Below are 112,796 nucleotides of genomic sequence, written 5' to 3' on the forward strand. Positions count from 1 at the left end.
CTCGATCACGTCGACGCCCGCGGCGCCCGCGCGCGCGGCGATCGCGCGGCCGTGGGCGAAGCCGCGCGCGGCGCGCGTGATCAGCAGCCGGCGCGGGCGCCAGACGACGGGGCGGGGAAGGTCTGTCGCGAGCGCCACCCTGGGCGAACGAGCCGGGACCCGCAGGGTTCAGCCTAAATTCGAAGATGTTACGGCTGATGACCCCAAGCGGCGCCGCGCGATTGCGCCGGGCATCGAGGTGCCTTAATCGACTGGCACAGTGACTCGTTGAGGACGCCTGCCCTGATGACTTCGAAGATCCTGCTGGGACTCTCGCTCGTAAGCTCCCTCGCCGCGACGCCGCTGACGGCCCAGACCCGACCGGCCACCGCCCCCGCGCCGGCTACCGCGGCCGCGTCAGCCGGCCCGCGCTACGGCGCGTTCGGCGTCGACCTGACCGCGCGTGACACCGCGGTGAAGCCCGGCGACGACTTCTGGACCTATGCCAACGGCCAGTGGGACAAGACCACGCCGATCGCGGCCGACCGCCAGTCCGCCGGCCCAGCGGTGGTGCTGAGCGACGAGGCCGAGCTCCAGGTCCGCCGCATCCTGGAGGAGGCGACCAGCGATCCCGCCGCGATCGGCCCCGCGGCGCCGCAGATCGGCGCACTCTATGCCAGCTTCATGGACCAGGCCGCGATCGAGCGCGCCGGCACAGCGCCACTCGCGCCCTATTTCGCCAAGATCGACGCCGCGCGCGACCGCGCGCAGCTCCAGCGCCTGTTCGCCACCGTCGGCTATGCCTCTCCCGTCGAGATCGGCCAGCTGCCCGACCCGTCCGACCCGACGCGCTACGTCGCCAACTGGGGGCAGGGCTCGCTCGGCATGGGCGGGCGCGACTATTACCTGCTGACCGGCGCCAAGTACGACGCCTATCGCGCCGCCTACCGCCGCTATATCGAGCAGGTGCTGACGCTCGCCGGGATCAGCGACGCGGCGGCGCGCGCCGATCGGATCGTCGCGCTGGAGACCGCGATGGCGAAGGTGCAATGGTCGCCGGTCGAGCAGCGCGACCTCGCCAAGATGCTCAAGCCAATGACGGTCGCGCAGCGCCGCGCGCTCGCACCGGAGTTCGATTTCGCCGCGATGGAGACGACGGCGGGCTATCGCAACCAGCCGGTGCTGATCGTCAGCGACGACACCGCGCTGACCGCGCTGGGCAAGATCTTCGCCGCGACGCCGGTGAGCACCTGGCAGGACTGGATGAAGTTCCGCCTCGCCTCGAGCCAGGCCGCGGTGCTGCCCAAGGCGTTCGACGATGCCAGCTTCGCTTTCTATGGCAGGACGCTGAGCGACCAGCCCGAGCAGCGCGCACGGTGGAAGCGTGGCGTGGCGCTGGTCAACGGCGCGATGGGCGAGGCGGTCGGCAAGGTCTATGTCGCGCGCTTCTACCCGCCCGAGAGCGAGGCCAAGATGGCCGAGCTGATCAAGAACCTGCGGGGCGCCTATCGCGAGCGGATCGAGGGCAACAGCTGGATGGATGCCGCGACCAAGCAGGCCGCACTGGCCAAGCTGGCCGCGTTCGAGCCGCGCACCGGCCACCCTGCGACGTACATCGACTATTCGTCACTCAAGGTCGTGCGCGGCGATCCGCTCGGCAACAACATGCGCGCGGCCGAGTTCGAGCATCAGCTCGATCTCAGCCGCTTTCCCAAGCCGGTCGATCGCAGCCTGTGGGGCATGACGCCGCAGACCGTGAACGCTTACTACGACCCGCTGGCGAACCAGATCACCTTCCCCGCCGCGATCCTGCAGCCGCCCTTCTTCGATCCCAAGGCGGACGTGGCGGTGAACTACGGCGCGATCGGCGCGGTGATCGGGCACGAGATGGGGCACGGCTTCGACGACCAGGGCAGCCAATTCTCCGCCTCGGGCAAGTTCGAGAATTGGTGGACGCCGGCGACCCGCGAGGCTTTCACCAAGCGCACCGGGGTGCTGGTCGGCCATTACGACCAGTATGAGCCGATCCCGGGCGTGAAGGTGAAGGGCGCGCTGACGCTGGGCGAGAACATCGGCGACCTCGGCGGGATCGAGGCGGCCTATTCGGCGTACCAGCGCTACCAGGCCGAGCACGGTAAGGCGCCGGTGATCGACGGGCTGACCGGCGACCAGCGCTTCTTCCTGGCCTATGCCCAGGCGTGGCGGAGCAAGATCCGCGAGGGGGCGCTGCGCGCGCGGCTGCTCACCGACCCGCACTCGCCCGCCTTCTACCGCGTCAACGGCATCGTCCGTAACGTCGACGCCTGGTACGACGCCTTCGCGGTCAAGCCGGGCGACAAGCTGTACCTCGCGCCCAAGGATCGGGTGAAGATCTGGTGAGGGTGGCGGTTTAGCGCACCGCGGAAAGCCGGAGCAGACCCACCCTCCCCGTCATCCCGGCGCAGGCGGGGATCCATAACCGCTGACGTGGCGCCTCTATCGTGAGCGTCAGCGTGTCTGGATCCCCGCCTGCGCGGGGATGACGGTAAGGGGCGAGAATGGCGAAGCGAGGGCGCAGCGACGTCCTGGCACCTAACCCACGTTGCTTTCGGGCTACCCGCGCGTTGGCGCTGGCATGACGCTGCTGATCCCGCTGCTGGGCGACCAGCTCACCCCCTCGCTCGCCAGCCTGCGCGACGTCGACCGCGGCGACGCGGTCGTGCTGATGATGGAGGTGTGGGACGAGGCCAGCTACGTGCGCCATCACCAGAAGAAGATCGCGCTGATCTTCTCGGCGATGCGCCACTTCGCCGCGGCGCTGCGCGACGATGGCTGGGCGGTCGACTATGTCGCGCTCGACGCGCCCGGCAACACACAGAGCTTCACCGGCGAGGTCGAGCGCGGCGCCCAGCGTCACCGTGCCAGCGCGATCCGCACCGTCGCGGGCGGCGAGTATCGCGTCCGCCAGGCGCAGGACGGCTGGGCCGCACGCACCGGCCTGCCGGTCGAGATCCTCGAGGACGACCGCTTCGTCTGCCCGCTGCCCGACTTCTTCGCCTGGGCACAGCGCTCGCGCGAGAAACGGATGGAGTTCTTCTACCGCGAGATGCGCCGCCGCACCGGGCTGCTGATGGACGCGGACGGCAAACCCGAGGGCGGCCAGTGGAACTTCGACCACGACAATCGCGCCGGGCCGACCGCCGGGCGCAACTATCCCGCGCCGCTGCGCTTCGCCCCCGACGAGACGACGCGCGACGTGCTCGCCCTGGTGGCGACGCGTTTCGGCGACCATTTCGGCGCGCTCGAGCCGTTCGCGCTGCCGGTCACCCGAGCGCAGGCGTTGCAGGCGCTCGATCAGTTCGTCGACGAGGCGCTGCCCGATTTCGGCCGTTACCAGGACGCGATGGTGGCGGGGCAGGACTATCTGTTCCACTCCAGCCTGTCGCTATGCCTCAATCTCGGGCTGCTCGGACCCGTGGAGGTGTGCGAGGCGGCGGTGCGCGCCTATGAGCGCGGGCGCGCGCCGATCAACTCGGTCGAGGGCTTCGTCCGCCAGATCATCGGCTGGCGCGAGTATATACGCGGCATGTACTGGTGGGACATGCCCGCGTTCGCCGAGCGCAACGCGTTGGGAGCGACGCGCCCGCTGCCCGACTTCTACTGGACCGGCGAGACCGACATGCGCTGCCTGGCCGAGGCGGTCGACCAGACCCGGCGAGAGGCCTATGCGCACCACATCCAGCGGCTGATGGTGCTCGGCAATTTCGCGCTGCTCGCGGGGGTGGCACCGGCGGCGATCTCGGACTGGTTCCTGGTGGTCTATTTCGACGCCTACGAGTGGGTCGAGCTGCCCAACGTGGTGGGGATGAGCCAGTTCGCCGATGGCGGGGTGATCGCGTCCAAGCCCTATGTCGCGAGCGGCGCCTATATCGACCGCATGTCCGATTACTGCGGGCGGTGCCGCTACGACGTCAAGAAGAAGACGGGCGAGGGGGCGTGCCCGTTCAACGCGCTCTACTGGGACTTCCTCGCGCGCCACGAGCAGCGGTTCGCGCGCAACCCGCGGATGCGCAACGTCTATGCGACGTGGCGGCGGTTCGACGACGCGCGCCGGGCCGAGTATCGCGACAGCGCGCGCGCGTTCCTCGAGACGCTGGAGCCGGCAGCGCCGGGCTGGGCGCGGGAGCAGACGGCGTAGGAACGAGGGCGTTCGCCGAAGCGCCGTCCCCCGACGGAGGCCGGGGTCCAGTTGGGGGGAGGGCAGTGTCACTCATGATGGTCCGCCCAACTGGGCCCCGGCCTTCGCCGGGGAACAGTGGAGCGGGTAGGGGCCCTCTACGAGCTCAGAATCGCGCGCGAACACCGACGCGGTAGATCCGCCCCAGCGTGTCGTACAGTGCCGGGTTCACGTCGAGGCCGGTGTTGGTCTGCGGCGAAGGTTCCGGATCGTGGTCGAACAGATTGTCGACCTTGAAGTACATGCTGACCTCCTTCGTCACGTTCACCCCGCCCCCGATGTCGAAGTAGAAGGCACCCTTCATGCGATTATAGTCGATCGTCGGGTTGGCGGTCGTCGACACCGGGCAAGTGCCGGGGTCACAGACGACATATTGGTTACCAATCACGCCGTTGCTGAACCAGCGCTGTTGCAAGGTGAGGTTGAACTTGTCGTTCTCATAGGTCTGGATCGCGAGCAGCTTCCAGTCGGGCGTCGCGCCCGAGTTGGCGCCGGCGGTATCGACCGGCACCGTGCCGGGCAGACCGGGATCGGTGACGAACTTGATCACGTGTGTCGCCAGCGCGCGCATGGTGAAGCTGCCGCCGAGCGAGAGCGGGTTGCGCCACTGGTAGCTGGCCTCGATGTCGAACCCGTCGGTGTCGATCGAGGCGAGGTTGAACGACTGGACGTTGACGAACTTGGAGTCGCCGTCGAGGTTGAAGGCGCCGCACGTGTCGGGGATGTTCGACACCACGCAGAGATTGACGATCTGCTGGGCCGACAGGCTGGAGACAACGTCCTTCACCTTGATCTTGTAATAGTCGAACGACAGGCTCAGCCCCGGTGCCCAGCTCGGCTGCGACAGCACCGCGCCCAGCTCCGTGCTGCGCGCCGTCTCCGGGCGAAGCGCCGAATTGCCGATCGTGTTCTGGATGATCAGCACCTGCTGGCCGTTGGGATTGGCCGCGGTCGGGCGCGGGTCGGTGAAGTTCGGCACGGTGGTGGTGACCGGCGCGGCGAACAGCTCGGAGAGGTTGGGCGCGCGCACGTCGCGTGACGTCACCGCGCGCAGGCGGAAGCCGTCGATCGGCGTCTCCCAGGTGCCGCCGATCTTCCAGGCATAGATTACGCCCGAGGTAGAGTAGCGCGTCGACCGGCCAGCGACGTTGACGTTCGCCTTGCCCAGCGCGGCCGAGTCGAGCAGCGGCAGGTTGAGCTCGACGAAGCTCTCGACCACGTCATACTTGCCGCGGCCGTTCTTGTAATTGCCCGCGTACCAGTTGCTGCCGTCGGTGGCGTTGAGGATCGGGTCGGCCGGGTAGAGCGCCGAGTTCGGGCTGAGGTCGGTCACGCCCGCGCCATAGGGGTCAGCGCGCACACGATAGGCTTCCTTGCGATACTCGACGCCCATCGCGATCGCGAGCGGCCCGGCCCAGAGATCGACCGGGGTGCCCGAGATGCTCGCGCCGGCGGCGTCCTGCGTCTGCCGGGTGTGCTGGAACGGACCGTTCTCCGGCACGATATAGGCCAACGCCTCGGACGACGGCTGGAAGTTGCCGAAGATGTTGATCGGGCGACAGCCCTGCGCGCGCGCCACCGGATTGGCGCAGACGATCTCGCCGTTCAGCCGGACGGCGTTGATCGCCTGGTCGTAGCGGCGGTTGATGCTGATGTTGTCGACGTTGATGTCGGTGATGTTGATGCCGTGCTCGTAGTAGAGATCGTAGGTCCAGTCGTCTCCGAACAGGTCTGCCTTGCCTTTCAGGCCGCCGACGAAGCGATACTGGCGCCGATCGGTGTTGACCTTGATGTTGGGCAGGATCGCGTTGCTCAGGCCATAAGAAAAACTGGTGATGTTGTTTGCGGCGCATCCGGCCGCGATCGAGGCGGGCAGATAGGGGTTGGCGCACTGGATCGTCAGCCCGGTGCGGGCGGCGCCGGGGTTGGGTTGGTTGTTGCTTTTCACCTGCGCGATATTGGCGGTGACGTAGAGCTCCATGTCGGGCGTCACGTCGAAGCCGACGCGGGTATAACCGTTGATCCGCTCCAGCCCCGATTGAAGCGAGGTGCCCGATCCGACATGGCCCGACTGGTCGCCGCCGACGCAGAAGCCGACATAGCAGCCGATCACGCTGCCGCCCGCGGTCTTCGACGGGACGCCGTTCGAGCCATAGTTGAACGGCACCGGATTGCCGCTGGCGTCGAACGCGGTGCCCTGCAGCGGGCCGGCCGAGATCAGCCCGTACTTGGTGTACTGATAGGCTTGGCCGTGATCGCGGTAGAGGAACTGCGGGTTGCCGTTGTTGCGGATGCCGGTGTCGACCAGCGTGGTGGCGCGATACCAGTCGCGGCTGCCGGCGAGATCCTCGCCGAAGTCGCCGGGGCCGACACCCTGGTCCTTGGCATATTCGGTGCTGACGACGAGGTGGAGCCGGTCGTCGGCGAAGGCATGCCCCGCGGCGGCCTGGAGCAGCACCTGGCCGCCGTCGCCATAGGTCGTGACACCGGTCTGCGCGTTGGCCTTGAACCCCTCGAAGCGCGTGTCGGTGACGAAGTTGATCACGCCGCCGACCGCGTCCGAGCCGTAGGAGGCGGAGGCACCGCCGGTGACGATGTCGACCCGCTTGATGAGCAGCTGCGGGAATTGGCTGATGTCGGGCACGCCAGTGACGTTGGCGCCGACCACGCGTTGGCCGTCGAGCAGGGTGAGCGTGCGGATCGTACCCAGGCCGCGCAGCGAGAAGGAGCTGAGCCCCTGCGTGCCGCTCGAGGTGCTGAACGTGCCCGTCGCCGCGCCGGTCGAGCCCTGGAGCGAGGGCAATTGCGCGATCGTATTGAAGATGTTGGGCTGCGCGTTGCGCGCGATCTGCTCCTCGCCGACCACGGTGGTGGGCGTCGGCGCGTTGAAGCCGCTCGCGGTGATGCGCGAGCCGGTGACGATGATGTCCGAGCCGCTCGCCGGCGCCTGCTCGCTCGCCTGGTCGGCCGGTGTGATCGACGTGTCTGGGGCGGCGGTGACCGTGCCGGATGCGGTGGCGGGCACGTCGCCCGCGGGTGGCTGGGTCTGCGCCGCGGCAGGTGTGGCGACGAGGACGATCGCCAGCGTCGCGACACTGGTAGCGTTACCAAATCGGCTGGCGAGGTTTGAGCGCTTGACCGTGATCATCATCCATCCCCTGAGAAGGGCCCGCGCTGTCGCTGCGGTGCCGCTGTTCGCTACGCGGCGCTATAGTCGATCGATGCGGCAGCATCATCTACGACCAAAGTCGCGGCGGGAGCGGACGCCGACCAAGGTCGCGCTGGCCAAGTCGCCGCGGACGCGGAATAGCACGACAGGGGCGGTCGACTGGGCCGAACGGATCAACGGGGTGAGCATTGCACGCGATCGGACAGGCGGTCAGGGGCGAGAGCGCGGCGGCGCTCGCGATCGTGGTGATGGGGGTGAGCGGCACCGGCAAGACGACGCTCGCCACGGCGCTCGCGCACGCACTCGCCTGCCCGATGCTGGAAGGCGACACCTATCACTCCGCCGCTAACGTCGCCAAGATGCGCGACGGTCACCCGCTCACAGACGAGGATCGCTGGCCCTGGCTGGATCGGCTCGGCGCGGCGCTCGGCGATGCCGCGCGCGAGCGAGGTCGGGCGGTCGCCGCCTGTTCGGCGCTACGGCGCGCCTATCGCGAGCGGCTCGGCGACGCCTCGGGGCTGCGTCCGGCCTTCGTGCTGCTCGCGCTAGACCATGACACGATCGCGCGGCGGATGGCGACCCGATCGGGCCATTACATGCCGGTCGCCCTGCTCGACAGCCAGCTCGCCACGCTCGAGCCGCCCACCGCGGACGAGCGCGCGTTGACGCTGGACTCGACCCGCCCGCCCGACGAGCTGGTGGCGGCGGTGCGCGCGTGGTTGGGGCTGGGGTGAAGCGCTAGTAATCCTCCCCGTGCCGGGGAGGATTTCACGGCATCAGCCGTCGTCTTCCCTGCGAGAGATGCCAGCGCATCGCCAGCGCGGCGCCCTCGGCGTCCTGCGCGCGGATCGCGTCGACGATCGCGTCATGCTCTTCCATCATCGCGCCGATCACGGCGGGTGGGCGTGAGCGCGAGATGTCGACACCCGCGCGCAGCACGCGCATCACGCCGTCGAGCAGCTGGTCGAACACCAGCGGGAAGGACGCGTTGGCGGTGGCCTCGACGATCGCGCGATGCAGCCGCCAGTCCTCGTCGTGCGCCGGCGCGTGGGAGAGCAGCGCGGCACGCAGCGCCGCCAGAGCGCGTTCGATCGCCTCCATTTGCGCGGGCGAGCGACGCAGCGCCGCCAGCCGCGCCGCCTCGGCTTCGAGCACGAAGCGCACCTCATAGGTGCCCATCGCCGAGGCCAAGGTGTCCATCGGCATGTGCGTGTCCAGCCGCGCCGAGGGGCGGCGCTTGACGTAGGAGCCGGCGCCGCGTCGCGCCTCGGTGATCCCGTCCGATGCCAGGCGGGCAAGCGCCTCGCGCACGATCGCGCGCGACATGCCGAAGCTCTCGGCCAGGCGCGCCTCGGACGGGAGCCGGTCGCCGACCGCCAGCGCCTCGTCGTTGATGATCCGCACGATCGCGGCATAGGCGCGATCGGTCAGCCGTCCCTCGCTCACGCTCCTCTCCTCGGCTCTGGCATAACCTAGCGCAGCCATCGTGGCGAGGAGGATGCCTGTCAGACAGGTTTGCCGCCACTGAAGCAAATCGACTTGATTGACCGGTAGAAAAGGGCTCATATCGAACAAAGCTGTCCAACCGATTGCGGGTGGATGAGCCGATAGGGGCGCGGCGACGACCGCGAAGGAGGAGCAGGATGACGACGGGCGCTATCCCTGACGGACCGACCGATGGCGTTGCGACGCTGGCGCATCTCACCCCGACGCAGGTGAAGGTGCTGCGCGGCGTGCGCTCGGGGCGACTCAACAAGGAGATCGCTTTCGACCTCGGCATCGCCGAGGCGACGGTGAAGGCGCACATGACCGCGCTGATGCGCAAGCTCAACGTCCGCAACCGCACGCAGGTGGCAGTGGTGGCCGAGGCGATGGCCGCTCACGCCGGCTAGCGCGCCGCGCGATCGCCCGGTAAGCACATGTAAGATAACGAGAAAGCGGGAGGCGCGCGATGCGGGCGAAGAGGTGGCTGGGTGCCGCGGCGGTGGCGCTGGCGGCGGGAACGGCGGTGCCCGCGGCGGCGCGCTCGACCTCGGTCTATCTCACTCAACCGGACGATCCGCGCGCGATCACCGTCCACGGCGTCGGCGACGGGCGCGCCGACGACAGTGCGGCGATCCAGCAGGCGATCGACCAGGCCGCGGCGAGCGGGAGCGGCGGCATCGTCTTCCTGCCCTCGGGCCGCTACCGCATCACGCGCACGATCCTGGTGCGGCCCGCGGTGCGGCTCTTCGGCGTCGGCAAGACCCGGCCCGAGATCGTGCTGGGCGATACCACCCCCGGCTTCGGCAGCGGCGTGGCGGCGATGCTCGCCTTCACCGGCGAGGACCAGTATCGCGTCGGCAAGGTCGCGGTGCCGCCGCTCACCACGGTGCCGTTCGATCCCAATGTCTATGACGCGACGTCGAGCACCTTCTACTCGGCGATCGCCAACGTCGACTTTCGCGTCGGCGCGGGCAACGAGGGCGCGGTGGCGGTGCGCTTCCGCGTCGCGCAGCACGGCTATGTCCGACACGCCGACTTCCATCTCGGCTCGGCGCTGGCGGGTGTCTACCAGGCAGGCAACGAGTTCGAGGACCTGCGCTTCTACGGCGGGCGCTACGGCATCCTGAGCGAGAAGACCTCGCCGGCGTGGCAGTTCACGCTGATCGACTCCGAATTCGAGGGCCAGCGCGACGCCGCGATCCGCGAGCATGAGGTCGATCTCACGCTGGTCAACGTCGCCATCCGCGACACGCCGATCGGCATCGACATCGATCGCGGCTGGTCCGACTCCCTATGGGGCAAGGACGTGCGCTTCGAGCGCGTCAGCCAGGCGGCGGTGGTGATCTCGGAGGAGAGCAGCGTCTTCACCCAGATCGGCTTCGACCACGCGGTGGCGAGCGACACGCCGGTGTTCGCGCGCTTCCGCGACAGCGGGCGGACGATCGCGGGCAAGGGGAGGCGCTACCATATTGCCGATTTCTCGCACGGTCTCGCGCTTGCCGGCTTGGGTGAGATCGGCAAGACCGCGACCACGGTTGATATCGCCCCGCTCTCCCGCGCGCCGCGCGGACCGACGCCGGCCATCGCCGCGCTGCCCCCGGTCAGCCAGTGGGTCAACGTGCGCACGCTTGGCGTGAAGGGGGACGACGCCACCGACGACACCGCGGCGCTGCAGCGCGCGATCGACACGCACCGCGTGCTGTACCTGCCGATGGGGCGCTATCGCGTCACCGACACGCTCAGGCTGCGCCCCGACAGCGTGCTGATCGCGCTGCACCCCAGCCTGACCCATCTCTATCTGCCCGACAACGCGCCGAATTACGCGGGTGTCGGCGGCGCGCGTGCGCTGCTGGAGAGCGCCAGGGGCGGCAAGGCGATCGTCCACGGCATCGGGCTGTGGACTGGCAGCGTCAACCCGCGCGCGACCGCGCTGCTGTGGCGCGCCGGCGCCGCCTCGATGGTCAACGACGTCAAGATCCAGGGCGGTGGCGGGACAGTGCTGACCAAGGGCAGCGCCATCAAGCCCAACGACCCGCAGGCGCGTCAGGACGGCCAGCACCCCAGCATCTGGGTCACCGATGGGGGCGGCGGCACCTTCGCCGCGATCTGGTCGCCCAACACGCTGGCGTCGGCGGGCTTCTACGTTTCCGACACGAAGACGCCGGGGCACGTCTACGAGCTCTCCGCAGAGCATCATTATCGCGCCGAAATCGTGCTCGATCACGTCGAGAACTGGGAGTTCCTCGCGCCGCAGACCGAGCAGGAGGTGCGCGACGGCGTCAATGCGGTCTCGACCGAGATCCACCACTCGCGCAACATCCTGTTCGCCAACTACCACGGCTATCGCGTGACGCGGACGATCAAGCCGATGGACGCGGCAGTGAAGCTGTATCAGTCGAGCGACATCCGCTTCCGCAACGTCCACGTCAATGCGGAGAGCGGCTTCGCCAGCTGTGACGCCAAGGGCTGCGGCACTTATCTGCGCGCGAGCAAATATCCGTTCGAGAACGCGATCAAGGACATGACGCGCCAGCAGGAGGTGCGCGAGCGCGAGTTCGCGCGGCTCGACGTGCCCGCGGTCGCGGCGAGCGCGGCGACCGCCTCCGCGGTGCCGGTGTCACCCGGAGTCGAGAAGCTGGCCGACGGCTTCTACTCGATCGCGGGCGGCGCGGTGGACAAGGCGGGCAAGCTCTACTTCATCGATCGCTTCTTTCACCGCATCCACGGCTGGTCGCGCGCGGAGGGGCTGTCGACCGTGGCGCAGGCGCCGCTCGATCCGGTCAATCTGGCGGTGGCGCGATCGGGCGACCTGCTCGTGCAGTCCTCGGCCGGGCGCGACGGCACGGTCTACAGCATCGATCCCGCCAGGCCCGAGGACGTGCGTGTCATCGCGCCGACCGCGGCGCGTGCGCATCCCGGCGCCGCCACGCTGCTGCCAGTCAACGTCTGGGCCAACGGCGAATTCGCCGATCGGATCGACCCGAAGACCTACGAGTTCCCGCCGCTCTCCTACTTCTTCACCAGCAAGATGGGCGAGGCGAAGCCGCAGGAATATGTCTCGCCCGACGGCTCGCTGGTGCTGCCTGCCTTCCGTGTCTGGAACCAGGGGCCGGACGATTACATCGGCTGGCGCTGGTCCGACACGCTCGACTCCTACGGGCTCGTCGGGGCGGCGCCGGGCAGCCGGGTGACGCTGACCAACGCCTCGGAGAACCGCACCTACAGCGGCCTGGTCGGCGCGGGTGGGCAGGTGACCGACCTCAAGGTGGTGGTCGAGCGCGGCGGCGAGAGCGTCGCGCGCGACGACGCCGGCAACCTCTACGTCGCCAACGGCCAGGTCTTCGTCTACGCGCCCGACGGCAGCGAGACCAGGCGCATCGACGTGCCCGAGCGGCCACTCCAGCTGCTGATCGGGGGCGCGGACCGCCGCACCTTGTACATCCTGACCCATCACGCGCTCTACGCCTCGCCGATGTAAGTCAGTCACCTGCGCATGATTCACCTAAGCGAGTGGATTTGCCCTGTAAATTTCTACACGCGCGGGCTAACCAGCCGCCATGTCGGAGGTCGAGCGCGAGCGCCCACCCACATATCCGGTCGACGCCGCGGCGGCGCCCGACCTGTCGCGCCGCTATCTCGCGCTCGCCGCGGAGGCGGCCGACCGGCTGCTCGCCGCGACCGATCCGGCGCGGATGGTCGACGAGCTGTTTGCGCTGATCCGCGCCGAGCTGCGGCTCGACGTCTTCTTCAATTACCGCCACGACGACGGTGTGCTGCGGCTCGTGGCCTATGCCGGGTTGACCGAGCAGCAGACGCAGGACGGCGCTGAGCTGCGGCTGGGTGAGGCGGTGTGCGGCTGCGCCGCGCTGGAGCGCCGCCGCATCCACGCCGAGCGGGTGCAGCGCTCCGACTCGCCGCAGCTGGCGTTCGTCCGCTCCATCGGGCTCGACTGTTACGCCTGCACTCCGCTGCTCGACGGCGAGCGGCTGCTCGGCACGCTCGGTTTCGGGCGCCGCGACAGCCCATGTTTCACCGCCGAGGAGCTGCAGCTGCTCCATACGCTATGCCATTATGTCGCGCTGGCCAAACTGCGGCTGCGCCACGAGGAAGTGCTGCGTCGCAACATCGCCGAGCGCGATCGGCTGCTCGCCGAGCTCAACCACCGTGTCCGCAACAATCTGCAGATGGCGGTCGGTGTAGTGCGCAACGAACTGCGCGGCGTCGAGCCGGCGCCGCCGGCGCTGACCACCGTCGCAGAGCGGCTCGAGCTGATCGCGCTGGCGCACCGGCCGCTCTACCAAGCCGACGGCGCCTCGCTCGCGGTCGACGCGGTCGAGATCCTGCACGGCGCGGTCGAACTCACCACCGGCGGTGACGGGCGCGTCGAGGCGGCGGAGCCGGTGATGATCCCGATCGAACAGGCGGTCGCCTTCTCGCTCCTGGTCCACGCTTTGCTCGATCGCCGTGTCGGTGCCGGCGCGCGCGTCGCCGTCGCGCGCCGCGCCGCCACGCTGGAGGCGCGGATCACCGTCGCGGCAGAGCCGGCGGCCGCGCCACCGCTCGACCGGCTCGCCAGCTCGCTGCTGCGCCAGCTCAACGCCAGCCTCTACGAGGAGGCCGGCGCCATCCACCTGAGGTTCCCACTCGCTCATGCAGGCTGACGCCGACACCCGCTCGCTCCGCCTGCTCGTGGTCGAGGACGAGGCGATCATCGCGATGCTCGTCGAGGATGCGCTGACCATGGCGGGCCACCTCGTCGTCGGCGTGGCGGAGAGCGCGAGCGAGGCGCTGGCGATCGCCGCGCGCGAGACGATCGATCTCGCCTTGTGCGACGTGCGGCTGGCGGAGAATGACAGCGGCCTCACCGTGGCGCGCGAGCTCTCGGCGCGCGGGGTGCCCTGCCTCTACGTCAGCGGCAACTGCCCGACCGTGGCGGATCACCCGCTGATCATCGGCTGCGTCGGCAAGCCCTTCGCCACCGCCGCGCTGAGCCGCGCGGTCGAGGCGGCCTATCGGATCGCCGCGGGCGAACGCGACGTCGAGGTGCCCAAGAGCATGCACGTCTTCGCGCGCGCGTAACCGTCCCGTTCCAGGCTCCGATCACCGCTGGACCCTGCTATCCCCGAAGAGCTAAGCGGTTGGCGGGCAACCAGGGGGACATATGCAAGGTCGGGGCGTTCTCGCCGGCCTCATCGCGCTGCTCGCGCTGTTGCTGCTGTTGCCGGCGGCGGTGAACCGTGGCGTGCTGCAATTCCCCGACACGACCACCTATATTCGCGGCGTCGATGCCGCCGTGGTCGCGGTGACGGGGCACAGCTCGGCCTGGTCGGACGATGCCAAGCGCGCGCTCGCGGCCAGCGCGGCGCCGGGGCCGGCAATGGCGCGCGCACCCGCCAGCGGCGAGTTGTCGGTGCCCGCGACGGCCCCGGCCGGCAACTTCCCGGTCGTGCTGTCAGGCCGCTCGGTCTACTATGGCGCGCTGCTCTACGCCGCCGACTGGCTCGGCAGCTTCTGGTGGGTGGCGATCGTCCAGGCACTGGTGACCGCCACGGCGGCGCTGCTCGCCGCGCGCCGTGTCGCCAGCCGGCTTGAGTCGCCCGAGCGGCTGTGGCCGGTGCTCGCCGTGCCGCTCGTGACCAGCGTCGGGCTCCAAGTGGCGCTGCTGATGCCCGACATCTTCGCGCCGCTCGCGATCCTGGCGACCGCGCAGATCGCGCTCTACTGGCGCGCGATGGTGCGCGGCGAGCGCGTTTTCTGGTCGTTGCTGCTCGCCGCCGCGGCGTTGTTCCACAGCGGCAACCTGCTCGTGATCGGCCTCTTGGTCGGCGTGCTGCTGCTGTGGCGGGCGGGGACGCGCAGCGCGCTGTGTCTCGTCCCGGTCGTGCTGGCGCTGCTGGTCGGCGTGGCCGGCGAGGCGGCGTTCGGCGCGGCGGTGCGCAAGATGACCGGCTATCCACCGGTGCGGCCACCGTTCGTGGCGGCGCGGCTGATCGCCGACGGACCGGGACGCGACTATCTCGATCGCGCCTGCGCCGAGGGCGCGACGCTGACGCTCTGCCGGTATCGCGACTCCATCCCTGAGGACAGCGACTCCTTTCTGTGGGCGAGCGGCCGCGGCAGCTTCATGGGCATGCCGCCGGAAGACCGGCGCCGCGTCGCCGCCGAGGAGCGCAGCTTCGTGCTCGCGGTTCTGGCCGACCAGCCGCTCGCGGTGATCGGCGTCTCGCTGCGCAACATCGGCGGGCAACTGCTCCGCTGGCAGGTGGACGACATCGCCGACGCGCGGCTCGGGGGGATCAACCGCGACAAGCTGCCCCCCGCGGTGCGCGCCGCGTTCGACTCGACCCGCGCCGCCGAGAGCGACTTCCCGACCGGCTATTACGACCTGCTCGCCGCGCCGGTGACGCTGCTCGCGCTCGCCACGCTGCTCGCGCTCGGCCTGGTGCGGCGCGACACGATGCCGGCGGCCACGCGCGGCTGTGTCGCGATCGTGCTGGCGGGCATCCTGCTCAACGCCACGGTGTGCGGCGCCTTCTCCAAGCCGCACGACCGCTATCAGAGCCGCGTTATCTGGCTGCTGCCGCTGCTCGCGACCGCCGTGCTGGCGGGATCGCGCCGGCGCGCGCCCGCGCCCGCGCCAGCGGCGAGCGGGACGGCGGTGTAGGGCACTTCACCGCCGCTCGCGCGCGAGCTCGTCGACCGCCTGCGCCAGCTCGATCCACATCGCGCCCTCGGGAATGACATATTCGTTCTCGCCCCAGAAGAATGGCCAGTCCTCGTGGTTCTCGGGGAAGTCGGGCTTGATCACCAGCACGCCGGGGACGACACCGCCGGCGATGAAGGAGAAGTCGGCGCGATTGTTACCATAGGCGACCTCCTTCGACAGCGTCCCCACGCCCGAGACGAACGAGCGGTCCGAGCCGGGATGGTGGCCGAGCAGGAACTCGGCGCCGCGGAAGACCGCGTCGGCGGGGACGATCTCGGGGAAGGCCTTGTGCAGCGCATAGGCGTTGAGCGCATAGCCCATCACCGTGCCGCTGCCGGCCCAGCCGCCCGTGGTGATCGGTACGCCGAAGGGGTTGGCGGTCGCGCCCTTGTCCGCCTCGGCCGCATAGGCGCGGACCGCCGGGATCAGCCGCGCTCGGTAGGAAGCGGGCATGAAAGGGACCGCCGCGAGCGCGTCGCGCAGGCTCGCCGCGAACCTTTTCTCCACCTCAGGGTACAGCGTCTCCACCGCGGTGACGTAGCGCGGGTCGCGGGTGGCGCGCAGCAGCTCGACCGCGGCGGAGAAGCGCTCCATCTCGAGCGGACCGCCGGTGGTGTTGCCGTGCTGGTAGAGGTCGGGCGGGTGCGACTGCTCCTCGGCCCAGGTCGCGGTGGCCAGCGCGAGCGCGCGCTTCGCCAAGTCCGGGTCGGCCGACTGGAGCGCGCGCGACGCCGCGGCCAGACCCGCGATCGAGCCGTAGTTGAGCGCGGACGCCTTGGTGGTGAAGGCCCAGCGATCGTCGGGCATGCCGCTGCGGCCACCCTTCTCCTCGCCGAGCTTGAGCGACGGATCGTAGACCAGCCCGTCGGTCTTGGTCGAGGCGTCGCCGAGATGCGTATATTGCGCGACGTCGGGCTCGACGATGCCGTGGATGGCGTGGCCGACCGCGTCGAACTGCGCCACCAGCTGGCGCGTGCCATGCGCGATCTGCTGAAGCAGGTCGGGCGTGCCGTCAGGCACGTGCAGCTCGGTGCGGCGGCGCGTCTCGTCCACCGCGGTGGTGTCGCGCGTCGGACGCCAGCGCTCCCAGCTGTCCACCATCGAGCGGATCACCTGGTATTGCGACTGGGTGCGGATGTCGAAGTCGCCTGCGTCGAACCAGCCGCCGGTGTTGAGCCCCGGGATATGCTCCCCCGGCTTGTACTTGCTGTCGGTCGTCGGCCCTTGCGCGTAGAGGTCGATATGCTCGTGGTTGACCGGTGCCTGACGCGCGTCGTCGCGATGCGCCTCGCCGTGCCACACGCGATACCCCTCGTTGACGAACATATGGTCCATTGCGACGGGGAAATAGACGTCGAGCGTCGGGTGCCACGCGCCGGCATAGACGTCGTCGGCGATGCGGAACGGCGCGGTGCGCGTGGAGCCATATTCGAGCACGTAGAGGCCGGGCTGACGCACCGCACTGAAGTCGAGCCGCAGGTAGGAATAGCGCAGATAGTCGCCCCAACGCTTGGCGGCGGGGATCGCCACCGGCGTCATCGCGCCGTCACTGCCGACGCGCAGCAGCCGCGGCGTGAGCGCGCGCGTGTCGGCGCGGTCGAGCTCGATCGTCGCCACCTTGCTCCCAGCCGGTGTATAGCCCAGCTGCGAGTGCGCGATCACCGGCGCGCGACGCCAGCCGGGTACGCTGGTCGGGCGCACCGTCCATTCCAGCACCGTCCCGGTCTTCCCGGTCGGGAGTAGCGAGCGTAGCACGAACCAGCCGTTCTGCGCCTGATTGCGCCCGTCGTACAGCTGCACGGGCTCGCTCGACTCGATCGTCACGCGCCGGGCCGCGTCCTCGGGCGCGAGCACGAAGCGGCGCGCCGCGGCGATCGCCTGCGGCTCGGCGCCAGGGCCCTCGGCGCGGCCGCTCGCGGCGTTGCGCTCTGGCGTGCGAGTCATCGCGTCGGCGGGGTAGAGCGGGAAGGTGCCGGTGCGGTCGTCGGCGAGATAGCCGTGGTGGAAGTAGGCGGCCGGCAGGAACTCGAGGTTGAAGCCGGCGCGGCCGGCCAGTGCGGCGGGCACCGGCTGGTCGAGCAGCACGGAGACCTTCACCGCGCCGCCCGCTCGCTCCGAGCGGATGCGGTAGCGCCAGTGCTGGTCGGGATATTCCAGCGTCACCGTGATCGCGCCGCTGCGCTGGTCGACCTCGCGCCCGATGAAGCGCGCGGTCGGGTCCCACTGGCCCGGCGTGGCGGCGAGACGGACGTCGCCGTTGGTGGCGATCCGCTCGTCCTGCTGGATGATCTCGACGCCGCTGATCTTCGAATCGGCGAACAGCCCGTCGTACCAGTTGGAGAAGACCAGCACGTTGGCGCCGGGCGCTTCGTAATAGCCGCTCTTGTTGAGCGTCAGCTCGCCCGCGGGCGGCGCGGCGCGACGCGGCTGCGCCGACGCCGTGCTCGCCAGCAGCATGGCGATGACCGATAGGCCGATGCCGATACGCGCCTTGCTCATCCTCGTCCTCCGTGCGCCGGTCGTTCGTCGCCGATCACGGGGGTTTGTATAGCGCTAACATCGACGCGCGCCATATGCCGTGGATCAAGCCAGCGGGCATTGACGGCTGAACGCTCATCTACCTACTCTCTTCTCGAGAGACCGCGTGCCGTTGGCAGATAGCGGTAACAGGAGAGGGTGGATGAGGATCGATCGGTCATGGCGCGCCGCTGTGGCGATGCTAGGCGCGCTGCTTGCATCCGCGGCGCCGGCTCAGGTCTCCACGCCCGCGCCCTCCGCTGTCGCGGGCGCGAAACCCGCGACGGTCGAGCGGATCACCGTCCACGGTCGTTCGCTCGAGGGCAGCCTGGAAGGCGACAGCGCCGACCGTATTGTGCTGGTCGTGCTACCGCCGAGCTACAAGAGCAGCCCGAAGCGTCGCTACCCGGTGGTCTACGCGCTCCACGGCTATTCGATCGGGGCGGAGCAATGGACCCGCGAGATCCACGTGCCACAGACGATCGAGGGGGCTTTCGCGCAGGGCGCGCGCGAGATGATCGTGGTGCTGCCCGACAGCAAGACCGCGCACAACGGCTCGATGTATTCGAGCTCAGTGACGACGGGCGACTTCGAGAACTTCGTCGCGCGTGACGTCGTCGGCTACATCGACTCACACTATCGCACCGTCGCCGATCAGAACAGCCGCGGGCTCGCCGGCCACTCGATGGGCGGCTACGGGACTGCGCGGATCGGGATGAAGCACCCGGAGACCTTCGGCGCGCTGTACATGATGAGCCCGTGCTGTCTCTCCGCGCGCACGCCGGGCGGGGACGCCGCCGCCGACGAGAAGACCTTCGTCGCGCTGCGCTCGCCCGCCGACTCGGCGACGCTGAGCTGGGGTCAGCGCGCGCAGCTCGCCGCCGCGGCGGCCTGGTCGCCCAATCCCGCCAAGCCGCCGCTCTTCCTCGACCTGCCCACCGAGAACGGCCAGCCGCGCCCGGATGTCGTGGCGCGCTGGGCGGCCAACGCGCCGCTGGCGATGCTCGACCAATATGTCGGCAGCCTGCGCCAGTATCGCGCGATCGGGCTCGACGTCGGCGACCGCGACGGGCTGAAGGACGACGCGCAGGCGCTCCACGCCGCGCTCGACCGCTACGGCATCAGGCACGATTTCGCGGTATATCCCGGCGACCATGTCAGCGGCGTGGCGACGCGCGTGCAGGATCAGGTGATCCCCTTCTTCTCCCGCGCTCTGGTGTTCCCGTGAGGCGCGTCGCGCTGGCGGCGCTGCTGCTCGCCGTCTCGGGGGTTGCGACCGCACAGGTGTGGCGCGCCGACCAGGGTGACGGCAGCTATCGCAACCCGGTGCTCTACGCCGATTATCCCGACCCTGACGTGATCCGCGTCGGGCGTGACTATTATTTCGTCTCGACCACCTTCGTGAACGTCCCCGGCATCACGATCCTGCACAGTCGCGACCTGATCAACTGGACGATCGCGACCCATGTCGCGACGAAGCTTGATGGCGACCCGCGCTACGATCTCGTCGGCGGCAACGCCTATCGCAAGGGTCTGTACGCCGCGAGCCTGCGCCACCACGACGGCACCTTCTATCTCGCGATCACCCCGGTCGGGCAGAAGACGCGGATCTACTACGCCAAGACCATCCGCGGCCCATGGCGCTACCACGAGCTGGACCGCGAGGCGTTCGATCCCGGCCTGTTCATCGAGTCCGACGGCCGCGCCTATCTGGCGACCGCCACCACCGCCGACGGCACGATCACGCTGCTGACGCTCGACCGCACGCTCTCCAAGGTCACCGCCGCGCGCAAGATTCATTACATCAAGGGCGCGGAAGGCTCGAAGCTGATCCGGCGCGGCGACTATTACTACCTCTTCAACGCGCTGCCGCCGAGGCTGGCGCTGAGCGTGTCGCGCTCGCGCAGCCTGTTCGGCCCGTGGGAGACGCGCGATCAGATCGACGATCGCAGCGGCGGCCACCAGGGGGCGCTGGTCGACCTGCCCGGCGGCGACTGGTTCGGCTTCGTGATGGAGGACAGCGGCGCGATCGGGCGGATGACCAACGTCTCGCCCGTGTTCTGGAAAGACGACTGGCCCGTCTGGGGCACGCCCGACGCGCCGGGCCGCGTGCCCGCCCGCGCGCGCAAGCCGATCGCCGGCGGCGCCTTCGCCGAGCCGCCCTCGTCCGACACGTTCGACCGCCCGGCGCTGGGCGTCCAGTGGCAGTGGAACCACAATCCGGACGACCGCCGCTGGTCGCTGACCGATCGGCCGGGCTGGCTGCGGCTGCGCCCTACACGCGCGGCGCGCTTCTGGGAGGCACGCAACACGCTGACGCAGAAGGGCCAGGGGCCGGCCAGCCGCGGCGAGGTGGTGCTCGACCTCGCGCATCTCGCACCGGGCGACCGCTGCGGCTTCGGCACCCTCGGCCAGGTCAGCGCCAACCTTACCGCGATGCGCGGAGCGGATGGACGCGCGTTACTGGCGATGGAGGTGACCGAGGACCAGGTCGAGGGCGCGCGTACCCAGACGCGCGCCTCCGTGCCACTCTCGGGCAATCGGCTGTGGCTGCGCACCGAGATGGACTTCAAGGCATCCAGCGGTCGCGTCGCGTACAGCGAGGACGGGCGCCGCTGGCGCGGGCTCGGCGGCGAATTCCCGCTGCGCTTCGCCTGGCGCACCGGCACCTTCCAGGGCGAGCAGTTCGCCTTGTTCTGCTACGCGCCGGGCGAGAGCAAGGGGTGGGTGGACGTGGACTCGTTCACGCTGTCGCCGGTGGCTGCGGACGCGCGGCCGTAGCGAGCGTAGGTGCTTAGCGATCATCCCCTTGCAGGGAAGGATGAGATGTTCTCACCTACAATGAGCGTCAAGGGGAGGCGCGGCCGCACCCCCCATAGCACTCGCGCCCGCCCGCTCACTCCACCGGCACGTCGAAGGTCCCCACCGGCAGCTGCCCCTCGTCGAACAGGTTCACCACCGGCGTCTCGGCCCAGGCGTAACGAACATGCGTCACCGGCTGGCCGTCGCCCGCGAGCGTCACCGTGTCGCCGGTGACCGTCCCGGCGGCGAAGCGGCACGATCCCGCCGCCGCACCGCACAGCTCGAAGCCGATCGCCTGCGCCGCGCCGCGCGCGCTGAGCGCCCCGGTCGCCCCGGTGAAGCGCAGCACCGCGCCGCCGTCGGCGCCGCGCTTCGCCCCCGCGATCGCCGGGCCCGCCGGCGCGACCGGCTCGCCGTAGCGCGCCGCCCGCATCGCGCGCGCGAGCCGCAGCCCGACCTCGCGCTTCTCGCCCGGGTGGATGTCGAGCGCGTCGCCGAGGTCGAGCGCCACCGCCATCCCGGCGTGCGGGTCGGCCGCGGTGACGCGGCGCTGCGCGTCGCGCACCATGCCCCAGCCGCTCTCCGCGGGGGCCTTGGCGCGCGTGCCATAATCGGCGAGCTGCACCACCGCGAATCCGGTCTCGGGCGTGCCCATCCGTCGCCGCCAGTCGGCGATCAGCGCGGTGAGGCGCCGGTCATAGCCGGGCAGGCCGGTGTCGGACTCGCCCTGATACCAGGCGATGCCGGCGAGCTGGAGCGGCGCGAGCGGCGCGATCATCGCGTTGTCGAGCGTGCCCGCGCCGTTGATGTCGTCCCACGGCACGCGTGGCGCACCGCCGCCGACCCGCTTGGCCATGGCGTAGCGCCAGCCGCCGTCGAGCGGGACGCTGCTGCCGTCGGCGAAGGTCAGCCGCATCCGCTCGGCCGGGCCGGTCATCCCGCCCAGCGCGTAGACGTCGTCGTCGTTGACGGTGATGACGTTGCGCCCGGCGCGTAGCGTGCCGGCGGGCAGCGCGTAGACGCGCGGTTGCGACGCGAGACTGCTCGAGCCGACGCCGACGCCATTGACCCAGGTGGTGTCGGCGTCGTCGACGGTGCCGATCGAAAGCGTCGCCGGTCCGCGCGCCTGCGCCGGCGTGAGCTCGACCGTCTTCTGGTACCAGATCATGCCGTTATAGTCGGCCAGCTCGGGCACGCCCCAGGTCTCGAAGTTGGTCAGCGCCGGCACCGCGCGCCAGTCGAGCGCGGCGTCGGGTTGCCACGGCTCCTTGCCATGCGCGTCGCCGCTGGCGCCGCGCCACCACTCCTCCCACTGCCCGATCGCGCGGCGCACCGCCGCAGCGGGGTCACGGGCGTAGAGCGCGATCAGCGCCGCGGCATCCGACTGGCCGCCCGCGCGCAGCGCGGTGTCGCTCATCCAGGCGCTGATCCGCGACCCGCCCCAGCTGGAGTGGATCGCGCCGATCGGCACCTTCTGCGTCCGCCGCAGCGACTGCACCATGTAGAAGCAGGCGGCCGAGAAGCTGCCGACGTTCTCCGGCCCCGCCGCTTGCCAGCGCGGCGCGGTGGCGAGCCGGTCGAGCGGCGTGGCGCCGGCATTCTTGGCGATCGTCAGCAGCCGCAGCTGCGGGTCAAGCGGCGGGTGGGCGTCGGCGAACAGGGTCTGCGCGTCGCCGACGGTCAGCTCCATGTTGCTCTGGCCGGAGCAGAGGAAGACGTCGCCGATCAGGATGTCGCCCAGCAGCTTCGCCCCGCTCGGCGCCGCCACGGTCAACTCATAGGGACCGCCCGCGGGCAGGGCGGGGAGGCGGGCGGCGAAGCGGCCGTCACGCGCCGCCGTAGCACTGACGCTATGGCCGGCGAGACTGATCATCACCGTCTCACCCGGTGTCGCGGTGCCGCGCACGTCGATCGGCCGGTCGCGCTGGAGCACCGCATGCTCGCCGATCGCGCCGTCGAGCGTCGGCGCCGCGAGCGCGGGGGTGGCGACGGCGGAGGCGGCGAGCAGGACGGCGAGGCCGCGCGCGAGACGGATCGGCATGGGGCAGAAGTTCCGCTGTACGATCGGCGCCGGGATCGATGCCGGACGACGCGGGAGGCGTCGCCGGCACGAGACTGCGTCAGCCCGCGTCGCGACGCAATCGCCCGTGATGTCGGATGCTTAGCCCGATCGCCGCCGGGCGCGCTGGATCGCCTCGTCTAGCGCGGAGAGGAAGCGCGAGCGGTCCTCCTTGGCGAACGGCGGCGGGCCGCCGACCCGGTCGCCGCCCGCGCGCAGGTCACTCATGATCGCGCGCACCGCCACCGCGCTGCCGATCGAGTTGGCGGTGAACGGGCGGCCGTTGGGACCGATCACCGCCGCCGCGCCCGCCTTGATCGCGCGGTCGGCGAGCAGGATGTCGGCGGTGACCACGATCGCACCCGCGTCGGTGTGCTCGGCGATCCAATCGTCCGCCGCGTCGAACGCGTCGCTCACGATCACGCGCTCGATCAGCGGGTGCGCGGGAACCCGCAGGTGCGCGTTGCTCACGATCGCGACCGGTACCTCGAGCCGGTAGGCGACCCGGTAGATCTCCTCCTTCACGGGGCAGGCGTCGGCGTCGACTAGGATATGTACGCGCTGGGCCATCGCCGCGCTCTGCCACAAAGCCGCGGGCGCGTCGCCACGGATCACGGCAGCTCGGCGCGCGGGTCCGAGTCGATGCCGGGGCGCAGCCGCAGCGCCTGCTTGGGCCGCGGCGCGCCGGGGCGTCCGTTGACCCGGTCGACACCGTCGATCGCGGGCGTCGGCGCGAGCGTGGCGAGCGACTCGATACCCGCGGCCATGTCGAGCGCAAGCGCGCGCTGCATCGCGTTGGCAAGGGGATAGCCTGGCCGCGTCGTCATCGTCTCGCCCGCGACGGTGCCCGCCCCCTCCGTCATCCGCTCGATGCTGGGCGCCTGATGGAGCGGGTCGGTCGCCGGCAGCGCGGCGCGCGCGCGATCGTCTTCCCAGCCGGCGGTGAAGCGCGACGCGGCGACCTCGAGGCCGGCGAGAAAGGCGCGGAAGCGGACGAAGCGATGATTGGCCCAGTTGAGCACGAGCCGCTCGCCCGCGAACAGCGGGTCGAGCAGCGTGTCGGGAACGAAGCGCGCCGCGATCACCTCGCCGGCGCGGACGCCGCGGCGCTGGAGGTCGGCGATCACAGCCGCGCCCATCGCGACGTTGAACCCGCCCTCGCCGTCACGCATCCGGACATGGACGATCCGGTCGCGATAGCCGGGCACGTCGATCAGCTGGTTGTCGCCCCACTGGCGCGCCGTGGTGATGATCCGGCCCGCGAAGCGCAGCAGCCGGGCCGCCGGTGCGCCCGCGGCGAAGCGCGTGTAACTCGCCAGCCGGCCGCGATTGGTGCGCAGCATATACACCATCTCCTCCGGCCGCGCGTCGGCGGGCGCGAGGCCCGGATCGGGCGGTGCGGGATCGGCGGGACCGTGCTCGGGCTGAAGCTCGTCGTCGTGATAGAGCAGGTTGAGGCAGAAGGTGGGTCGCGTCGGGATCGGCGCGTCGAACAGGTGGAGCGGGAAGTTCGAGGTGATCCCGCCGTCGGTGATCCACAGCTCCGCCAGCTCGCGCCCGCCGCCCGGCGCCGCCGCCCGCTCACGCAGCACGTAGAGGCGCACCGCGCGGAACAGGAAGGGGAAGCTCAGCGACATGCGGACGCCGACGAGCACCGGCAGATCCTCCGGCCGCGGCAGGCGGACGAACGCGTCGGCGTCGGCGCCGAGATCGACCGCGGCGAGATCGTCGCGCGGGTCGGTCGGCGCGCGCTGGTGTGCCACCATCCAGGCGACGATCTCGGGCGGGAACAGCGCGGCCAGGTCGGTGCGGCGCGCGTAGAGCAGGTCCTCGCGGCGAAGGAAGGGCAGCTGCACCGACAGAGCGCGGTTGATGTCGGATGCGACGAGCACCAGCTCGATGTCGCGGCTCATGGTCCCCAGCGTCGCGTCGGGGCGTCGCGGATCCTCGGCCGCGCGCAGGGCCGCGGCCAGCGCGGCCTCGCGGTTCGGCCCGGCGCGGCGGTGCGACGCCGCCCACAGATCGCCGAAGGTGAGCGGCTCGTCGAGCGTCAGCCCGGCGAGCTCCTGAAAGCGCGCGTGCAGCCATTCGGTGAGCGCCGGCAGCGGCTCGCCGCCGGGGCGCGCTCGCGCCAGGCCCGAGCAGAAGCCATAGCCGTTGGCGGCGACCGCGCGCAGGCCAGCGCGCAGCGTCGGCCACCAGAAGAGCGTCGCCAGCAACAACGTCAGCGCGGGCAGGCCGACGAGCAGGAGCAGCAGCAGCGCCACGGCAAGCGCCGCGCCGCGCGCGGGTTCGAGCCACAGCAGGGCCGCCGCCACCAGGCCGAGTGCCAGCGCCGCCCACCAGAAGGCGGAGAGCGCGACGACTCCGGCCGCGCCGGCGACGCCGCGTGCGCCCGCGGCGGACTGGAGACGGCGCAGCAGGTGGAAGAGCGGCGCCGTGTCGGGGTCGGGTTCGAACAGATGCTGGAGCAGCGGCGCGCCGCCATGCTGCTGGCCGAGCTCGGCCGCCAATCCTTCCAGCCGCTCGCGCGCCTGCGGGTGCCGGCCGGAGCGGCGCCCGAACTCCATCGCCGCCGCAGCCGCGGCACCGATCGCACCCGCCGAAGTGCCGCCGATCGAGCGCAAGCGGTAGGTCGCGGCGATAGCGGCGATCGCGCCGGGATAGATCACGCCGCTCGTTACGCCGCCCTTCATCACGAGGTCACATTCGAGCGGCGCGCGGTCAGGTCCGATCGGCATCATCCTGGCTCCCGCGGGCGGCTCTCGCGCCCGGGTGCAGCGTAGCGTACCTCGATGCAGGCGGTAAGATGCGCCGCGGCGAGGGGAGCGTCGCGCGCGCGTGTCACACCGGCAGGATCTGTCTCGTCATACCGGCGAGCGCGACGTTCCGCGTGACGAGGAGACCGACCATGACCGCCCGTATTTCCACCCCGCACGCGCTCGCCCCGGAGGGGATCAAGGCGATGATGGCGCTGGAGCAGAGCCTCGCTCACAGCGGGATCGACCATCGACTGCTCGAACTGGTGAAATATCGCGTGTCGCAGATCAATGGCTGCGCCTTCTGTCTGCACATGCACGCCACCGACCTGCGCCGCCACGGCGAGAGCGAGCTGCGGCTCTACCTGCTCACCGCCTGGCGCGAGTCGACGCTCTACTCGGAGCGCGAGCGCGCCGCACTCGGCTGGGCCGAGGCGCTGACCCACCTGCCCGAGAGCCAGGCACCCGACGCCGACTATGCGGCGCTCGCCGCGGTCTTCTCGGAGAGCGAGCGGGTGTGGCTGACGCTCGCGATCGGCGCGATCAACAGCTGGAACCGGCTGCAGGTCGGCTTCCGCGTGCCGCACCCGGCCGCCGATGCCTGACGCGCGCGCCTTCGCCGCCGAGCGGGGGCGGCTGGTGCGGCTGGCCTATCGCATGACCGGTTCGCTCGCCGAGGCGGAGGACGTGGTGCAGGACGCCTGGCTGCGCTGGGCGGGTACCGCGCCGGGCACGGTGGCGGACCCGGCGGCGTGGTTGACGCGGACGGTGACCCGGCTGTGCCTCGATCACCTGAAGTCGGCGCGCGTCCGCCGCGAGACCTATGTCGGCGCGTGGTTGCCCGAGCCGCTGCTCGGCACGGCCGACCCTGAGCCGCTCGCGGACGATCTGACGCTGACGCTGATGCTGGCGCTCGAGCGGCTTTCCCCGCTCGAGCGCGCCGCCTTCCTGCTCCACGACGTGTTCGAGGTCGCGTTGCCCGAGGTGGCGGCGACGCTCGACCGCGCCCCCGCCGCGGTGCGCCAGCTCGCCGCCCGCGCGCGCCGCCACGTCGCGGCGGCGCGTCCGCGCTACATGGTCGATCGCGCCGAGGCGGAGCGGATCGCCGCCGCCTTCTTCGCGGCGTCGCGCGACGGCGATAGCACCGCGCTAGCGGGGCTGCTCGCCGCCGACGTCGCGATTCACGCCGACGGGGGCGGGCGCGTGCTCGCGTTCCGCAACGTCATCCGCGGCGTGGACCGCGTGCGGCGGCTGTATGCCGGACTGGCGCGCAAGCATGGCGACACACCACCGGTGCTGCTCGCGATGCGCTGGATCGACGGGCTGCCCGGCTATGTCAGTCGCGAGCGCGGCGACGTGGTGCAGACCACCGCGCTCGAATTGCGCGACGGTCGTATCGCCGCCGTCTACGTCGTGCGCAACCCCGACAAGCTCGCGCACGTCATCGCGCTTCACGCGGCAGCGGCCACGCGCGGCTGACGCGCCGCCACCAGCAGCAGCGCCAGCGCCGCCGCCGCCATCGCCGCCCCCGCCAGCGCGACCGCGGGCAGGCCGAGCCCGGCGGCGATCACCCCGCCGCCCAGCGCCGCGCCGATCGCGTTGCCGAGGTTGAACGCGCCGATGTTCATCGCCGAGGCGAGGTTGGGGGCCTCGCCCGCCGCCGCCATCACGCGCATCTGCAGGGGTGGCACGATCGCGAAGCTGGCGATGCCCCAGACCAGGATCGCTGCGGCGGCGAGCGGCAGCCACGGCATCACCGCCGCGAACACCACCAGCACTGCGGCGAGCAGCGCGAAGCTGCCGATCAGCGTGCGCTCGATCGATCGGTCCGCGAGCCGGCCGCCGATCATGTTGCCGATCGTCAGGCCGACGCCATAGAGCATCAACAGCGCGGTGACCGTGGCGGTGCCGGCATGCGTGCGTTCGCGCAGGATCGGGACGATATAGGTGAAGACGGTGAACATCGCGCTCGCCCCGACCACCGTCAGCGCCAGCGCGGCGAGCACCCGACCGCGCGCCAGTACGCGTAGCTCGGCGGCGAGGTCCGCTCCCTCCGGCGCGGGCAGCGGCGGCAGCGCGAGGCGCAGCGCCGCCATCGCCACCGCGCCGATCGCGGCGATGCCGGCGAAGGCGGGACGCCAGCCGATCGCCTCACCCGCCCAGGTGGCGAGCGGGACGCCGCCGATCGTCGCCACGGTCAGCCCGGTGAACATCGCCGCGACCGCGCCCGTGCGCCGCTCGGGCGGCACCAGCCCCGCCGCGACCACCGCGCCGACGCCGAAGAAGGCGCCGTGGTTGAACGCGGTCACCACCCGCGCCGCCATCAGCCAGGCATAGCCGCCGGCGAGTGCGGACAGCGCGTTGCCGAGCGTGAAGATCGCCATCAGCGCGATCAGCAAGGTGCGGCGGTCGAGTCGCGCGGTGGTCAGCGTCATCAGCGGCGCGCCGATCAGCACGCCGAGCGCATAGGCGCTGACCAGCAGGCCCGCCGAGGGGATCGAGACGTGCAGGTCTGCGGCGATCACGGGCAACATGCCCATCGGCGCGAACTCGGTGACGCCGATGCCGAAGGCGCCGATCGCCAACGCGAGGAGGCCCGGATTGAGCTTCATGACCGGCCTCCGCTCAGACCAGCCGCGGCGCGAGGCGGGCGAAGCCCTCCTGCTGGCGATAGGGCGTGTGGGGATAGGGCGGGAGCTCCTCGCTCGCCGCGTCGAGTGCGGCGATCTGCTCGGGGCTGAGCGCCCAGCCGACCGCGCCGAGATTGTCGCGCAGCTGCGCCTCGTCGCGCGCGCCGATGATCACCGAGGCGACCGTCGGCCGCCGAAACAGCCAGTTGAGCGCGACCTGCGGCACCGACCGCCCGGTTTCGGCGGCGACCGCCTCGAGCGCGTCGACGACGCGGTAGAGATGCTCTTCCGTGACCGGCGGCGCGAAGGCGGCGGTGTCGTGCAGGCGGCTGCCCGCGGGGATCGGGCGATCACGGCCGATCTTGCCGGTCAGCCGACCCCAGCCGAGCGGGCTCCATACCAAAGCGCCGACGCCCTGGTCGGCGGCAAGCGGCATCAGCTCCCACTCATAGGCGCGGCCGATCAGCGAGTAATAGACCTGGTGCGCGACCAGCCGCGGCCAGCCATGGCGATCCGCGACAGCCTGCGCCTTCATCAGCTGCCAGCCGGGATAGTTGGAGACGCCGGCGTAGCGGACCTTGCCCGCGGCGATCAGCCGGTCGAGCGTCGCCATCAGCTCCTCGACCGGGGTATGCGCGTCATAGGCGTGAAGCTGGAGCAGGTCGATGTGATCGGTGCCGAGCCGCCGCAGCGACGCCTCCACCGCGCGGAGCAGCCGCGCGCGCGAGGCACCCCAGTCCTGTGGGCCGTCGCCCATCGGCAGGCCGGTCTTGGTCGACACCAGCACCGCGTCGCGCCGGCCCTTGATGGCGGCGCCGAGCACCTCCTCCGACGCGCCGTCCGAGTAGACGTCGGCGGTGTCGAACAGCGTCACGCCCGCGTCGAGGCAGATGTCGAGCAGCCGCCGCGCCTCGGCGGCGTCGCTCTGCCCCCAGGCGCCGAAGAAGGCGCCCTTGCCGCCGAAGGTCGCGGTGCCGAACGACAGCGCCGGCACGCGCAGGCCCGATGATCCGAGTTGCCGATAGTCCATCTTCCACCTTTTGCCGTACGTTCCGAAACGGCTATGTGGCGCAGGTATGCGCGGTGAAGAACCGGCGCGGCGGGCGAAGGATCTGTGCGATGGATACAAAGCTGGCAGGCGGCAGTGATCGGGCGCGCGCGCTCGCGCTCTTTGCCACCGTGGTCGAGGCGGGAAGTTTCTCCGCCGCCGCGCGCACTTTGGCGCTGACCCCCTCGGCGGTGGCGCGTGCGGTCGACCGGATCGAGGCGCGGCTCGGCGTGCGGCTCCTGCTGCGCTCGACCCGCGCGCTGACGCTGACCGCGGAGGGGCAGGCTTATCTGCTCGCCGCGCGGCGCATCCTCGCCGACCTCGACGATGCCGAGCAACAGATCGCCGATCAGGGCAGCCCGCGCGGGCGACTGCGCGTGTCGGCGGCGCTCTCGCACGGGCGGCTGTGCGTCGTCCCGCTGCTCGGCGACTTCGCGCGGGCCTATCCGCACATCCTCATCGACATCGCGCTGACCGACACGTTGGTCGATGTCGCGGCGGGGCAGGCGGACGTCGCGGTGCGCTTCGGCCCGCTCGCCGACAGCGCGCTCACCGCGCGCAAGCTCGGGCAGAGCGGCCGCGTCATCGTCGCCGCTCCCGACTATCTCGCGCGTCACGGCACACCGATGGTGCCGGAGGATCTGCACGCGCACAATTGCCTCAACTTCAGCTTCCGTCGCGCCGAGCCGACCTGGCCGTTCCGCCGCGACGGTCGCGATGTCACCCTGTGCGTGGAAGGCGGGATCGTCGCCAACAACGGCGAGACGCTGGGGCAGCTCGCCGCGGCGGGCGTCGGCGTGGCGCGGGTCGGGCGGTTCAGCGTCGAGCGCGAGATCGCCGACGGGCGGCTGGTGCCGCTGCTCGAGGATTATAATCCCGGCGATATCGAGCTGATCCACGCGGTCTTCGTCGGCGGCGCGCATCTGCCCGCGCGGGTGCGCGTGTTCGTCGACTTCCTCGCCGAGCGGTTGGCGGGGTCAGGCGTCGAGATGTTGAAGAAAAATGGTGCTGCCGGTGAGGATTGAACTCACGACCTCAGCCTTACCAAGGATGCGCTCTACCACTGAGCTACGGCAGCACTTCCGACCTCGTCGGGCGGAGGGCGCCTAAGAGACGAGCCGCCGGTGATTGTCAAGGTGCCTCGCTCGCTCTAGCGCTCTTTTCATGAGCGACCGCGACGAACGGGCGGCCCGTCTGGCCGAGCAGCTCCGCCTCAACCTGCGGCGGCGCAAGGCGCAGGCGCGCGCCGGTCAGGATGCCGACGCCGCCCCATGCCCGCCGGTCAGCCCCCCGCCGCTCGATGACCCAGCGTGAAGGCCAGCGACAGCACCTGCCACACGCTCACCGATGCCGCGCCGAATAGCGCGCCTACCCCCGCCACGATCAGCGCGTGATGCGCGTACACCTTGCCTCGAGCCATATCGCGTCGTCTCCCCCCAGCACCGGCGCGAGCGTCGCCGCGACGCGGTGATGATAGGCATTGATCCACGTCAGCTCGGCGTCGGTCAAGAGAGCGGGGTCGATCAGGTCGCGGTCGATCGGCGCCAGCGTCAGCGTCTCGAAGCCGAGCATCGGGGAATCACCGCCGGGCAGCGCGCGCTCCACCACCAGCAGTAGGTTCTCGATGCGGATGCCGTACGCGCCCGCCTTGTAATAGCCGGGCTCGTTCGAGAGGATCATGCCGGGCAGCAGCGGCTCGGCCGGGCCGCCGCCCGGGTAGCTCGGCTTGGCGATCCGCGCCGGCCCCTCGTGCACCGAGAGATAGCTGCCGACGCCGTGACCGGTGCCGTGCGCATAGTCGAGCCCGGCGTCCCACAGCGGCCGTCGCGCAAGCGAGTCGAGCTGGCCGCCGTTGGTGCCGCGCGGGAAGGTCGCGGTGGCGAGCGCGATATGCCCCTTGAGCACGCGCGTGAACCGGTCGCGCATCTCCTCGCTCGGCGGACCGATCGGGACGACGCGGGTGACGTCGGTGGTGCCGTCCTCATACTGGCCGCCCGAGTCGATCAGGTAGAGCTGTCCCGGCTCGATAGGCAGGCTCGACTCGGGCGTGACGCGGTAGTGCGGGATCGCGCCGTGCGGCCCGGTCGCCGAGATCGCGTCGAACGACTGGTCGCGCAGCAGCCCGCTCTCGGCGCGGAAGGCGAGCAACCGCTCGGCGGCGGACAGCTCGGTGACGCCGCCGCGCGGCGCCGCGTCGGCGACCCAGCGCAGGAAGCGGGTCAGCGCCGCGCCGTCGCGCAGCGAGGCGGCGCGATGGCCCGCGATCTCGACCGGGTTCTTGGTGGCGCGCGGCAGCACGGTCGGGTCGCGCAGCGGCAGCACGGTGCCACCGGCGCGCTCGATGCGGTCCGCGATCGCCGCGACCGCGAGCGCGGGATCGATCGCGACGCGCTTGCCCGCGAGCGAGTCGAGCGAGGCGGCGAAAGCGGTGCGGTCGTGCACCCGCACCGCGTTGCCGAGATGCTCGGTGACCTCAGCCGTCATCTTCTCGGGCGCGACATAGAGATCGGCGGTGCCGTCGGCGTGCGCCACCGCATAGGCGAGCGCCACCGGGGTGCGCGCGACGTCGGCGCCGCGCAGGTTGAGCAGCCAGGCGATCGAGTCGAGCGCGGTGATCACGGTGGCGTCCGCGCCGGCGCCGGCGAGCCAGTCGGCCACGTCGGCGCGCTTGGCGGCGGCGGCGCGCCCGGCGAGCCGCTCGGGGTGGACCGCCAGCGGGGCGGGGGAGGGAGCCGGGCGGTCGGCCCAGATCGAGTCGATCGGATTGCGCTCGACCGCGACCAGCTCGGCGCCCGCCCCGGCGAGCGCGGCGCGCGCCTCCTCGACCCACCCGCGGGTGTGGAGCCACGGATCATAGCCGACGCGCCTGCCCGCGCCGGCATGCTCACCGAGCCAGGCGGCAACGTTGCTCTCGGGCACGCTCACGAACGACCAGTCCGCGTCGGAGACCTGCTCCCGCACCTGGATCGTGTAGCGGCCGTCGGTGAAGATCGCGGCCTTCTCCGCCAGCACCACCGCCGTGCCGGCCGAGCCCTCGAAGCCGGTGAGCCACGCCAGCCGCTGCGCGTAGTCGCCGACATATTCGCTCATATGCTCGTCGGTCAGCGGCACGACGAAGCCGTCGAGGCGCTCGCGCACAAGCTGGTCGCGGAGCGCGCGGAGGCGCGCGGAGGGGGTCGGCATGGACGGCATCCGGTGTGGAGAGACGAAGCCGCGTGGCGTGCCACAGCCGCGGTGTGGCGACCAGTCTTGAAGCCGCGGAGTCGGGCTGTCATCATGTCGTCACGCCGCTGCGCGACAGCGCCGGCGCGAGTAAGAGGTAAGGGAGACGTTCAAGCGTGTTCCATCCCGACCTGATCCGGCATCCGGACAGCTGCCCGACGTTGGTGCTGAACGCCGATTACACGCCGCTGTCTTATTATCCCCTCAGCATCTGGCCGTGGCAGACCGCGGTGAAAGCGGTGTTCCTCGATCGCGTCGACATCGTCGCGCATTATGAGCGCGAGGTGCGCAGCCCCAATCACGTGATGCGGCTGCCCTCGGTGATCGCGCTCAAGCAGTTCGTGCGGCCGTCGCAGTTTCCCGCCTTCACGCGCTTCAACCTGTTCCTGCGCGATACGTTCGCCTGCCAATATTGCGGCAGCAACGCGCGCGAGCTGACGTTCGATCACGTCGTGCCGCGCGCGCAGGGCGGACGTACGACCTGGGAGAATGTCGTCACCGCCTGCGCGCCGTGCAACCTGAAGAAGGGCGGCCGCACCCCGCGCCAGGCGCATATGCCGCTGGCGATCGAGCCGATCCGCCCGACCAGCTGGCAGCTGCAGGAGCACGGCCGCCGCTTCCCGCCGAATTATCTGCATGAAAGCTGGCACGACTGGCTCTACTGGGACGTCGAGCTCGAGGCGTGACGCGTCGCGGCTGACACACACGGGAGTTTCGCGGCGCATGCGGTGGCAGATGATGGTGGCGGGGGCCGTGCTGCTCGCCGCCTGCTCGAAGGAGAACGCGGAGGACGCGGCGGATCCCGCGGTGCTGGCGAATTATGTGCCGCCGTTCGTGATGTCGCGGCTCGACTATGGCGGCGTGGTCGAGCGCCGATTCCGCCGGCTCGACGTCAACCACGACGATCATCTGACCCCCAACGAGCTGCCCAAGCGGCTCGCCGATCGATTCGCAGAGATCGATCGCGACAAGGACGGCCGCATCTCCAACGACGAGTGGAGTTCGTGGATGCTGGCGCGCTTCGACCAGCAGGACGCCAACCATGACGGCACCGTCACCAGCGACGAGCGCGAGCGCGCGCGCGAGCAGAAGGAGATGGATTTGCCGACCCCGTCTGAGGAGCCGGAGAACAACATGACGTCGGGCGACCGGCCGAGCTAATCCGCACGCCAGGCCGAGCGACCGCGTTCTGCCGCTACGGCAATGGCGCCGCCCTGCGGCGTGCGAGCAGATGCTGCCGCAACAGCCGCAGCATCGGTCGCTCGACATGATCGAACGCAAGCACCGCGATCAGCACGGCGGCGACGGTGGTGACGATGGTCAGCGCGACGATCCCGCCGGTCGTTCCCCGCAGCAGCGACAAGGGGGTGAGCAACACCATGTCGATCAGCAGGATGTGCGACAGGTAGAGGAAATAGGAGCCGTCTCCGAGATAGGCATAGCGGCCCAGCCGGCGCGGGAACCGGCCGCCGGCCTCATAGCCCACCGCGCCCGCGAGCAAGAGCACACTGGGAGCTCCCCAGGCGATCAGCGTGGGCGCGCGTTCGGGCCCGGTCAGGAGCGTCGCGGCGAAACCGACCAGCGCGAGCAGCAGCAATGCGCGCGCCGGTCGGGCGAGCCAGGCCGGACGTTCGATCGCGACATAGCCGACCCAGGCACCGGCCACGAACTCGAGAAGCAGCGGGTTGCGGATCAACGGCGCGATCGGCGCACCGGGCAACAGCACGCTGCTCGCGACACACAGCAGGAAGAATCCCGTCATCGCCAACAGCCCGGTGCGCAGCCCGAGCGTCATGAACAGGCAGAAGCAAAGATAGAAATACATCTCGAACGCGAGCGTCCACGCCGGCCCGATCACCAGTGACGCGTCATCCGGCGTGAGCAGCAGCGCGCCCGCGAGCTCTCCCGCGCTCAGATGATAGCCGAGGCCCGGCACGATGGCGTGAAAGGCCAGGTAAGCGGCGGCCACCAGCCAATAGATCGGATAGATGCGCAGGAGCCGCTTAACCAGGAAGTCGCTCGCGGAGAACCGTCCGGCATCGCGGCAATAGGACGTGTACACCATCACGAAGCCGCTGATGCAGAAGAAGACGTGCACGCCCGACGCGCCGGCATCGAACAGATAGCTGAGCAGCCACGGATGCCCCGCCGCGTCACGCGCGAAGGTCAGGTGCGCGTGGTACAACACCACCGCCAGCGCCGCGACGAAGCGCAGCAGCTGGATCGAGACGATCGTGCGCCCGAGCTGTGGCTCGGCGGCGTGGGCGGCGTGCGCCCGCACCGCCGAGTCGAGGCTCATTGGCCGATCCCGCAAAACGGAAGCGTCACGCGGCATAGTCGCGGAAATAGTCGATGGTGCGCTGCAGCCCCTCGCGCAGCTGGACCGTCGGCTCCCAGCCGAGCTTCGACTGTGCCAGCGCGATATCGGGCTTGCGCTGCATCGGGTCGTCCTGCGGCAGCGGGCGATAGTCGAGCGTCGAGGACGAGCCGGTCAGCTCGATCACCAGCTCGGCCAGTTCGCGGATGGTGAACTCGTTGGGGTTGCCGATGTTGACCGGGCCGGCGAAGCCCGGCTCGCTGCCCATCAGCCGGAGGAAGCCCTCGATCAGGTCGTCGACGAAGCAGAAGCTTCGCGTCTGCGAGCCGTCCCCGTACAGCGTGATCGGCTCGCCCTTGAGCGCCTGCATGATGAAGTTGGACACAACGCGACCGTCCGCCGGATGCATGCGCGGGCCGTAGGTGTTGAAGATGCGCACCACCTTCACGTCCAAGTTCATCTGGCGGTGATAGTCGAAGAACAGCGTCTCGGCGCAGCGCTTGCCCTCGTCATAGCAGGAGCGAATGCCGATCGGGTTGACGTTGCCCCAATAGTCCTCCTTCTGCGGATGGACGTGCGGATCGCCGTAGACTTCACTGGTCGATGCCTGAAATACCTTGCACTTCAATCGCTTGGCGAGGCCCAGCATGTTGATCGCGCCGATCACCGAGGTCTTGGTGGTCTGCACCGGATCATATTGATAGTGGATCGGCGAGGCGGGGCAGGCGAGATTGTAGATCTCATCCACCTCGACGTACAGCGGGAAGCACACGTCGTGGCGCAGGAACTCGAAGCGCGGGTTGCCGTGCAGATGGTCGATGTTGCGCTTGGCACCGGTGAAGAGATTGTCGACGCACACCACTTCGTCGCCGCGGTCGAGCAGGCGATCGATCAGGTGCGAGCCGAGGAAGCCGGCGCCGCCGGTGACGAGCACGCGCTTCCGCGACTGATAGTTGCGCGACATAGACGGTGAAACTCCTTGATAGCGCCGGCCGGCGCCCGGCCGACCGCCGGGCGCGTGCTTGTGCCAATGATCTCGCGCGCCGACAAGGAAGCTTTCAGACAAAGCCGTCATCACGTCGTCGACGCTGGCCAAGCATGGCGGCGAATGACTAAGGGATCATTGATGCAGTGCCTTCCGATCCTCGACGGCTGGCGCGCGCTGAGCATCCTGCTGGTGATCGCGAGGCATCTGCTGCCGGCCGATGATCGAGCTCGGCAAGCGGGTCGAGCGCCGCTGGCTTAGCGCGCGCGCAGCCAGGAGGTCGGGCGGCCGCCGAGCAGCTTGAGGTAGAGCGGGATTTTCCACAGCACGTAGAGGGGCAGCCGCGCCGCCGCTCCGGCCGAGAGAAACGGCCGTCCGACACGCCGCCACGCGACCCACAAGGCTATCGCGGCGGCGGTCAGCGCGGCGGCGAGCAGCAGCGCCGGCCAGGGCGAAGCGCCGGCGAGCACGAGCAGCCCGGTTACCAGCAGAGCCGCGAGATCGAACATCAGCAGCAGCGTCAGCGGCGGAATGGCGAGGCTCAGCCCGGCCCACAGAGCGCGCGCGTCGCCGCGGCGCAGCGCGGCGCCCATCGCCGGAAGCGCGCGGGTCAGCGAGGTCGCGAGAAAGCCGCCTTCCCAGCGCTGGCGCTGCTGCAACGTGCCCTCGGCACTGCTCGCCGCGCTCCACACCGTCGCCTCGGGGACGTAGCGCGGCAACTTGCCGCGCCGTGCGAGGTCGAGCCCGAGCGCGAGGTCCTCGACGATGTCGGAGGTGGCAAGTGGTGCGTCGCGGAAGATCGGCCAGGGGAACGCCATGCCCGTGCCGGTGAGATTGGCACGCCCGGCCAACCGCGCAAGTCCGCCCTGCCGCACCAGATTCTTGATGACGAACGCGAAGTTCGAGACCTGCACCATCGGCGCGGCGGTCAGGTCGGGGGCGAGCAGGTTGGTCGCCTGCACCGGTCGCTCGGTCGCGCGCGCCGCCATCGCGAGCAGCGAGGCCCGGTCGGTGGCGCCGTCCGCGTCGAGCACCATCACCACCGCGGGCTGATCCTCGAGAGCGCGTGCCGCGATCTGGTCGCGCGCGTGCGCCAGGGCATAGCCCTTCCCGCGGCGCGACGGATCGTCGCGGCGGGTCACGCGCGCGCCGGCCGCGGCGGCGATGGCGGCAGTGTCGTCGCGGCAATTGTCGGCCACCACCAGCAGTTCGAACCCGGGCGGCAGCTCAGGGAGCAGGCGCGTCACCGTCGCGGCGATGATCGGGCCCTCATCGTGCGCGGGCATGACGATCACCGCGCGCGGGGTGACGTCGGTCGGCGCAGGGGAGGCGGGCGAGCGCAGCCCCGCGCTTACCTCGATCACGAAGGCCGCGGTGAGCGCCAGTAGCGGCGCCGCGACGAGGGCGGCGACGACGGTCGCGATCACTGCCACTGCTGTCACTCGCTTCTTCCCCTGAACGCCGCTCATCCGAGCGCGGCCGCGGCTGTAGCGCAGCGGTGCGCGCGCTGGCCACTAGCTTGTCGCTGGTGAGTGTCCGGTAAATGCCGCGTTAGCCCTATACCGTGCCACTTTCGTCAATCAGCGCCAGCGCATGGTCGCCTCGGTCAGTTGCGAGCGGGTGGTTTGATGTTTATGCCCAGGTCCGCCGGAAGGGGTCGCCGGTGCCGCGTCGGTATGTGCCCGCTCGTCGAGTTCGATAAAGGTGAATAGTCAGCATAGTGCGACCTTGTCGACCGCAGCCGAGCTGGAACGGCCGCGCGGCCGGCCCGCGCCGCGTCTTCCCTCGCTGTCGCTGTCGGCCTGGCTGCTGCTGATCGGCTGCGTCGCGCTGGCGCTCCCGACGATGATCACGGTGGCGCGCTTCAGCTGGTCGACCGAGCAGGGCGGCCACGGTCCGCTGGTGCTCGCCACCGGGCTGTGGCTGCTGTGGCGCGAAGTGCCCGGCGTGTGGCCGATGCGGCGGCCCGGCTCGGGGATGGTGGTGGCGCTGCTGCTGCCGATCTGCCTGCTGCTCTATCTAGTGGCGCATATCACCGGCATCATCGAGATCGAGGGCTTCGCGCTCTACGGCGCGCTGCTCGTGGCGGCCTATGCGCTCTTGGGTGGCGCGGTGCTGCGCGAGCTGTGGTTCCCCATCGTCTATCTCGGCTTCGTCTTCCCGCCCCCCGATCAGGTGGTGGCGGTGATCACCCAGCCGCTCAAGATCGCGATCTCGGAGCAGGCGGTGAACCTGCTCTATGCGCTCGGCTACCCGATCGGCAGCTCGGGGGTGACGATCCAGATCGCGCAATATGACCTGCTGGTGGCGGCGGCCTGCGCTGGGCTGAACTCGATCATCAGCCTCACCGCGATCTGCCTCTTCTACATCTACGTGCGGCACCAGGCGAACTGGCGCTACGCCGCGCTGCTGATGCTGACGATCGTGCCGATCGCGATCTTCGCCAACTTCATCCGTGTGATCCTGCTGATCCTCATCACCTATTACTTCGGTGACGCGGCGGCGCAGGGCTTCGCGCACGATTTCGCCGGGCTGGTGATGTTCCTGGTCTCGGTGCTCACCATCTTCGCGATCGACGCGTTGGCGACTCCGCTGCGCCGCGCGCTGGGGAACGGCCATGACTGAGGCGAGCGGCTTCGCGCTGCCCGAGACGCGCCTGCTCGACCGGCGCCGCGCGCTGCTGGGCGGCGCCTTCCTGCTCACCGCGGGCGTCGCCGCGGCGCGGGTGCCGGGCAACCACATCGACCTGCTCGGCAAGCGCAAGCTCGACGCGTTGATCCCGGCGCACGTGGGTCCCTGGTCCTTCTTCTCGAAGAGCGGGCTGGTGACGCCACCGCCCGACCAGCTCTCAGACCTGCTCTACTCGCAGTTGCTCACGCGGGTGTACCTGGCGCCGGACCAGCTGCCGGTCATGCTGCTGATGGCGCAGAGCAGCGGCCAGACCGGCGTGCTCCAGGTCCACCGTCCCGAATATTGCTACCCCGCGGGCGGCTTCACGCTGACGGACAAGGCGGTCCGCTCGGTACCGCTGCCCGGCGGCCAGCTCGACGCGACCGTGATGACCGCCAGCGCCGACAATCGTGTCGAGCAGCTGATGTACTGGACGCGTGTCGGCCGTGACATGCCGCTCAGCTGGGCGCAGCAGCGCTGGTCGGTCGCGCGCGCCAACCTGCGCGGCGACGTGCCCGACGCGATGCTGGTGCGGATATCGACGCTGACTCACGATCGCGACGCCGGTCTGGCGACGCTGGCGGCGTTCACGCGCGCGCTCTTCGCCGCGGTGCCCGCCGACGTGCGCCGGGTGCTCGACAGCGCCGCCGGCTGAGCCGCCTCACGAGCGGCGGCTGGGCAGGTCGATCGGCTTCAGGACGAGGAGGATGAAGATCAGGTTGGCGACGATCAGCGCGACTGCGAGCAGATGCTGACCCGAATTCCCAAAATAATTGGCGAGCGCGCAGATCACCGCGCCCGCCAGATAGGCAAGCATCGAGTCCTGCCGGTCGCTGGAAACAGATCGTTGCAGAAACAGCACGACAAGGCCGGCGAAAATGGCCAAAGTCACCCAATCGTAAGCAGTTTCCATCCGGCGGTCCAATCCTTGACGCGGTAGCGGTACAGCAAATCCGCAGCTTGTGCTAGGTAGGCCATCAACAGTGAAAAGGGGATTGAGATGTTCAGGCGTGGGACTTTGATCGCGGCGAGCTCGCTCGCGCTGCTCGCGGCGGGGTGCGACCGCAAGCCCACCGGGCAGTCGGTCGCGGTGGTGAACGGGGACGAGATCTCGATCGGCGAGCTCAACGCCGAGCTGCAGCAGGCCAACGTGCCGCAGGGCGCCGACCAGAAGGCGGTGCGCGCACAGCTGCTGCAGAATATCATCAGCCGCCGCCTGCTCGCGCAGGACGCGCGCAAGAACGGCGTCGACAAGACACCCGAGTTCCTCAGCCGCCAGCGTCGCCTCACCGACGAGTTGCTGATCGCGATGAACGCCGAGCGCCAGAACGGCAGCCAGAAGCTGCCCGACCAGAAGGCGGTCGACCAGTTCATTGCCGCCAACCCCCAGGCCTTTGCGCAGCGCCAGGTGCTCGCGCTGCAACAGATCGCGATCGATCCGCCGAGCGATCCCAAGGCGCTGATGCCGCTCAAGGACGCGCACTCGCTCGACGCGGTGGCGGCGGCGCTGACCCAGCTCAACATCCCGTTCACGCGTACGAGCGGCCGGCTCGACACGGCCAGCGTACCGCCCGAGGTGCTCAAGCGCATCCTCGCGCTACCGTCGACCGAGCCGTTCGTGCTGCCAGCGGGCGGTAAGCTGTTCGCCAACGTGATCGTCGGGCGCGAGCCGGTGGCGATGTCGGCGGACGACATGCGCAAGGCCGCGCTCGGCGCGCTTCGCAAGCAGAATGAGGAGAAGAGCCTGAACGATCAGGTGAAGCAGCTCCGCTCGACCGCGAAGATTGAGTATCAGCCGGGCTATGCCCCCGCGCCGACCGGCGCGGCCGCGCCGGCCGCTGCCGCCAAGTAAGGTGAGGGCGGCGGCGTCAGGTGGCGCCGCCGCTCGTCCGTAGTTCTGCGGCCCTGAGTGTGGGTGCGTGTAGCGCCTATGGCATCGGGCCGCGGCGTTCGAAGGAGCGCGCCGGATCGCCACATTCTTGTCGTTATGACGCCGTCGTCATCCCGGCCTTGAGCCGGGGTCATGGTTCCGCAAGAACGACGGTTCGTTCGAGCGCGGTTCGACGGATCCCGGCTCAAGGCCGATGACGAGGTGTTTCGTCCGACGCAGGACGCCGCCGGCGGCGATCGGTCAGATCGCCGATACCAGCCCTGCCGCTTACTTATAATAGTCCGCGTAGCCGGCGCCGTAGCCATAACCGTAGCTGTCGGCGAGCAGCCCGCCGTCGAAGCGGTTGAGCACCACGCCGGCGCAGGGCGCCTGGTCGAGCACGTGGAGCGCGTCCTTGACCTGCTTCTTGGTCGTGCGACCTTCCTCGACTACCATGATGAAGGCGTCGAGCTTGGTCGTCACGATCGTCGCGTCGTCGTTGGCGAAGACGGGCGGCAGGTCGCACAGGAAGATCGAGGGCGCGGTGACCGCACGCATCGACGCGATCGCGCGCTCCATCCGCGACGAGGCAAGCAGCTCGGCCGAATGCGCCGGGGCGCGGTCGGTCGGCAGGATCATCAGCCGCTCACCCTGCGGGTGGCAGGCGATCGCACCCAGCGAGTCGACGTCGCCCTCGAGATAGTCGCGCATGCCGCGCTCGACCGGGATGCCGAAGTTATAAGCGATCGAGCCGCGGCGCAGGTCGAGGTCGACGAGATAGGTGTCGAGCCCCGGGGTACGCGAGAGCGCCGCCGCCAAGTTGGTGGCGCAGAACGACTTGCCCACCGCCGGGGTCGCCGAGACGATGCCGAACAGCCGCCAGCCCTTGTGCCGCTGCAGCTTGAGCAAGCGCGAGCGCAGCATGTTGAACGGGCGGGAGCGCACGTCGCGGCTGTCGAAGCCGTAGATGCCGCGCTGCTTCGCCTCCGCCGTGGACCAGGCGAACTCGGCGCTTTGGTCCAGCGCGGGGAAGGTCTCGCCCGCGAACGGTGCGAACTCGGGCTTGGTCATGGGAATGGCCTTGAGCATGTCGGTCATCTTCACAGCGCTCCGCCGGACTCGGCGGCAAGACGGGGTTTGCGGCGGAACGGCAGCCCGGGCAGCCAGCGGCGGCGCTTCTGCCCCGGCGCGAGGTCCGGCGTGAAGGTGGGCACCACCGTCAGCGTCTCGAGCCCGAGCGCCTTGAGCTGGTCGACGCCGCGGATCGGGCGCATCAGGAACTCGAGTGCCAGTGCGAGCACCAGGCCTAGGCCAAGGCCGCCCGCGACGCCGCCGCCGATCAGCATCAGGCGGTTGGGCGAGACCGGGTGGTCGGGTGCCGCAGGGGGATCGACCACGGTGAGCCGCTCGCCCTTCTGCTCCTGCGCCATGCGCGCCGAGTTCTGCGCGCGCAGCACGTTGCCGGTAATGTCCTTCAGCTGGTCGCGCAGGCCGCTGGCGCGTGCCTCGAGCTGGTTGACCTGCTCCAACACGACCGGCGCGCGCGACGAATTGGCGAGGCTGGCCGAGGCGCGCGCGTTGTCGCTGGCGCGATAGGATTCGAGCTGCGCGATCTGTGCGTTGTTGGCCTGGATCTGGCTCTGCACCAGCGCGGTGTCGGACGTGTCGCCCTGCGACTTGGCGATCTCCTGCGCCTGCGCCAGCCGCGCCCTGGCGCGGATCACGTCAGGGTGGCCCTCGTTATACACCGCCCGGGCGGCGATCAGCGCCTGCTCGGCCTGCTGCACCAGCGGGTCCTTGCCGCCGGACTTGCGCGATTGCGCCAGCAGCGCGCGATTCTCGCTCTGCAACTGCGCTATCTGCGCGCTGTAGCCGCTGCTGTTCGAGGGCATGACAATGCCGCCCGACGACAGCGCGAGGCCGTTGCGCGCCTTGAGCTGGGTGATCTGACCCTCGATCTGGCCGATCTGGTCCTGTAGCTTGCGCGACTGGTCCTGGAGGAAGTCGACCGTGTTGGTCGCCTGCGCCGCCATGGTGGTCGCGTCGATCTCGAGGAAGCGGCTGACGATGCTCTGCATCACTGCCTGCGCCTTGGCGGGATCGGCGTAGTCGAAGCTCATCGTGAAGGCGATCGTGCTGGTGCCGCCGTTCTGCGCCTGCTGGCCCTGGCCGATGTCGCCGCTCACCGCCTGCACCGCGGTGGCCTTCTGCATCGTCTCGACGATCTCGGACAGCGGCTTGGAGCGCCGCTCCTTCTCGTACAGATTGTTCTGCTCGATCAGCGCGATCAGGTCGCCGCGGCTGAGCACCTGCTCGCGGATCTTGGCGATGCGCTGGTCGATGATCGTCGTCAAAGGCGAGCTCACCAGCGTCGAGGGCAGCTCCTGCGACTCGACCAGCAGTGTCGCCGACGAGCGGTACATCGGCGGCAGCAGCAGCGCGAGCGCCACCCCGATCGTGGAGAGCACCACGAAGGGGACGATGATCAGCCAGCGGCGCTGCCACAGGATCGTGGGGATATAACCGAAGAAGCCGCCGCCGCCCTCTTCCTCGTTCGTGTCGACGTCACTCACTGCGTATCGCCCCATCTCGCTCGCACGAATACCTTGACGTTCAGGTCCGACGGCCAGTCTCGCCCGCCGCCGGTTGCCCGTCGATAGCCGCCCGTAACGCCGCCGAAGAGGCGCCGCGAGAAGCCATGCTCGTAACTTGCACCACCAGTGATGAAGGAGGCGTTGCGCGCCTGCAGAAGATTCGACGTTTCCTGCACGCGCGAGTAATCGACCGACGCACGCACCACGTCATTCTCACGGACCTGGTACGAATAGTCCAAGCCGGCGCCCTGGCGCTTGGAGATGTCACCGAAGCCGGTCGGCTGCGCGTCCGAATAGGCGCGGAAGCAGGTGTTGCTGCGCTGCCCTGCCTTGCACGCGAAGACATTGCCCGAGACGCCGGTCGAGTGCGTCGTTCCCAGCGGCGTGCGCGAGGTGATGAACAGCGCGCCGAGCGCGGCCGTCACCGTGACCGAGGAGCTGAACTGGTGGGTCAGCGTCACCTGCGGCTGGTAGAAAGCGCCCGAGGTGCGCTGGCGCTCGAAGCTGGTCCACGACCCCGAGCCCTGGAGCCCGACGCTGGTGCGCGCCGACACCGCGTGCGACCAGCCGAGCGTCGCCGACTTGCTGGTGGACGAGGTCAGGAGGCTGCTGTCGGCATAGCTGATCCGGCTGGCGCGCAGCTCGCCGTTGACCGTGTCGCGCGTGCTGATTCGCAGGTCGGCGCCGACCGCGGCGACCAGGCTCTTCTGGCGCTGACGCAGGCCGAGCAGCGCGATATCGGGCGTGCCGAGATCGGGCGGCAGCGACGGATCGAGCACGCCGACGAGGCCATAGCTGCTCTGGCCGATGATCGAGCTGTCATAGCTCACCACCGCGTGCGCGTTGAAGGTCTGGCTGAGCTGACGCCGCGCGCGCGCCTCGACGCCATAGCTGTCGGCCGAGTCGTACCGCGTGAAATAATCGGTGCGGCGGTAGTAGGCGCTCAGCGCGGCCTCGCCCTTCTCGTCGAGGCGGACGAGCTGGGGCGTGATCGACAGTTCGGTGAAGGCGCTGCCCGTGTCATTGTCGTCGATCACGAACGGGTTGGTGGAGTATCCGACCCCCGCCTGACCGTCGACGATGAAACGCGTGGTCTGCGCGTCGGCCAGCGCCGACGGCAGCACCGCCAGCGCGGCGCCGAGCGGCAGCGCCACGCCGGCGCGAAGACGACGGGTCATGCTACTCACGGGACGATCACCGTGTCACCGCCGCGCACCAGCGGCAGCGACTCGTTCGACAGATTGTCGGTCGAGCCGCGCATCAGGTCGCTGAGCCGCACGCGCACCGCCTGTGCGCCCGTCGGCGTCTTGCGCAGGATCACGACGTTGCCGAGCGACGCGAACTCGGTCGGGCCGCCGGCGAAGCTGAGCGCCTCGAGCACGTTGACGTAGCGGCCGGGGTTGAAGGAGCCCGGCGAGCGGACCTTGCCCAGCACCGAGAATTGCATGCCCTGCGGCGTCTTCACCGAGACGGTCACCTGCGGCACGGCGGTGCGATACTGGCCCTCCAGCCCCTTGGTGATGCGCGCCTCGATCTCGCTGGGCAGCGCGTTGAGCGCGTCGACCTTGCCGACGAGCGGGAAGGAGAAGGTGCCGTCGGGCAGGACTCGGACGGTGCGCTGGAGACGCTCCTCGCCCCACACGAAGATGTCGAGCTCGTCGCCCGGGTTGATGCGATAGGCCGCGAGCGCCGCGGCCGAGCCGCCGGTGCCCGACTGCGCCGTCGCGGGCACGGCCCCGATCAGCGCCAAGGCCATCACTGCCCCGGACAGTAGCTTATTCACCATTCCCTTGACCCCCTAACTACTAAGGCCTGATCCACAAATCGATCGGCGCGCGCCACGAGTTTATTTGATCGCTCGTCCCATATCGAGTAACGGGCGCAGCGTCAGCCGCCTTACCGCATTTTCCTTTCCATGTACGCACGAGATTGTTGAGTATGTGCAGCATTCTGGTGCGTCGAACGAAGCGGTCGAGCCGCGCGGCGCTGTTGTTAACGCTGATCACCCTGGCCGCCTGCCGCGCGCCGGAGGAACGCGCCGCGCGCTATGCCGGCATGTACGAGGCGGCGCTGGCGGGAAACGATCCCTGGACCGCCCGGCTGGCGATGCAGCGCGCGGTCGCGATCGATGATTCGAACCCGCAATATTGGGCGGCGCTCGGTCGCGTGCAGCTGACCTTGGGCGACTATGCCGGTGCCTTCGCCGCGTTCGTCCGCTCCAACGAGCTCGATCGCTCCAACGCCAACGTGATCCAGACGCTCGCCGACCTCGCCGCGCTGAGCGGGCGGGTGGAGGACGCGCGGCGCTACGCCAATCAGGTGTTGCTGCTGCTGCCGAGCGACCCGGCGCCGCAGGCCACGCTCGGCTTCGTCGCGTTGCACGACCGCGATTTCGACTCCGCGCTCAAGCGCGCCGACACGGTGCTCGCCAGCCGCCCCGAGGACTCGAACGCCACCATCCTGAAGGCGCGCGCGCTGGCCTCGAGCGGCGATCCCGACGCATCGCTGAAGCTGCTGACCGCTTTCACCGCCGCGCATCCCCGCGACGGTGCCGCGCTCGACACGATGGTGACGGTGGCGCGGCGCTTCAATCGGCTGCCGTCGCTCGCCGCGGCGCGCGAGAAGCTCGTCGCGCTGCGCCCGCACGATGCGGCGGGGCGCGTCGCCTATGCCGAGACGCTCTACGCGCTGGGTCAGCACGACCGGGCGCGGGCGCTGACCGAGCGGCTGGTCCGCGGCGGCGACTATGGCGACTCACTGGTCGACGTGCTCGCGCTGTGGCGCCGCTACGAGCCGCGCGATTGGAGCGTGCCGACCGTGCGCACGCTGGCCGCGGCGGCGACGCCGCGCGACCGGCTGCGCTACGCCTATTTCCTGATGCTGACCGGCGCGGCCGACACCGCCGAGTCGCTGGTGGCGCCGCTGGCGAAGCCGCCGGTGACCGCCGCCAACGCGTCGGTGCTGGCCTTGCTGGCGCAGATCCGCGCGACTCGGGGACGTGACAGCGAGGCCGAGTCGCTGCTCAACCAGGTGCTCGCCTTCGATCAGAGCAACGTGGTCGCGCTGCGCGCGCGCGCCGATCTGTACCTGCGCACCGGGCGCGGGCGGCAGGCGGTGTTCGACGCGCAGAAGCTGGTGGCGGAGAAGACTCGCGCGCCCGACGATCGGGTGCGACTCGCCCGCGCCTACCGCCAGGCGGGGCAGCCGCAGCTCGCCGAGAACGCGTTGCGTGGCGGCTTGCAGGACATTCCCGCCGATCCGCTGCTCTATGGTGAGCTGCGAGATTTTCTGGTCGCGACGGGGCGCAGCGACGAACTCGACGGATTGGGTCAACAATTTGTAGAGCAGCAGCGACTAGCACGGTTGCAGTGGTGAGATATTCTCGCGCGGGAAGGGAACGGCGAGGCGTGAGCGAGTGGCGACGGTAGTGCGGCCCACCAGGGTAAGGCGGTTCACGTCCAACGTGATTCCGTCGCTGATCTTCGTCGTCGATCTGCTCTGCCTGCTGTTCAGCATGCCGGCGGCGTTGCTGCTGTATGAATTCTCCGTCGGCTTGGCGGTGGTGCCCGGCGTCCACACGGCGGCGGCGTTCATCGCCGGGGTGGCGTTCTTCCTGATCCGGCAGTCGCGCGGCGTGTACAGCCAGTCGCTCGCGATGCTGCGCTCGAGCGACGCCGCGGTGGCGCTCGACTATGTCTTCGCCGCACTGCTGAGCAGCGCGATCGTGTGGCAGTTCGGTCTGGTTGATGAATTCTCGCGCGGGCTGACGCTCTGGTACGTCGGCTCCTGCGTCGGCTCGCTGCTGGTCAGTCGCTTCGTGCTACGCGCGCTGCTGCACCGGCTCGCGGTCGGCGGGCGCATTCGCCAGCGCGTGGTGCTGTACGGCGCCGACACCGAGATCGTCGAGCGGACCTGCCGCATGCTCGATCTCCAGGCGCTGCCGCAGCTGCTGCTGGTCGGCGTGGCGGACGATTACGCGCGACGCTCGCGCGACGAGACGGTAGGGGATCTGCCCTTCATCGGCGGCTTCTCCGAGCTGCTGGCGATGGCGCGCGACGGCGAGGTGGACCAGGTGCTGATCGCGCTGGCTGACCTCACGCGTGACCGGCTCGACCTGATCCTCGACAAGCTCAGCGAGGTCGCGATCGACATCTCCCTGATCCCGCGCGAGGCGATCGCGCTGGCGCCGGACTATCGGGTGAATTTCGTCGGTGCGATCCCGGTACTGACCTTGTGGCAGCGCCCGATGCGCGACGGCGACACCTTGCTGAAAGACGCCGAGGACCTCTTCATCGCCGCGGTGGCGCTGGTGTTCCTGTCACCGCTGCTGCTGGTCACCGCGCTGGCGATCAAGGCCACCAGTCGCGGGCCGGTGTTGTTCAAGCAGCCCCGCTTCGGCTTCAACAACCGCGAGATCATGGTCTACAAGTTCCGCTCGATGTACGTCGACCGGCAGGACGTGTCGGGCGCCGAGCGGACGCGCAAGGGCGACCCGCGAATCACACCCGTCGGGCGGCTGATCCGCAAGCTCAGCATCGACGAGCTGCCGCAGATCTGGAACGTGCTGCGCGGCGAGATGTCGATCGTCGGCCCCCGTCCGCACGCCACGCACATGAAGGTGGGCGACCATTATTATTTCGACGCGGTGAAGGGCTATGCCGCGCGCCACCGCGTCAAGCCGGGGATCACCGGGCTGGCGCAGGTGCGCGGGTTGCGCGGCGAGATCCAGACGATCGAGCGCGCCAAGCGCCGCGTCGAACTGGACCGCTATTATATCGATCACTGGTCGCTCACGCTCGATCTCAAGATCATCGTCCAGACCGTCGCCAACATCCTGTTCGACAAGAATGCGTACTGAGCCCGACGCGGCGCGCGGCTTTCTCGGGCTGCGCTTCGACCCGCTCGACACCGACGCGGCGGTCGCCTGGCTGCGGGAGGCGAGCGCGGCGGCTTCGTTCGCTTATGTGGTGACGCCCAACGTCGACCATATCGTCCGGCTCGACGCCGCGGGGCGCGACGAACCCACCGGGCTGGCGCTGTGGCATGCATATGAGGGCGCGGCGCTCACCCTGTGCGACAGCCGCGTGCTCGCCCGACTGGCGCGCTGGTGCGGCGTGACGCTGCCGGTCGCGCCGGGGAGCGATCTGACGGTACGGCTGTTCGACGAGGTGGCACAGCCCGGCGATCGGGTCGCGATCATCGGCGGTGATCCGACGCTGCTCGAGGCGCTGCGGCAGAAGTATCCGGGCCTCGACATCGTCCAGCACGTGCCGCCGATGGGGCTGTTGCGCGACCCGGCGGCGCTGGCGGCAGCGGCGGCGTTCGGGCGCGACTCGCGCGCGCGCTTCCTCCTGCTCGCAGTCGGTTCGCCGCAGCAGGAGATCGTCGCCGCGCGGATCGCGGCACTGCCCGGTGCGCACGGCGTGGCGCTGTGCGTCGGCGCGTCGCTCGACTTCATCGTCGGGCGTCAACGCCGCGCCCCGCGGCTGGTGCAGCGACTCGGACTCGAATGGGCGCACCGGCTCGCCTCGCAGCCGCGGCGGCTGTGGCGGCGCTATCTGGTCGAGGGGCCGCGCATCTTCCGCCTGGCGCGATCGTGGCGCGCCGGGCGCGGCTCGTTCGCCCCGGACTGAGCGCGTGGACGATCGCTGGCATCCGGGCATCGGCGACCCGACCGCAATCGGCTGGATCACCGTCCTGACCTATTTCATCGCCGCGCTGCTGTGCGCCGCGGCGCAGCGGCGCGAACCGGCCGGGCCGCGGCCGCGGCGCTACTGGCTGGCGGTGACCGTGCTGCTCGTCTTGCTCGGGATCAACAAACAGCTCGATCTGCAATCGCTCTTCACGCAAGTTCTGCGTGACCGGGCCAAAGCGCATGGCTGGTACGAGCAGCGACGCGAGTTCCAGGCGCTGTTCATCTTCGTCATCGCGGCGATCGGCGCGGCGTTTTTTGCTGCACTGCCATATGTCATGCGGCACCAGCCGCGTGCCCGAAACATCACGCTGGCGGGTCTCGTCTTTCTCTATTGCTTCATCCTGGTGCGCGCTTCGTCGTTCCACCACGTCGACTGGGCGCTCAGCCGCACCTTCTTCTGCATCCGTCTCAATTGGGTACTTGAATTGGGCGGGATTGTCATCGCCGCGGCGGGGGCGCTACTCGTCCTTCGGCGACCGCAAGCCGGCCGTTAACTATAAACATCAAGTCGAGTGCTCGCCCCTGTTGCGGCGGATGCATTCCACCGAAGCGGATCGGTCACGATCCGGCCATATCAAGAAGTGATCTGCTCGTCCCGATCCAGGAAACGCCGAGCATTGCGGTGCGCCACGTCCTGCGCTCTTAAGTGTGCAGGACGACATGAGGCGGCTCTTCCCATGCTGCCAATTTGTTACACTGAGGACGTGTCCCGAAACAGTCCGCAGTGCCTCAAATCGGCGATGGTTTAGTTTCCGTAAATCAGTATCAGCCCGGTCATCGGGTGGTGAACCAGCCTCGTCATTCAACCGTCCGGGTCGTGGTGTTTTCAGGGATCTAAGGGAGTTATCCGCATGAAGAAGTTTGTTGCATCCGCACTCGTCGCCGCCGCGTTCAGCGCCGCGACTCCCGCCATGGCGACCGAGCTGGCGCTCGAGCAGTCCGCCGACGGCACCTATTCGGCCACCACCGGCTTCGTCTCGAAGACCCCGGGCGGCTTCACCGACACCTATACGTTCAACGTGCCGTCGGTCGGCAAGGTGGGCGCGAGCGTGATCTCGCTGTCGATCACCGGCGCGATCCAGCTGCTCTCGGGCACGCTCAACGGCACCGCGCTGATCATGCAGCAGCTCGGCACCGACTCCTACGTGCTCCGCTCGGCCGACGGCGGCCAGCTGACGATCGACAACCCGCAGAAGCTGATCATCAACGGCACCTCGCAGGGTGGCGGCAGCTACACCGCCAACGTGACCTTCGCCGCGGTGCCGGAGCCCGCGACCTGGGCGCTGATGATCCTCGGCTTCGGCGTGGTCGGTTACTCGATGCGCCGTCGTCCGGCGGTGCGCTTCTCGCAGGCGATCTGATCCGACGCGGGGCGCTTAGTCCCGCCGATCCGATGATGCGATCAAGCAAGCGGCGGTCGCCCCAGCGGGCGGCCGCCGTTTTCGCGTTGCCTCATCCTTGGCTTCGGCGCAGGGCAGGGGCTCGCCGCGGGGAGAGGGTGAAGGATGAGTCCGCAGATCGGTTTCGTGATCCTGTCGCATCGCGAACCGCGCCAGCTGCTGCGGTTGGTGCGCACGCTCAATCGGCTTTATGGCGACCCGCCGATCGCATGCCATCACGACATGGCGCAGTGCCCGATCGATACCGCGCCTTTTCCCGACAACGTCCGCTTCGTCTCACCGAGCATCCGCACCGGTTGGGCGAAATGGTCGGTGGTGCGCGCCTTTCTCGCCGCGCTCGAGCTGCTGTACCGCGACGCTGACCCCGACTGGTTCGTGCTGCTCAGCGGCGCCGATTACCCGATCAAGCGCGCCGAGACGGTCCGTGCCGAGCTGGCCGCGACGGCGGCCGACGCGCTGATCGACTATCGCCAGGTCGGCGACACATCGCGGAGCGCGCTAGAGCGGTTCGGGCCGCGCAACCCGGAGCTCGACCAATTCGAGTCGGACGGCAACCGCCGGCTCAAGTGGAGCCACTATCAGGGCGCCGAGCTGTGGTTCCCGATGCTGCGCTTCAACGACGGCGGCCGGCGCGTCCGGCCGGGGCGGTTCACCTGGCATCTACCGTTCGCCTCGCCTTTCGCGCCGTTCTCGCGCGATTTCCCATGCTTCTACGGCGACCACTGGATCACCGCCGACCGCCGCGCGGCGCGGCTGCTGCTGACGCCGAGCCGGCGCCACCTCCGCCTTCAGCGCCACCTCCATCGCCGCGCCATCCCGGAGGAATGCTATTACCAGACGGTGCTGTGCAACGAGCCCGGGCTGACGCTCGACCGTGACAATCGCCGCTACGCGCAGTGGAACGGCGGCGGGGCGCATCCGCAGCAGCTCGGCGTCGCGAACCTGCCCGCGATCATGGCGTCGAACGCTCATTTCGCCCGCAAGTTCGACTATGACGATCCCGTGCTTGACCGGATCGATGCGCTGCTGTTCGACGGCGACTGACCGCGCCGCCGGGGCACGACGGAACATGTGAGAGGCAGCGATGCGGTGATGATCGGGCGTTGGCTGGGCCGTGACCGCGAGCGGCGCTACTGCCTGCCCGAGGGCGTGCGTGCCTATGCCGTCGGCGACGTCCACGGCCGCGCCGACCTGCTCGCGCCGATGCTCGACTGGATCCGCGCGGACAGCGACTCGCGCGGTGGCTATCCCGAGGTCCACGTCGTCTTCCTCGGCGACCTGATCGACCGCGGCCCGGCCTCCGCCTCGGTGGTGAGCATGCTCGCGAGCGGGCGTGCCGCTTTCGGTCAGCGCCACTTCATCCGCGGCAACCACGAGCAGGTGCTGCTCGACATTCTCGACGGCGCATGGGAACGGCTCGACGACTGGCTCGCGGTCGGCGGGGTGGAAACGCTGGTGAGCTACGGCGTCGACCCGGCACTGCACCTGCGTGACCCCGAGGCGTTCCGCCGCGCGATGCGCGACTCGATCCCGTCGCTGCACGTCGGTTTCCTGCGGCGGATGGTGCCGATGGTGCGGCTCGGCGACTATGTCTTCGTCCATGCCGGCATCCGCCCGCGCGTGCCGCTCGAGGAGCAGAGCGAGCGCGATCTGCGTTGGATCCGGCGCGATTTCCTCGACAGCCGCGTGGATCACGGCGTGATGGTGGTGCACGGCCACACCGTCAGCGACAAGGTGGACGTCCGCCGCAACCGCATCGGCGTGGACACGGGAGCCTATGCCTCGGACCGACTGTCGGTGCTGGGGCTGGAGGCGGACCGCCGCTGGGTGCTCACCAGCCGGCTCGGGTGAGGGGAGGCGGCCGCTCGATAGCGATCCCCTTCAGCGCCTCAGAAGGGTCGTTCACCCAGGTAATTGCCCGCGTTCTTGTAGCGACACACCAGCACGTCTTCCTCGCCGCCGCGCGCCACCGCGCAGCCGACCTCGTCGGTGTCGCGCCACATCAGCTGGGTGTAGTGGCCGACATCGTCGACGCGGCCGGTCACGCTGTTGTACGGGAACACGCCGGGGCGGAAGTAGCGCTTCTCGCGGATCCAGCCGTTGACCATCGCCTCGGGCGTGAAATAGCCGCGTGTGCCGGCCCAGAGGTTCTCGCCCTCGGGATCATAATGGCGCTCGGGCGCGTGCTCGAAGCGGCCGGTGCTGGCGAGATACTCGGCCCAGCGCTGCGCCGACTGGACCAGCTCGCGGTTCCACCGCAGCGGGGCGAGGCCGACCGAGGCACGCTCGTGATTGTGCGCCGCGAGCACGCGGGCGTCGAACGTTTGCGAGAAGCTCGCCGCGCCGCTCAGCAGCGGGGCGGCCAGCAGGGTGGCGACGGCGGCGATGAGCCGGCGGGGCGCGTGGGCGCGCGGCATGTCCGGAACCCTTCCTGATGCTCGATCCAGGAGGGCGATGTACCGGCCGGCCACTTGCCAACCGGTCGCCAAACACGGTTAGCGGCGGGTAAGCTATGTTTACGCGGTGATCGTGACCAGGTCGCCGCGCGCGCTGGCGGTGAACACGCGGCGCGCGAAATCCTCGGGGATGCCGACGCAGCCGTGCGTGGCATAGCCGCGCCGCACCGCGCTGGCGTGGATCGCGACCCCGTCATTCGTGAGCCGCAGCATGTAGGGCATCTCGGCGTCGTAGAGCGTCGACTGGTGCAGTCGCGCGCGCGCGAGGATCGGGAAGGTGCCCGTCGGCGTCGGTTTGTGATCGGTGCCGTAGAGGATCACCGCGGTGCCGATCTCGTGCCCGCCGCGGAACACCGACATGAGCTGGCGCGACAGATCGACGCGGATGCGCGTGTCGCCTCCGGCGGGAACGCCGCTCTCGTTCCAGACATAGTCGCCGAAATGCATCGGGCGGTCGACGCGGAGCAGGCTGTGCACGAGCAGCGGCGTGCCGTCGGGTGCGGGAAGCGACGGCTCGCGCCCGGCCGGGTAGCTCACCCGCGTACCATAGCTGCCGATCGTGGTCGCTGGCACGGCCGGGCGCGCGCTGGGCGAAGACGAGGGTGACGTCGCCGGCCGGCTCCACCACGCCATGCCGAGCGCGCCGACGCCGGCCGCGGCGAGCGCGACCGCCACGCCGGCGAGCCGGCTCATGCGGCCGCGTCGGCCTCCGCCGCGCGGCGGCGCGCGACGCGGCGCAACGCGCCGCCGACCATCAGGAAGCCGAGAATCATCGTCGCCCAGGTGGCGGGCTCAGGCACTGCAGGGGGTGGCACGACATCGTCGCCACCGCCGCCGCCCCCACCGCCGCCACCCCCACCGCCGGTGCCACCGCCCGGTATGAACGGCGTCGTCGGGGTGAAGCCGCCGCCCGGCGGCAGCGGCCCGAGCACGGCCGGGGTGAGCGGCACGTCACCCACCGGCACGCCCGGCCCGAACGCGAGCGGCGTCGCGGGCAGCTCGACATAGGGGGGCGCCCAGCCGATGCTCGGCCGCTCGCGCACGTTGCTCAGCACGCGCTCGCGCGGCGCACCCGGCACCGGCACGCGCGGACCCGACGCCAGCCGCTGCTTGGCGGGTTTGGTGGTGAACATCGCGCCCGCATCGCGGCCGCCGGGTGAGCGCGCGCCGAGGATCGCAGCAGGATCGGGCAGGTCGACCAGGCGCGCGACCTTGGCCGAGGCCTCGGCGATGCCGAGCCCGCCGATCGTGCCGCCCAGAGCGCCATAGCTGCCGACCGCGGCCACGCCGACCAGCCCGCCGACCGCGACGCGCGCGATCGTGAGGTGCCACATCAGGGTGAGCGGGCGACGCCAGCTAATCATCGATCAGACCTATCCCTGTTTCCGAACCGACCAACGGTCAAGGAAGCGCGATGCTCCCTCTCTACGTAGACAGCCGCGTGAGTCCAGAAAAATGTCCGGTATTAACAGTTTATCATGGGACAGTGTTGCACGTCGGCAGCAGTCGATCACGCTGCTGATCGATCAATTGTGTTAACCAATGACGGAACGCGCGGACCCGCCGCAACTGTCGTGTGTCACGGTGTGTGACCAGCCAGAAGCCGCGCGTGATCGCCACATCAGGGATCACCCGCAGCAGCGATTCATCGTTGCCGCCGATGAAGTGTGGCAAAACCCCCACACCGGCACCCGCCGCGATGAGCCGGGCCTGTGCGTTGATGCTCGAACTGCGCAGCGTCGGCGCGAGCGCCGAATCGATCTCGTGCAGGTATCGCAGCTCGGGCGCGTACAACAGATCGGGGATGTAGCCGACCAGCCGATGGCGCTTTCCCAGCGTCGCCAAGGTCGGCACGCCGTCACGCTCCACCAGCGAACGCGCCGCATAGAGGTGCAGCGCATAGTCGGACAGCTTGCTTGCCACGACCGGTCCGTGGCGCGGCCGCGCCAGCAACACGGCGACGTCGGCCTCGCGCCGCGATGGGCTGAGAAAGCCGGAGTTCGCCACCAGATCGATCGTCAGCGCCGGATGCGCCGCCGCGAACGAGTCGAGGTGCTGCGCCACCAGCCAGATGCCAAAACCCTCGGACACGCTCACCCGCAGCGTGCCGGTGAGCGCGCCGGGCGGATCGGCGCCCTCGCCGATACGCTCCGCCGCGCTCGCCATCTGCTCGACCTGCGCGAGCAGCGACTCGCCCGCCTCGGTGAGCACCTGCCCCTCGCGGGTCTGCTCGAACAGGGTCCGGCCCAGCCGCGCCTCGAGCCGGCGCAGTCGCCGACCGACGGTGGTAGCGTCGACGCCGAGCAGCGCGGCGGCGCGCGCGATCTGACCGGTGCGCGCCACCGCGAGGAAATCCTGCAGGTCGTTCCAGGCGATCGGCTGCATCAACGCAGGCCGAGGTTGCATAATTGCCGCTTGCCTGCAACCGCGCCGGGTCGCACACCGGAGGGAAGAGATAGAGGAGAGGCGATGCGCACCATCGACCATCACATCGCCGGTGCGGCAGCGTCCGCGGGCGGCGGTGGCGCTGCGAGGGAAGGCGCGCGCGGCGGGGACGTCTACGACCCCAATACCGGGCAGGTGCAGGCGCGCGTGACGCTCGGCACCGCCGCCGACCTCGACCGCGCGGTAGCGGCGGCGCAGGCGGCGCAGCCCGGCTGGTCCGCGACCAACCCGCAGCGCCGCGCGCGCGTGATGTTCCGCTTCAAGGAGCTGGTCGAGCGCGAGATGGAGCCGCTGGCACGGCTGCTCTCGTCCGAGCACGGCAAGGTGATCGCTGACTCCAAAGGCGACATCCAGCGCGGGCTGGAAGTGATCGAGTTCGCCTGCGGCATCCCCCACCTGCTCAAGGGCGAGTATACACACGGCGCCGGCCCTGGGATCGACGTTTACTCGATGCGCCAGCCGCTCGGCATCGGCGCGGGCATCACCCCGTTCAATTTCCCGGCGATGATCCCGATGTGGATGTTCGGCGTCGCCATCGCCTGCGGCAATGCTTTCCTGCTCAAACCGTCCGAGCGCGACCCGAGCGTGCCGGTGCGGCTCGCCGAGCTGATGCTCGAGGCGGGCGCGCCGGAGGGCATCCTCCAGGTCGTTCACGGCGACAAGGAGATGGTCGACGCGATCCTCGACCATCCCGCGATCTCGGCGGTGAGCTTCGTCGGCTCGTCCGACATCGCGCATTACGTCTACCGCCGCGGCGTGGACGCAGGGAAGCGCGTCCAGGCGATGGGCGGCGCCAAGAACCACGGCATCGTCATGCCCGACGCCGACCTCGACCAGGTCGTCGCCGATCTCGCCGGCGCCGCCTTCGGTTCGGCGGGTGAGCGCTGCATGGCGCTGCCCGTGGTGGTGCCGATCGGCGAGCAGACCGCGGAGCGCCTGCGCGACAAGCTGATCCCCGCGATCCGCGGCCTGCGCGTCGGGGTCTCGACAGATGCCGAGGCGCATTACGGCCCGGTGGTCAACGCCGCGCACAAGCAGCGCGTCGAGCAATGGATCGGCACCGCGGTCGAGGAAGGCGCGGAGCTGGTCGTCGATGGCCGCGGCTTCACGCTCCAGGGGCATGAGAACGGCTTCTTTGTCGGTCCGACCCTGCTCGACCGGGTCACGCCACAGATGCGCTCCTACCAAGAGGAGATCTTCGGGCCGGTGCTCCAGATCGTCCGCGCGCCCGACTTCAAGACAGCGCTGCGCCTGGCGAGCGAGCATCAGTACGGCAACGGCGTCGCGATCTTCACGCGCAACGGCCATGCCGCGCGCGAGTTCGCCGCGCGTGTCAACGTCGGCATGGTGGGCATCAACGTGCCGATCCCGGTGCCCGTGGCCTATCACAGCTTCGGCGGCTGGAAGCGTAGCGCGTTCGGCGACGTCAACCAGCACGGCACCGAGGGCGTGCGCTTCTGGACCAAGGTCAAGACCGTGACGCAGCGCTGGCCCGACGGGTCCGCGCTCCCTAGCGGTAGCGAGGACGGTGGACCCTCGCGCGTGCAGGACGCGTTCGTGATCCCGACGATGGGGTGACGATATGCGGTGGAGCGGACGGATGGCGATGACGGCGGGGCTGGCGGCGATGCTCGCCGCGTGCTCGCCTCAAACGGCGGACTACAACCGCCACGAGGTGCCCGAGGACGAGGCGCGCGCCCAGGCCGCGATCGAGCGCGCCGCGGCGCAGAACGGCGTCGCCACCACCGCGCGCGCCGGCGTGCCGATCGCCGCACCGGCCGAGACCGCGGCGCGATCGCGCGCCTTCCCGACCGACTTCCTCGGTTACTGGGGCATCAGCTACGACGACTGCCAGCTCGCCAACACCAATGCGACCGGGCGGATCAACGTCGACGCCGACACGATCCGCCTCCACGAGGCGAAGGCGCGCGTGCAGCGGCTCGAACAGCGCTCGCCCTATGAAGTGGTGGCGGACCTCCGCTTCGACGGCGCGGGCAACTCGTCGTGGGAGCGGCGCGACCGCTTCACGCTCGAGCAGGGCGGCACCATCCTCGTCCGCACCGAGGCACCCAACGTCCAGCGCTATCGGCGCTGCTGACCGCAAGGCAGGACATGACCGACCAGTTCGACCTCACCTCCCAGTTTGATCTCACAGGCGACCAGCGCGAGATCCAGGAACTCGCGCGCCGCTTCACCGCCGATCGCATCACGCCGCACGCGGCCGAGTGGGACGAGACGCATCACTATCCTGTCGACGTATGGAAGGCGGCGGGCGAGCTCGGCTTCGGCGCCATCTACGTCAGCGAGGCGTCAGGCGGGATCGCGCTCGGCCGGCTTGAGGCGGCACTGGTGATGGAGGCGATGGCCTATGGCTGCCCCGCGACCAGCGCGTTCATCTCGATCCACAATATGGTGGCCTGGATGATCGACCGCTTCGGCTCGGCCGAGATCAAGGATCGCTTCCTGCCCGGCCTCGTCACGATGGAGACGATCGGCAGCTATTGCCTGACCGAGCCCGGCTCGGGCTCGGATGCGGCGGCGTTGAAGACGAGCGCGCGACGCGACGGTGACGATTACGTGCTCAACGGCACCAAGCAGTTCATATCGGGCGCGGGCTACAACGACGTGTACGTCTGCATGGTGCGCACCGGTGAGGAGAAGGCCCGCGGCATCAGCGCGATCGTGGTCGAGAAGGGCACGCCCGGCCTGTCCTTCGGCGCGCCCGAGCGCAAGCTCGGGTGGAACGCCTCGCCGACCGCGCAGGTGATCTTCGAGGACTGTCGCGTGCCCGCCGCCAATCTGGTCGGCGCCGAGGGCGAGGGCTTCCGCATCGCGATGGCGGGGCTCGACGGCGGCCGGCTCAACATCGGCGCCTGCTCGCTCGGGGGGGCGCAGCGCTGCCTCGACGAGTCGATCCGCTACGCGCGCGAGCGCCAGCAGTTCGGCCAGCCGATTGCCGACTTCCAGAACACGCAGTTCACGCTGGCGGACATGGCGACCGACCTTGAGGCGGCGCGGGCGCTGCTCTATCTCGCCGCCGCCAAGGTGACTGCGGACGCGCCCGACAAGTCGCGCTTCTCGGCGATGGCGAAGCGGCTGGCGACCGACAACGGCTCGTCGATCGTCGACCGCGCGCTGCAGCTCCACGGCGGCTACGGCTATCTCAAGGACTATCCGATCGAGCGGTTCTGGCGCGACCTGCGCGTCCACTCGATCCTGGAGGGGACCAATCAGGTGATGCGCATGATCATCGGCCGCGAGCTGACCCGGCAATGAGGGGGGCGACTCAAATCCTCCCCGCAGGCGGGGAGGGGGACCGCCAGCCGCAGGCTGGTGGTGGAGGGGGGCTTCCGCCTGCGCGACGCTCGGGGTTCCTGCTCCACCGCCAGCAGCGCTTGCGGAAAGCCCCCTCCACCATGCTCCGCATGGTTCCCCTCCCCGCAAGCGGGGAGGATTGAGTGGCTGACCTCATCGCCGAGACGGAGGGCGGCGTCGCGCGGCTGCGGCTCAACCGTCCCCAGGCGCTCCACGCGCTCACCACGGAGATGTGCGCCGCCGTGCTCGACTCGCTCGAGCGCTGGCGCGGCGACGACACGATCCGCTGCGTCTCGATCGATCATGCCCCGGGGCGCGGCTTCTGCGCCGGCGGCGACATTCGCCTGCTCGCCGAGAGCGGCGCGGGTGACGGCAGCGCCGCGCGCGCCTTCTTCTACGTCGAATATCGCATGAACCACCGGCTGTTCACCTACGCCAAGGACGTGGTCGCGTTCATGGACGGGGTGACGATGGGCGGCGGCGTCGGCCTGTCGCAGCCCTGCCGCTACCGCGTCGCCACCGAGAACACCAAGCTGGCGATGCCCGAGACCGGCATCGGCCTCTTCCCCGACGTCGGCGGCGGCTGGTATCTCTCGCGCCTGCCGGGGCGGATGGGCCAGTATCTCGCGCTCACCGGCGCGCGCGCCGACGGCGCGGCGTGCCACGCGCTCGGGCTGGCGACGCACTATGTCGAGAGCGCGCGGCTCGACGCACTCAAGCGCGACATCGCGGCGCGCCCGGGCGAGCTGCGCGCGCTGCTGGACGCCGCGCATGTCGATCCCGGCCATGCCGTGCTGCTCGACCAGCGCGAGGCGATCGACCGGCTGTTCGCCTCCGACGAGGTCGAGGCGGTGTTCGCCGCGCTGGAGGCGGACGACAGCGAGTTCGCGCGGGCCACGCTGGCGACGCTGCGCACCAAGTCGCCGCAGACGATGAAGGTCTCGCTCAAGCTGCTCAAGGACGGCGCGCGCATGGCCGACTTCGCCGATGAGATGCGGCAGGAATATGCGGTCGCCACGCGCGTGGTGCAGCGACACGACTTCCTCGAGGGTGTGCGCGCGGTGATCGTCGACAAGGACAACGCGCCGCGCTGGGAGCCCGCCACGCCCGAGGGCGTCAGCGACCATGTCATCGACCAGATCTTCGCCCCGCTGCCCGAGGCCGAAGCCTGGACTCCGCACGATTGAGGGACCGACCGATGGCCGACTATGAGACGATCCTGGTCGAGCGACGCGGCGCGGTGACGCTGCTGACACTCAACCGGCCCAAGGCGCTCAACGCGCTCAACACGCAGGTGCTCGCTGAGCTGCTGCGCGCGCTCGCCGACTATGACGCCGACGCCGCGCAGCGCTGCGCCGTGCTCACCGGCAGCGAGCGCGCCTTCGCCGCCGGCGCCGACATCAAGGAGATGGCGGGGCAGGGCTTCGCCGACATGTACGCGGGCAATTTCTTCGCCGGCTACGAGCAGCTGACGCGCACGCGCAAGCCGCTGATCGCGGCGGTGGCGGGCTATGCGCTGGGCGGCGGCTGCGAGCTGGCGATGATGTGCGACGTCATCCTCGCGGCGGATAGCGCCAAATTCGGCCAGCCCGAGATCAAGCTCGGCGTGTCGCCGGGCATGGGCGGCTCGCAGCGGCTGGCACGCGCGGTGGGCAAGGCCAAGGCGATGGAGATGGTGCTCACCGGCCGGATGATCGACGCCGAGGAGGCCGAGCGCGCCGGGCTGGTCAGCCGGGTCGTGCCCGCCGCCGAGCTGCTCGACGAGGCGCTGCGCACCGCCGCGACGATCGCCGAGATGGCGCCGCTCGCCGCGATCGCGAACAAGGAGATGGTCAATGCCGCGTTCGAGACGACGCTGGCGCAGGGCGTCCAGTTCGAGCGCCGGCTGTTCCATGCGCTGTTCGGCACCGCCGACCAGAAAGAGGGGATGGCAGCGTTCGTGGAGAAGCGCGCCGGGCAGTGGAGCGGGCGGTGAGGCGGTGACGCGGCGTGTGATCTCTCTCTGTTCGTGCTGAGGAGTCGCTGAGCTCGTCCAAGCGGCGTCTCGAAGCATCCGGCGCCGCGGTCGTGCCAGCGCTTCGAGACGAGGCTTCGACGGGCTCAGCCTCTCCTCAGCGCGAACGAAGGAGGGGCGAGCGCTGTAAGGATAAAGAGGAGAGGCAACATGGCACGCGTCGCGTTCATCGGGCTGGGCAACATGGGCGGTGGGATGGCCGCCAACCTGGCGAAGCACGGCCATGACGTGCGCGCCTACGATCTCTCCGCCGAGGCGCTGGCGCGCGCCGAGGGCGCCGGCTGCCTCGCCGCGGAGAGCGCCGCGGCGGCGGTCGATGGCGCCGAGGCGGTCTTTACCATGCTGCCCGCGGGGCGCCACGTCGCGCAGGTCTATGACGAGATCCTGCCGCTGGTCGACGCCGCGGCGACCCTGATCGACTGCTCAACGATCGACGTCGCCACCGCGCGCGCCGTCGCCGAGCAGGCGCGCACGCGCGGGGTCGCCGCGGTCGACTCGCCGGTGTCGGGCGGGATCGCGGCGGCGACCGCGGGCACGCTCACCTTCATGGTCGGCGGTCCGGCGGAAGCGTTCGAGCGCGCGCGGCCGTTTCTCGAGTTGATGGGCAAGGCGGTGATCCACGCCGGGGCGAGCGGCACCGGCCAGGCCGCCAAGCTGTGCAACAACCTGATCCTCGGCGCGACGATGATCGCGACCTGCGAGGGGTTCGTGCTCGCCGAGCGGCTCGGGCTCGACCCGCAGGTGTTCTACGACATCGCTAGCAAGGCCACCGCGCAGAGCTGGTCGATGACGAGCTACTGCCCGGTACCGGGCGTCGGCCCGACCTCGCCCGCGGACAACGATTATCGCGGCGGCTTCGCGGGGGCGCTGATGCTCAAGGACTTGGAGTTGGCGATGGCCGCAGCGACAGACGGCGGCGCGACCCTGCCGCTCGGCGGCCACGCGCGCGACTTGTACCGTGCGTTCGGCGAGGGCGGGCATGGGGGGGAGGATTTCTCCGGCATCATCCGGATGCTGCGGGGGGCGTAGAGGCCATTATCCACAAAGGACAACGTCATCCCGGACTTGTTCCGGGATCCACTAAGCCGCACGCTCGACAGAGGTAATGCACGCGGAGCCGTGGACCCCGGAACAAGTCCGGGGTGACGTTTTGTGAAGTGGTACACGGTGCTTGCCCGGGCGAGCCCCTCACCGCAGCGCCGCCTCCACCTCCGCGCGCTTGGCCGCGCGCAGCGCGACGCACTGGCGGATCGCGCCGAGCGCCTGGCTCAGCTCCAGCGCGCCGCCGCCAAGGGTCGCCAGCCGCGGGCGGAACAGCGCCTCGACCGCGTCGGCCTTGTCCGCGCTGCAATAGCCGCCGAACAGCGTCGGGATACGCGCGCGCGCGAACGCGGGCACCCCCGCGATTGCGCCGTCGAAGTCGCGCGTAAACAGCGCCAGCAGCGCGTCGCGCCCGAGCGGCTGGTAGGCGAGCCGCGTCATCAGCGTCAGCCGCTCGGTCGATTGCAGCGCCGGGTCGCGCGTCAGCTCGAGCGCGCGCGGCACCTCGGCCGCGCTGGTGGCGTGGCCCAGCGCGCGAACCGCGTGCGAGCGGAACAGCGGATCACCGCTCGTCGCCAGCGCGTCGCGCAGCCGATTCATGAAGGCCATGCCACGGTCCTCCACCGCGACCGCGAACGCCAGCTCGCGATAGGACGGGTCGATCGCCCGCGGCGTCGCCGCCAGCGCGCCCTCGGCCGCCTCGGCGAGCTGCGAACGGAGCGCCGCATCCCGCGCGGTCTGCGCGGCATAGTCGACGAGGTTCTGCCGCAGCAGCGCTTGCCCGGTCTCCTCGCCGGCATAGGCGCCGGGCGCGAAGGACACCGCGCCGAGCGCGCGCAGCCGCGGCAGCGACAGCTCGCTCGCGAGCCGGCGCAGCCCCGCGGTCGCGGCGGGCGACAGGTCGAGCTGCTCGACCTCGGCGATCGCCTGCGGCAGCTGCAGCGTCGCGCTGCGCTCGCGATGCGCGGCGAAGGCGCGCGCCCCCGCGATCACGCGCGCGAAGCTGGCATTGCCCGCGAGGAAGTCGGCCCACAGGCTGTCCGCCACCGCCATCGCCTCGCGCGCGGGCAGCGTGTCGGCGCCCTTGAGCAGCCCGGCCCAGCCGGCATCGTCGAGGCTGTAGCGCCAATATCCCGCCCCGTCGGCGTTGGGCACGGCCAAGCCGCTGCCGCGCAGCGCCAGCGTGCCGGTCGCGCTGCCGAGCAGGGTGCAGCTGCGCGTCTTGCCCTGGCGCGCGCACACCGGCACCGTCCATGTCTGTGGCGCGGGCTGCGCGGCGACGCCGATCGGGCGATAGCGCTGCTGGCTTAGCTGCCACCGCCCGGCACCGTCGGCGCGGATGCGAATCACCGGCACGCCGGTCTGCGTCACGAAGCTGCGGAACACCGGGACGATGCCGGGATCGCCCGACCCGGTCGCCATCGACTCGAAGAAGTCGTCCGCGGCGGCGTTGCCGTAGCGGAAGCGGTTCAGATGGAACTGCACGCCGCGGCGGAACTTCTCCGCGCCGAGATAGCGCTCCACCATGGTCAGCACCTGACCGCCCTTCTGATAGGTGATCGAATCGAAGGCGCTGGCGATCTGGTCGTTGCGCGTGATCTCCTGGCGGATCGGGCGGCCGACCGCGCGGCTGTCGGTGTCCATCGCCGCGAACGCCTCGGCGAGCTGGGCGACGTCGGTGCCGAGCCCGGGCTGCCAGATCTCGCCGACGCGATTGCCGGCCCATTCGGCGAAGCTCTCGTTGAGCCAGATGTCGGTCCACCATCTCGGCGTGACGAGGTCGCCGAACCATTGGTGCGCCAGCTCGTGCGCCACCACCGTACCGAAGCCGCGCCGCTGCGACGCGGGCGCGTCGGGGTCGAGCAGCAGCAACGTGTCGTTGTAGCTGACAAGACCGGCATTCTCCATCGCGCCGCTCATCACCGGGCCGGCGATCTGGTCGAGCTTCTCGTACGGATAGGGGATGCTGAAATATTGCTCATGCAGCGCGAGGATCTTCGGCCCCTCGGTGGCGGCGAGCCGGAGCCGCTCGGCCTGGCCCTTGGTGGCGATCGCGCGATACGGCAGCGCGGTCGTGCGCACCGCATTGGCGGGCGCGTCGCCGGGGACGACGTCGAACGGTCCCACCGCGATCGCGACGAGATAGGTCGGCAGCGGCTTGGAGAGGGCGAAGACGTGGCGGGTCAGCGCCGCGCCGGCGGGCGTAGCGGCGATCTCGGGCGTGTTGGCGAAGACCTTCTGCCCGCTCGCCGCGGTGACGCTGAGCGTGAAGGGCGTCTTGAAGCCGGGCTCGTCGAAGCCCGGGAACATGCGCCGCGCGTCGATCGGCTCCATCTGCGTCCAGGCGTACCAGTCATCGCCGACCTTGGCGCGGTACAGCCCCTCGGCGCCGGTCATGAACGGCGCGTCATAGTCGAAGGCGAGCGTGACGCGGCCGGCGGGGAGCGGCGTCGCGAAATCGAGCCGCGCCACCCCCGAGGCGTCGACCTGGGTGTAGCGCGCGGTGACGGTGCGGCCGTCGACGCGGGCGACGGCCGTAGTGACGGCGAGGCCGTTGCCGTGAAGGTAGAGCGAGAAAGCGGCACGCCGGAGCTCGGCGTCGACCTCGGCGTGGCCGGTGAAGCGCTCCCGCTCGGGGCGGACGGTCAGGTCGATGCGATAGGCGGTGGGGCGTGCGGTACCGGGGAGTTGGCCGAGCGGGACGGGGCCGGGAGCCGTAGTGATAGGATTGGGGACCTGCTGCGCCAGCGAGGGCGCGGCGAGGAAGAGGGCGGTGGAGGCGAGCAGGGAGAGTCTCATAGGCGCGACCTTCGTTTTGATTGCCGTCGGCGTAGGATGGAAACGACCGGAGCACATCCCCCGCGACGGCGCTTGCCCGGTCTGCTCCTCAGCCCGCTCCTTTTACCACCCTGGCGAACGCCGGCGTCCATGCGGGAAGGCGGTCGTGGGTCTCACCGGCGTTCCCCAACTGGACCCCCTGGCGTTCGCCGGGGTGGAGAGGAGCCGGGGTGGTAGCAGAAGTGGCGAGGCACGCCTTACAGCCGCGTGCGCACCTGCCACAGCTCGGGGAACAGCTCGACCTCGAGCATCTTGCGCAGGTAGGAGACGCCCGCGGTGCCGCCCGTGCCGCGCTTGAGCCCGATCACGCGCTCCACCGTGGTGACGTGGTTGAAGCGCCAGCGCCGGAAATAATCCTCGAGGTCGACGAGCTTCTCCGCCAGCTCGTAGAGCGGCCAGTGCGTCTCGGGCGCGCGGTACACCTGTTCCCACGCGGCCAGTACCGCCTCGCCCGCGACATGCGGCGCGCGCCAGTCGCGCAGCGGGTCGGCGAGCAGCCCCGCGGCGTGGAGGCGGACCAGCGCGGCGTCGTAGATGCTCGGCGCGGCGAGGATCGCTTCCAGCCGCGTCAGCGTCGGGGCGCGGTGGCGGTGCGGCCCGAGCGTCGCCGAGACGCGGTTGCCGCACAGATATTCCACCGCGCGGTACTGCCACGACTGGAACCCCGACGACTGGCCGAGCGCGTTCCGGAACGTGGTGTAGTCGGACGGCGTCATCGTGCGCAGCACGTCCCAGGCGCCGTTGAGCTGCTCCAGGATCCGCGCCACCCGTGCGAGCAGCTTGAACGCCTGCGGCAGGCGATCGGCCAGGATCGCGTCGCGCGCGCTCTCCAGCTCGTGCACCGCCAGCTTCATCCACAATTCGCTGGTCTGGTGCTGGATGATGAACAGCAGCTCGTCGTGCGCGTCGCTCAGCGGGTGCTGCGCGTCGAGCAGGCGGTCGAGCGCGAGATAATCGCCGTAGCCCATGCGCTCGGCGAAGTTCAGCTCGGCGTCGTGATGCTCGCCCATCACGTCACCGCGGCGCGGGCGTGATGCTCGGGGCGGTCCCAGGCGTCGGTGGCCAGGATGGCCGCGAGAGTGTCGACCGCGCGCACCACCTCCTCCTCACTAAGGTACAAAGGCGTGAAGCCGAAGCGGAGCAGGTCGGGCGCGCGCACGTCGCCGATCACGCCGCGCGCGATCAGCGCCTGCATCACCGCATAGGCCTGAGGGTGCGCGAAACTGACCTGGCTGCCGCGCGCGTGCGGGTCGCGCGGCGAGGCGAGCGCGAGCTGGGGGCAGCGCGCCTCCACCTCGGCGATGAAGCGCTGCGACAGGCGGATCGAGGCGGCGCGCACGTCGACCATGTCGACGCCGTCCCAGGCGTCGAGGGCGGCGTCGAGCACCGAGAGCGCGATCACCGGCGGCGTGCCGACGCGCATCCGCTCGACCCCCGGCGCGGGGGCGTAGTCGCGCTCGAACGCGAACGGCGCGCGATGGCCGAGCCAGCCGCTCAGGATCGGCCGGGCGGTCTCGGCGTGGCGCGGTGCGAGGTAGAGGAAGGCGGGGGCGCCGGGGCCGCCGTTGAGATATTTGTAGGTGCAGCCGACGGCGAAGTCGGCGTCGGCGCCGGCGACGTTAACCGGCAGCGCGCCCGCCGAATGCGCCAGGTCCCACAGCGCGATCGCGCCAGCGGCGTGGGCGCGGGCGGTGAGCGCGCGCATGTCGTGGAGGCGGCCGGTGCGATAGTCGACCTCGGTCAGCATCGTCACCGCGACGTCCTCGTCGACGGCGTCCGCCACCTCCTCGGGGGCGACGATGCGCAGTTCATGCCCCTGACCGAGCGAGTCGAGCAGCGACTGCGCGATGTAGAGGTCGCTCGGGAAGTTGCCGCTGTCGCTCAGCACGACGCGACGATCGGGACGCAGCGCGAGCGAGGCGGCGAGCGCCTGGAACAGCTTGATCGAGAGCGTGTCGCCGGTGATCACGCTGCCCGCGGGCGCGCCGACCAGCCGCGCGATGCGGTCGCCGACGCGCGTCGGCAGCGCCATCCACTCGCAGTCGTTCCAGCCGCGGATCAGCCGCTCGCCCCATTGCTCGCGGATCACCGCGGCGGCGCGCGCCTCGGCCGCGCGCGGCAGCGGGCCGAGCGAGTTGCCGTCGAGGTAGATCACGCCCGGCGGCAGATGGAACAGCGCGCGGGTGGCGGCGAAGTCGGTCATGTCCGCGTCTTAGCGCGTGGGGAGGGACGGGCCAATCGCGACAGGCTCAGCACCGCTCCGGTATCGCCATCGCTCCGTCTCGCCACCTCTCCGGGCCCGCTACCGCCCCGGCTGACGCCAGGGTCCAGTAGGGAGACGATGGTGGGCCACACGACCGCTTTCCCAACTGGACCTCGGCGTCCTCCGGGGTGGTGATGGCAAAGAGGGAGGGCCGATCTCAGCATGCCCCGCGCCCCATCAATGCCCGACGAAGGTAAGTCCTTCGCAGAACCTCCGTCATCCCGGACTTGGTCCGGGATCCACCGTGCCGCAAACTCACGGCGCATTACTCTCGCGGAAGCGTGGATCCCGGAACAAGTCCGGGATGACGGGAGATAGAGGAGCCTTGCGCGACTCTCACAGTTGTCACGCGACGGCCGGTGCACTGTCGGGCGACACTGGTGAGACTCACTCCCGCCCTCCCACCTGAGCCCCGGCCTCCGCCGGGGCACCTGCGCTCCTCAATCCGCCGCGACCGGCCCCGACGGCGCGCTCGGCCGGCGGCAGGTCCACACCAGCAGGATCAGCCCCGCCGCGAGCCACGCCGACAAGCGGAACAGGTCCACCGAGGCGAGCAGGTACGCCTGCCCCACCATCTGCCGCGTCACCGCGGCGGCGGCCTGCTGCGCGCTCATCCCCATGCGCTGCATCTGCTCGGCCGCCATCTGGTACGGCATATTGTTGCCGATCGCCTCCGCGAGCCGGCTCTGATGGAGCGCCTCGCGCCGGTCCCACGCGGTCGAGATCAGCGACGCGGCGAACCCGCCCGCGGTGATGCGGCAGAAGTTCGAGATGCCGGTCGCCGACGGCAGCCGCTGCGGCGGGATCTTGTCGAGCGAGATGGTCAGCATCGCCAGGAAGAAGGTGCTCATCGACACGCCCTGGACGAGCAGCGGCAGCACGAGATCGCCGAAGGTCGCCTGCGCGGTATAGCCCGATCGCATCCAGTAGCTGATCGCGAAGCCGCCGAACGCGACAGTGGCGATCACGCGCGCGTCGACCTTGCCCGACAGTCGCGCCACCAGCGGCGTCAGCGCCACCGCCACCACCCCGCTCGGTGCCGCCACCAGCCCGGCCCAGGTCGCGGTATAGCCCAGCTGGGTCTGCAGCCACAAAGGCAGGATCAGGATGTTGGCGAAGAACACCGCATAGCCGAGCGAGAAGCAGAGATTGCCGATCCAGAAGTTGCGGCGCGCGAACAAGGTCAGGTCCACCGTCGGGTTGGCGTCGGTCAACTCCCAGATCACCCAGGCGACGAAGGCGATCGCCGCGGTGAGCGTCAGCACCACAATCAGTGGGTCGTTGAACCAGTCGGCGTTCTTGCCGAGGTCGAGCATCACCTGGAGCGAGCCGACCCACAGCACCAGCAGCCCGAGCCCGACCGTGTCGATCGGCAGCTTCATCGTCGGCGTCTCGCGGCTGCGCAGGTTGAACCAGCACACCAGAGCGGTGACGACGCCGAAGGGCACGTTGATCAGGAAGATCCACGACCAGTGATAATTGTCGGAGATGTAGCCGCCGAGGATCGGCCCCATGATCGGCGCCACCAGCGTCGTCATCGACCAGATGCCGAGCGCGGTGGAGCGCTTGTCGTGCGGGAAGATCGAGATCAGCAGCGCCTGGCTGCCCGGCATCATCGGCCCCGAGACGGCGCCCTGGAGCACGCGGAAGATGATGAGCGAGGGCAGGTCCCACGCCACGCCGCAGAGGAACGAGGCGATGGTGAACAGCACGACCGAGGTGCAGAACACCCGCACCACGCCGAAGCGCCGCATCAGCCAGCCGGTCAGCGGCACCGCGACGCCGTTGGCGACCGCGAAGGCGGTGACCACCCAGGTGCTATTGTCGCTCGACACGCCGAGGTTGCCCGCGATCGTCGGCAGCGAGACATTGGCGATGGTGCTGTCGAGCACCATCATGAAGGTGCCGAGCGCCAGCGCGAAGGCGGTGACGCCGAGCTGGACGCCGGTGAGCGGCGCCTGCTCCTGCGGCGCGCCGCTAGCCATGACGTGGGCCTCTCAGCCGCGTTCCTGCGCACGCAGGGACCCAGAGCGGCGAGCGCCGGCGTGCGTGGCCCTGGGCATCTGCATGCGCAAGAGCACGGGAGGAGCCGCCGCTCACCGGTTCGCCGCCACGATGCGGCGGATCTCCGCCTCGACCTTGGGGTCGGTGCCGACGTTGGTGTCGCCGCGATAGGGTGCCGCCGCGGCCTGGGCGAGCCGCGCGCCGCGCTGGTCGGCGGTGTCGACGGTGGTCGTCACCGACAGGCCGACGCGGAGCGGGTTGGCGCGCAGCTCGCGGGGGTCGAGCGCGATCCGCACCGGCACGCGCTGGACGATCTTGATCCAGTTGCCGCTGGCGTTCTGCGGCGGCAGCAGCGCGAAGGCGTTGCCGCTGCCCGCGGCGAGCCCGATCACACGGCCGTGATAGACGATGTCGCCGCCATACATGTCGGCGGTGACCTTGACCGGCTGGCCGATGCGCAGGTCCTTGAGCTGGGTCTCGCGGAAATTGGCGTCGACCCACAGCCGGTCGAGCGGCACGATCGCCATCAGGGGCGTGCCCGCGTTGACCTGCTGGCCGACCTGGACGGTGCGCTGCGCCACCACGCCCGCGATCGGCGCGATCACGTGCATGTGCCCGCGCGCCACCGCGGCGCGGCGATAATTGGCGATCGCGGCCAGCACCGCGGGGCTGGTGTTGACGTCGGTGCCCTGGACGGTGCTCTGCGCCTGGCGGCGCTGCTCGCGCGCGAGCCGCAGGTTGGCGGTCGCCACCTTCACCGCGTCGGCGGCATGGCTCAGCTCCTCGCCCGAGATCGCGCCCTGCTGCGCGGCGCCGCGGCGGCGCGCGTAATCGTCGCGTGCGCGGTTGAGCTCGGCCTCGGCCTGGACGATCCCGGCATCAGACTGGCCCACGCGCGTGAAGTCGGCGCGCGTCGACCGCACCGCGCGCGCCAGCTCGGCGCCGGCCGCGGCGACGTTGACGTCGGCGGTGGTGGGGTCGAGATCGATCAGCGGCTGGCCCGCGGTGACCGACTGGGTGTTGTCGGCATAGAGCTGCGTCACCGTGCCGGGATCGCGCGCGGTGATCGCCACCACGTCGCCCGCGACATAGGCGTCGTCGGTCTCCTCCTCCGGCGGCGCGAAGAAGAAGTGCATGATTGCCCAGACGATCAGCACCACCAGCAGCACCGCGCCGAGGATCAGGAAGGCGCGGCGGCGCGTCTTCGGTTTGCCGGCGGGCGTGGGCGTCGGGGCGGGAGCGGGCGACGGCGTGGGAGCGGCGGTGTCGGTCATCGGGAGAGGTCCTGGGCGCCGGTGGCGGGAGGAGGGGTGGCGGGCGTCGGCAGCACGAAGCCGCCACCGAGCGCGGTGGCGAGCTGCGCGCGCGCCGCGAGCGAGTCGATCGCGAGATTGGCGTCGGCCAGCTCGGCGTCGAGCAGGCGGATGTCGGTGTTGACCAGGTCGAGCCGGCTCGACAGCCCGCTCTGCACGCGGACGCCGTTGAGGCGGTTGGTCTCGGCCAGTCCCGTCACGACCTCGCGCTGGCGCACGCGCGCGGCGTCGGCGGCCTGGACGCGCGCGATTGCGTCGGCGGCGTCACGCGCGGCAGCGACCACCGACTCATTGTACTGAGCGGTGGCGACGTCGACCGCGGCGGTGGCGCCGCGCAGCTCGGCCGTCCGCCGCCCGCTGTCGAAGAGCGGCAGGTGGATCGCGGCGCCGCCTCCCGCGATCCCCGACGACAGATCGACGAAATTGCCGAAGCCGATCGCCTGCAGCCCGACCAAGGCCGAGAGGTTGATGTTGGGATAGAAGGCACGGCGCGCGACTTGGCGCTGCGCGGCGGCTGCGGAGATCCGCGCCTGTGCGGCAGCGACGTCGGGGCGGCGCGCGAGCAGGTCGGCGGGCAGCGTCGCCGGCACCGGCAGCGCCGCGTCGGCGGCGAGCCGAGTCGGCTGGAGCGCGCGGGCATAGTCGCCGCCGCGCCCCGCCAACGCGGCGAGCGCGTCGGCGGCGATAGCGCGCGCGCCTTGCGCCTGCACCAGCGCGAGCTGCGCCTGCGAGACGAGCGTCTGCGCCGCGGTGATGTCGATCCGGCTGGCGAGCCGGTTACGCTCGCGCACCTGAACGAGCCCAAGCGACTGCTGCCGCGTCGCGATGGTGCGCTGCGCGATCGCCGCCTGGCGCTCGGCGCGCGCGAGCTCGACATAGCTCTGCACGACTGCGCCGGCGAGCATCAGCCGGGCGGCCGCGCGGTCATATTCGGCGGCCTGGAGCTGCGCCGCCGCGCCGGCGATCGCGGCCTTCTGCCGGCCGAACAGGTCGAGGTTCCAGTTGAGCCCGGCCTGGCCGGTGCCGAGCGCGCGCACCGTGCCGGCAAAGGGCGGGGGGATGATATAGTTGCTCGACAGACGCTGGCCCTGAACGTTGACGTCGAGCGCGGCGTCGGGGCGCAGCTCGGCGTCCTGCCGCGCCAGCGCCGCCTCGGCCTGGCGCACGCGGGCCGCCGCGGCGTCGAGCGAGGGATTGCCCGCGAGCGCGTCGGCGACGAGCCGGTCGAGCTGCGGGTCGCCAATCGCGCTCCACCAGTCGGGCGCGAGCGCGACCGATGGGCCGGCGAGCGCGAGGTCGGGCGCGGTCTTGGCGATGGTCGACGGCGGCGAGCCGGGGACTGCGCAGGCGCTGGCCAGCAGCGCGGCGGCGAGCGGGATCAGGCGGCGCATGCGTCGGTCTCCTCCAGCGTCTGACGCAGCTTGCGGAGCTGCGCGAGGAACTGCTCGATCTCGGCGGTGCTCCAGTCGGCGAGATGACGGTTCCAGCACTCGATCGCCTTGTCGCGGCAGCGCATCGCGGCGTCGCGCCCGGCGTCGGTCAGCGACAGGTTGACGACGCGGCGATCGTCCTCGCTGCGCGCGCGCTCGACGAGCCCGCGCGCTTCGAGCACATCGATCAGCCGGGTCATCGCGCCTTTGTCATAGGTGAGGTCGCGGGCCAGCGAGGCGCAGGTCGCCTCGGTGTCGAGGTGGATGGTGAGCAGCGTCGACCATTGCGAGGCGGTCAGCTCCTCCTCGGCGAACATCCGATCGAGCAGCGCCAGGTTGAGCTGGTTGCACCGCTTGATCAGATAGCCCGCCGAGTCATCGGGCATGAAATTGTCACGATTATAGAACGACATTAAGTTGCCTTAGCAACCATTGCCGGTGCAGTCAATAATTGTATCGCGATGTTGCTGAGCGCCACGCTTGCGGGCGGTCGAGGGCCCGCTATGGTCGCCGCCGTCACCATCCCGCGGGAGCATCATCCGTTGACCTATCGTGCGTTCCTGGCCGCCGGCGCCGCGCTGGCGGTCCTCTCTGCTCCCGCTCACGCCCAGGCGCCCGCCGCCCGCTCCGCCGCGCCGCTGCCCGCCGCGGCGCCCGTGTCCGAGCTCGTCAAGGCGATCGACATCCCCTACCAGCAGTTTACGCTCGAGAACGGCCTGCGCGTGATCGTTCACACGGACCGTAAGGCGCCGATCGTCGCGATCAGCGTCTGGTACGACGTCGGCTCCAAGCACGAGCCGCAGGGCAAGACCGGCTTCGCGCACCTGTTCGAGCATCTGATGTTCAACGGCAGCGAGAACGCGCCGGGCGACTTCTTCGAGCCGCTCCAGCAGGTCGGCGCCACCGACTTCAACGGCACGACCTACTTCGACCGGACAAATTACTTCGAGACGGTGCCCACGGCCGCGCTCGACCGCGCCCTGTTCCTCGAGTCGGACCGGATGGGCTATCTCACCGGCGCGATCACCCAGAGTGTGCTCGACGAGCAGCGCGGCGTCGTCCAGAACGAGAAGCGCCAGGGCGACAACCAGCCCTACGGCCTGCTGCGCTACAAGGCGACCGAGGGGTTGTTCCCCGCGAGCCATCCGTATGGGCACACCACGATCGGCTCGATGGCCGACCTCGACGCCGCCAGCCTCGCCGACGTAAAGGAGTGGTTCCGCAGCCATTACGGCCCCAACAACGCCGTCCTCGTGCTCGCCGGCGACGTCGACCTCGCCACCGCGCGGGCCAAGGTGGAGAAATACTTCGGCGCGATCGCTGCTGGCCCGAAGAGCGTCGCGCCGCCCGCACCGGTGCCCTCGTCGCTGCCCGGCAAGGCCAGCGAGATCATGAAGGACCGCGTCGCCGCCACGCTGGTGATGAAGGAATGGGCTGTCCCCGGCCTCAACGACCGCGACGCGCCCGCGCTGGAGGTCGCCGCCGGCGTGCTCGGCGGGCTGGCGAGTTCGCGCTTCGACAATGTGCTGGTCAAGGGCGAGAAGCTCGCGGTGCAGGCGTCGGCGGAATATGAGAGCTTCGCGCAGGTGGGCACCTTCCAGCTGATCGCCATGGTCCGGCCCGGCGTCGACGCGGCGCAGGTGCAGGCGCGGATGGACCAGCTCGTCGCCGACTTCATCAAGAACGGCCCCAGCGCCGACGAGGTCGCGCGCTACGTTACCAGCACTGTCTCGTCGCGGATCGGCGGGCTCGAGGCGGTCGGTGGCTTCGGCGGCAAAGCGGTGGCGCTCGCCGAGGGTGCGCTCTACTCGGACGATCCCGGCTTCTACAAGAAGCAGCTCGCCGCGCTCGCCGCGCAGACCCCCGCCAGCGTCCGCGCCGCCGCGGCCAAGTGGCTCACGCGCCCGGCCTATTCGCTCCAGATCGTCAACGGCCAGCGCGACGCTTATGCCGAGAGCAAGGTGCCGCCGCCCGCGCCGGTCAAGGAGGCGCCCGAGCAGCCGCCCAAGGGCACGCGCGGGCCGCTCCCCGACGTCGGCCCGATCGGCGCGCTCAGCTTCCCCAGGGTGGAGCGCGCGCGACTGTCGAACGGTATCGAGCTGGTCTACGCGCAGCGTACCGCGGTGCCGGTCACCCAGGCGGTGCTCAGCTTCGACGCGGGCGTCGCCGCCGACGTCGCCGACAAGCTCGGCACGCAGCAGCTGACGCTGGCGATGATGGACGAGGGCACGCGCGCGCTCGACTCGATCCAGATCGCGGAGGCGCGCGAGCGGCTCGGCGCGTCGATCTCGAGCGGCAGCAGCGCCGACCGCACGTCGCTGGGGCTGCGCGTGCCGAGCGCCAACCTCGACGCGGGCGCCGCGCTGTGGGCGAGCATCGCGCGCGAGCCCTCCTTCGCCGAGGCCGAGCTGGGGCGCGTCAAGACGCAGCAGCTCACCGCGATCGCCCAGGAGCTGACCAGCCCCAACGGACTGGCGCGGCGCGTGCTGCCGAAGCTGGTCTCGCCCGGCTCGCCCTATGCCAAGGCGCAGGGCTCGGGCGATCCCGCGGCGGTCGCGGCGCTGACCCGCGCCGACCTGCTCGCCTTCCGCCAGGCCTGGCTGCGCCCCGACAAGGCGAAAATCTTCGTCGTCTCCGATCGCCCGCTCGCCGAGGTGCAGCGCGTGATGGAGGCGCGCTTCGGCGACTGGCGCGCCGACGGCGCCGCGGGCAGCAAAACATTCCCGGCGCGGGTCACCTCGGCTAGCCCGCGCATCGTCGTGATCGATCGCCCAGACAGCCCGCAGTCGCTGATCGCGGGGGGCGTGCAGACCGGGCTCAAGGGCACCGACGACCTGCTGCCGGTCGAGGTCGGCAACGACGCGCTCGGCGGCAGTTTCCTCGGCCGGCTCAACATGGACCTGCGCGAGAGCAAGCACTGGTCCTACGGTGTCGGCGGCAATTTCAGCCGCAACGCCTTCGCTGCCCCCTATGTGGTCTCGGCGCCGGTACAGGCCGACCAGACCGGCCCCGCTGTAGCGGCGTTGCGCGGCGACATCGCGCAATATCTCACGTCGCAGCCGATGACGCAGGCCGAGTTCGAGCGCGCGATCAACGGCGGCACGCGCTCGCTCTCGGGCGAGTTCGAGACGTCGGACAACGTGCTCGATGCGATGCAGTCGAACGACCTGTATCGCCGGCCCGACGATTATTATGCGACGCTCCCGCAGAAATACCGCGCGCTGACGCTGCCGCAGGTGACCGCGGCGACCAAGGCCGCGATCGACCCGTCGCGGTTCGTCTGGGTGGTGGTGGGCGAGGCGGCCAAGGTGAAGCCGCAGCTTGACTCCTTGGGGTTGCCGGTGGAGGTCATGGCGGCATCCGCGGTCGCGGGCGCGCCGCCTGCGGCGACGCCTGCCACCGCTACGAAGTGAGGAGAGCGTGATGGCCGGAGTCGACGGAACCTACGATTGCACCGTGAAGTCGCCGCTGGGCGACCAGAAGCTGACGCTGACGGTGACGTCGCAGGGCGACAGCTTCACCGGCCAGGCGTCGGGCGCGATGGGCGCGTCGGACGTTCAGGGTAGTGTGAACGGCGACACGCTGGCGTGGAAGCAGCAGATGACCTCGCCGATGCCGATGACGCTCGACATCTCCGCGACAGTGGACGGCGACACGATCACCGGCAGCGTCGGCGCGGGCGCGTTCGGCAGCTTCCCGCTGTCGGGCACGCGGGTGGGGTGAGGTGAGCCCTTCCGCTAAAGGAAGGCCTTAACAAATCGAACCGTCATCCCGGGCTTGACCCGGGATCCATCGTGTCGCGTGCACGGCGATCGTTGCACCTGCGGCGGCATGGATCCCGGCGCAAGGCCGGGATCACGGTGTTTTTCGCCGTAGGGTCCTTAAGTGCCGGGGCGGGCATGGCGTTTCACGCGCGCCGGTCTCGGTGAGACGGCGACGCCCCACCCCAACCCTCCCCTGAGGGTGAGGGAGTATCCGGCGCCACGCGCTGCTCGGTGAGCACCTGCCAGCCGGTGATGAACAAAGCGCCGACCAGCGGCCCGACCACGATCCCGCTGAGGCCGACCAGGTCGATGCCGCCGAGCGTCGTCACCAGCACCAGCCAGTCGGGGATGCCGGTGTCGCGCCCCACCAGGATCGGGCGCAGAATATTGTCGGCGAGGCCGATCACCAGCACGCCCGACAGGATCACCACCACCGCCTGCCAGATCGCGCCGGTGGCGAAGAGGTAGAGCGCGACCGGCGCCCAGATGATCGCCGGCCCCACCGCCGGCAGCAGCGCGGCGATCGCCATCAGGATGCCCCAGAGCAGCGCCGCGGGCAGCCCGACGATCCAGAAGGTCACCGCGCCGAGCGCACCCTGCACGATCGCGACCACGCCGGACCCCTTGATCGTGGCGCGCACCACCGCGACGAACTTGTCCGCGAGCTGGCCCGCCACGGCCGGCTCGAGCGGCAGTGCGCGCACCACCGCTGGGCCGATCCGGTCGCCGTCGCGCAGCAGGAAGAAGGTGACGTAGAGGCCAACGCCGAACGCCAGCAGGAAGGCGGCAGCGTTGGCGCCGATCGACAGCGCGCGGCGCGTCAGCGTGCTCGCGCTGTTGCTCACCGCCGCACTGAGCTGCGCCTGCGCGCGCTCGAAGCTGTTGAAGCCCGAGTTGTCGAGCATGCCCTGCAGCCGGCGCGGGAGCGCGTCGTGCACCTGCTGGAAATAGGTCGCAAAATTGATCTGGCCGCCGCGAATTTGGGTGTAGACGCCCGCCGCCTGGTCGACGACGAGGCTGCCGACGATCAGCGCGGGGATCACCACCGCGACGGTGATGATCAGCAGCGTCACCGCCGCGACCATGTTGCGCCGGTCTGGCCAGCGCCGCAGCAGCCGCTGGTAGAGCGGCTGGAACAGCAGTGCCGCCAGCGCGGCCCAGAGCAGGGCGCCGAGGAAGCTCGACACCACCGCCACCAGCGCGACGCTGATGAGCAGCAGGAACAGGAGCAAGCCGCCGTTCTCGACACGGCGCCGCGGGATCGTCATTCGGTAAACCTCGGGGATCGTTACGCCGGTGCAACCCGCCGCGGGCGGCTTTGCTCCGCGGAGGATCGTCGCGGCGGCGGCAGCGCGTACGCCGATATGGGTCATCGCTTGATTGGATCGCGGCGAGCCGCGGGCTAGCGTCCGCTACACAATCGGGAACGTCGATGCCTGATCTCACCGCCGCCGACCTCGACCGTCTCTATCCGCCGCCGGCCGAGTCGATCCAGCGCGCGGTGCTGCCGCGGCTGATCGATTGTCACGAGGCGTATCTCAAACAGGCTAGCTTCCTCTGCCTCGCCAGCGGGCGCGACGAGGGGCTCGACGTGTCGCCGCGCGGCGGCCCACCGGGCTTCGTCCGCGTGCTGGATCCGGCGCATGTCGCCTTCGCCGACTGGCCCGGCAACAATCGCATCGAAACGCTGCGCAATTTTGTCGAGGATGATCGGCTGGCGCTGCTCTTTCTCTTCCCCGGCCTCGACGTCTTTCTGCGCATCAATGGACGCGGTCGCATCAGCGACGACGCCGTCCTGCTCGAGTAACTGAGCGAGAGCGACAAGCGGCCCAAGACCGCCGTGGTGGTGGCGGTCGAGCAGGTGCTGTTCCACTGCGGAAAGGCGATCAACCGGGCGCGGCTCTGGGCACCGGAGGCACGGCTCGCGCGCGACGCCGTCCCATCGATCGGCGCGATGAAGGCGACGCTCAGCGGCGGGTCAGCCGCCGATGCCGCGCGGCTCGACGCCGACTATCAGGAGGCGGTGCGGAAGGATCTCTACTGAGGCGGAAAAGCCGCCTCAGCGCGTCACGCGCGTGACATGCCCCATCTTGCGCCCGGCGCGGCTCTCGCGCTTGCCGTAGAGGTGGAGGTAGGCGCCCGGCTCGGCGACGATCTCGGGCCAGCGCTCCCACTCGTCGCCGATCAGATTTTCCATCGCCACCTGCGCCGCGGTCAGCGCGGTGTCGCCCAGCGGCAGGCCGCAGATCGCACGGACGTGGTTGGCGAACTGCGACGTCGTCGCGCCCTCGATCGTCCAGTGGCCGCTGTTGTGGACGCGCGGCGCCATCTCGTTGAACACGGGGCCCTCGGCGCTCGCGAAATACTCGCAGGTGAGCACGCCGACATGGTCGAGCGCGTCGGCGATGCGCCCGGTCAGCGCCGCCGCCTCGGTCCATTGCCGCGCGATCTCGGGCGGGGCGGGGAGGGTGGAGCGATGGAGGATGCCGTCGCGATGCTCGTTCCACGGTGGCGGGTAGCTCGTCATCGCGCCATCGCGGCCGCGCACCAGCACGATCGAGAATTCGTGGCTGAACTCGACGAAGGCCTCGAGCACCGCCGGCCCGCCGATCGTCTCCCAGGCCGTGTCTGAGTCGGCGGGGGAGGCGAGCCGCGCCTGGCCCTTGCCGTCATAGCCGAAGCGCGTCGTCTTGAGCACCGCGGGGCAGCCGATCACGGTGATCGCGGCGTCGAGCTCCTCGCGCGAGGTCACCGCCTGCCAGCGCGCGGGGCGGCCGCCGACCTGCTCGACGAAGCTCTTCTCCTTCACCCGGTCCTGCGCCACCGCGAGGCTCTTCGGCCCGGGATAGACGGGGACGCGCTCGGCCAGCCATTCGACCGGGCCCGCGGCGACATTCTCGAACTCATAGGTGACGACGTCGACCTGCGCGGCGAAGTCGGCGAGCACGACCTTGTTGTGATAGTCTGCGCGGGTTAGCGACGAGGCGGTCTGCGCCGCGACGCTCTCGCGATCGGGCGCGAGCACGTGGGTGCGATAGCCGAGATCTGCCGCGGCGCTGGCGATCATGCGCCCGAGCTGGCCGCCGCCGAGGATGCCGATCGTGCTGCCGGGCGGTATCGGCCAGACGCTCATGCCGGGTCGACCGCGACCGAGTCGGTCTGCCGCTCGCGCCAGGCCTGAAGGCGACTGGATAGCGCCTCGTCGCCGAGCGCCAGGATCGAGGCGGCGAGCAGGCCGGCGTTGATCGCGCCCGCCTTGCCGATCGCCAGCGTGCCGACCGGGACACCGCCCGGCATCTGCACGATCGAGAGCAGGCTATCCATGCCCTTGAGCGCCTTGGACTCGACCGGCACGCCGAGCACCGGCAGATGCGTCATCGAGGCCGCCATGCCGGGGAGATGCGCCGCGCCGCCGGCGCCCGCGACGATCACCTGGAGGCCGCGTTCGGCGGCGCCGCTGGCGTAGTCGTAGAGCCGCTGCGGCGTGCGATGCGCCGAGACCACCTTGGTCTCGTGCGCGACGCCGAGCGCGTCGAGCGTCTCGCTCGCGTGCCGCATCGTCTCCCAATCGGAGGTGGACCCCATGATGATGCCGACGCGCGCCATCGCGTGCGGTTAGCGGCGCGATGATGGCGGGGCAAGGGTGGGAATAACCGCCGAGCCGGCGAATTACGCCGCGAGCTTGAGCTCCTGCATCGCGTCCGCCGCCAAGGCGATCGAGCGGCGGCGCGCCTGATGGTCGTAGACCGCGCTGGTGATCATCAGCTCGTCCACCCCGGTGCGCGCGACGAAGGCGTGGATGCCGCGCGCAACCTCGTCGCGTGTGCCGATCGCGCTCGCCGACAGCGCATGATCGAGGATCGCGGCATGCTGAGGCGGCAGCGAGGCGCGGTAGCCCGGCACCGGCGGCTTCATCCGGCCGGGATTGCCGGTGCGCAGCGCGACGAACTGCTGCTGCTGCGAGCTGGCGATCAGCTCGGCCTCCTCGTGCGTGTCGGCGGCGAAGACGTTGAAGCCCGCCATGGCATAGGGACGCTCCAGCGCCGCGGACGGGCGGAAGTCGCGGCGGTAGATCGCCAGCGCCTGGTCGAGCGCGTCGGGCGCGAAATGCGAGGCGAAGGCGTAGGGCAGGCCCAGCATCGCGGCGAGCTGCGCGCCGAACAGGCTGGAACCCAGGATCCACATCTGCGGTTTCGCGCCGGCCCCAGGAGTGGCGGTGATGCCGGTGCGGCCGTCGTCGGCGAAATAGCTCTGCAGCTCGACCACGTCGCGCGGGAACTCGTTGGCGTCGCTGCTGAGGTTGCGGCGCAGCGCGTGCGCGACGCGTTGGTCCGAGCCGGGCGCGCGGCCGAGGCCGAGGTCGATGCGTCCGGGGAAGAGCGCGTCGAGCGTGCCGAACTGCTCGGCGATCTGGAGCGGCGCCGAGTTGGGCAGCATGATCCCGCCCGCGCCGACGCGGATCGTGCTGGTCGCCTGGCCGACATGCGCGATCACCACCGCGGTCGCCGCGGAGGCGATGCCGGTCATGCCGTGGTGCTCGGCGACCCAATAGCGGTTGTAGCCGAGCGCCTCGGCGTGGCGCGCGAGATCGGCGGCGTTGCGGAGCGACTCCGCGACCGAGCCGGACTCGGTGACGGGGACGAGATCGAGGAGCGAGAAGAGCGTCATGGGTGAGAGGTGGGGAGGCGCGTGGCGCTTCGCCAGACGAATGTGGCTTGGTGCAGGCGAAGCGTGGCTTGGGCGGGGTTGGCGCCCGGGGTTACGGTCGACTCCGTCGCTACAAGTTCGTGAACCACGGACGCCGCCAAACCTCATCGCGAACCGCTACCCTCCCTTCCGTCATCCCGGCGAAGGCCGGGATCCACGGTGCCGCGAACTCCAGTCGCGTTGCTCTCGCGAACGAGTGGATCCCGGAACGAGTCCGGGATGACGGCGGAATAAAAGATGGCGCTCGGACTGTCGGAGTGAAAACCCTGCCTCCCCGAGCACCGGGTAAGGGATGACGCGCCGCGGCAAAGCCACTACAGCCCCGCGCCATGCTGCCAGCGCTCGCGCACATCGACACCTGGATCTTCGATCTCGACAACACGCTCTATCCGGCGAGTGCCGACCTGTTCGCGCTGATCGACCGGCGCATGACCGCCTTCGTCGGCGACCTGCTCGGGCTCGATCCGGTCGAGGCGCGGCGGGTGCAGAGGGACTATTTTCTCGGCCACGGCACCACGCTGGCCGGGCTGATGGCGAACCATGAGATCGATCCCGCCGCGTTCCTCTCGTATGTCCACGACATCGAGATGGACGCGCTGGAGGAGAACGCCCCGCTCGCTGCGGCGCTGGCGCGGCTGCCCGGGCGCAAACTGGTCTTCACCAACGGCGACAAGCCTTATGCACTCAAGGTGCTCGACCGGCTCGGGCTCGGCGCCAGCTTCGAGGCGGTGCACGACATCACCGCGATGAACCTCGTGCCCAAGCCAGCGCCAGCCGCCTATCAGGGGCTGTGCGAGGCCTTCGGCATCGATCCCGCGCGTGCCCTGTTCGTCGAGGACATGGCGCGAAATCTCAGACCCGCCAAGGCGATCGGCATGGCGACGGTGTGGGTCGACAACGGCTCCGAGCAGGACCACGACACCGACCGCTCCTACGTCGACTATCGCGTCACCGATCTCACCGCCTGGCTCGAGACCCTGTTGGAGGACCAATGACGACCGACCTCGCCGCCACGATCGACGCCGCCTGGGAGCAGCGCGCTGAGCTGGGCCTCACCACGGCGGGCGAGATCCGCGCCGCCGTCGATCGTGCGCTGGCGCTGCTCGACGCCGGTCAGGCGCGCGTCGCCGAGCCCGACGGTGCCGGTGACTGGCGCGTCAACCAATGGCTCAAGAAAGCGGTGCTGCTGAGCTTCCGCCTCAACGACAACGCGCTGATCGACAACGGTCCGGGCGCCGGTCATTGGTACGACAAGGTGCCCAGCAAGTTCTCGGGCTGGAGCGAGGCCGAGTTCCGCGCCGCCGGCTTCCGCGCCGTGCCGGGCAGCGTGGTGCGGCGCGGCGCCTTCGTCGGCAAGGGAGCGATCCTGATGCCCAGCTTCGTCAACATCGGCGCCTATGTCGGCGAAGGGACGATGGTCGACACCTGGGCGACGGTCGGCAGCTGCGCGCAGATCGGGCGTAACGTCCACCTCTCGGGCGGGGCGGGGATCGGCGGCGTGCTCGAGCCGCTCCAGGCCGACCCCGTGATCATCGGCGACGGCGCCTTCATCGGCGCGCGCGCCGAGGTGGCGGAGGGCGTGCGCGTCGGCGAGGGCGCGGTGCTGTCGATGGGCGTGTATCTCGGCGCCTCGACCAAGATCGTCGACCGTGAGACCGGCGAGACCTTCCGCGGCGAAGTCCCGCCCTATGCGGTGGTCGTCCCCGGCTCGATCGGCGGCGGGGAAGGCAAGCCGGCGCTCTACTGCGCCGTGATCGTCAAGCGAGTCGACGCGCAGACGCGGAGCAAGACGAGCATCAACGAGCTGCTGCGCGACTGAGGCGGACGCGGCGAGGAGCTCGGCGTACGGTTCCAGACGTGAGAAGGGCCGCGACCTCGCCGGTCGCGGCCCTCTCGTCGTCATCGATTGTCCGATCAGGACGCCTTGGGCAGCCTGATCGACGGCCCGATCGTCTCGACCACCTGGCGCGCGTTGAAGGCGCGGACGTTGCCCGGCTCGGGCGAGCCCTTGAACATCACGATCTCGGCCGAGGCCTCGTAGCGGTCGACGGTGCGAATGTCGGCACCGCCGCCGAAGCCGCCCCAAGGGCCACCCCAGAACGGATCCCAGGCGCGATATCCGAAACCGCGGCCGTAAAAGCCCCAGCGCGGCCCCCACAGTCCGCCGCCGAATGCGCCGAAGCCGGGGCCGAAGCCGCCATAGCCCGGCGTCGAGTAGGTGCGCGCCTGGCGATCGGTGTCGCGATCTGCCATCACAAAGTAATCAAAGCCGTTCTGCAGCGTCAGCTCGGCCGAGCGGAACAGCAGGTAGCGCTCGACCACGTCGCGGTCGGTGACGGTGTTGCCCGCGAAGGTGACGCGGAAGCGGTTCGGCTCGATACGAGTGTCGCTGTAGCCGGTGCGATAGAAGCCCGATCCGGTCGCCGGGCGGTAGGCGGTCTCGGTCGCGCAAGCCGCGACCAACGTGGTGCTGGCCGCCAGCGCCACCACAGCGGCGGTGCGGCCCCATTTCTTCAACATGGCGAGTCACTCCAATCGCACCAGGGCGGCACGACTGGCGTCGTGTAGCCGAGGCGAGTGGAACGTGCGATGAACGGAAACGCTCCGCCCCTCAAGGGGGCGGCGGGACGTGCCGACCGCGTGTGGGGAGTGGACGCGAGCCTGTTTTAGCAGGTGCGGGGGAACGGCTAGAGCGGCCTGGCGTCACGCGAGCTCACCCCTACCCAACCTTCCCCCGGAGGGCAGGGTCCAGTTAGGAAGACGCTCGGTCATCCAGCCTCAGGGCGAAAGCGCGAAGGAGCGGCAAGTGGAAGACACACACGACTACACCGCCGAGGACGCGCTGATCGTGATCGATCCGCAACTCGACTTCTGCCCCGGCGGACGGCTCGCGGTGGCCGACGGCGACTCGGTCATGGCGCCGATCGCCGCTCTGGCCGAGCGCTTCCGCCAGGTCGTCGTCACGCAGGACTGGCATCCGGCGGATCACTCGTCCTTCGCGAGCAGTCATCCCGGCCGGCACGCCTTCGACACCGTGCGCATGCCGTACGGCGAACAGGTGCTATGGCCCGACCATTGCGTCCAGCGCAGTGCGGGTGCCGACTTCCACCCTGACGTCGCCGGCGCGGTCGCGCGTGCCGCGCTGATCCTGCGCAAGGGTGCCAATCCGGCGGTCGACTCCTACTCGGCGTTTTACGAGAACGACAAAGTGACCCCGACCGGCCTCGCCGGCTATCTCCGCGACATGGGCGTGCGGCGCTGCGTGCTCGTCGGCCTCGCCTATGATTTCTGCGTCAGCTGGTCGGCCCTCGACGCTCGACGCGACGGCTTCGACGCGCTCGTTCTCACCCGCTACACGCGCGCGATCGCGATGCCCTCGCCGGGCGGCAGCAGCGTCGAGGTCGCCGAGGCGGCGATGCGCGCGGCGGGCGTGCGCTTCTAGCACCGGCTCAGGCGGCGGCGCTGCCGAAGCCGCGCCGCTGCGCCGCCGCCACCAGGGCCCGGTGCGCCGGCAGGTTGGCGAGCGCGACGCCGATCTGGCGCCGCACCTCGCCGAACGCACGCCGCGCGTCGTCGCGGTAGCGCAGCGCGCCGGCGCGCGTGCTCAGGTCGGTGCGCCAGCCCATGCCGTAGAGGACATATTGCCAGCTGGCCTCGGTGAAGATGTCGACCTGCGGGTCGATGTCGAGCTCGTTGGGCCAGCGATGCCGCCAGCGGTCGAGCAGCTCGAGCAGGCTGGCGGTGTTCGACGAGTCAGCGACGTTGTCGCGCCAGAAGTCGGTGTCGCGCCGCTCGGACAGGCAATAATGCAGCTTGATGAAGTCGAGCGCGCGCTCGTATCGGCGCAGCAGATTGGCGTTGAACTGGCGCGCCGAGGTCTCATGGTCGCCGCTCCACGGGAAGAGGTTGGCAATCATCGCCGCGGACACCTCGGCGAAGGCGATGCCGGTCGCCTCGAGCGGCTCGAAGAAGCCGCTCGACAGCCCGACAGCGACGCAGTTGCGCCGCCAATTGACCTCGCGGAAGCCCGCCTCGAAGCGGAACCGACGCACCTCCGCCTGTTCGCCGCGCGGGCCGAGATAGCGTCGCAGCGCGCGCTCGGCAGCCTCGTCGTCGCCGTGATCGGACGAGTAGACATGGCCGATGCCGCGGCGCCGATCGAGCCCGATGTCCCAGATCCAGCCCGCTTCCTGCGCGGTGGAGATGGTCTGCGAGGCGATCGGCGCATCCGCCGTCTCGTACGGCAGCTGCGCGGCGAGCGCGCGGTCGCAGAACAGCACGTCGCGGCACGAGCGGAACGCCACGCCCATCGCCTTGCCGATCAGCTCGGCGCGAAAGCCGGTGCAGTCGACGTAGAGGTCAGCGGTGAGCGCGCCGTGGCGCTCGGTCTCTACCCGCTCGATCGAGCCGCTATGGTCGAGCGCGACATGCGTGACGGTGTCGATCAGGTGGGTGACACCGTTCGCTACCGCGCGCTCGCGCAGCAGCCCGGCGAGCGCGACCGCGTCGAAGTGGAAGGCGTAGTTGAGCGGCCCGACATAATCGGGGTGGGTCGGCAGCTTGGGCGCGCGCGCCGCGTCGGCGGCGGCCTTCTGCGGGGTGGAGACCTCGTCCCACTCGGCGTCGCCCGCGGCGCCGCTGAGCCAATAGGGCAGCAGCTCGAGCCCGCCCGGCGCCTCGGCGACCTGGAACGGGTGCATGTAATGATCGCGGCCGGGCGTGCCCGGCGCGCGCTGCCAGTGGACGAAGCGCGCCCCCTGTTTGAAGGTGGCGCCGCAGCGACGCACGAGCTCCGCCTCGTCGACGCCGATCGTGGCGAGCGTGCGCCGGATCGTCGGGAAGGTGCCTTCGCCGACGCCGAGCACGCCGATGTCCTTGGACTCGACCAGGGTGATCGCCACGCCGTCGGCGAGGTCGGCACCGAGCCGCTTGGCGAGATAGCCGGCGGTGAGCCACCCGGCGGTACCCCCGCCGACGATCAGCACGCGCTTCCTCATGGCCGTCCTCCCGCTGCCCCGCCGCAGTTCGGCGGGGCAGCGCCTCCTATCAGAACGAGAGGTTGATGCCCGTGCTGATGCGACGGTCCGACTGGAACCAGCTGCGACCGACGAGACGGCCGCCGGGATAGCCGCCCATCAGCGTCCGCTGGGTCGAGGCGGTGAGGTTGGTGCCCTGCACGCCGAAGGAGAAATTGTCCGTCACCTTGAAGCGGATGCCGGCGTCGAGCGAACCATAGTTGCCGCCGTAGATCGGCAGCGCGATCTGCGTGCTGGTGTTGGCGCCGCCATCCAGATCGGTCAGCACGCCGGGCGCGCTATAGTAATTGTAGGTGCCGTTGGTGCCGTTGCTGTTGGTCGACAACAGGTACCTGGAACGCCACGAGTAAGCGACGCGAAGCGAGAAGGGGTTGCGCTCGTACAGCAGCGTGGCGTTGGCATTGTGCTTCGACAGACCGACGAGCGGCGCGTCGTTGCGGATCGCGCCGCGGATGTCGCGGTACAGGTCGCCCGGATTGCTGCTGTCGATGAACGTGTAATTGCCCTCGAAGCCGAAGCCGCTGAGGAAGCCAGGCAGCATGTCGAGGAAGAAGCGCCCGCCGACCTCGACGCCCTTCACCGTCGCGGCCTTGCTGGAGTTGATATAGTCCGACGCGGTCGCGGTGACGGTCTCGTTTGAGCCGTCGGTGAAGATCACGTTCACCTGACGCTCGGTGATCGAGAAGATCGGCAGGTTCTTCAGGCGCTTGTAGAAGGGCGCGATGTGGAAGGACGTGCCGGCGCGCGCGTAATATTCCATCGAGATGTCGAAATTGTGCGACAGCGTCGGCTTGAGCAGCGGGTTGCCCGTGTCCGCGGTGAAGTTGGCGAACAGTGGCGTCAGCCCGGCCCCGCCCGGGTTGCTGATCGTCGCGACACCGACCGATCCCGAGGAGCGCAGCGCGTTGAAGCTCGGCAGGTCGAGCGTCACATTGTAGCTGCCGCGCAGCTTGACCTTGGCGCTGGGCGAGAACTCGAGGTTGATCGAGGGCAGGAAGCGCGTGAACTCGGCCTCGCCGCCGCGCGGTACGAAGGTGTTCGCCAGCGTCTGCGGCACGCCGTCGCGCAGATAGACGGTGCCGCCGTTCTGCTGGACGTAGCCGCTACCCTCGTTGCGGATGTTGACGACGCGCAGGCCGATGTTGCCCGCGATGCCGGGCATATTGTCCTGCGGCCCGAAGCGTAGCAGCGCATAGCCCGCGATGTTGCGGGTGCGGTTGTCGACCTGGTCGCCCGGCAGCACGAAGCCGACCGGGCGAATGCCCGAGGCGCCACCGTAACCGCTGCCGACGGGAAGCGGGCCAGAAGCCGAGCAGTTGAACTCGGTCCCGGGCGGGCAAAAACCCGCCGGCGGTGCCTGGACCAGTCCGGTGCGATCGCGGTTGTAGCGCGATGCCAGCGCCTGGGTGGGGAACATCAGGTTGCCCGGCAGCGCCGTGTTACCGCGGAAGAAATCATCGAACGTGTGGACCGCGACGTCGCCGGGCACCGCGTTGGCATAGGTGAGCTGCGGGTCGCCGTTCCAGCCGCGTCCCAGCGCGGTCCAGTTGTAGCCGTTGGCGAAGTCACGCTCCTTGCGCTCGGCCGCGCGCGCGCCGACCTTTACCGACCGGAAGAAGCTGTCGTCGAACGTATATTCGGCGTCGACCTGGGCGCTGTCGAGGCGGCCCTTGTTGTTCTCGTTGTGCGGCATCGATGCCGACCAGAAATAGTTCGACGGATCGGCGAAGGCGGTGCGGGTGTCGGCGCCGACGCTGATCAGCGGTAGGTCGCCGGTCAGGTCGATGCCATAGCTGTTGCCGAAGCCGACCTCGCGGAAGATGTCGATCCGGTCATAGACCTGATGCGAGTCGACTCGTTGGATCGCCCCCTTGATCGAGAGCGGGCCGCCGTCGGGCGCATAGGCGAACGACAGCGAATAGTCGCGCGTCACCGTGTTGCTCTGGACAAAGCCCTTGTTGCCGCTGCTGGTGATCGCCGCGTTGGTGGGCGCGAACGTATCGGTGTTGCGGTTGTAGAGCGCGTCGGTCGACAGCAGCAGGCCGTCGCTGTCGAAGCTGCTGGTCGCCGGATTCACCGTCAGCGTCTGCGAGTCGAGCTGGGTGCCGTAGTCGCTCGACTGGCTCTTGTAGCGCGACTGGAAGAAGGTGCCGGTAAAGGTCAGCGAGTCGCTCGGCGCCCATTGCACCGCGCCGTAGATGCCGTAGCGGCGGTACTGGAACGCCTCGTCGCCATAGGCGAAGCCGCTTGGCACGTACTTCTCGGTGCCGTCGCTCAGCTTGGTCAGGAAGTACGGGCTGGTGCGGAGGAACTGCGACAGCGAGCTGAACTGGCTGAAGGCGAGGTCGGCGAGCACGCCGATGCGTCCGATGCCCGTGTCGAAGCTCTTCGTGACGAGGAACGAGCCGGTCGGGTCGGCCTTGTTGGCCATGTCGCCCAGCGCCAGCTCGCCAGTGCCGGCGACGTGGAAGCCGCCGTCGAAGTCGAACGGCAGCTTGGTGCGCAGGTCGATCTGACCGCCGGTGCCGCCCTCGATCAGATCGGCGGTGGACGCCTTGTAGACGTCGACCGCGGCCATCAGCTCGGGGGTGACGTCGCTCCACAGGATGGCACGCCCGTTGTTGGCGCTGAAGATCTCGCGGCCGTTGAGGCGCGAGGCGACGCCGGTCAGGCCGCGCACCTGCACGCCCGAGCCCTGCACCGAATAGTGATCGGGGTCGCCGAGCGCGGCGAAGCGGACGATCGACACGCCCGAGACGCGCTGGAGCACCTCGGTGATCGAATTGTCCGGCAGCTTGCCGGCGTCGTCGGCGACGACCGAGTCGATGATGGTCTCGCTGCGACGCTTGCGGTCGTCGGCGGCCTGGAGCGCGGCGCGCCGGCCGGTCACCACCACATCGCCCGCGTCACTGGCGCCGGGCTCGCCCTGGTCCTGCCCGGGAACGGCGGCCTGGCTGGCGTCAGGGGCGATCGGCTGCACCTCGGCCTGCGCCCACGCCGAGCCGCTCAGCCCGAGCGCGAGCAGCGCCGCGAGCGAGGCGCCGGCGCGAAGTGAGCGCCGGTGAACGTTAACAGAGCGCGCGAGTTGAAGCCGGTCTTCCACCATCCCCCCTAATCCCGCCGCTGCACGACGAGCCTTAATGGTGCGCTCTGATGAGCGCTACCATCGGGCTTGTAGCTTCACCGCCTTGTCCGATCAATGTGAAACTTCCGACACTTGGGACAACGGCGTCATGTAACCGCTTCCTTGAAGAGGTATCCGGACGACCGCGACGTGTTCAGGGTACGGAAGATGGCCGAGCAAAAGCGCTGAAGCGACCGACGCAACATGGATATTACGGCAGCAACACTGCTGCACACCGATATGAGCTTGCGAGTATTCGTACTGCGGTCCGCGCTGCTCTGCCGGCATTTTCATACAGTGGTAGCGTTACCGCGCCCGCACGAACGCCGCGCAGGCTCTGCGCAAAGGCGCGTGCCTGCCCGTAACCCATCATCCGGGCTCTTACATATGGATGTGAGAGAGTGGCTCCCCGAGTTGGATTCGAACCAACGGCCGCTCGATTAACAGTCGAGAGCTCTACCGCTGAGCTATCGGGGAACGCTGTGGAGGGCGTCTATAGCCGCGGATTCGCGCGGCGCAATACCCTTTGTGCCGGATCGGCGATCAGGCGACGAACTGCTCCATCGCGATCCGGTCGTCGAGCGCGTGCTCGGGGTCGAACAGCAGCGTCAGCTCGCGCGCGCGATCCATCGCGATGTCCACCTGCGCCACGTCGCGGACCTCGCGCTGATCGGCCACCGCGGATACCGGGCGCTTGTTCGAGTCGAGCACGCGCAGCGACACGCGCGTCCGGTCGGGCAGGATCGCGCCGCGCCAGCGCCGCGGGCGAAACGCGCTAATCGGCGTCAGCGCCAGCATCTGCGAGCCCAGCGGCAGGATCGGCCCGTGCGCCGAGAGATTGTACGCGGTCGAGCCCGCTGGCGTGGCGACCAGCACCCCGTCGCACGACAGTTCGTCCATGACGATGCGGTCGTTGATCTTGACCTCGATCTTGGCGGTTTGGCGCGTCTCGCGCAGCAGCGACACCTCGTTGATCGCGGGCAACGTGTGGACGCGCCCGTCGACCGCGGTGGCGGTGGCGGTGAGCGGCGTCACCTGAAAGGCGCGCGCGCGCTCGATCCGCCCGTCGAGGTCGTGGCGCCGCCACTCGTTCATCAGGAAGCCGACGGTGCCCAGGTTCATGCCGAACACCGGCACGATCGCGCGACGCCGCTCCAGCAGGTTGTGCAACGTCTGCAGCATGAAGCCGTCGCCGCCGAGCGCGACCACCATGTCGGCCTCGTCGAGCGCACACCAGTCCCAGGTGTCGGCCAGCTCGGCGCGCGCCGCCTGCGCCGGGGCGGTGGGCGAGGCGACCAGCGCCCGCCGCGGGTAGCGGCTCATCCGCCGGTGACGCTCATGTGCCGAGCCACCGCGGGCGCCGCATCGCGCGCGATGCGGAAATCGTGGCGGCGCGGCTTGGTCAGCAGCGCGTCCTCGATCGCGGCGTCGAGCGCGCCCACGCCACCGCCGCGCAGCGCCGCGCGCAGGTCGCGCTGATCGTCGTGGCCGAGGCAGGTGTAGAGCCGGCCCTCGGTGGTCAGCCGCACGCGGTTGCAGCCGTCGCAGAAATTGGCGGTGAGCGGCGAGATCAGCCCGAGTCGCGTGCGCCCGCCGTCGACCTGCCAGTAGCGCGCCGGGCCGCCCGTTACCGCGGCGTCTCGGGTCAGCGTGAACGCCTGATCGAGCCGGTCCTTCACGACGGTGAGCGGCAGGAAGCGATCGGTACGGTCCTCGTCGATGGCGCCGAGCGGCATCGTCTCGATCAGCGTGAGATCGTGGCCTTCCGCGACGCACCAGCGCAGCATCGGCGCGATATCGTCCTCGTTGAGGCCCTTCAGCGCGACCGTGTTGATCTTGACCGCGAGCCCCGCGTCGCGCGCGGCGGCGATCCCGTCGAGCACCTCCGCGACGTCGCCGTGACGGGTGATGTAGCGGAAGCGCTCGGGGTCGAGCGTGTCGAGGCTGACGTTGACGCGGCGCACGCCGGCGGCAACCAGGTCGGCGGCATAGCGGCGCAGCCGCGTGCCGTTGGTCGTCATCGTCAGCTCATCGAGCGCGTCGCCGACGTGCCGGCCGAGCCGCTCGACCAGCATCATCACGTCGCGGCGCACCAGCGGCTCGCCGCCTGACAGCCGGATCTTGCGCACTCCGCGCGCGACGAAGCGCTCGGCGATGATTGCCAGCTCCTCGAGCGAGGCGATCTGGTCGCGCGGCAGGAAGGTCATGTGCTCCGCCATGCAATAGCGGCAGCGCAAGTCGCATCGATCGGTGACCGAGACGCGGAGATATCGGATGGCGCGGCCGAACGAGTCGACGAGGGGCGCGGGCGCGCGGTCTAGATCCATGCCTGGCACAACGCAGAGAGCTAGGGAGTCGTTCACGACAGAGCAAGATGATTGCCGCGCGCCGCGGCCAAGCCTACCAAGCGCGAGATGGAGCGGCGGTCACGGGCGATGCAGCGGGGCGGGCGGCGCCCGGGGGAAAGCGCGGCCAGCGCCGAGCAGCTGCGCCTGGTCGAAGCGCATGCGGCACGCGGCGTCACCGCGATCGTCGCCGCGCCGACCAGCTTCGAGATCGTCAACACCGCTTATGGCCGCGCCGCGGGCGATCAGCTGGTCGAGGCAATGGCGGAGCGGCTGGCGCGGGAGCTCGCCGGGCACGAGATGGCGGCGGTGCGCGGCGGTGCCACCTTCACCATCGTGGTCGCAGGCGACGCTGCGACCGGCGACGCCGCGGTCAGCCGGGTCGAGCGCGCGCTGGAGCGTCCCTTCACGATCGACGGCGAGACGATCCACGTCGGCGCGCGCATAGGCGTCGCGCGGATGACCGAGGACGAGCCCGCCGAGCACCTGTTGCGACGCGCCGCCGAGGCGCTGGCGCGCGCCCGCGCGAGCGACGGCGCGACGACGCGAGTCGCCGCCGAGCACGAGGGCGTGCCGCTCGCCGCGCTCGCCGCCGACCTGCACCGCGCGATCGAGCGCGGCGAGATCGACGTGCGCTTCCAGCCGCAGGTGCGGCTGGTCGACAGCGCGGTCACCGGCGTGGAGGCGCTGGCGCGCTGGCAGCACCCGCGGCTGGGCGTGCTCGGCGCCGAGACGCTGCTCGCCGCGGCGCACCGCGCCGATCTCGGCGTGGCGCTGTCCGACCAGGTGCAGGCGCTGGCGCTCGAGCGCGCCGCGCGCTGGCCGGCGCGGATGGCTGAGCTGCGGATCGCGGTCAACGTCACCGCCGCCGACATGGCGCGCGCGCCCTTCGTCGAGCGCTTCCTCGCGCGGGTGCGTGCCTCGGGTGTGGGGTACGACCGGGTCACCGCCGAGGTGACCGAGACCGGGCTGATCGACGATCTCGACGGTGCCGCGACATCGCTCACCGCGCTGCGCGCCGCGGGCTGCCGCGTCGCGCTCGACGATTTCGGCACGGGTTATTCCAGCCTGTCCTATCTCACGCGGCTGCCGCTCGACTATCTCAAGATCGATCGCAGCCTGGTGCAGACGATCACCGGCGACGCGCGCGACCGCGTCGTGGTGGAAGGCGTGATCGCGATCGCCGCCGGGCTCGGGCTGGAGACGGTGGCAGAGGGGGTGGAGAGCGAGCGTGAGCGCGCGCTGCTGGCACAGCGCGGCTGCACCTTCTACCAGGGCTTCCTCTGGGCCGGGCCGCTCGACGACGCGGCGTTGCAGGCGCGGCTGGCGTGAGCGACCCGGGCGACCTCGGCGGCACCTGGTACGGGCGCTACGAGGGCGGGAGCAGCCGGTCGAACAGCTTCATCGCGCGCCTGACCGAGCGCGGCGGCCAGCTCAGCGGCACGATCAGCGAGCCCGACGACCTCGGGCTGGAGCCGGTGCGGCGCGCGCTGGTGAGCGGCCGGCGCGACGGCGCGGCGGTGCCTTCGTGAAGCAATATGACGGCGAAGTGCTGGTGCATGCGGTCGACTATCGCGGCACCGTCGACGCGCGCGGGACGATGGTGCGCGGCGACTGGTCGTTCGCGACCTATGCCGGCAGCTTCGCGATGACGCGCGAGCGATTCGACGCGGACGAACTGGCCGAGGCAGTCGGCGACGAGGCGGAGGTGGCACGATGAGCGCGGCGATGTTGATCTGGGCGGCGGCCGTGGCGGCGACGCCGCAGGCGCAGGTCGAGGCGGTGATGGCGGACAGCGCGGCCGGCTGGAACGCCGGCGATCTCGCGCGCTTCACCGCGATCTACGCGCCCGACGCGGTCTATGTCGCGGGCGGTGAGGTGGCGCGCGGCAAAGAGGCGATCGCCGCACGCTACGCCAAGAGCTTCGTCGGCGGGGGCAACGCGAGGGGACGGCTGAGCTTCACGCCGGTGATGTGGCGGCCGCTTAGCGCGGTCCACCTGCTCCATATCGCGCGCTGGACGCTGACGCCGACGGGAGGCGCGGCGTCGCAGACCGGGCTGACGAGCCTGTTGTTCGAGCGGCGAAAGGAAGGATGGCGGATCATCTCGGATCACAGCAGCTGAGGGGGAGCGGTGAGCGGCAGCAATGGTGAGATGTCGCGTCGCTCACTCATACTGTTCCCCGGCGAAGGCCGGGGTCCAGTTGAGCGACGGCGGTGAGTCTCACCAGCGCCTTCCCAGCTGGGCCCCGGCCTTCGCCGTGGAACGAAGTCAGTTAGGGCGCGCAGCTCATACGCGCTACTCGTAAGTCGAACGCCGCCACACCTACACCGTCCCGTCGCGGCGGACGCCGGGGTCCAGTTGAGTGACGGTCGACAGACTCACCACGACCTTCCCACCTGGACCCCGGCGTCCGCCGCGGTGGCAAGGAAAGGCGTGGAATGAGTCGTCGCGAGCGGTGCTCCGCCCCTCACGCCGCCGCCTTCGCCAGCCCCTTCGACAATTGCAGCGCACCGTGCAGCCGCGCCTTGGGATCGCCCCAGGCGCGCGACAGTGCCAATTTGCTGTCGGGCCGCAGCTTGGCCACGCCGCCGAGCCGGTCGACATAAGCGAGCAGCCCCGGCACGTTGGGCGGCTTGTCGTCGTGGAAGGTGACCAGCGCGCCCTTCGGCCCGACATCCAGCTTGGCCACACACGCGGTGCGCGCGTTGAGCTTGATCTCCATGACCTTGACCAGATTGTCGGTCGCCTCGGGCAGCGCGCCGAAGCGGTCGATCATCTCGGCGGCAAAGCTCTCCAGCCCGCCGACCTCGTCGATCTCGTTGAGCCGGCGGTACAGGCCCATGCGCAGGTCGAGGTCGGGGACATACTCCTCCGGGATCAGGATCGGCGCGTCCACGCTGATCTGCGGCGAGAAGTCGCGCTGGCGCTCGCGAATGCCCCCGGCCTTTGCCTCCATGATCGCCTCTTCCAGCATCGACTGGTAGAGCTCGTAGCCGACCTCCTTGATGTGCCCCGATTGCTCGTCGCCGAGCAGGTTGCCCGCGCCGCGGATGTCGAGGTCGTGGCTCGCCAGCTGGAACCCGGCGCCGAGCGAGTCGAGGTCGCTCAGTACCTTGAGGCGCTTCTCCGCAGCGTCGGTCATCTGCCGCTCGGGCGGCGCGACCATATAGGCATAGGCGCGCGTTTTGGAGCGGCCGACGCGCCCGCGCAGCTGGTACAGCTGCGCCAGCCCGAAGCGGTCGGCACGGTTGACGATGATCGTGTTGGCGGACGGGATGTCGATCCCGCTCTCGATGATCGTGGTCGAGACGAGCACCTCGAACTTCTTGTCGTAGAAGGCGCTCATTCGCTCCTCTACCTCACTCGGCGCCATCTGGCCGTGCGCGACGACGTAGCGGATCTCGGGCACCTCGCGGCGCAGATAGTCCTCGATGTCGGGGAGGTCGGCGACGCGCGGGGTGACGAGGAAGCTCTGTCCGCCACGATAATGTTCGCGCAGCAGCGCCTCGCGCAGCACCACCGGGTCCCACGGCATGACATAGGTGCGCACCGCGAGCCGGTCGACCGGCGGGGTCTGGATCACCGACAGCTCGCGCAGCCCGCTCATCGCCATCTGCAGCGTGCGCGGGATCGGGGTCGCGGTGAGCGTCAGCATGTGGACATCGGCGCGCAGCGTCTTGAGCCGCTCCTTGTGCGTCACGCCGAAGCGCTGCTCCTCGTCGACGATCACGAGGCCGAGCCGCTTGAAGTCGATCGTCTTGGCCAGCAGCGCGTGGGTGCCGACGACGACATCGATCCCGCCGCTCGCCAACCCGTCCTTGACGCGCTTCGCCTCGGCGGCGGGGACGAGACGGGAGAGCCGGCCGATGTTGATCGGGAAGCCCTCGAAGCGCGAGGTAAAGTTGTTGTAGTGCTGGCGCGCCAGCAGCGTCGTCGGACAGACCACCGCGACCTGCATCCCCGCCATCGCGGCCACGAAGGCGGCGCGCAGCGCGATCTCGGTCTTGCCGAACCCGACGTCTCCGACGATCAGCCGGTCCATCGGCTTGCCCGCGGAGAGATCGGCCAGCACCTCCTCGATCGCGCGGTCCTGGTCGTCGGTCTCAGTATAGGGGAAGCGATCGACGAAGGCGGGATAGCCAGCGCTGTCGGGCTCGGCGACCTCGCCCGGACGCAGCGCGCGCTCGGCCGCGACCGCGATCAGCTCGCCCGCGATCTCGCGAATCCGCTCCTTCATCCGCGACTTGCGCCGCTGCCACGCCTCGCCGCCGAGCCGGTCGAGTGCCGCGCCCTCCTCGGACGAGCCGTAGCGCGACAGCACCTCTAGGTTCTCGACCGGAATGTAGAGCTTGTCGCCCCCCGCATATTCGAGCGCGACGCAGTCGTGCGGCGCGCGCGCGACCGGCACCTGCGTCAGTCCGACATAGCGGCCGATGCCGTGATCGGTGTGGACGACGAGGTCGCCCGGCGACAGCGTCGCCAGCTCCGCCAGGAAGGCGTCGGCCGACTTGCGGCGCTTGGCGCGGCGCACCAGCCGGTCGCCCAGCATGTCCTGCTCGGTGAGCACCGCGACATCGGGCGCGGTGAAGCCGTGGTCGAGCCCGATCACCGCCATTGCCACGCCGCGGTCGGCCGCGCCGAGCGACTCCTGCCACGTCTCGGTCAGCCGCGCGCCGGTGAGGCCATGGTCCTCGAGCAGCGAGCGCAGCCGCTCGCGCGCGCCGACCGAGTAGCTGGCGAGCACCGGCTTGCGCCCGTCGCGGCGGAGCTTGGCGACATGCGCCACCACCGCCTCGTAGACGTTCGCCTGCGCCGCGCGTTCGGGCGCGAAGTCGCGCGGACCGTCGACCTGGAAGTCGAGCACGGTGGCGGACTCGGGCTCATGGAAGGCGGTGGCGAGATGCGCCGGCATCGCCGCCACCTCGCGCGCCCATTCGGCGGCGTCGAGGTAGAGCGTCTTGGCCGGGAGCGCGCGATAGCTGCCGGGCTCGGCCGCCTCGGCGCGCTTGCGGTTCTCATAATAATCCGCGATCGCGTCGAGCCGGCCCTCCGCGGCAGCGGGGGTGCCGCTGTCGCGCACCACAACCGCGTCGGCGCCGAGATGGTCCCAGACCGTCGCCAACTTCTCCTCGAACATCGGCAACCAATGCTCCATGCCGGCGAGGCGACGCCCCTCGCTCACCGCCTGGTAGAGCGGGTCGCCGGTCGCGGTGGCGCCGAAGGTCTCGCGGTAGCGCGTGCGGAAGCGCTTGACGCTGTCGTCGTCGAGCAGCGCCTCGGAGGCGGGCAGCAGCACGAAGCCGTCGAGCCGCCCCGTGGTGCGCTGGTCGGCGGGATCGAAGCTGCGCACGCTCTCGATCTCGTCGCCGAAGAAGTCGAGCCGCAGCGCCTGCTCCTCGCCGCTGGGAAAGAGGTCGACGATTCCTCCGCGCACCGCATATTCGCCCTGGTCGTGAACGGTGTCGGTGCGGACGTAGCCGTTGGCCTGGAGCAAAGCGGCGAGCCGGTCACGGTCGATCCGCGCGCCCGGCTTGAGCTCGGCGACGAGCTGGCGGAGGCGGAACGGGGTGAGCGTGCGCTGCGTCAGCGCGTTGACTGTGGTGAGCACCAGCTGCGGCGCGCGCGGCTTTTGCTGCAGGCGGTAGAGCGCGCCGATCCGCTCCGCCATGACGCGCAGCGTCGGCGAGGCGCGGTCGTAGGGCAGGCAGTCCCAGGCGGGGAGCTGGACGACCTCGAGCTCGGGCGCGAAGAAGGGCGCGGTGGCGGCGAGCCCGCGCATCTGCGCCTCGTCCGCCGCGACGAACACCGCGCGCAGCGGCGCCGCCCGGGCCAGATCCGCGAGCAGCGCGGGCAGGAAGCCGGCGGGCACGCCCGCGAGCGTCAGCGGGGTGGTGGCGCGGAGGATCTTGCTGAGGTCGGGCATTCGGGTCCTTGGTTGAAAAGTTCGCGGATGCGCATGGCGGTCACAGTAGCGACGACCAGTTTCGCCCCCACCACCACGCCGTCACCCCGGACTTGTTCCGGGGCCTACCCTTCCGCATCCCTGGTGGTTGCGGCGCCTGCGGCCCGGTGGATCCCGGAACAACTCCGATATGACGGATGGGGAGGGCGGCGAGGAGTCACCAGCGCTCCCCTCACGGGATCGTCACGAAATCCACGCGTCGCATCACCGCCATCATCTCGCCCTCCCACTCGGGCGGGCAAGGCAAGGAGCCGATCGCCCAGCCCATGATGTCGACGTCCTGCTCCTCCAGCAGCCGCTCGAACCAGTCGAGCTGATCCGGCGTCCAGCTGGCGGCGTGCGTGTCGAAGAAGCCGCCGATCATCAGATCGGCCTCGCGCGTGCCGCGGTGCCAGGCGCGGAAACGCAGGCGCTTGAGCCGGATGTCCTGGTCCACGTGATCTCCCGTCGGCCGCGCGGCCCGTCCATGCCATAGCAGAGCGCTGCCACGACGCCGCCGCAAGCTTTCGCTGGCGCGGCGGCAGGAGGCAGAATAGTCGGGTGCTACATAGTCATGCGACCCGAGATCCTCAATCCGCTGTTCGCCGAGGTGGCCGCGCTCAAGGGCGTCGGCCCGGCGCTCGCCAAGCCGCTCGACCGACTCGGTATCGCGCGCGTGGTCGACCTGCTGTTCCATCTGCCCTCGGGATGGGTCGACCGGGTCGCGCGCGACGAACTCGACGAAGCCGACGTCGGCCGCACGATCGCGATCACGCTCACCCCGCGCGAGTATCGCAGCGGCTCGAGCCCGCGCGCGCCGACCCGCGTGCAGGCGACCGATGCGGCGGGTAATCACGCGAGCCTGGTGTTCTTCGGCGGCGGCTCGGGCTGGGCGCGCAAGCAGCTGCCGCTCGGCGAGCCCAAGCGAGTCTCGGGCCGGCTCGACCGCTACGGCGACGCCCTCCAGATCGTCCATCCCGAGATCGGCGGCGAGGAGGAGGGCTTCCGCGCGCGCGAGTCGATCTACCCGCTGAGCGAGGGCCTGACCTCGCGCCGCCTCGCCGCTCTGGTCGAGCAGGCGCTCGCACGCGCGCCGGTGCTTGACGAGTGGATCGAGCCCAGCCTCAAGGCGCGACATGACTGGCCCGACTGGCGCGATGCGGTCGAGCGTATCCACACCGACCCAGCGGACGCGGCGGCGCGGGCACGGCTCGCCTATGACGAGCTCTTCGCCAACCAGCTCGCGCTCTCGCTGGTGCGCGCCGACACGCGCAAGCGCCGCGGGCGATCGTTGCAAGGCGACGGGCGCCTGCGCGACCTGCTGCGGCTGCCCTATCAGCTCACCGGCGCGCAGGCGCGCAGCGTGCGCGAGATCGAGGGCGACCTGGCGCAGAGCGCGCCGATGCTGCGGCTGCTCCAGGGCGACGTCGGCGCGGGCAAGACCTTGGTGGCGGCGATGGCGCTGCTGATCGCGATCGAGGCGGGCGCACAGGGCGCCTTGCTCGCGCCAACCGAGATCCTCGCGCGCCAGCATTATGACACGCTGCGGCGGCTGCTCGCCGGTCTGCCGGTCGAGATCGCGGTGCTGACCGGGCGTGACAAGGGCCGCGCGCGCGAGGCGACGCTGATGGGGCTGGCCGATGGCTCGATCCAGCTGCTGATCGGCACGCATGCGATCTTCCAGGAAGCGGTGCGCTACCGCGACCTCGGGCTGGTGGTGGTGGACGAGCAGCACCGCTTCGGCGTGGCGGAGCGGATGCTGCTCCAGGCCAAGGGCCAGACCCCGCCGCACGTGCTGGCGATGACCGCCACCCCGATCCCACGCACGCTGACGCTCGCGCTCCACGGCGAGATGGACCAGAGCCGGCTCGACGAGATGCCGCCGGGTCGCGAGCCGATCGAGACCCGCGTCGTCTCGGAGGAGCGGATCGACGAGGTGGTCAACGCGCTCGGGCGCCACCTCGCGGAGGGGAAACAGGCCTATTGGGTCTGCCCTTTGGTGGAGGAGAGCGCGACCAGCGACCTGCAGGCGGCGGAAGCGCGCGCAGCCTCGTTGCAGGCGCGTTTCGGCGACCGCGTCGCTTTGGTCCACGGCCGGATGCGTGGCGCCGAGAAGGACGCGGTGATGGCGCGCTTCTCCGCCAACGCGGCGGGCGTGCTGGTGGCGACGACGGTGATCGAGGTCGGCGTCGATGTCCCTAACGCGACGCTGATCGTGATCGAGCACGCCGATCGCTTCGGGCTGGCGCAGCTCCACCAGTTGCGCGGGCGAGTCGGGCGGGGTGGCGGGCGCTCGGTGTGCCTGCTGCTGCGCGGCGGGTCGCTCAGCGAGACCGCGCGCGCGCGGCTGGCGCTGATGCGCGAGAGCAACGACGGCTTCCGTATCGCCGAGGAGGACCTGCGGCTGCGCGGCGCGGGCGAGCTGCTCGGCACGCGCCAGTCGGGCGAGGCGATGTTCCGGCTCGCCACCCCCGAGCTGCTCGGCGAGCTGCTCCCCGCGGCCACCGACGACGCGCGGCTGCTGATCGATCGCGACGGCGGTCTGGAAGGGGCGAGGGGGCAGGCGGCGCGGGTGGCGCTCTACCTTTTCGAACGCGACGCCGGGGTGGCGCTGCTGCGGTCGGGGTGAGGGGGCGCTGGGTCGGCGGCGTCGTGTCGCCGGGCCGACCGACCGTCTACGTCGAGGTAGACGTCTCGTACATGATGCTCGTGGTGCTTTCGGCGGCCCGACCGCAGCGTGTCTCGGTGCGGGCTGCCACCTGCCGCGCTCCGAACAGCACCGAACGGCTCAGCGTATGGTCCATCTGGTGCGAACGAGCGGGGTGCTCCTGCCGACGCGGGAGCCCAGAGCCACGAGTGTCACTCCTGCGCCCTGGACTCCGACGTTCGCCGGAGCACGGTTCCACCGGATGGAGCAGAAGCCAGCGTGGGTGGATGGCATGGGGCGGACGCCCGCGCTATCGCGCGCGCCCGCCCCCGCGACGGCTCAGAAGCGAGCGCGGACCCCCGCGGTGATCGATTCCTGATGGTCATCGCGGCCGGTCTGCGCCGAGGCGCCCGCGAAGATCTCGATCGCGTCGCTCGGGCGGTAGCCGACTCCCGCGCTCGCGGTGCCGACCAGTTCGGCGCGACTCGCGCCTATCCCCGCGAGCGTCAGCGGCCCGTCGGCATAGCCCGCGAGCGTGCGGACGCCCTGTCCTTGGAGCTGATAGCGCGCCCCCAGCGTGACATACGGCCGCCATGGCTTGGCCGAGCCGTCGCTGCGTGCGAGGGTGAGCGCGCCGTCCGCGAAGCCCGCGATGTGGTGCTCCGACTTGACGTCGAGCCCGAAGACGCTGCCGCCCTGCTCCTTCGCACCGCCACGAACGGTGCGGACGTAGGTCACGCCGGCGCGCGGCGTGAGCGTCCAGTCATGGCCAGCGTCCAGCGCGTAGAACACCGACAGGTCGCTCACCACGCTGTTCAGGTCATAGTGGCTCCAGACGCGGCGCCCGTCGGGCAGCCAGCGGTGCGTGCGGGCGCGCCCACCGTCGAACGTGATCGCCGAGGAGAAGCCGAGGCCGGTGCCGCTGCTGTAGCGGCCATGGGCGCCGGTCACCAGGCTGCCGACCCGGGTCTCGCTGCCGAGACCTTCGACCTCCTGATGGTTGGTCAGGTTGCCGGCGAAGGCACCGACCACCCATCCGGCGTCGGCGAAGCCGATGCCGCCGAGCGCACCATAAGCACGGCCGATCGCGGGTGCACTGCCCGTGGCGGGATCGGCGCGCAGCGTGTGCCAGCCGCCAAGGCCTTGGCCGAAGGTGAACAGCCCGGTGTCCTTCGCGTATGGCGCGAAGGCGGGCCCGCGCGTCGCTTGGCTCAGCGTCAGCGCGTCATCCACATCGATCTGCGTCGCGGCCGCATAGGCCTGCGGCGTGAGCCGCGCGAACGCCTTGGGCAGCGAGTTGCCGTCAGCGTCGTAGAGGTTCGACCAATGCGCCGCGAGCGCCGCGCTGGGCCGGTTGAGCAGCCGCTGGTTGGCATAATCGATGCTGGCGTTGACCAGCGGGCTGAAGTGCGTGCTCCGCGCGAACAAGCTGAGCGCGTCGATCCGGTCGGCGCCCTGGGTCACCGTGAGGGCCAGCGTCGCCGGCACCTGAATGGTGGAATAGCGGCCGGTGATCCCCTTGGTGGCGGTGATCAGCGTGTAGGTCGTACCCGGCTTCGCGGTCGAGCCGTCCGCGAAGACCAACGTCGCGCCCGGATCGATCGCGAGCTTGCCCTCGATCGCCAGTTGGTCCTGCGCGGTCGTGGTCAGTTCGAACAGCGAGCGCGAGCCCGGCTGCAGCGACACGTCGCCGATCACCCGCATCCGCCCCGGCGAGGCACCCGGCGAGAGCGTGCCGGCCACCACGATGTTGCCCGTGACCACCCCGGCCGAACCGAAGGTCGCCGCCTTGCCGACGATCACTTCCTTTGTGAAGATCGCCGAGCCGCTCAGGCCGACGAGGCTTCCGCCGAAGAGATCGATGCGATCGATCTGCGCAAAGTCGCTGATCGTGGCCTTGCCGCTGTTCACCTGGAATTCGGCGATGTCGGACAGCGCTCGAAAGGCGGACACCGGGCTGGCGGTGCCGGCGACCACGTCCACCTCGTCATACCCCGCGCCGCCGGAGAGCAGGCCATTCACGCTGCCACCGGCGGCGGTAAACAAGGCATCGCCGTTGCCCAGTAGGACGTTCCCGTTGATCGTACCGCTGTTGGTGATGGCCGCGCTCTGCGACGCCAGCTCGACGTTGCCGACGATCTTGCCCTTGTTCTCGATCGACACCCGCGCGGCATCGCTCGCGATCGCGACAGGCACTTGCTTCGACGGTGTCGCGACGGTCGCCTCGATCAGCCCGGCGTTGTCGAGGTCGAAGCCGCCGCCGCCAGCCAGGATCGCGATCGGCCGAACACCGTTGGCGGTAATCTGGCCGGTGCTCTTGTTGGTGACGTTCGTTGTGCTCGGGCCGTTGCCTGTCGCGAGAAGACCGGCGCTGGTCGGGAGCAGAACGTCATCGTCCGACTTGCTCGAGTCAGCGGCGATCACGCCGCTGTTCTCGACGCTGATCGACTGCTTGAACGCGGTGGTAAGGGAGGGATCGCTGCTCGCCGTCACCAGAACTGCGGTTCCTAAACCCACGCGCTGGATCGAGCCGGTGTTCGCCACCCGAAGCGACGTAGCCACGCCACGGGTGTCCGACGAGTCGATCGTGAGGGCCGACGCCAGAGTAGGTACGGTCGCGGAGATCGTACCCGTGTTGCTCAGCGACACCAGCAGCGGCTTGTTGTCGCCGTCGGCCGAAGTACGTGTCCGCAGGGTCGTGGTCCCGTCGATCGAACCGCTGTTGGTCGCAGTGATCTCGCCGCCGGACGTGACCGCGTAAACGGCTCTGACATCGTCGGACGCATGGGTGATCGTGCCGTGATTGTTGAGCGCCAGTCCGTCGGCCTGGTAGAGGTCGATGGCCAGACCCGACGCCGCAGTGATCGTCCCGTCATTGTCGAGGCGCCGCAGCGAACCGGTTATGCCGCCGCCCAGCTTGCCCGTGTTCTGGAAGCCGGCGAGAAGGGGCGATGCCGCGAGATCGGGCGCCGGCGCCACCAGCACGCGTCCCTGGATTTCCGCGGTGTTGACGATCGCGCCGTCGCCGTCGAGTTGCAGGCCGCGCGTCAGCGGTGACGCTGCGTTGATCGTGACCACGGTGCCGCTGCCGAGCGCTCGCACGCCCTCGAGCTCAAAATTGGTCGGCAGATCGGTGAGAAGATTGACGATCCCCGTCGTCTTGCGGGCGTGGAGGAAGCGGTCGACGCCGTCGCCGCCATCGACAGTGCCGGTGACCGCGCTGTTCTCGCCCTCGATGAAGATATCGTTGCCGCCGCCGAGCTTGACGTTACCGTTGATCGAGCCCCAGTTCGCGACGACGTCGTCGCCGCCGCCCAGCAAGATGTCGCCGACGATCGCACCGCTATTGGTCACGCTGTTGTCGCCGCCAAAGGTTTTGATCGCGGCATGTATGCTATCTGGGGCGGAGACCGCCGAGATGGTTCCGGCGTTCGTAACCGTCAGATCGCCCCCATAGGAAACAATCGCGAGGGCGGTGCCGCCTTTGGCTGAGATGACGCCGGTCGCGTCGTTCGTGATGGTCGCAGCGGTCTCGTCCGCCGGATCGTTGACGATGAGGCCGTAGCTCTCCACCTCGGGCGCGCTGGCAGGGTCGATTTCCGCGTTGATCTTACCGCTATTGTGTAGCTGATAGGATGCGGGAAGGAGCCGCACATCGGCGTTGACGTCCCGCCGCAGGAACAAGCCCGCGAGGACGTGCGAGTCCGGAGTGGCGTTCGTGATCGAGCCGCTGTTGTCGACCGAGATGGTCGACACGGCGCCCTTGACATCGACCGCTTCGAGCCCGGTACGTCCAAGGATGGCGCCCGAATTGACGAGGCTGAGCGTCAGCGGACCCGCGGCGTTCTTGCCGATGTTCCCGGCGGCGAGTTCCGTCTTGCCCTGGATCGTACCGTTGTTGGTCACCGCCACGCTGCCGGCCGTCGACACGAGGTGTACCGAGCTACCCGAGTCCGGGTCGGCCGCGATCGTATCCTTGTTGGAGAAGTCGATTGGCGCGTTCTGCTGCACGGCGACGGGCGGCACTGGCGTCGCACTCCCGGTCGTGTCATCCGCCGCTACCGAGCCGCTGAGCGCCGCCGGACGAGCGCTCGCGATGGGGGCGTTGACGAGCACCGCCAAAGCGATGGCCGTTGTCTGTAGCGCGCGCGTGCGCACGCCTCGCGAAGATTCCGCCTTTTGGTACATGATCTTCCCTTGAGTGATGATGTCAAGCCCCCTGAAGTATAGATAAGTGGGAGAAGAATGGTGGAAGTTGCTGACCCAAAAACGGGAGGGTCGCCGTTCTGTCATCGAAACTTCTGCGTCTTGCTTGCGCGATTGAAGGGTCAAATCACTGCGGCAGCGATGGAATTCATAAAGCGCGGCGTCGTCACACCGATATGCGTCGGCGGGCTCGACACCGCCCTGGACGCGTTGAGCGGCTGCAACTCGTCTGGATCCGGCCATGCCCAGCTTTTTCCCGCTCCTGCTCGTCGTCCTCGCCGGGGTGGGCGTCGCGGTGCAGCCGCCGACCAACGCCGCGCTCGCGAAGGCGAGCGGCTCGGTATGGCTCGCCGCGCTGGTGTCGTTCGCGGCCGGTATGGCGGTGCTGGTGACGGTATGGGCAGCGGCGGATCGCACGCCGCTCTCGGCCCTGCGCGGCGCGCCCTGGTGGGCGTGGCTCGGTGGCGTCTACGGCGCGGCCTTCGTCGCGGCGCTGGCGTTCGCGGCGCCGCGGCTCGGGCTGGCGGTGACGCTGACGATCGCGGTCGCGAGCCAGCTCGTCACTGCGCTGGTGGTCGACCGCTTCGGCTGGCTCGGGCTGCCGCAGCAGCCGCTGTCACCCGCGCGGCTCGGCGGGGTCGCGCTGGTGCTCGCGGGCGCGCTGCTGATGCGGCGCGGCTGATCCGCCCAGGCTCAGCGCATCGCGGCGAGCGCGCAGGGGTAGAGCGCGGCGGGCAGCTCCTGGGCGAACTTGGCGCCGACGCGGCCGCCCAGCGACCAACGGATCTCGGCGGTGCGATCGCCTACGACGGGCAGCGTAAGCACGACGCGCTCGCCGCTCGCGAGCGGCGCGTCGCTGCGCGCCATGAAACCGTTGAGCGAGAGGTTCACCACCGTCACCGCATGGCGCGCGCCGGCGGCGTCGAACAGCCAGGTGCGGCACAACGTCTCGTCGCGCGGTTCGACGCGATCCTCATAGGCCATCATCGCTGAACGCGCGACCATCCGGCTTCTCCCGCTCTACCAGCGTCGCGGTTTACCGGCGGGCGGTTAATGCCGGATGAGCGGGGCGCGAAGGAAGGTGGTTAGCCCGGGTTTACCATCCCGTGGTGCTTCTTGCCCGCCGAGACCCGTACCGGCGCGCCCGCGAGCGCGATCACGGCGGCCTCGTCGCTGACCTTCTCGCCATCGACGCGCGCGCCGCCGCCCTTGATCAGCCGCCGCGCGTCGCCCTTCGATGACGCGAACCCCAACGCCACCAGCGCGTCAACCAGCGGCAGCGCGCCGCTCGCGCTGATCGACGGCAGCGCCGCGCCGCTCGTGCCCTCCTCAAAGGTGCGGCGCGCGGTCTCGGCCGCCTCCTCCGCGGCGGCGCGGCCGCGACACATCGCGGTGGCCTCGTTGGCGAGCACCTTCTTGGCCTCGTTGATCTCGGCGCCCTCCAGCGCCTCCAGCCGCGCTATCTCGTCGAGCGGCAGGTCGGTGAACAGCCGCAGGAAGCGCCCGACGTCGCGATCGTCGGTGTTGCGCCAGAACTGCCAATAATCGAAATGCGGCAGCTGGTCCTCGTGGAGCCACACCGCGCCCGCCACGGTCTTGCCCATCTTCTGCCCGTCGGCGGTGGTGAGCAGCGGCGTGGTGACGCCGTACACCTCAGTGCCGTCCATCCGCCGCGCCAGCTCGACGCCGTTGACGATGTTACCCCACTGGTCGCTGCCGCCCATCTGTAGCCGCACGCCCTGCCGCCGCGCCAGCTCGCGGAAGTCATAGCCCTGCAGGATCATGTAGTTGAATTCGAGAAAGCTGAGCGACTGCTCGCGATCCAGCCGCAGCTTGACCGAGTCGAAGCTGAGCATGCGGTTGACGCTGAAATGCTGCCCCACCTCGCGCAGGAAGGGGATGTACTCGAGCGTGTCGAGCCACTCGGCGTTGTTGACCATCACCGCGTCGCTGGGGCCATCGCCGAAGGTCAGGAAGCGCGCAAAGATGCGCTGGATGCCCGCGATATTGGCGGCGATCACGTCCTCGCCGGCGAGCTTGCGCGCCTCGTCCTTGAAGCTGGGGTCGCCGATCTTGCCCGTGCCGCCGCCCATCAGCACCACGGGCTTGTGGCCGGTCTGCTGAAGCCGGCGAAGCAGCATGATCTGCACCAGGCTGCCAACGTGGAGCGAGGGGGCGGTCGGGTCGAAGCCGATATAGCCCGGCACCACCCCACGCCGCGCCAGCGCGTCCAGCGCGGCGGCGTCGGTGAGCTGGTGGAGATAGCCGCGCGCGGAGAGCAGCCGGAGCAGGTCGGACTGATAGTCGGTCATGGTGCCGCGGGCGTTACACGCGCGTCAGCGGTGCGGCAATTGCGTCGTCGGGTCGACCGGGGTGCGGCCGCGGCGCAGCTCGAAGTGGAGCTCGGGGCGGTCGGCATAGCCGCTCTCGCCGCTGCGTGCGATCACCTGTCCCTTTCTCACCGCCTGGCCGCGCTGCACCAGCAAGGTGCCGGCATGGCCGTAGACCGAGGTCCAGCCGCCGCCGTGGCGCACGATCACCAGCCCGCCGAGCGCGGGCACCTCCGAGCCGACATAGGCCACGGTGCCGTCGGCGATCGCGCGCACCGGCGTGTCGAGCGGGATCGCGATCTTGATGCCGTCGTTGCGCTCGCCGGTCGCACCGGGGCCGAAGCGGCGCACGATCGTGCCATCGACGGGCCAGACGAAGCGGCCGGGCAGGGCCGCGGGCGCCACCGTCGCGGCGCTCGGCGCGAGCACGCGGCGCGCGCTCGCCACCGGTGTGGCGGGCGCCTGGCCTTCCACCACCGCGGGCTCGCCGCCGGTGAGGATCGTGTCGACGTCGAGCGTGAAGGCGGCGGCGCGCTCGGCCGCGCTGACCGGAGCGCCCGGCGCGCGCGGGATCAGCACGCGCTGACCGGCGCGGAGCAGATACGGCTCGTCCAGCGCGTTGGCGGCGATGACCTCGCTCCAGGGCACGCCATAGGCGCGCGCGATCGCGATGCCGGTCTGACCGGCGCGGACCAGGTGGTAGCGGCCACCGGGAATGGCGAGCGTCTGGCCGGCGCGGACAGGGTAGGGCGGGCTTAGCGCGTTGGCGCGCGCGATCGCGTCGACCCCCGCGCCGGTGCGCGCCGCGATCGCGCCGAGCGTGTCGCCGACGCGAACGGTGTAGCGCTGCGCCGTCACCGCGCGCGCGTCGGGCGCGACCGGGCGTGCCTCCCAGGCGGGACGCGGCGCGGGGAGCTGGGCGACGTCGCGGCGGTCACCGCGAGCGCGGGCGGGGGCGGTGGTGGGCGCCACCTGCTCCTCCGTCGTCGTCACTTCCTCGTCCCCGCCGGTCTGGCCAGCGGCCTCTGCGGCCTGTGCGTCGATCGGCGGCGCGGGCGCGGGGCGTTCGGCGGCGGGGATGCACCCCGTCAGCAGCAGCGCCAGCGCCGCCGCGCGTGTCACGTCCGCCTCACGCACCCGGTTCAGCCATAAGCACGCGCGAGCGGCTCCAGCGAGGCGTGGCGGGTAAGGTCGAGCTGGAGCGGCGTCACCGTGATCCATCCTTCCGCCACCGACGCGAGATCGCTCTCGCCGGGCGCCGCGGCGGCGACCTTGCCGAGCGCGAGCCAGTGATAGTCGAGGCCGCGCGGGTCGGTGCGCGTCTCGAAGCGCGCGCGGCCGTAGTCGCGCAGTCCCTGCGGCACGATGCGGATGCCGCGCACCTGGCCGACGTCCGGCGCGGGGAAGTTGACGTTGACCATGGAGCGCGGCGCCCACTCGGCGTCGAGCAGCGGGCGCAGCACGCGCTCGCCCCATTCCTCCGCGGCGGCGAAGGAGACGTCCTCGCCCGGCGCCCGCACGCCATATTTCTGGCTCAGCGCGATCGAGCGGATCCCGGCCAGCGCTCCCTCCATCGCGGCCGCGACCGTGCCCGAGTACATCACGTCCTCGGCGAGATTGCCGCCCCGGTTCACGCCGGAGAGGATGAGATCGGGCGGCGTCTCGCGCATCACCTCGGCCAGCGCGAACATCACCGCGTCGGTCGGCGTACCACCTACGGCGTAACGGCGTGCGTCGAAGCGCCGCACGCGCAGCGGCTTGGTGAGCGAGAGCGAGCGGCCGGTGCCGGACTGTTCGTCGGCGGGAGCGCACACCCAGACGTCATCCGAGAGCCGCGCGGCGATGCGCTCGAGCACGGCGAGACCGGGGGCGTGATAGCCGTCGTCGTTGCTGAGGAGAATGCGCATCTCAGTCAATCCTCCCCGGCACGGGGAGGGGAACCGCCCGGCGTAGCCGGGTGGTGGAGGGGGGCTTCCGCAAGCGCTGCGCTGCGTGGCGAGCCCCCCTCCACCACCGCGCTGACGCGCGGCGGTCCCCCTCCCCGCGAGCGGGGAGGATCAAAGGTACGCCGCTCACGCCATCGGCTCCAGCAGCGTCAGCCCGCCGAGATACGGCCGCAGCGCCTCGGGAACCGCCACCGCGCCGCTCTCCTGCTGGTAATTCTCCAGCACGGCCACCAGCGTCCGCCCGACCGCCAGCCCCGAGCCGTTGAGCGTGTGGACGAAGCGCGTCGCCTTCTCACCTTCCGGCCGATAGCGCGCGTTCATTCGTCGCGCCTGGAAGTCGGTGCAGGTCGAGCAGCTCGAGATCTCGCGGTAGCGCGCCTGGCCCGGCAGCCACACTTCCAGGTCATAGGTACGCGCCGCGGTGAAGCCCATGTCGCCCGCGCATAATTTCATCCGCCGATAGGCCAGGCCGAGCGCATCGAGCACGCCCTCCGCGCAGGCGGTCATCCGCTCATGCTCGACCTCGCTCGCCTCGGGCGCGACGATCGACACCATCTCGACCTTGTCGAACTGGTGCTGGCGGATGTAGCCGCGCGTGTCACGCCCCGCCGCGCCCGCCTCGGAGCGGAAGCACGGCGTCAGCGCGGCGAAGCGCAGCGGCAGCGCCTGCTCGCTCAGGATCTGCTCGCGCACGATATTGGTCAGCGACACCTCGGCGGTGGGGATCAGCCAGCGCCCGTCGGTGGTGCGGAACAGATCCTCGGCGAACTTGGGCAGCTGGCCCGTGCCGAACACCGCCTCGTCGCGTACCAGCAGCGGCGGCGCGACCTCCTCATAGCCGTGCTCGCGCGTCAGCCGGTCGAGCATGAACTGGCCGAGCGCGCGCTGGAGCCGCGCCGCCGGGCCGCGCACCAGCGTGAAGCGCGAGCCCGCGATCGCCGCGCCGGTCTCGAAGTCGAGCCCGAGCGCCGGGCCGATCACGTCATGCTCGCGTGCCGCGAAACCGAGGTCGGAAGGGGTGCCACGCTCGTGGACCAGCTGATTGTCCTCCTCGTCGGCGCCGTCGGGCACGTCCGCGTAGGGCAGGTTGGGCAGCGCCGCGAGCACGGTGTCGAGCTCGGTGCCGAGCCGCGCCTCCTCGGCCTCCAGTTCGGGCAGCCGCTGCTTGAGCGTCGACACCTCGGCCATCAGCGCCTGCGCAGCCGCCTCGTCGCGGCTCGCCTTGGCGGCGCCGATCGCCTTCGACGCCTCGTTGCGCCGCGCCTGCGCGCCTTGCGCCTCGGTGATCAGCTCGCGCCGGCGTCGGTCGAGCGCGACGATCGTCGCGGCCGAGGGAGCGGCACCGCGCCGCGCCAGCGCGGCGTCGAAGGCGTCGGGATCGTCGCGGATCAGGCGGATGTCGTGCATGCGCCGCGCTATGGCCGGGGTGCCGCGGCGAGGCAACCCGGTGGACGTCCGCCGCGTTCACGCCCCACACCCGCACGGACAGAGGAGAATGAGCGATGCAGGTACCCCATGACTCGGTGGTGCTGGTGGCGGACGGGCGCAAGCTGCTGTTCCTGCGCAACGAAGGCGACGACGTTCACCCCAATCTGACGGTCGAGCACGCCGAGGAGCGCGCCAATCCCGCCAACCGTGACCAGAAGACCGACGCGGCCGGCGGCAGCTCGTCCACGCAAAGCGGCGCCGGCGCGCCGCGCGTCGCGCAGGGCGGGTCGGGTCACGCGCAAGGCGGTGGCGCGCAATTCGCGCCGTCGCGCGGCAGCATGGAGGAGACCGACTTCCACCAGCTCGAGGAGGATCGTTTCGCCGCGGACGCCGCCGACCTGCTGAAGCGCCGCGCGCTGGCGAACGATTTCGAGTCGCTGATCGTGGTCGCGCCGCCCAAGACGCTGGGCGAGCTGCGCAAACATTATCACAAGGAGGTCAGCCAGCGGCTCACCGGCGAGCTGAGCAAGGACCTGACCGGACACACGATCCCCGACATCGAGCAGGCGCTGCTCTCGGCCTGATCGCACCGGCGTCGGAGGCGGCGCCGTCCCATCCTCGCACATATGCCGCGCCGCTCTGTTCATGACGAGGACAGGGCGGCGCGGCTAGGCGCGTGTGTTCGCTTGTGGTGACCGGCCCGCGCGACTATAGGCGCCCCGGAGGGGGCGCACAGCGGTGCTAACGACATCCTGGGCGCAGCGGGAGTAAGTCGATGGCGACGGCGATCAATCGTTTCGGTGAAGGGCCCGGCAAACTGGCGGCGGCGAATGACGAGGTTGAGGTCGGAGGGGCGAGCGACGGTTATCGCCCGAGCCCCGACGAACCGTTCATGAACCCGCGGCAGCAGGCGTATTTCCGCCGCAAGCTGCTCGACTGGAAGGACGCGATCCTGCGGGAATCGCTGGGTACCTTGTCACAGCTCCAGCTCGACTCACTGCGCGAGGCCGATCTCACCGACCGCGCCGCGAGCGAGACCGACTGGTCGCTCGAACTGCGCACGCGCGACCGTCAGCGCAAGCTGATCTCCAAGATCGAGGCCGCGCTGCGTCGCATCGACGAGGGCGAATACGGCTATTGCGAGGTCACCGGCGAGCCGATCAGCCTCGGTCGGCTGGAGGCGCGCCCGATCGCGACGATGACGGTCGAGGCGCAGGAGCGCCACGAGCGCAACGAGAAGGTCTCGCGCGACGATTGAGCCGCGCAGCTCGGCCCGGCGCGCTAACACCTGCTTAACTATTTGCCGGCTAGGCTCGGCGGGGTTCAGCAGGCGGTGGGCAGGATGGAGCATTTCGGGCGACTGGCGACGGTGGGTGGTATGAGCGGGCGAGACGACGACATTCGGGCGCTGGGCAGCCAGCCCGACAAACGCCGTGACCTGCGCGGCCGTGACGAGGTCACGATGTTCGCGCGGCTGCGGCTCGCCGGGCAGGCGGACGGGTTCGACGTCAGCGTGCGCAATGTCTCGGGCGGAGGGCTGATGGCCGAGTTGCCGCACCCGCTCGCGCCCGACAGCGCGGTGGAGATCGAGCTAGCGGGGCTGGGCTGGGTCGCGGGCCGGATCGCGTGGCAGATCGACCGTCGCGCTGGCATCGCGTTCGACGAGCTGATCGACCCCGCCGCGATCATCCATCACTGACGTAGCGTACGAGCGAGGAGCGGGTGAGCGCGCCCACTCGGCGGGTCACGTGCTCCCGCGCCAGCAGGAAGTCAGTATCACCGGCTTGCCCCCAGATCGCCGAGCTGCGGCCCGCGTAGGAGCACGAGGCAGCTCCGGTCGATCACACTCTAGACGAGGGGGCATCGGTCGTGCCAAGGCGCGCCGGTCACGCGGGCGTGGCGGAATGGTAGACGCAGCGGACTCAAAATCCGCCGGAGCAATCCTTGTCGGTTCGAGTCCGACCGCCCGTACCAGAGATTCGCATTGACGTTTTCTCTCGTTCCCCGGCGAGGCCAGGGCCCGGGTGGGAAAACGCAGTAGCAACTGCGATCGTCAGCCGATCGAGCCGTTGCCGTCGTGTCAGCCACTTGCTTCGCTACATCGTCACCGCCGGGAAGGTGGTGGGTTCACAGCGCTTTCAGCTTCGCATTGGCGGTGGCTCGGCTGATCCGGACTCACAATGTTTATTGTCGCGTAAGCGGCTAGCCCCACTCGTCATCCCGGGCCGGGCCCGTGATCCATGGTGCCACGAGGGCCGCGGTCGTCGCTCTCGCGGAAGGTTGAATCCCGGCTCAGGGCCGGGATGACAAGGAGGGAGGAGGAGGAGCGGTTCTCCTCCTCGCAGCGTAGCGCCCGCTTGAGGGACCGGCGACAGAGCAGACCACCGGAGGTGCGCGCCGCCTTCCTTGGCTCGACGCCCCTCCTCCCGCTCACGCCGTGAGGTCAGGCTCCAGCAGCCGATGCAGGTGCACCACCACATATTTCATCTCGGCGTCGTCGACGGTGCGCTGCGCGGCGGCGCGCCACGCCTTCTCGGCGCTGGCATAGTCGGGGAAGACGCCGACGATGTCGATCGAGGAGAGGTCGGCGAAGTCGAGCGTGCGCGGGTCGGTTACGCGTCCACCGAAGACGAGGTGCAGCTTGCTCATGGGGCGGCTCCTGAGAGGGTGAGCGGCGATCGGCCGCCGCCGCGTGACCCGAACAGGCGAGAGCAGCCGACGCGGCGCGCCCGACTGCTCTCCTGATTCCCGTGCGCTGTCGGTGCCGCGGTGCCGATCACCTGTTGTGAGACGGGCCTTAGCGCCACCTGCCGCGCGATAGAAGGGGTCAGCTGGCGGCCTTGACCTGCTCCTTGCCCGCCTTGGCGGCCGCGGTACCCGCGCTGGCCGCCGCCTTGACGACGCCCTGGAACAACGACTTGGCCTGGCCACGCGCGGCGTCCGGGGTGAGGCCGAGCTGCTCGATCTCGCTGCGTCCCGCCTCCTTGGCGGCGGCGAAGGCGGCCGTCGCGGCGGCGCTGACCTTCTTGCCCACCGGCGCGAGCAATTCGCGCTCGCGCTGGCCGCGCGGGATCACTGCCGCGACGAGCGCGCCGAGCGCGAGCCCGCCGACGACGAGCCCGAGCGGGTTTGCCTCGAGTGTCTCGGCAGTGGCATGTGCCGCGTCGCTGGCGCGGTGGCGCGCGCTCTCATAGGCGTGTGACGCGGCGTCGCGCGCCTGGTCCACGCCGTCGCGCAGACGGCCGTGGGTGTCGTCATGGTCATGCTGATGGTGGTCGGTCATGGTCTCTATCCTCTCGGCCTGGCGGACGATATTGATGTCACGATTTCTTCCTGCTCAGCACGCGCGCGATCCGCTTCCGGTTGAGGAACGCGAGCAGCAGCGCGCCGGCGCCGGCGACAGTCGCGGGATTGCGTCGAGCCGCCTCGAGACCGGCGCGCGCGGCGCGATTGCCGCCGTCGAGGACCTCTGCCTTGGCGACGGTGACGAGCCGGCGCGGCTCCAGCTCGGCTTGCAGCGCCTCGACCGTGCCGTTGAGCCGCGCCCGCGCCTCGGCCGCGCGCGCCTCGGCGGCGGTGAGATCGGCGCCGCTCATGCGCCCGGCCTCGCGGCCAACCGCGAGCGCCCCGCGAGCGCGAGCACGAGGGCGACGAGCAGCACGGCGCCGACCACCGCAGCGGTGGCGAGGCCGGGCCCGATCAGGGTCGCCAGCGACAGCACCAGGCCGACCAGCAGGGTAATCAGCGCGGCGAGCGCGAGCACGCCCGCCACCGCGAACAGCACCGCCGCCTTCTTGTAGCGGGTCGCCGCTGCGCCCGCCTTAGCCTTGGCCAGCGCGATCTCAGCACGCGCCACGTCGCGCGCATCGTGCGTGAGCCGCGCGACGAGATGGGGGATGCTGGGTTCCCCGATCACCGGTTCACGAAGGTCCATCGGGTCAGGCGTCGCGTTGATCGAGGCCCGCGCTCAGGAGCCGCGCGACGACGAAGCCCACGCCCGCAGCGACGCCCACCGCCGCTGCCGGGCTCTTGCGCACCAGCTCGCGCGCGTCGGCGAGCAGGTCGTCGACGCTCTTC

General features: G+C 70.1%; 99 protein-coding genes and 3 tRNA genes (2 of these 102 only partly in view). 49 read left to right on the forward strand and 53 right to left on the reverse strand.

Features of this window, described 5'->3' with window-relative positions; genetic code table 11:
• Positions 1-138, reverse strand: the 5' portion of a protein-coding gene (locus FHY03_RS16315) for a spore photoproduct lyase family protein (RefSeq protein ID WP_183923302.1). 945 nt of this gene lie to the left of the window's left edge; the window shows 138 of its 1,083 coding nt (coding positions 1-138); it begins with the start codon at positions 136-138; the stop codon falls past the left edge of the window.
• A gap of 147 nt (positions 139-285) precedes the next feature.
• On the opposite strand from FHY03_RS16315, the gene FHY03_RS16320 reads away from it, so the two are divergent.
• Together FHY03_RS16320 and FHY03_RS16325 are read left to right on the forward strand one after the other, a co-directional pair.
• Complete coding sequence (locus FHY03_RS16320) at positions 286-2,358, forward strand: M13 family metallopeptidase (protein WP_183931693.1); 2,073 nt, start codon at positions 286-288, stop codon at positions 2,356-2,358.
• Positions 2,359-2,593: 235 nt separating this feature from the next.
• Positions 2,594-4,156 (forward strand): cryptochrome/photolyase family protein, encoded by a 1,563-nt coding sequence (locus FHY03_RS16325; RefSeq protein ID WP_183931694.1) that lies wholly within the window; start codon positions 2,594-2,596, stop codon positions 4,154-4,156.
• A gap of 145 nt (positions 4,157-4,301) precedes the next feature.
• On the opposite strand, the gene FHY03_RS16330 is transcribed toward FHY03_RS16325, so the two are convergent.
• Positions 4,302-7,343: a TonB-dependent siderophore receptor gene (locus FHY03_RS16330; protein WP_183931695.1), complete on the reverse strand. Its 3,042-nt coding sequence runs from the start codon at positions 7,341-7,343 to the stop codon at positions 4,302-4,304.
• Between the two features lie 209 nt (positions 7,344-7,552).
• Here FHY03_RS16330 and FHY03_RS16335 point away from each other — a divergent pair, with 209 nt between their 5' ends.
• Positions 7,553-8,098, forward strand: a complete 546-nt coding sequence (locus FHY03_RS16335; RefSeq protein ID WP_311722005.1) for a gluconokinase — start codon at positions 7,553-7,555, stop codon at positions 8,096-8,098.
• Between the two features lie 34 nt (positions 8,099-8,132).
• On the opposite strand, the gene FHY03_RS16340 is transcribed toward FHY03_RS16335, so the two are convergent.
• A complete protein-coding gene (locus FHY03_RS16340; protein WP_183931696.1) occupies positions 8,133-8,810 on the reverse strand; it encodes an FCD domain-containing protein in 678 nt (225 codons plus the stop codon).
• A 197-nt stretch (positions 8,811-9,007) separates the two neighbouring features.
• Here FHY03_RS16340 and FHY03_RS16345 point away from each other — a divergent pair, with 197 nt between their 5' ends.
• From FHY03_RS16345 to FHY03_RS16365, 5 genes are all read left to right on the forward strand, one after another.
• Positions 9,008-9,256: a helix-turn-helix transcriptional regulator gene (locus FHY03_RS16345; RefSeq protein WP_183923291.1), complete on the forward strand. Its 249-nt coding sequence runs from the start codon at positions 9,008-9,010 to the stop codon at positions 9,254-9,256.
• 59 nt (positions 9,257-9,315) lie between these two features.
• Entirely contained in the window at positions 9,316-12,327 is a 3,012-nt protein-coding gene (locus FHY03_RS16350; protein WP_183931697.1) for a glycosyl hydrolase family 28-related protein, read from the forward strand.
• A gap of 79 nt (positions 12,328-12,406) precedes the next feature.
• Positions 12,407-13,510: a GAF domain-containing protein gene (locus FHY03_RS16355; protein WP_183923286.1), complete on the forward strand. Its 1,104-nt coding sequence runs from the start codon at positions 12,407-12,409 to the stop codon at positions 13,508-13,510.
• Positions 13,500-13,928 (forward strand): response regulator, encoded by a 429-nt coding sequence (locus FHY03_RS16360; RefSeq protein WP_183923284.1) that lies wholly within the window; start codon positions 13,500-13,502, stop codon positions 13,926-13,928. The genes FHY03_RS16355 and FHY03_RS16360 overlap by 11 nt, the downstream gene beginning before the upstream one ends.
• A gap of 82 nt (positions 13,929-14,010) precedes the next feature.
• A complete protein-coding gene (locus FHY03_RS16365; protein ID WP_183931698.1) occupies positions 14,011-15,513 on the forward strand; it encodes a hypothetical protein in 1,503 nt (500 codons plus the stop codon).
• Between the two features lie 6 nt (positions 15,514-15,519).
• Here FHY03_RS16365 and FHY03_RS16370 read toward each other — a convergent pair whose 3' ends face one another.
• Positions 15,520-18,054, reverse strand: coding sequence for a glycoside hydrolase family 9 protein (locus tag FHY03_RS16370; protein WP_221190267.1), 2,535 nt, complete (start codon positions 18,052-18,054; stop codon positions 15,520-15,522).
• 181 nt (positions 18,055-18,235) lie between these two features.
• On the opposite strand from FHY03_RS16370, the gene FHY03_RS16375 reads away from it, so the two are divergent.
• Together FHY03_RS16375 and FHY03_RS16380 are read left to right on the forward strand one after the other, a co-directional pair.
• Positions 18,236-19,300 carry an alpha/beta hydrolase family protein gene (locus FHY03_RS16375; RefSeq protein WP_183931699.1) on the forward strand — a complete coding sequence of 355 codons (1,065 nt, stop codon included), beginning with the start codon at positions 18,236-18,238 and terminating at the stop codon, positions 19,298-19,300.
• Complete coding sequence (locus tag FHY03_RS16380) at positions 19,297-20,853, forward strand: glycoside hydrolase 43 family protein (protein ID WP_183931700.1); 1,557 nt, start codon at positions 19,297-19,299, stop codon at positions 20,851-20,853. Before FHY03_RS16375 ends, FHY03_RS16380 begins: the two co-directional genes overlap by 4 nt.
• Before the next feature lie 115 nt (positions 20,854-20,968).
• Here the strand turns inward: FHY03_RS16380 and FHY03_RS16385 are convergent, their stop codons facing one another.
• The 3 genes from FHY03_RS16385 to FHY03_RS16395 all read right to left on the reverse strand — a co-directional run bounded on the left by FHY03_RS16385 (position 20,969) and on the right by FHY03_RS16395 (position 25,674).
• Complete coding sequence (locus FHY03_RS16385) at positions 20,969-22,915, reverse strand: sialate O-acetylesterase (RefSeq protein WP_183931701.1); 1,947 nt, start codon at positions 22,913-22,915, stop codon at positions 20,969-20,971.
• A gap of 120 nt (positions 22,916-23,035) precedes the next feature.
• Positions 23,036-23,503, reverse strand: a complete 468-nt coding sequence (locus FHY03_RS16390) for a YaiI/YqxD family protein (RefSeq protein WP_183923274.1) — start codon at positions 23,501-23,503, stop codon at positions 23,036-23,038.
• A 41-nt stretch (positions 23,504-23,544) separates the two neighbouring features.
• A complete protein-coding gene (locus tag FHY03_RS16395) occupies positions 23,545-25,674 on the reverse strand; it encodes a patatin-like phospholipase family protein (protein WP_183931702.1) in 2,130 nt (709 codons plus the stop codon).
• A 170-nt stretch (positions 25,675-25,844) separates the two neighbouring features.
• On the opposite strand from FHY03_RS16395, the gene FHY03_RS16400 reads away from it, so the two are divergent.
• A complete protein-coding gene (locus FHY03_RS16400) occupies positions 25,845-26,297 on the forward strand; it encodes a carboxymuconolactone decarboxylase family protein (RefSeq protein WP_183931703.1) in 453 nt (150 codons plus the stop codon).
• Positions 26,290-27,171, forward strand: a complete 882-nt coding sequence (sigJ, locus tag FHY03_RS16405) for an RNA polymerase sigma factor SigJ (protein WP_183923268.1) — start codon at positions 26,290-26,292, stop codon at positions 27,169-27,171. Before FHY03_RS16400 ends, sigJ begins: the two co-directional genes overlap by 8 nt.
• On the opposite strand, the gene FHY03_RS16410 is transcribed toward sigJ, so the two are convergent.
• Together FHY03_RS16410 and FHY03_RS16415 are read right to left on the reverse strand one after the other, a co-directional pair.
• Positions 27,144-28,304, reverse strand: a complete 1,161-nt coding sequence (locus FHY03_RS16410; protein WP_183931704.1) for an MFS transporter — start codon at positions 28,302-28,304, stop codon at positions 27,144-27,146. The two genes, sigJ and FHY03_RS16410, sit on opposite strands and share 28 nt — an antisense overlap.
• Positions 28,305-28,317: 13 nt before the next feature.
• Entirely contained in the window at positions 28,318-29,352 is a 1,035-nt protein-coding gene (locus FHY03_RS16415; protein WP_183931705.1) for an aldo/keto reductase, read from the reverse strand.
• 89 nt (positions 29,353-29,441) lie between these two features.
• Between FHY03_RS16415 and FHY03_RS16420 the strand changes: the two genes are divergently transcribed.
• Positions 29,442-30,395, forward strand: a complete 954-nt coding sequence (locus FHY03_RS16420) for a LysR family transcriptional regulator (protein ID WP_183931706.1) — start codon at positions 29,442-29,444, stop codon at positions 30,393-30,395.
• Here the strand turns inward: FHY03_RS16420 and FHY03_RS16425 are convergent.
• A tRNA-Thr gene (locus FHY03_RS16425) sits at positions 30,374-30,448 on the reverse strand. The genes FHY03_RS16420 and FHY03_RS16425 overlap by 22 nt on opposite strands.
• Before the next feature lie 86 nt (positions 30,449-30,534).
• Here FHY03_RS16425 and FHY03_RS16430 point away from each other — a divergent pair.
• Positions 30,535-30,684, forward strand: coding sequence for a hypothetical protein (locus tag FHY03_RS16430; RefSeq protein ID WP_183931707.1), 150 nt, complete (start codon positions 30,535-30,537; stop codon positions 30,682-30,684).
• A gap of 69 nt (positions 30,685-30,753) precedes the next feature.
• On the opposite strand, the gene FHY03_RS16435 is transcribed toward FHY03_RS16430, so the two are convergent.
• The gene (locus tag FHY03_RS16435; protein WP_183931708.1) at positions 30,754-32,553 is read right to left on the reverse strand and encodes an aminopeptidase P family protein; all 1,800 of its coding nucleotides are present in this window, start codon (positions 32,551-32,553) and stop codon (positions 30,754-30,756) included.
• A 155-nt stretch (positions 32,554-32,708) separates the two neighbouring features.
• On the opposite strand from FHY03_RS16435, the gene FHY03_RS16440 reads away from it, so the two are divergent.
• Together FHY03_RS16440 and FHY03_RS16445 are read left to right on the forward strand one after the other, a co-directional pair.
• Positions 32,709-33,278 carry an HNH endonuclease gene (locus tag FHY03_RS16440; protein WP_183925051.1) on the forward strand — a complete coding sequence of 190 codons (570 nt, stop codon included), beginning with the start codon at positions 32,709-32,711 and terminating at the stop codon, positions 33,276-33,278.
• Between the two features lie 37 nt (positions 33,279-33,315).
• A complete protein-coding gene (locus tag FHY03_RS16445) occupies positions 33,316-33,753 on the forward strand; it encodes a hypothetical protein (RefSeq protein WP_183925053.1) in 438 nt (145 codons plus the stop codon).
• A gap of 34 nt (positions 33,754-33,787) precedes the next feature.
• On the opposite strand, the gene FHY03_RS16450 is transcribed toward FHY03_RS16445, so the two are convergent.
• The 3 genes from FHY03_RS16450 to FHY03_RS16460 all read right to left on the reverse strand — a co-directional run bounded on the left by FHY03_RS16450 (position 33,788) and on the right by FHY03_RS16460 (position 37,327).
• On the reverse strand, positions 33,788-34,891 hold the full coding sequence (locus FHY03_RS16450; protein WP_183931709.1) for an acyltransferase: 1,104 nt from the start codon (positions 34,889-34,891) through the stop codon (positions 33,788-33,790).
• 25 nt (positions 34,892-34,916) lie between these two features.
• Positions 34,917-35,873: a UDP-glucuronic acid decarboxylase family protein gene (locus tag FHY03_RS16455; protein ID WP_183925057.1), complete on the reverse strand. Its 957-nt coding sequence runs from the start codon at positions 35,871-35,873 to the stop codon at positions 34,917-34,919.
• 278 nt (positions 35,874-36,151) lie between these two features.
• A complete protein-coding gene (locus FHY03_RS16460; RefSeq protein WP_311722018.1) occupies positions 36,152-37,327 on the reverse strand; it encodes a glycosyltransferase in 1,176 nt (391 codons plus the stop codon).
• Positions 37,328-37,622: 295 nt separating this feature from the next.
• Between FHY03_RS16460 and xrtV the strand changes: the two genes are divergently transcribed.
• Together xrtV and epsI are read left to right on the forward strand one after the other, a co-directional pair.
• Positions 37,623-38,519 carry an exosortase V gene (gene xrtV / locus FHY03_RS16465; RefSeq protein ID WP_260159331.1) on the forward strand — a complete coding sequence of 299 codons (897 nt, stop codon included), beginning with the start codon at positions 37,623-37,625 and terminating at the stop codon, positions 38,517-38,519.
• Positions 38,512-39,219, forward strand: a complete 708-nt coding sequence (gene epsI / locus FHY03_RS16470) for an exosortase-associated protein EpsI, V-type (RefSeq protein WP_183931710.1) — start codon at positions 38,512-38,514, stop codon at positions 39,217-39,219. Before xrtV ends, epsI begins: the two co-directional genes overlap by 8 nt.
• A 6-nt stretch (positions 39,220-39,225) precedes the next feature.
• On the opposite strand, the gene FHY03_RS16475 is transcribed toward epsI, so the two are convergent.
• On the reverse strand, positions 39,226-39,477 hold the full coding sequence (locus FHY03_RS16475) for an XrtV sorting system accessory protein (RefSeq protein WP_183925244.1): 252 nt from the start codon (positions 39,475-39,477) through the stop codon (positions 39,226-39,228).
• 87 nt (positions 39,478-39,564) lie between these two features.
• Here FHY03_RS16475 and FHY03_RS16480 point away from each other — a divergent pair, with 87 nt between their 5' ends.
• Positions 39,565-40,416, forward strand: a complete 852-nt coding sequence (locus FHY03_RS16480; RefSeq protein WP_183931711.1) for a SurA N-terminal domain-containing protein — start codon at positions 39,565-39,567, stop codon at positions 40,414-40,416.
• 306 nt (positions 40,417-40,722) lie between these two features.
• On the opposite strand, the gene FHY03_RS16485 is transcribed toward FHY03_RS16480, so the two are convergent.
• Genes FHY03_RS16485 through FHY03_RS16500 form a run of 4 tightly spaced genes read right to left on the reverse strand, consistent with a single transcriptional unit; the run spans position 40,723 to position 44,814 of the window.
• On the reverse strand, positions 40,723-41,532 hold the full coding sequence (locus FHY03_RS16485; RefSeq protein WP_183925063.1) for a CpsD/CapB family tyrosine-protein kinase: 810 nt from the start codon (positions 41,530-41,532) through the stop codon (positions 40,723-40,725).
• 2 nt (positions 41,533-41,534) lie between these two features.
• On the reverse strand, positions 41,535-43,007 hold the full coding sequence (locus tag FHY03_RS16490; protein ID WP_183925066.1) for a GumC family protein: 1,473 nt from the start codon (positions 43,005-43,007) through the stop codon (positions 41,535-41,537).
• On the reverse strand, positions 43,004-44,206 hold the full coding sequence (locus FHY03_RS16495) for a hypothetical protein (RefSeq protein ID WP_183925068.1): 1,203 nt from the start codon (positions 44,204-44,206) through the stop codon (positions 43,004-43,006). Before FHY03_RS16495 ends, FHY03_RS16490 begins: the two co-directional genes overlap by 4 nt.
• Positions 44,207-44,211: 5 nt before the next feature.
• Positions 44,212-44,814, reverse strand: coding sequence for a polysaccharide biosynthesis/export family protein (locus tag FHY03_RS16500; RefSeq protein ID WP_260159333.1), 603 nt, complete (start codon positions 44,812-44,814; stop codon positions 44,212-44,214).
• Between the two features lie 167 nt (positions 44,815-44,981).
• On the opposite strand from FHY03_RS16500, the gene FHY03_RS16505 reads away from it, so the two are divergent.
• The 7 genes from FHY03_RS16505 (at position 44,982) to FHY03_RS16535 (ending at position 51,974) form a co-directional block, all read left to right on the forward strand.
• Complete coding sequence (locus tag FHY03_RS16505) at positions 44,982-46,403, forward strand: tetratricopeptide repeat protein (protein ID WP_183931712.1); 1,422 nt, start codon at positions 44,982-44,984, stop codon at positions 46,401-46,403.
• 88 nt (positions 46,404-46,491) lie between these two features.
• Positions 46,492-47,886, forward strand: a complete 1,395-nt coding sequence (locus FHY03_RS16510; RefSeq protein ID WP_311722024.1) for an undecaprenyl-phosphate glucose phosphotransferase — start codon at positions 46,492-46,494, stop codon at positions 47,884-47,886.
• The gene (locus FHY03_RS16515) at positions 47,876-48,661 is read left to right on the forward strand and encodes a WecB/TagA/CpsF family glycosyltransferase (RefSeq protein ID WP_183925072.1); all 786 of its coding nucleotides are present in this window, start codon (positions 47,876-47,878) and stop codon (positions 48,659-48,661) included. The genes FHY03_RS16510 and FHY03_RS16515 overlap by 11 nt, the downstream gene beginning before the upstream one ends.
• A gap of 4 nt (positions 48,662-48,665) precedes the next feature.
• Complete coding sequence (locus FHY03_RS16520; RefSeq protein ID WP_183925074.1) at positions 48,666-49,217, forward strand: hypothetical protein; 552 nt, start codon at positions 48,666-48,668, stop codon at positions 49,215-49,217.
• Between the two features lie 357 nt (positions 49,218-49,574).
• Complete coding sequence (locus FHY03_RS16525; RefSeq protein ID WP_183925076.1) at positions 49,575-50,084, forward strand: FxDxF family PEP-CTERM protein; 510 nt, start codon at positions 49,575-49,577, stop codon at positions 50,082-50,084.
• Positions 50,085-50,228: 144 nt separating this feature from the next.
• A complete protein-coding gene (locus tag FHY03_RS16530) occupies positions 50,229-51,167 on the forward strand; it encodes a beta-1,6-N-acetylglucosaminyltransferase (protein ID WP_183931713.1) in 939 nt (312 codons plus the stop codon).
• Between the two features lie 48 nt (positions 51,168-51,215).
• Positions 51,216-51,974, forward strand: a complete 759-nt coding sequence (locus FHY03_RS16535) for a metallophosphoesterase (RefSeq protein ID WP_183925080.1) — start codon at positions 51,216-51,218, stop codon at positions 51,972-51,974.
• A 38-nt stretch (positions 51,975-52,012) separates the two neighbouring features.
• On the opposite strand, the gene FHY03_RS16540 is transcribed toward FHY03_RS16535, so the two are convergent.
• The 4 genes from FHY03_RS16540 to FHY03_RS16555 form a co-directional block, all read right to left on the reverse strand.
• A complete protein-coding gene (locus FHY03_RS16540; protein ID WP_183931714.1) occupies positions 52,013-52,540 on the reverse strand; it encodes a CAP domain-containing protein in 528 nt (175 codons plus the stop codon).
• Between the two features lie 99 nt (positions 52,541-52,639).
• Complete coding sequence (locus FHY03_RS16545) at positions 52,640-53,272, reverse strand: L,D-transpeptidase family protein (RefSeq protein ID WP_260159334.1); 633 nt, start codon at positions 53,270-53,272, stop codon at positions 52,640-52,642.
• Positions 53,269-53,943 carry a PEPxxWA-CTERM sorting domain-containing protein gene (locus FHY03_RS16550; protein ID WP_260159335.1) on the reverse strand — a complete coding sequence of 225 codons (675 nt, stop codon included), beginning with the start codon at positions 53,941-53,943 and terminating at the stop codon, positions 53,269-53,271. Before FHY03_RS16550 ends, FHY03_RS16545 begins: the two co-directional genes overlap by 4 nt.
• A gap of 112 nt (positions 53,944-54,055) precedes the next feature.
• A complete protein-coding gene (locus FHY03_RS16555; protein ID WP_183925254.1) occupies positions 54,056-54,964 on the reverse strand; it encodes a LysR family transcriptional regulator in 909 nt (302 codons plus the stop codon).
• Positions 54,965-55,048: 84 nt separating this feature from the next.
• Here FHY03_RS16555 and FHY03_RS16560 point away from each other — a divergent pair, with 84 nt between their 5' ends.
• The 6 genes from FHY03_RS16560 to mmsB all read left to right on the forward strand — a co-directional run bounded on the left by FHY03_RS16560 (position 55,049) and on the right by mmsB (position 61,382).
• Positions 55,049-56,602: a CoA-acylating methylmalonate-semialdehyde dehydrogenase gene (locus tag FHY03_RS16560; RefSeq protein WP_183931715.1), complete on the forward strand. Its 1,554-nt coding sequence runs from the start codon at positions 55,049-55,051 to the stop codon at positions 56,600-56,602.
• 22 nt (positions 56,603-56,624) lie between these two features.
• Positions 56,625-57,122, forward strand: a complete 498-nt coding sequence (locus FHY03_RS16565; RefSeq protein ID WP_183925086.1) for a hypothetical protein — start codon at positions 56,625-56,627, stop codon at positions 57,120-57,122.
• Positions 57,123-57,136: 14 nt separating this feature from the next.
• Positions 57,137-58,300: an acyl-CoA dehydrogenase family protein gene (locus FHY03_RS16570; RefSeq protein WP_183931716.1), complete on the forward strand. Its 1,164-nt coding sequence runs from the start codon at positions 57,137-57,139 to the stop codon at positions 58,298-58,300.
• 182 nt (positions 58,301-58,482) lie between these two features.
• Positions 58,483-59,526 carry an enoyl-CoA hydratase/isomerase family protein gene (locus FHY03_RS16575; protein WP_183931717.1) on the forward strand — a complete coding sequence of 348 codons (1,044 nt, stop codon included), beginning with the start codon at positions 58,483-58,485 and terminating at the stop codon, positions 59,524-59,526.
• Between the two features lie 11 nt (positions 59,527-59,537).
• The gene (locus FHY03_RS16580) at positions 59,538-60,314 is read left to right on the forward strand and encodes an enoyl-CoA hydratase (RefSeq protein WP_183925092.1); all 777 of its coding nucleotides are present in this window, start codon (positions 59,538-59,540) and stop codon (positions 60,312-60,314) included.
• A 189-nt stretch (positions 60,315-60,503) separates the two neighbouring features.
• On the forward strand, positions 60,504-61,382 hold the full coding sequence (gene mmsB, locus FHY03_RS16585; RefSeq protein WP_183925094.1) for a 3-hydroxyisobutyrate dehydrogenase: 879 nt from the start codon (positions 60,504-60,506) through the stop codon (positions 61,380-61,382).
• A gap of 159 nt (positions 61,383-61,541) precedes the next feature.
• On the opposite strand, the gene FHY03_RS16590 is transcribed toward mmsB, so the two are convergent.
• The 7 genes from FHY03_RS16590 to FHY03_RS16620 form a co-directional block, all read right to left on the reverse strand.
• Positions 61,542-64,193 (reverse strand): M1 family metallopeptidase, encoded by a 2,652-nt coding sequence (locus FHY03_RS16590; RefSeq protein WP_183931718.1) that lies wholly within the window; start codon positions 64,191-64,193, stop codon positions 61,542-61,544.
• 236 nt (positions 64,194-64,429) lie between these two features.
• Positions 64,430-65,242 (reverse strand): tryptophan 2,3-dioxygenase, encoded by an 813-nt coding sequence (locus FHY03_RS16595; RefSeq protein ID WP_183931719.1) that lies wholly within the window; start codon positions 65,240-65,242, stop codon positions 64,430-64,432.
• Positions 65,242-66,435: a kynureninase gene (gene kynU / locus FHY03_RS16600; protein ID WP_183931720.1), complete on the reverse strand. Its 1,194-nt coding sequence runs from the start codon at positions 66,433-66,435 to the stop codon at positions 65,242-65,244. Before kynU ends, FHY03_RS16595 begins: the two co-directional genes overlap by 1 nt.
• 500 nt (positions 66,436-66,935) lie before the next feature.
• Complete coding sequence (locus FHY03_RS16605) at positions 66,936-68,480, reverse strand: DHA2 family efflux MFS transporter permease subunit (protein ID WP_183925102.1); 1,545 nt, start codon at positions 68,478-68,480, stop codon at positions 66,936-66,938.
• Positions 68,481-68,591: 111 nt separating this feature from the next.
• The gene (locus FHY03_RS16610; protein WP_183925104.1) at positions 68,592-69,773 is read right to left on the reverse strand and encodes an efflux RND transporter periplasmic adaptor subunit; all 1,182 of its coding nucleotides are present in this window, start codon (positions 69,771-69,773) and stop codon (positions 68,592-68,594) included.
• Positions 69,770-71,203, reverse strand: a complete 1,434-nt coding sequence (locus tag FHY03_RS16615; protein ID WP_183931721.1) for an efflux transporter outer membrane subunit — start codon at positions 71,201-71,203, stop codon at positions 69,770-69,772. Before FHY03_RS16615 ends, FHY03_RS16610 begins: the two co-directional genes overlap by 4 nt.
• Complete coding sequence (locus tag FHY03_RS16620) at positions 71,191-71,655, reverse strand: MarR family winged helix-turn-helix transcriptional regulator (protein WP_183931722.1); 465 nt, start codon at positions 71,653-71,655, stop codon at positions 71,191-71,193. The genes FHY03_RS16615 and FHY03_RS16620 overlap by 13 nt, the downstream gene beginning before the upstream one ends.
• Before the next feature lie 129 nt (positions 71,656-71,784).
• On the opposite strand from FHY03_RS16620, the gene FHY03_RS16625 reads away from it, so the two are divergent.
• On the forward strand, positions 71,785-74,655 hold the full coding sequence (locus FHY03_RS16625; protein ID WP_183931723.1) for a pitrilysin family protein: 2,871 nt from the start codon (positions 71,785-71,787) through the stop codon (positions 74,653-74,655).
• A 10-nt stretch (positions 74,656-74,665) separates the two neighbouring features.
• Entirely contained in the window at positions 74,666-74,965 is a 300-nt protein-coding gene (locus tag FHY03_RS16630) for a hypothetical protein (RefSeq protein ID WP_132910109.1), read from the forward strand.
• Between the two features lie 184 nt (positions 74,966-75,149).
• Here FHY03_RS16630 and FHY03_RS16635 read toward each other — a convergent pair whose 3' ends face one another.
• Complete coding sequence (locus FHY03_RS16635) at positions 75,150-76,274, reverse strand: AI-2E family transporter (RefSeq protein WP_183925112.1); 1,125 nt, start codon at positions 76,272-76,274, stop codon at positions 75,150-75,152.
• 164 nt (positions 76,275-76,438) lie between these two features.
• On the opposite strand from FHY03_RS16635, the gene FHY03_RS20745 reads away from it, so the two are divergent.
• Together FHY03_RS20745 and FHY03_RS20750 are read left to right on the forward strand one after the other, a co-directional pair.
• The gene (locus FHY03_RS20745) at positions 76,439-76,813 is read left to right on the forward strand and encodes a pyridoxamine 5'-phosphate oxidase family protein (protein ID WP_221190269.1); all 375 of its coding nucleotides are present in this window, start codon (positions 76,439-76,441) and stop codon (positions 76,811-76,813) included.
• Between the two features lie 39 nt (positions 76,814-76,852).
• Positions 76,853-77,050, forward strand: a complete 198-nt coding sequence (locus tag FHY03_RS20750) for a hypothetical protein (protein WP_221190270.1) — start codon at positions 76,853-76,855, stop codon at positions 77,048-77,050.
• Positions 77,051-77,065: 15 nt separating this feature from the next.
• Here FHY03_RS20750 and FHY03_RS16645 read toward each other — a convergent pair whose 3' ends face one another.
• The 3 genes from FHY03_RS16645 to FHY03_RS16655 all read right to left on the reverse strand — a co-directional run bounded on the left by FHY03_RS16645 (position 77,066) and on the right by FHY03_RS16655 (position 79,674).
• The gene (locus FHY03_RS16645) at positions 77,066-78,139 is read right to left on the reverse strand and encodes a 5-(carboxyamino)imidazole ribonucleotide synthase (RefSeq protein ID WP_183931724.1); all 1,074 of its coding nucleotides are present in this window, start codon (positions 78,137-78,139) and stop codon (positions 77,066-77,068) included.
• Positions 78,136-78,612 carry a 5-(carboxyamino)imidazole ribonucleotide mutase gene (gene purE / locus FHY03_RS16650; RefSeq protein WP_183931725.1) on the reverse strand — a complete coding sequence of 159 codons (477 nt, stop codon included), beginning with the start codon at positions 78,610-78,612 and terminating at the stop codon, positions 78,136-78,138. The genes FHY03_RS16645 and purE overlap by 4 nt, the downstream gene beginning before the upstream one ends.
• A gap of 63 nt (positions 78,613-78,675) precedes the next feature.
• Positions 78,676-79,674: an LLM class flavin-dependent oxidoreductase gene (locus FHY03_RS16655; protein ID WP_183931726.1), complete on the reverse strand. Its 999-nt coding sequence runs from the start codon at positions 79,672-79,674 to the stop codon at positions 78,676-78,678.
• Positions 79,675-80,042: 368 nt separating this feature from the next.
• Between FHY03_RS16655 and FHY03_RS16660 the strand changes: the two genes are divergently transcribed.
• Together FHY03_RS16660 and dapD are read left to right on the forward strand one after the other, a co-directional pair.
• A complete protein-coding gene (locus tag FHY03_RS16660) occupies positions 80,043-80,708 on the forward strand; it encodes a pyrimidine 5'-nucleotidase (protein ID WP_183931727.1) in 666 nt (221 codons plus the stop codon).
• Positions 80,705-81,532 (forward strand): 2,3,4,5-tetrahydropyridine-2,6-dicarboxylate N-succinyltransferase, encoded by an 828-nt coding sequence (dapD, locus tag FHY03_RS16665; RefSeq protein ID WP_183931728.1) that lies wholly within the window; start codon positions 80,705-80,707, stop codon positions 81,530-81,532. Before FHY03_RS16660 ends, dapD begins: the two co-directional genes overlap by 4 nt.
• Positions 81,533-81,627: 95 nt before the next feature.
• Here the strand turns inward: dapD and FHY03_RS16670 are convergent, their stop codons facing one another.
• Entirely contained in the window at positions 81,628-82,233 is a 606-nt protein-coding gene (locus FHY03_RS16670; RefSeq protein WP_183925124.1) for a CC0125/CC1285 family lipoprotein, read from the reverse strand.
• Positions 82,234-82,519: 286 nt separating this feature from the next.
• Here FHY03_RS16670 and FHY03_RS16675 point away from each other — a divergent pair, with 286 nt between their 5' ends.
• On the forward strand, positions 82,520-83,155 hold the full coding sequence (locus FHY03_RS16675) for a nicotinamidase (RefSeq protein WP_183925126.1): 636 nt from the start codon (positions 82,520-82,522) through the stop codon (positions 83,153-83,155).
• Positions 83,156-83,162: 7 nt separating this feature from the next.
• Here the strand turns inward: FHY03_RS16675 and FHY03_RS16680 are convergent, their stop codons facing one another.
• From FHY03_RS16680 to moaA, 5 genes are all read right to left on the reverse strand, one after another.
• The gene (locus FHY03_RS16680) at positions 83,163-84,710 is read right to left on the reverse strand and encodes a tryptophan halogenase family protein (protein ID WP_183931729.1); all 1,548 of its coding nucleotides are present in this window, start codon (positions 84,708-84,710) and stop codon (positions 83,163-83,165) included.
• Positions 84,711-84,759: 49 nt separating this feature from the next.
• The gene (locus tag FHY03_RS16685) at positions 84,760-87,855 is read right to left on the reverse strand and encodes a TonB-dependent receptor (protein WP_183931730.1); all 3,096 of its coding nucleotides are present in this window, start codon (positions 87,853-87,855) and stop codon (positions 84,760-84,762) included.
• A gap of 420 nt (positions 87,856-88,275) precedes the next feature.
• Positions 88,276-88,350: transfer RNA gene (locus FHY03_RS16690), tRNA-Asn, on the reverse strand.
• A 66-nt stretch (positions 88,351-88,416) separates the two neighbouring features.
• The gene (locus FHY03_RS16695) at positions 88,417-89,196 is read right to left on the reverse strand and encodes an NAD kinase (protein WP_183925132.1); all 780 of its coding nucleotides are present in this window, start codon (positions 89,194-89,196) and stop codon (positions 88,417-88,419) included.
• Positions 89,193-90,200 carry a GTP 3',8-cyclase MoaA gene (moaA, locus tag FHY03_RS16700; RefSeq protein WP_183931731.1) on the reverse strand — a complete coding sequence of 336 codons (1,008 nt, stop codon included), beginning with the start codon at positions 90,198-90,200 and terminating at the stop codon, positions 89,193-89,195. Before moaA ends, FHY03_RS16695 begins: the two co-directional genes overlap by 4 nt.
• Positions 90,201-90,287: 87 nt before the next feature.
• Here moaA and FHY03_RS16705 point away from each other — a divergent pair, with 87 nt between their 5' ends.
• Genes FHY03_RS16705 through FHY03_RS16720 form a run of 4 tightly spaced genes read left to right on the forward strand, consistent with a single transcriptional unit; the run spans position 90,288 to position 92,342 of the window.
• Entirely contained in the window at positions 90,288-91,550 is a 1,263-nt protein-coding gene (locus tag FHY03_RS16705; RefSeq protein ID WP_183931732.1) for a GGDEF domain-containing phosphodiesterase, read from the forward strand.
• On the forward strand, positions 91,547-91,750 hold the full coding sequence (locus FHY03_RS16710) for a hypothetical protein (protein WP_183931733.1): 204 nt from the start codon (positions 91,547-91,549) through the stop codon (positions 91,748-91,750). Before FHY03_RS16705 ends, FHY03_RS16710 begins: the two co-directional genes overlap by 4 nt.
• Complete coding sequence (locus tag FHY03_RS16715) at positions 91,747-91,938, forward strand: hypothetical protein (protein ID WP_183931734.1); 192 nt, start codon at positions 91,747-91,749, stop codon at positions 91,936-91,938. Before FHY03_RS16710 ends, FHY03_RS16715 begins: the two co-directional genes overlap by 4 nt.
• Positions 91,935-92,342, forward strand: coding sequence for an SgcJ/EcaC family oxidoreductase (locus FHY03_RS16720; protein ID WP_183931735.1), 408 nt, complete (start codon positions 91,935-91,937; stop codon positions 92,340-92,342). Before FHY03_RS16715 ends, FHY03_RS16720 begins: the two co-directional genes overlap by 4 nt.
• A gap of 346 nt (positions 92,343-92,688) precedes the next feature.
• Here the strand turns inward: FHY03_RS16720 and mfd are convergent, their stop codons facing one another.
• Together mfd and FHY03_RS16730 are read right to left on the reverse strand one after the other, a co-directional pair.
• Positions 92,689-96,144, reverse strand: coding sequence for a transcription-repair coupling factor (gene mfd / locus FHY03_RS16725; RefSeq protein WP_183931736.1), 3,456 nt, complete (start codon positions 96,142-96,144; stop codon positions 92,689-92,691).
• A gap of 211 nt (positions 96,145-96,355) precedes the next feature.
• Positions 96,356-96,619: a succinate dehydrogenase assembly factor 2 gene (locus FHY03_RS16730; protein WP_183925145.1), complete on the reverse strand. Its 264-nt coding sequence runs from the start codon at positions 96,617-96,619 to the stop codon at positions 96,356-96,358.
• Positions 96,620-96,736: 117 nt separating this feature from the next.
• Between FHY03_RS16730 and recG the strand changes: the two genes are divergently transcribed.
• Entirely contained in the window at positions 96,737-98,791 is a 2,055-nt protein-coding gene (recG, locus tag FHY03_RS16735) for an ATP-dependent DNA helicase RecG (RefSeq protein WP_183931737.1), read from the forward strand.
• A gap of 357 nt (positions 98,792-99,148) precedes the next feature.
• Here recG and FHY03_RS16740 read toward each other — a convergent pair whose 3' ends face one another.
• Positions 99,149-103,258 (reverse strand): autotransporter outer membrane beta-barrel domain-containing protein, encoded by a 4,110-nt coding sequence (locus FHY03_RS16740; protein WP_183931738.1) that lies wholly within the window; start codon positions 103,256-103,258, stop codon positions 99,149-99,151.
• Between FHY03_RS16740 and FHY03_RS16745 the strand changes: the two genes are divergently transcribed.
• A complete protein-coding gene (locus FHY03_RS16745) occupies positions 103,257-103,697 on the forward strand; it encodes a DMT family transporter (RefSeq protein WP_183931739.1) in 441 nt (146 codons plus the stop codon). The two genes, FHY03_RS16740 and FHY03_RS16745, sit on opposite strands and share 2 nt — an antisense overlap.
• A gap of 11 nt (positions 103,698-103,708) precedes the next feature.
• Here the strand turns inward: FHY03_RS16745 and FHY03_RS16750 are convergent, their stop codons facing one another.
• The 5 genes from FHY03_RS16750 to serS all read right to left on the reverse strand — a co-directional run bounded on the left by FHY03_RS16750 (position 103,709) and on the right by serS (position 108,698).
• Positions 103,709-104,020, reverse strand: a complete 312-nt coding sequence (locus tag FHY03_RS16750) for a PilZ domain-containing protein (RefSeq protein WP_183925152.1) — start codon at positions 104,018-104,020, stop codon at positions 103,709-103,711.
• 80 nt (positions 104,021-104,100) lie between these two features.
• Positions 104,101-105,327 carry a tyrosine--tRNA ligase gene (tyrS, locus tag FHY03_RS16755; RefSeq protein ID WP_183931740.1) on the reverse strand — a complete coding sequence of 409 codons (1,227 nt, stop codon included), beginning with the start codon at positions 105,325-105,327 and terminating at the stop codon, positions 104,101-104,103.
• A 24-nt stretch (positions 105,328-105,351) separates the two neighbouring features.
• Complete coding sequence (locus tag FHY03_RS16760; RefSeq protein WP_311722051.1) at positions 105,352-106,482, reverse strand: peptidoglycan DD-metalloendopeptidase family protein; 1,131 nt, start codon at positions 106,480-106,482, stop codon at positions 105,352-105,354.
• 5 nt (positions 106,483-106,487) lie between these two features.
• Positions 106,488-107,252, reverse strand: a complete 765-nt coding sequence (surE, locus tag FHY03_RS16765; protein ID WP_183925159.1) for a 5'/3'-nucleotidase SurE — start codon at positions 107,250-107,252, stop codon at positions 106,488-106,490.
• A gap of 165 nt (positions 107,253-107,417) precedes the next feature.
• Entirely contained in the window at positions 107,418-108,698 is a 1,281-nt protein-coding gene (gene serS / locus FHY03_RS16770; protein ID WP_183931742.1) for a serine--tRNA ligase, read from the reverse strand.
• A 95-nt stretch (positions 108,699-108,793) separates the two neighbouring features.
• Here serS and FHY03_RS16775 point away from each other — a divergent pair, with 95 nt between their 5' ends.
• From FHY03_RS16775 to FHY03_RS16790, 4 genes are all read left to right on the forward strand, one after another.
• A complete protein-coding gene (locus FHY03_RS16775) occupies positions 108,794-109,303 on the forward strand; it encodes a host attachment family protein (RefSeq protein ID WP_132909303.1) in 510 nt (169 codons plus the stop codon).
• 191 nt (positions 109,304-109,494) lie between these two features.
• Complete coding sequence (gene dksA / locus FHY03_RS16780; RefSeq protein WP_183925163.1) at positions 109,495-109,977, forward strand: RNA polymerase-binding protein DksA; 483 nt, start codon at positions 109,495-109,497, stop codon at positions 109,975-109,977.
• Positions 109,978-110,097: 120 nt separating this feature from the next.
• Positions 110,098-110,418 (forward strand): PilZ domain-containing protein, encoded by a 321-nt coding sequence (locus tag FHY03_RS16785; protein WP_183925165.1) that lies wholly within the window; start codon positions 110,098-110,100, stop codon positions 110,416-110,418.
• A 191-nt stretch (positions 110,419-110,609) separates the two neighbouring features.
• Positions 110,610-110,693, forward strand: a tRNA-Leu gene (locus FHY03_RS16790).
• Positions 110,694-111,149: 456 nt separating this feature from the next.
• Here the strand turns inward: FHY03_RS16790 and FHY03_RS16795 are convergent.
• The 5 genes from FHY03_RS16795 to FHY03_RS16815 all read right to left on the reverse strand — a co-directional run.
• Complete coding sequence (locus FHY03_RS16795; protein ID WP_132907437.1) at positions 111,150-111,368, reverse strand: DUF4170 domain-containing protein; 219 nt, start codon at positions 111,366-111,368, stop codon at positions 111,150-111,152.
• 178 nt (positions 111,369-111,546) lie between these two features.
• A complete protein-coding gene (locus FHY03_RS16800) occupies positions 111,547-112,002 on the reverse strand; it encodes a hypothetical protein (RefSeq protein ID WP_183925167.1) in 456 nt (151 codons plus the stop codon).
• A gap of 37 nt (positions 112,003-112,039) precedes the next feature.
• Positions 112,040-112,315 (reverse strand): DUF3618 domain-containing protein, encoded by a 276-nt coding sequence (locus tag FHY03_RS16805; RefSeq protein WP_183925169.1) that lies wholly within the window; start codon positions 112,313-112,315, stop codon positions 112,040-112,042.
• Positions 112,312-112,653 carry a phage holin family protein gene (locus tag FHY03_RS16810; protein ID WP_183931743.1) on the reverse strand — a complete coding sequence of 114 codons (342 nt, stop codon included), beginning with the start codon at positions 112,651-112,653 and terminating at the stop codon, positions 112,312-112,314. Before FHY03_RS16810 ends, FHY03_RS16805 begins: the two co-directional genes overlap by 4 nt.
• 4 nt (positions 112,654-112,657) lie before the next feature.
• On the reverse strand, positions 112,658-112,796 hold the 3' portion of the coding sequence (locus tag FHY03_RS16815) for a hypothetical protein (protein WP_183931744.1). It continues 407 nt past the right edge of the window; 139 of the gene's 546 nt are visible here — the last part of the coding sequence; its start codon lies off the right edge, out of view; its stop codon occupies positions 112,658-112,660.

Origin of the sequence: Sphingomonas sp. BK345, from assembly GCF_014193845.1 — a bacterium.
Classification (GTDB): domain Bacteria; phylum Pseudomonadota; class Alphaproteobacteria; order Sphingomonadales; family Sphingomonadaceae; genus Sphingomonas.

What these genes read in the sequence shown, in the direction of transcription:
- FHY03_RS16320 (WP_183931693.1), top strand. Translation starts at nt 286, where the DNA reads ATGACTTCGAAGATCCTGCTGGGACTCTCGCTCGTAAGCTCCCTCGCC.
- FHY03_RS16325 (WP_183931694.1), top strand. Translation starts at nt 2,594, where the DNA reads ATGACGCTGCTGATCCCGCTGCTGGGCGACCAGCTCACCCCCTCGCTC.
- FHY03_RS16330 (WP_183931695.1), bottom strand. Translation starts at nt 7,343, where the DNA reads ATGATCACGGTCAAGCGCTCAAACCTCGCCAGCCGATTTGGTAACGCT.
- FHY03_RS16345 (WP_183923291.1), top strand. Translation starts at nt 9,008, where the DNA reads ATGACGACGGGCGCTATCCCTGACGGACCGACCGATGGCGTTGCGACG.
- FHY03_RS16350 (WP_183931697.1), top strand. Translation starts at nt 9,316, where the DNA reads ATGCGGGCGAAGAGGTGGCTGGGTGCCGCGGCGGTGGCGCTGGCGGCG.
- FHY03_RS16355 (WP_183923286.1), top strand. Translation starts at nt 12,407, where the DNA reads ATGTCGGAGGTCGAGCGCGAGCGCCCACCCACATATCCGGTCGACGCC.
- FHY03_RS16360 (WP_183923284.1), top strand. Translation starts at nt 13,500, where the DNA reads ATGCAGGCTGACGCCGACACCCGCTCGCTCCGCCTGCTCGTGGTCGAG.
- FHY03_RS16365 (WP_183931698.1), top strand. Translation starts at nt 14,011, where the DNA reads ATGCAAGGTCGGGGCGTTCTCGCCGGCCTCATCGCGCTGCTCGCGCTG.
- FHY03_RS16370 (WP_221190267.1), bottom strand. Translation starts at nt 18,054, where the DNA reads ATGAGCAAGGCGCGTATCGGCATCGGCCTATCGGTCATCGCCATGCTG.
- FHY03_RS16375 (WP_183931699.1), top strand. Translation starts at nt 18,236, where the DNA reads ATGAGGATCGATCGGTCATGGCGCGCCGCTGTGGCGATGCTAGGCGCG.
- FHY03_RS16385 (WP_183931701.1), bottom strand. Translation starts at nt 22,915, where the DNA reads ATGCCGATCCGTCTCGCGCGCGGCCTCGCCGTCCTGCTCGCCGCCTCC.
- FHY03_RS16390 (WP_183923274.1), bottom strand. Translation starts at nt 23,503, where the DNA reads ATGGCCCAGCGCGTACATATCCTAGTCGACGCCGACGCCTGCCCCGTG.
- FHY03_RS16395 (WP_183931702.1), bottom strand. Translation starts at nt 25,674, where the DNA reads ATGCCGATCGGACCTGACCGCGCGCCGCTCGAATGTGACCTCGTGATG.
- FHY03_RS16400 (WP_183931703.1), top strand. Translation starts at nt 25,845, where the DNA reads ATGACCGCCCGTATTTCCACCCCGCACGCGCTCGCCCCGGAGGGGATC.
- sigJ (WP_183923268.1), top strand. Translation starts at nt 26,290, where the DNA reads ATGCCTGACGCGCGCGCCTTCGCCGCCGAGCGGGGGCGGCTGGTGCGG.
- FHY03_RS16410 (WP_183931704.1), bottom strand. Translation starts at nt 28,304, where the DNA reads ATGAAGCTCAATCCGGGCCTCCTCGCGTTGGCGATCGGCGCCTTCGGC.
- FHY03_RS16415 (WP_183931705.1), bottom strand. Translation starts at nt 29,352, where the DNA reads ATGGACTATCGGCAACTCGGATCATCGGGCCTGCGCGTGCCGGCGCTG.
- FHY03_RS16420 (WP_183931706.1), top strand. Translation starts at nt 29,442, where the DNA reads ATGGATACAAAGCTGGCAGGCGGCAGTGATCGGGCGCGCGCGCTCGCG.
- FHY03_RS16430 (WP_183931707.1), top strand. Translation starts at nt 30,535, where the DNA reads ATGAGCGACCGCGACGAACGGGCGGCCCGTCTGGCCGAGCAGCTCCGC.
- FHY03_RS16435 (WP_183931708.1), bottom strand. Translation starts at nt 32,553, where the DNA reads ATGCCGACCCCCTCCGCGCGCCTCCGCGCGCTCCGCGACCAGCTTGTG.
- FHY03_RS16445 (WP_183925053.1), top strand. Translation starts at nt 33,316, where the DNA reads ATGCGGTGGCAGATGATGGTGGCGGGGGCCGTGCTGCTCGCCGCCTGC.
- FHY03_RS16450 (WP_183931709.1), bottom strand. Translation starts at nt 34,891, where the DNA reads ATGAGCCTCGACTCGGCGGTGCGGGCGCACGCCGCCCACGCCGCCGAG.
- FHY03_RS16455 (WP_183925057.1), bottom strand. Translation starts at nt 35,873, where the DNA reads ATGTCGCGCAACTATCAGTCGCGGAAGCGCGTGCTCGTCACCGGCGGC.
- epsI (WP_183931710.1), top strand. Translation starts at nt 38,512, where the DNA reads ATGACTGAGGCGAGCGGCTTCGCGCTGCCCGAGACGCGCCTGCTCGAC.
- FHY03_RS16475 (WP_183925244.1), bottom strand. Translation starts at nt 39,477, where the DNA reads ATGGAAACTGCTTACGATTGGGTGACTTTGGCCATTTTCGCCGGCCTT.
- FHY03_RS16480 (WP_183931711.1), top strand. Translation starts at nt 39,565, where the DNA reads ATGTTCAGGCGTGGGACTTTGATCGCGGCGAGCTCGCTCGCGCTGCTC.
- FHY03_RS16485 (WP_183925063.1), bottom strand. Translation starts at nt 41,532, where the DNA reads ATGACCGACATGCTCAAGGCCATTCCCATGACCAAGCCCGAGTTCGCA.
- FHY03_RS16495 (WP_183925068.1), bottom strand. Translation starts at nt 44,206, where the DNA reads ATGACCCGTCGTCTTCGCGCCGGCGTGGCGCTGCCGCTCGGCGCCGCG.
- FHY03_RS16500 (WP_260159333.1), bottom strand. Translation starts at nt 44,814, where the DNA reads ATGGTGAATAAGCTACTGTCCGGGGCAGTGATGGCCTTGGCGCTGATC.
- FHY03_RS16515 (WP_183925072.1), top strand. Translation starts at nt 47,876, where the DNA reads ATGCGTACTGAGCCCGACGCGGCGCGCGGCTTTCTCGGGCTGCGCTTC.
- FHY03_RS16525 (WP_183925076.1), top strand. Translation starts at nt 49,575, where the DNA reads ATGAAGAAGTTTGTTGCATCCGCACTCGTCGCCGCCGCGTTCAGCGCC.
- FHY03_RS16530 (WP_183931713.1), top strand. Translation starts at nt 50,229, where the DNA reads ATGAGTCCGCAGATCGGTTTCGTGATCCTGTCGCATCGCGAACCGCGC.
- FHY03_RS16535 (WP_183925080.1), top strand. Translation starts at nt 51,216, where the DNA reads ATGATCGGGCGTTGGCTGGGCCGTGACCGCGAGCGGCGCTACTGCCTG.
- FHY03_RS16540 (WP_183931714.1), bottom strand. Translation starts at nt 52,540, where the DNA reads ATGCCGCGCGCCCACGCGCCCCGCCGGCTCATCGCCGCCGTCGCCACC.
- FHY03_RS16545 (WP_260159334.1), bottom strand. Translation starts at nt 53,272, where the DNA reads ATGAGCCGGCTCGCCGGCGTGGCGGTCGCGCTCGCCGCGGCCGGCGTC.
- FHY03_RS16550 (WP_260159335.1), bottom strand. Translation starts at nt 53,943, where the DNA reads ATGATTAGCTGGCGTCGCCCGCTCACCCTGATGTGGCACCTCACGATC.
- FHY03_RS16555 (WP_183925254.1), bottom strand. Translation starts at nt 54,964, where the DNA reads ATGCAGCCGATCGCCTGGAACGACCTGCAGGATTTCCTCGCGGTGGCG.
- FHY03_RS16560 (WP_183931715.1), top strand. Translation starts at nt 55,049, where the DNA reads ATGCGCACCATCGACCATCACATCGCCGGTGCGGCAGCGTCCGCGGGC.
- FHY03_RS16565 (WP_183925086.1), top strand. Translation starts at nt 56,625, where the DNA reads ATGGCGATGACGGCGGGGCTGGCGGCGATGCTCGCCGCGTGCTCGCCT.
- FHY03_RS16570 (WP_183931716.1), top strand. Translation starts at nt 57,137, where the DNA reads ATGACCGACCAGTTCGACCTCACCTCCCAGTTTGATCTCACAGGCGAC.
- FHY03_RS16580 (WP_183925092.1), top strand. Translation starts at nt 59,538, where the DNA reads ATGGCCGACTATGAGACGATCCTGGTCGAGCGACGCGGCGCGGTGACG.
- mmsB (WP_183925094.1), top strand. Translation starts at nt 60,504, where the DNA reads ATGGCACGCGTCGCGTTCATCGGGCTGGGCAACATGGGCGGTGGGATG.
- FHY03_RS16590 (WP_183931718.1), bottom strand. Translation starts at nt 64,193, where the DNA reads ATGAGACTCTCCCTGCTCGCCTCCACCGCCCTCTTCCTCGCCGCGCCC.
- FHY03_RS16595 (WP_183931719.1), bottom strand. Translation starts at nt 65,242, where the DNA reads ATGGGCGAGCATCACGACGCCGAGCTGAACTTCGCCGAGCGCATGGGC.
- kynU (WP_183931720.1), bottom strand. Translation starts at nt 66,435, where the DNA reads ATGACCGACTTCGCCGCCACCCGCGCGCTGTTCCATCTGCCGCCGGGC.
- FHY03_RS16605 (WP_183925102.1), bottom strand. Translation starts at nt 68,480, where the DNA reads ATGGCTAGCGGCGCGCCGCAGGAGCAGGCGCCGCTCACCGGCGTCCAG.
- FHY03_RS16610 (WP_183925104.1), bottom strand. Translation starts at nt 69,773, where the DNA reads ATGACCGACACCGCCGCTCCCACGCCGTCGCCCGCTCCCGCCCCGACG.
- FHY03_RS16615 (WP_183931721.1), bottom strand. Translation starts at nt 71,203, where the DNA reads ATGCGCCGCCTGATCCCGCTCGCCGCCGCGCTGCTGGCCAGCGCCTGC.
- FHY03_RS16620 (WP_183931722.1), bottom strand. Translation starts at nt 71,655, where the DNA reads ATGTCGTTCTATAATCGTGACAATTTCATGCCCGATGACTCGGCGGGC.
- FHY03_RS16630 (WP_132910109.1), top strand. Translation starts at nt 74,666, where the DNA reads ATGGCCGGAGTCGACGGAACCTACGATTGCACCGTGAAGTCGCCGCTG.
- FHY03_RS16635 (WP_183925112.1), bottom strand. Translation starts at nt 76,274, where the DNA reads ATGACGATCCCGCGGCGCCGTGTCGAGAACGGCGGCTTGCTCCTGTTC.
- FHY03_RS20745 (WP_221190269.1), top strand. Translation starts at nt 76,439, where the DNA reads ATGCCTGATCTCACCGCCGCCGACCTCGACCGTCTCTATCCGCCGCCG.
- FHY03_RS16645 (WP_183931724.1), bottom strand. Translation starts at nt 78,139, where the DNA reads ATGAGCGTCTGGCCGATACCGCCCGGCAGCACGATCGGCATCCTCGGC.
- purE (WP_183931725.1), bottom strand. Translation starts at nt 78,612, where the DNA reads ATGGCGCGCGTCGGCATCATCATGGGGTCCACCTCCGATTGGGAGACG.
- FHY03_RS16655 (WP_183931726.1), bottom strand. Translation starts at nt 79,674, where the DNA reads ATGACGCTCTTCTCGCTCCTCGATCTCGTCCCCGTCACCGAGTCCGGC.
- FHY03_RS16660 (WP_183931727.1), top strand. Translation starts at nt 80,043, where the DNA reads ATGCTGCCAGCGCTCGCGCACATCGACACCTGGATCTTCGATCTCGAC.
- dapD (WP_183931728.1), top strand. Translation starts at nt 80,705, where the DNA reads ATGACGACCGACCTCGCCGCCACGATCGACGCCGCCTGGGAGCAGCGC.
- FHY03_RS16670 (WP_183925124.1), bottom strand. Translation starts at nt 82,233, where the DNA reads ATGTTGAAGAAATGGGGCCGCACCGCCGCTGTGGTGGCGCTGGCGGCC.
- FHY03_RS16680 (WP_183931729.1), bottom strand. Translation starts at nt 84,710, where the DNA reads ATGAGGAAGCGCGTGCTGATCGTCGGCGGGGGTACCGCCGGGTGGCTC.
- FHY03_RS16685 (WP_183931730.1), bottom strand. Translation starts at nt 87,855, where the DNA reads ATGGTGGAAGACCGGCTTCAACTCGCGCGCTCTGTTAACGTTCACCGG.
- FHY03_RS16695 (WP_183925132.1), bottom strand. Translation starts at nt 89,196, where the DNA reads ATGAGCCGCTACCCGCGGCGGGCGCTGGTCGCCTCGCCCACCGCCCCG.
- moaA (WP_183931731.1), bottom strand. Translation starts at nt 90,200, where the DNA reads ATGGATCTAGACCGCGCGCCCGCGCCCCTCGTCGACTCGTTCGGCCGC.
- FHY03_RS16705 (WP_183931732.1), top strand. Translation starts at nt 90,288, where the DNA reads ATGGAGCGGCGGTCACGGGCGATGCAGCGGGGCGGGCGGCGCCCGGGG.
- FHY03_RS16720 (WP_183931735.1), top strand. Translation starts at nt 91,935, where the DNA reads ATGAGCGCGGCGATGTTGATCTGGGCGGCGGCCGTGGCGGCGACGCCG.
- mfd (WP_183931736.1), bottom strand. Translation starts at nt 96,144, where the DNA reads ATGCCCGACCTCAGCAAGATCCTCCGCGCCACCACCCCGCTGACGCTC.
- recG (WP_183931737.1), top strand. Translation starts at nt 96,737, where the DNA reads ATGCGACCCGAGATCCTCAATCCGCTGTTCGCCGAGGTGGCCGCGCTC.
- FHY03_RS16745 (WP_183931739.1), top strand. Translation starts at nt 103,257, where the DNA reads ATGCCCAGCTTTTTCCCGCTCCTGCTCGTCGTCCTCGCCGGGGTGGGC.
- FHY03_RS16740 (WP_183931738.1), bottom strand. Translation starts at nt 103,258, where the DNA reads ATGGCCGGATCCAGACGAGTTGCAGCCGCTCAACGCGTCCAGGGCGGT.
- FHY03_RS16750 (WP_183925152.1), bottom strand. Translation starts at nt 104,020, where the DNA reads ATGGTCGCGCGTTCAGCGATGATGGCCTATGAGGATCGCGTCGAACCG.
- tyrS (WP_183931740.1), bottom strand. Translation starts at nt 105,327, where the DNA reads ATGACCGACTATCAGTCCGACCTGCTCCGGCTGCTCTCCGCGCGCGGC.
- surE (WP_183925159.1), bottom strand. Translation starts at nt 107,252, where the DNA reads ATGCGCATTCTCCTCAGCAACGACGACGGCTATCACGCCCCCGGTCTC.
- serS (WP_183931742.1), bottom strand. Translation starts at nt 108,698, where the DNA reads ATGCACGACATCCGCCTGATCCGCGACGATCCCGACGCCTTCGACGCC.
- FHY03_RS16775 (WP_132909303.1), top strand. Translation starts at nt 108,794, where the DNA reads ATGCAGGTACCCCATGACTCGGTGGTGCTGGTGGCGGACGGGCGCAAG.
- dksA (WP_183925163.1), top strand. Translation starts at nt 109,495, where the DNA reads ATGGCGACGGCGATCAATCGTTTCGGTGAAGGGCCCGGCAAACTGGCG.
- FHY03_RS16785 (WP_183925165.1), top strand. Translation starts at nt 110,098, where the DNA reads ATGAGCGGGCGAGACGACGACATTCGGGCGCTGGGCAGCCAGCCCGAC.
- FHY03_RS16795 (WP_132907437.1), bottom strand. Translation starts at nt 111,368, where the DNA reads ATGAGCAAGCTGCACCTCGTCTTCGGTGGACGCGTAACCGACCCGCGC.
- FHY03_RS16800 (WP_183925167.1), bottom strand. Translation starts at nt 112,002, where the DNA reads ATGACCGACCACCATCAGCATGACCATGACGACACCCACGGCCGTCTG.
- FHY03_RS16805 (WP_183925169.1), bottom strand. Translation starts at nt 112,315, where the DNA reads ATGAGCGGCGCCGATCTCACCGCCGCCGAGGCGCGCGCGGCCGAGGCG.
- FHY03_RS16810 (WP_183931743.1), bottom strand. Translation starts at nt 112,653, where the DNA reads ATGGACCTTCGTGAACCGGTGATCGGGGAACCCAGCATCCCCCATCTC.